Source organism: Candidatus Halobonum tyrrellensis G22 (assembly GCF_000495475.1).
GTDB classification, from domain to species: Archaea; Halobacteriota; Halobacteria; order Halobacteriales; family Haloferacaceae; genus Halobonum; species Halobonum tyrrellense.
This window is the reverse complement of the sequence record NZ_ASGZ01000060.1, coordinates 55,113-136,231: the sequence shown is the minus strand read 5'-3', so window position 1 is coordinate 136,231 and position 81,119 is coordinate 55,113. Positions and strand designations below refer to the sequence as shown.

72 protein-coding genes and 2 pseudogenes are annotated in these 81,119 nt (G+C 71.5%); 27 read left to right on the top strand and 47 right to left on the bottom strand.

All coding sequences use genetic code 11. The annotated features are described in order from the left end of the window. The 5 genes from K933_RS14820 to K933_RS14800 all read right to left on the bottom strand — a co-directional run. Nucleotides 1-1,249 (bottom strand): ABC transporter ATP-binding protein (locus K933_RS14820; RefSeq protein ID WP_023395562.1); only part of this gene is annotated, 1,249 nt, incomplete at its 3' end. Further along, entirely contained in the window at nt 1,246-2,580 is a 1,335-nt protein-coding gene (locus K933_RS18820; protein WP_023395561.1) for an ABC transporter ATP-binding protein, read from the bottom strand. The genes K933_RS14820 and K933_RS18820, both read right to left, overlap by 4 nt. A gap of 1 nt (nt 2,581) precedes the next feature. Next, complete coding sequence (locus tag K933_RS14810) at nt 2,582-3,634, bottom strand: ABC transporter permease (RefSeq protein WP_023395560.1); 1,053 nt, start codon at nt 3,632-3,634, stop codon at nt 2,582-2,584. After that, nucleotides 3,631-4,587 (bottom strand): ABC transporter permease, encoded by a 957-nt coding sequence (locus K933_RS14805; RefSeq protein ID WP_023395559.1) that lies wholly within the window; start codon nt 4,585-4,587, stop codon nt 3,631-3,633. Before K933_RS14805 ends, K933_RS14810 begins: the two co-directional genes overlap by 4 nt. A 3-nt stretch (nt 4,588-4,590) precedes the next feature. Then, complete coding sequence (locus K933_RS14800) at nt 4,591-6,291, bottom strand: ABC transporter substrate-binding protein (protein ID WP_023395558.1); 1,701 nt, start codon at nt 6,289-6,291, stop codon at nt 4,591-4,593. Between the two features lie 58 nt (nt 6,292-6,349). Between K933_RS14800 and K933_RS14795 the strand changes: the two genes are divergently transcribed. Then, the gene (locus K933_RS14795; protein WP_235063452.1) at nt 6,350-7,096 is read left to right on the top strand and encodes a helix-turn-helix domain-containing protein; all 747 of its coding nucleotides are present in this window, start codon (nt 6,350-6,352) and stop codon (nt 7,094-7,096) included. A gap of 54 nt (nt 7,097-7,150) precedes the next feature. Here K933_RS14795 and K933_RS14790 read toward each other — a convergent pair whose 3' ends face one another. Next, nucleotides 7,151-8,494, bottom strand: a complete 1,344-nt coding sequence (locus K933_RS14790; RefSeq protein ID WP_049947902.1) for a M28 family metallopeptidase — start codon at nt 8,492-8,494, stop codon at nt 7,151-7,153. A 184-nt stretch (nt 8,495-8,678) separates the two neighbouring features. Here K933_RS14790 and K933_RS14785 point away from each other — a divergent pair, with 184 nt between their 5' ends. Beyond that, entirely contained in the window at nt 8,679-9,014 is a 336-nt protein-coding gene (locus tag K933_RS14785; protein ID WP_023395555.1) for a hypothetical protein, read from the top strand. Between the two features lie 34 nt (nt 9,015-9,048). Here the strand turns inward: K933_RS14785 and K933_RS19275 are convergent. Both K933_RS19275 and K933_RS19270 read right to left on the bottom strand, forming a co-directional pair. After that, nucleotides 9,049-9,402, bottom strand: a pseudogene (locus K933_RS19275) (pyroglutamyl-peptidase I family protein); the annotation flags it as partial. 121 nt (nt 9,403-9,523) lie between these two features. After that, nucleotides 9,524-9,622, bottom strand: a pseudogene (locus K933_RS19270) (peptidase); the annotation flags it as partial. 198 nt (nt 9,623-9,820) lie between these two features. Here K933_RS19270 and K933_RS14775 point away from each other — a divergent pair. After that, nucleotides 9,821-10,003, top strand: a complete 183-nt coding sequence (locus tag K933_RS14775) for a hypothetical protein (protein ID WP_023395552.1) — start codon at nt 9,821-9,823, stop codon at nt 10,001-10,003. A gap of 41 nt (nt 10,004-10,044) precedes the next feature. Here the strand turns inward: K933_RS14775 and K933_RS14770 are convergent, their stop codons facing one another. The 4 genes from K933_RS14770 to K933_RS14755 form a co-directional block, all read right to left on the bottom strand. Next, the gene (locus K933_RS14770; protein WP_049947915.1) at nt 10,045-11,262 is read right to left on the bottom strand and encodes an MFS transporter; all 1,218 of its coding nucleotides are present in this window, start codon (nt 11,260-11,262) and stop codon (nt 10,045-10,047) included. 214 nt (nt 11,263-11,476) lie between these two features. Beyond that, nucleotides 11,477-12,676, bottom strand: coding sequence for an amidohydrolase family protein (locus tag K933_RS14765; RefSeq protein ID WP_023395550.1), 1,200 nt, complete (start codon nt 12,674-12,676; stop codon nt 11,477-11,479). 51 nt (nt 12,677-12,727) lie between these two features. After that, the gene (locus K933_RS14760) at nt 12,728-13,534 is read right to left on the bottom strand and encodes a DICT sensory domain-containing protein (protein WP_049947914.1); all 807 of its coding nucleotides are present in this window, start codon (nt 13,532-13,534) and stop codon (nt 12,728-12,730) included. A 72-nt stretch (nt 13,535-13,606) separates the two neighbouring features. Continuing rightward, nucleotides 13,607-14,557 carry a transcription initiation factor IIB gene (locus tag K933_RS14755; protein ID WP_023395548.1) on the bottom strand — a complete coding sequence of 317 codons (951 nt, stop codon included), beginning with the start codon at nt 14,555-14,557 and terminating at the stop codon, nt 13,607-13,609. A gap of 648 nt (nt 14,558-15,205) precedes the next feature. Here K933_RS14755 and K933_RS18045 point away from each other — a divergent pair. The 4 genes from K933_RS18045 (at nt 15,206) to rnhB (ending at nt 19,593) form a co-directional block, all read left to right on the top strand. After that, the gene (locus K933_RS18045) at nt 15,206-15,508 is read left to right on the top strand and encodes a hypothetical protein (RefSeq protein WP_152529843.1); all 303 of its coding nucleotides are present in this window, start codon (nt 15,206-15,208) and stop codon (nt 15,506-15,508) included. Between the two features lie 262 nt (nt 15,509-15,770). After that, on the top strand, nt 15,771-17,063 hold the full coding sequence (locus tag K933_RS14745) for a tRNA pseudouridine(54/55) synthase Pus10 (protein ID WP_023395546.1): 1,293 nt from the start codon (nt 15,771-15,773) through the stop codon (nt 17,061-17,063). Between the two features lie 192 nt (nt 17,064-17,255). Beyond that, entirely contained in the window at nt 17,256-18,602 is a 1,347-nt protein-coding gene (locus tag K933_RS14740) for a diaminobutyrate--2-oxoglutarate transaminase (RefSeq protein ID WP_023395545.1), read from the top strand. A 340-nt stretch (nt 18,603-18,942) separates the two neighbouring features. After that, nucleotides 18,943-19,593: a ribonuclease HII gene (rnhB, locus tag K933_RS14735; RefSeq protein WP_049947913.1), complete on the top strand. Its 651-nt coding sequence runs from the start codon at nt 18,943-18,945 to the stop codon at nt 19,591-19,593. Between the two features lie 336 nt (nt 19,594-19,929). Here the strand turns inward: rnhB and K933_RS14730 are convergent, their stop codons facing one another. The 3 genes from K933_RS14730 to secF all read right to left on the bottom strand — a co-directional run bounded on the left by K933_RS14730 (nt 19,930) and on the right by secF (nt 22,839). Then, nucleotides 19,930-20,304, bottom strand: coding sequence for a hypothetical protein (locus K933_RS14730; RefSeq protein ID WP_023395543.1), 375 nt, complete (start codon nt 20,302-20,304; stop codon nt 19,930-19,932). 61 nt (nt 20,305-20,365) lie between these two features. Next, the gene (locus tag K933_RS14725) at nt 20,366-21,967 is read right to left on the bottom strand and encodes a preprotein translocase subunit SecD (RefSeq protein ID WP_023395542.1); all 1,602 of its coding nucleotides are present in this window, start codon (nt 21,965-21,967) and stop codon (nt 20,366-20,368) included. Beyond that, nucleotides 21,964-22,839, bottom strand: a complete 876-nt coding sequence (gene secF / locus K933_RS14720) for a protein translocase subunit SecF (RefSeq protein WP_023395541.1) — start codon at nt 22,837-22,839, stop codon at nt 21,964-21,966. Before secF ends, K933_RS14725 begins: the two co-directional genes overlap by 4 nt. 341 nt (nt 22,840-23,180) lie before the next feature. Between secF and K933_RS14715 the strand changes: the two genes are divergently transcribed. Then, nucleotides 23,181-23,528, top strand: a complete 348-nt coding sequence (locus K933_RS14715) for a hypothetical protein (protein ID WP_023395540.1) — start codon at nt 23,181-23,183, stop codon at nt 23,526-23,528. 94 nt (nt 23,529-23,622) lie between these two features. Here K933_RS14715 and K933_RS14710 read toward each other — a convergent pair whose 3' ends face one another. Continuing rightward, the gene (locus tag K933_RS14710) at nt 23,623-24,627 is read right to left on the bottom strand and encodes a hypothetical protein (protein WP_049947901.1); all 1,005 of its coding nucleotides are present in this window, start codon (nt 24,625-24,627) and stop codon (nt 23,623-23,625) included. A 344-nt stretch (nt 24,628-24,971) separates the two neighbouring features. Here K933_RS14710 and K933_RS14705 point away from each other — a divergent pair, with 344 nt between their 5' ends. After that, a complete protein-coding gene (locus K933_RS14705) occupies nt 24,972-26,768 on the top strand; it encodes a BCCT family transporter (protein WP_023395538.1) in 1,797 nt (598 codons plus the stop codon). A 201-nt stretch (nt 26,769-26,969) separates the two neighbouring features. Here the strand turns inward: K933_RS14705 and K933_RS14700 are convergent, their stop codons facing one another. From K933_RS14700 to K933_RS14680, 5 genes are all read right to left on the bottom strand, one after another. Further along, entirely contained in the window at nt 26,970-27,518 is a 549-nt protein-coding gene (locus tag K933_RS14700) for a DUF5812 family protein (protein ID WP_023395537.1), read from the bottom strand. Between the two features lie 363 nt (nt 27,519-27,881). Beyond that, nucleotides 27,882-29,000, bottom strand: a complete 1,119-nt coding sequence (locus K933_RS14695) for an ABC transporter ATP-binding protein (protein WP_023395536.1) — start codon at nt 28,998-29,000, stop codon at nt 27,882-27,884. A gap of 7 nt (nt 29,001-29,007) precedes the next feature. Next, nucleotides 29,008-29,844, bottom strand: coding sequence for a carbohydrate ABC transporter permease (locus K933_RS14690; protein ID WP_023395535.1), 837 nt, complete (start codon nt 29,842-29,844; stop codon nt 29,008-29,010). Continuing rightward, the gene (locus tag K933_RS14685) at nt 29,844-30,764 is read right to left on the bottom strand and encodes a carbohydrate ABC transporter permease (RefSeq protein WP_023395534.1); all 921 of its coding nucleotides are present in this window, start codon (nt 30,762-30,764) and stop codon (nt 29,844-29,846) included. The genes K933_RS14690 and K933_RS14685 overlap by 1 nt, the downstream gene beginning before the upstream one ends. 82 nt (nt 30,765-30,846) lie before the next feature. Continuing rightward, nucleotides 30,847-32,244, bottom strand: coding sequence for an extracellular solute-binding protein (locus K933_RS14680; protein ID WP_049947900.1), 1,398 nt, complete (start codon nt 32,242-32,244; stop codon nt 30,847-30,849). 221 nt (nt 32,245-32,465) lie between these two features. Between K933_RS14680 and K933_RS14675 the strand changes: the two genes are divergently transcribed. The 3 genes from K933_RS14675 (at nt 32,466) to K933_RS14665 (ending at nt 38,574) form a co-directional block, all read left to right on the top strand. Beyond that, the gene (locus tag K933_RS14675) at nt 32,466-35,801 is read left to right on the top strand and encodes an alpha-L-rhamnosidase (RefSeq protein WP_023395532.1); all 3,336 of its coding nucleotides are present in this window, start codon (nt 32,466-32,468) and stop codon (nt 35,799-35,801) included. Nucleotides 35,802-36,179: 378 nt separating this feature from the next. Next, nucleotides 36,180-37,079 carry a hypothetical protein gene (locus K933_RS14670; RefSeq protein ID WP_023395531.1) on the top strand — a complete coding sequence of 300 codons (900 nt, stop codon included), beginning with the start codon at nt 36,180-36,182 and terminating at the stop codon, nt 37,077-37,079. Further along, on the top strand, nt 37,066-38,574 hold the full coding sequence (locus tag K933_RS14665) for a lipopolysaccharide biosynthesis protein (protein WP_023395530.1): 1,509 nt from the start codon (nt 37,066-37,068) through the stop codon (nt 38,572-38,574). Before K933_RS14670 ends, K933_RS14665 begins: the two co-directional genes overlap by 14 nt. A 24-nt stretch (nt 38,575-38,598) precedes the next feature. Here K933_RS14665 and K933_RS14660 read toward each other — a convergent pair whose 3' ends face one another. Beyond that, entirely contained in the window at nt 38,599-39,198 is a 600-nt protein-coding gene (locus K933_RS14660; RefSeq protein WP_023395529.1) for a hypothetical protein, read from the bottom strand. Nucleotides 39,199-39,343: 145 nt separating this feature from the next. On the opposite strand from K933_RS14660, the gene K933_RS14655 reads away from it, so the two are divergent. After that, nucleotides 39,344-40,627 (top strand): hypothetical protein, encoded by a 1,284-nt coding sequence (locus K933_RS14655; RefSeq protein WP_023395528.1) that lies wholly within the window; start codon nt 39,344-39,346, stop codon nt 40,625-40,627. A 3-nt stretch (nt 40,628-40,630) separates the two neighbouring features. Then, nucleotides 40,631-41,383: a CPBP family intramembrane glutamic endopeptidase gene (locus K933_RS14650; RefSeq protein WP_023395527.1), complete on the top strand. Its 753-nt coding sequence runs from the start codon at nt 40,631-40,633 to the stop codon at nt 41,381-41,383. Between the two features lie 61 nt (nt 41,384-41,444). Here the strand turns inward: K933_RS14650 and K933_RS14645 are convergent, their stop codons facing one another. Both K933_RS14645 and K933_RS14640 read right to left on the bottom strand, forming a co-directional pair. After that, nucleotides 41,445-41,903 (bottom strand): NOB1 family endonuclease, encoded by a 459-nt coding sequence (locus tag K933_RS14645; protein WP_023395526.1) that lies wholly within the window; start codon nt 41,901-41,903, stop codon nt 41,445-41,447. Between the two features lie 32 nt (nt 41,904-41,935). Further along, nucleotides 41,936-42,184: a PRC-barrel domain-containing protein gene (locus tag K933_RS14640; protein ID WP_023395525.1), complete on the bottom strand. Its 249-nt coding sequence runs from the start codon at nt 42,182-42,184 to the stop codon at nt 41,936-41,938. A gap of 226 nt (nt 42,185-42,410) precedes the next feature. Here K933_RS14640 and infB point away from each other — a divergent pair, with 226 nt between their 5' ends. Together infB and K933_RS14630 are read left to right on the top strand one after the other, a co-directional pair. Continuing rightward, nucleotides 42,411-44,231, top strand: coding sequence for a translation initiation factor IF-2 (gene infB, locus K933_RS14635; RefSeq protein WP_049947898.1), 1,821 nt, complete (start codon nt 42,411-42,413; stop codon nt 44,229-44,231). A 150-nt stretch (nt 44,232-44,381) separates the two neighbouring features. Continuing rightward, entirely contained in the window at nt 44,382-44,672 is a 291-nt protein-coding gene (locus K933_RS14630; RefSeq protein WP_152529842.1) for a hypothetical protein, read from the top strand. 324 nt (nt 44,673-44,996) lie between these two features. Here the strand turns inward: K933_RS14630 and K933_RS14625 are convergent, their stop codons facing one another. Both K933_RS14625 and K933_RS14620 read right to left on the bottom strand, forming a co-directional pair. Next, nucleotides 44,997-45,377, bottom strand: a complete 381-nt coding sequence (locus tag K933_RS14625; RefSeq protein ID WP_023395522.1) for a DUF5811 family protein — start codon at nt 45,375-45,377, stop codon at nt 44,997-44,999. A 67-nt stretch (nt 45,378-45,444) separates the two neighbouring features. Further along, nucleotides 45,445-45,927 (bottom strand): pyruvoyl-dependent arginine decarboxylase, encoded by a 483-nt coding sequence (locus tag K933_RS14620; protein WP_023395521.1) that lies wholly within the window; start codon nt 45,925-45,927, stop codon nt 45,445-45,447. A 108-nt stretch (nt 45,928-46,035) separates the two neighbouring features. On the opposite strand from K933_RS14620, the gene K933_RS14615 reads away from it, so the two are divergent. Next, on the top strand, nt 46,036-47,058 hold the full coding sequence (locus K933_RS14615) for a Gfo/Idh/MocA family protein (RefSeq protein ID WP_023395520.1): 1,023 nt from the start codon (nt 46,036-46,038) through the stop codon (nt 47,056-47,058). Nucleotides 47,059-47,173: 115 nt separating this feature from the next. Here K933_RS14615 and pan2 read toward each other — a convergent pair whose 3' ends face one another. Continuing rightward, nucleotides 47,174-48,406: a proteasome-activating nucleotidase Pan2 gene (pan2, locus tag K933_RS14610; protein WP_023395519.1), complete on the bottom strand. Its 1,233-nt coding sequence runs from the start codon at nt 48,404-48,406 to the stop codon at nt 47,174-47,176. Nucleotides 48,407-48,496: 90 nt separating this feature from the next. Next, the gene (gene pepF / locus K933_RS14605) at nt 48,497-50,293 is read right to left on the bottom strand and encodes an oligoendopeptidase F (RefSeq protein WP_023395518.1); all 1,797 of its coding nucleotides are present in this window, start codon (nt 50,291-50,293) and stop codon (nt 48,497-48,499) included. A 454-nt stretch (nt 50,294-50,747) separates the two neighbouring features. Here pepF and K933_RS14600 point away from each other — a divergent pair, with 454 nt between their 5' ends. Then, on the top strand, nt 50,748-51,707 hold the full coding sequence (locus tag K933_RS14600) for an AEC family transporter (protein WP_023395517.1): 960 nt from the start codon (nt 50,748-50,750) through the stop codon (nt 51,705-51,707). 170 nt (nt 51,708-51,877) lie between these two features. Further along, entirely contained in the window at nt 51,878-52,342 is a 465-nt protein-coding gene (locus tag K933_RS14595) for an MOSC domain-containing protein (RefSeq protein ID WP_023395516.1), read from the top strand. 33 nt (nt 52,343-52,375) lie between these two features. On the opposite strand, the gene K933_RS14590 is transcribed toward K933_RS14595, so the two are convergent. Together K933_RS14590 and K933_RS14585 are read right to left on the bottom strand one after the other, a co-directional pair. Next, on the bottom strand, nt 52,376-53,701 hold the full coding sequence (locus K933_RS14590) for a polysaccharide deacetylase family protein (protein WP_023395515.1): 1,326 nt from the start codon (nt 53,699-53,701) through the stop codon (nt 52,376-52,378). Next, nucleotides 53,694-55,184, bottom strand: coding sequence for a glycosyltransferase family 2 protein (locus tag K933_RS14585; protein ID WP_023395514.1), 1,491 nt, complete (start codon nt 55,182-55,184; stop codon nt 53,694-53,696). Before K933_RS14585 ends, K933_RS14590 begins: the two co-directional genes overlap by 8 nt. 410 nt (nt 55,185-55,594) lie before the next feature. On the opposite strand from K933_RS14585, the gene K933_RS14580 reads away from it, so the two are divergent. After that, nucleotides 55,595-56,968 carry an NAD(P)/FAD-dependent oxidoreductase gene (locus tag K933_RS14580; protein ID WP_023395513.1) on the top strand — a complete coding sequence of 458 codons (1,374 nt, stop codon included), beginning with the start codon at nt 55,595-55,597 and terminating at the stop codon, nt 56,966-56,968. Nucleotides 56,969-57,067: 99 nt separating this feature from the next. On the opposite strand, the gene K933_RS14575 is transcribed toward K933_RS14580, so the two are convergent. After that, the gene (locus tag K933_RS14575) at nt 57,068-57,406 is read right to left on the bottom strand and encodes a DsrE family protein (RefSeq protein ID WP_049947897.1); all 339 of its coding nucleotides are present in this window, start codon (nt 57,404-57,406) and stop codon (nt 57,068-57,070) included. 133 nt (nt 57,407-57,539) lie between these two features. Beyond that, on the bottom strand, nt 57,540-57,935 hold the full coding sequence (locus tag K933_RS14570; protein ID WP_023395511.1) for a hypothetical protein: 396 nt from the start codon (nt 57,933-57,935) through the stop codon (nt 57,540-57,542). A gap of 121 nt (nt 57,936-58,056) precedes the next feature. Between K933_RS14570 and K933_RS14565 the strand changes: the two genes are divergently transcribed. Beyond that, nucleotides 58,057-59,397, top strand: coding sequence for a M28 family peptidase (locus K933_RS14565; RefSeq protein ID WP_023395510.1), 1,341 nt, complete (start codon nt 58,057-58,059; stop codon nt 59,395-59,397). A 73-nt stretch (nt 59,398-59,470) separates the two neighbouring features. Here K933_RS14565 and K933_RS14560 read toward each other — a convergent pair whose 3' ends face one another. The 9 genes from K933_RS14560 to K933_RS14520 all read right to left on the bottom strand — a co-directional run bounded on the left by K933_RS14560 (nt 59,471) and on the right by K933_RS14520 (nt 67,169). Next, nucleotides 59,471-60,166 carry an HAD family hydrolase gene (locus K933_RS14560; RefSeq protein ID WP_023395509.1) on the bottom strand — a complete coding sequence of 232 codons (696 nt, stop codon included), beginning with the start codon at nt 60,164-60,166 and terminating at the stop codon, nt 59,471-59,473. A 74-nt stretch (nt 60,167-60,240) separates the two neighbouring features. Then, on the bottom strand, nt 60,241-61,119 hold the full coding sequence (gene truA / locus K933_RS14555) for a tRNA pseudouridine(38-40) synthase TruA (RefSeq protein WP_023395508.1): 879 nt from the start codon (nt 61,117-61,119) through the stop codon (nt 60,241-60,243). Nucleotides 61,120-61,123: 4 nt separating this feature from the next. Then, nucleotides 61,124-62,212: a S66 family peptidase gene (locus K933_RS14550; protein ID WP_023395507.1), complete on the bottom strand. Its 1,089-nt coding sequence runs from the start codon at nt 62,210-62,212 to the stop codon at nt 61,124-61,126. Further along, nucleotides 62,213-63,526, bottom strand: a complete 1,314-nt coding sequence (gene hisS / locus K933_RS14545; protein WP_023395506.1) for a histidine--tRNA ligase — start codon at nt 63,524-63,526, stop codon at nt 62,213-62,215. Between the two features lie 74 nt (nt 63,527-63,600). Further along, complete coding sequence (locus tag K933_RS14540) at nt 63,601-64,233, bottom strand: DUF7411 family protein (RefSeq protein ID WP_023395505.1); 633 nt, start codon at nt 64,231-64,233, stop codon at nt 63,601-63,603. Between the two features lie 100 nt (nt 64,234-64,333). Then, a complete protein-coding gene (locus K933_RS14535) occupies nt 64,334-64,687 on the bottom strand; it encodes a DNA-binding protein (protein WP_023395504.1) in 354 nt (117 codons plus the stop codon). Between the two features lie 69 nt (nt 64,688-64,756). Continuing rightward, entirely contained in the window at nt 64,757-65,416 is a 660-nt protein-coding gene (locus K933_RS14530; RefSeq protein ID WP_023395503.1) for a helix-turn-helix domain-containing protein, read from the bottom strand. Nucleotides 65,417-65,536: 120 nt separating this feature from the next. Continuing rightward, a complete protein-coding gene (locus K933_RS14525; protein ID WP_023395502.1) occupies nt 65,537-65,992 on the bottom strand; it encodes a 30S ribosomal protein S19e in 456 nt (151 codons plus the stop codon). 148 nt (nt 65,993-66,140) lie between these two features. Beyond that, on the bottom strand, nt 66,141-67,169 hold the full coding sequence (locus tag K933_RS14520) for a lysylphosphatidylglycerol synthase transmembrane domain-containing protein (RefSeq protein ID WP_023395501.1): 1,029 nt from the start codon (nt 67,167-67,169) through the stop codon (nt 66,141-66,143). 266 nt (nt 67,170-67,435) lie between these two features. Between K933_RS14520 and thiL the strand changes: the two genes are divergently transcribed. Next, a complete protein-coding gene (gene thiL, locus K933_RS14515; RefSeq protein ID WP_023395500.1) occupies nt 67,436-68,305 on the top strand; it encodes a thiamine-phosphate kinase in 870 nt (289 codons plus the stop codon). A gap of 27 nt (nt 68,306-68,332) precedes the next feature. On the opposite strand, the gene K933_RS14510 is transcribed toward thiL, so the two are convergent. The 3 genes from K933_RS14510 to K933_RS14500 all read right to left on the bottom strand — a co-directional run bounded on the left by K933_RS14510 (nt 68,333) and on the right by K933_RS14500 (nt 70,966). Further along, nucleotides 68,333-69,469: a site-2 protease family protein gene (locus K933_RS14510; RefSeq protein WP_023395499.1), complete on the bottom strand. Its 1,137-nt coding sequence runs from the start codon at nt 69,467-69,469 to the stop codon at nt 68,333-68,335. Between the two features lie 153 nt (nt 69,470-69,622). Beyond that, nucleotides 69,623-69,913, bottom strand: a complete 291-nt coding sequence (locus tag K933_RS14505; RefSeq protein ID WP_049947911.1) for a DUF7123 family protein — start codon at nt 69,911-69,913, stop codon at nt 69,623-69,625. A gap of 264 nt (nt 69,914-70,177) precedes the next feature. Then, the gene (locus K933_RS14500) at nt 70,178-70,966 is read right to left on the bottom strand and encodes a molybdopterin synthase (RefSeq protein ID WP_023395497.1); all 789 of its coding nucleotides are present in this window, start codon (nt 70,964-70,966) and stop codon (nt 70,178-70,180) included. Between the two features lie 130 nt (nt 70,967-71,096). On the opposite strand from K933_RS14500, the gene pyrH reads away from it, so the two are divergent. The 3 genes from pyrH (at nt 71,097) to K933_RS14485 (ending at nt 74,349) form a co-directional block, all read left to right on the top strand. Beyond that, a complete protein-coding gene (gene pyrH / locus K933_RS14495) occupies nt 71,097-71,813 on the top strand; it encodes a UMP kinase (RefSeq protein WP_023395496.1) in 717 nt (238 codons plus the stop codon). Further along, nucleotides 71,810-73,561 carry a lysine--tRNA ligase gene (gene lysS, locus K933_RS14490; protein ID WP_023395495.1) on the top strand — a complete coding sequence of 584 codons (1,752 nt, stop codon included), beginning with the start codon at nt 71,810-71,812 and terminating at the stop codon, nt 73,559-73,561. The genes pyrH and lysS overlap by 4 nt, the downstream gene beginning before the upstream one ends. A gap of 125 nt (nt 73,562-73,686) precedes the next feature. Continuing rightward, a complete protein-coding gene (locus K933_RS14485) occupies nt 73,687-74,349 on the top strand; it encodes a PadR family transcriptional regulator (protein ID WP_023395494.1) in 663 nt (220 codons plus the stop codon). Between the two features lie 65 nt (nt 74,350-74,414). Here the strand turns inward: K933_RS14485 and K933_RS14480 are convergent, their stop codons facing one another. Then, nucleotides 74,415-76,223, bottom strand: a complete 1,809-nt coding sequence (locus K933_RS14480; RefSeq protein WP_023395493.1) for a site-2 protease family protein — start codon at nt 76,221-76,223, stop codon at nt 74,415-74,417. Nucleotides 76,224-76,405: 182 nt separating this feature from the next. Here K933_RS14480 and K933_RS14475 point away from each other — a divergent pair, with 182 nt between their 5' ends. Together K933_RS14475 and K933_RS14470 are read left to right on the top strand one after the other, a co-directional pair. Continuing rightward, nucleotides 76,406-77,959, top strand: coding sequence for a heme-binding protein (locus K933_RS14475; protein ID WP_023395492.1), 1,554 nt, complete (start codon nt 76,406-76,408; stop codon nt 77,957-77,959). A 129-nt stretch (nt 77,960-78,088) separates the two neighbouring features. Continuing rightward, nucleotides 78,089-79,690 carry a sensor histidine kinase gene (locus K933_RS14470; protein WP_023395491.1) on the top strand — a complete coding sequence of 534 codons (1,602 nt, stop codon included), beginning with the start codon at nt 78,089-78,091 and terminating at the stop codon, nt 79,688-79,690. A gap of 62 nt (nt 79,691-79,752) precedes the next feature. On the opposite strand, the gene K933_RS14465 is transcribed toward K933_RS14470, so the two are convergent. Together K933_RS14465 and K933_RS14460 are read right to left on the bottom strand one after the other, a co-directional pair. Beyond that, on the bottom strand, nt 79,753-79,974 hold the full coding sequence (locus K933_RS14465) for a hypothetical protein (protein WP_023395490.1): 222 nt from the start codon (nt 79,972-79,974) through the stop codon (nt 79,753-79,755). Between the two features lie 2 nt (nt 79,975-79,976). Continuing rightward, nucleotides 79,977-81,044 carry an aldo/keto reductase gene (locus K933_RS14460; RefSeq protein WP_023395489.1) on the bottom strand — a complete coding sequence of 356 codons (1,068 nt, stop codon included), beginning with the start codon at nt 81,042-81,044 and terminating at the stop codon, nt 79,977-79,979. Nucleotides 81,045-81,119 lie beyond the last annotated feature (75 nt).

The window sequence follows — 81,119 nt, the reverse complement described above, 5'->3', positions numbered from 1 at the left end:
CCCGCGCGTCGGCCGCCTCGCCGTCGACCAGCGCCCGCGCGGCCGACTCGACGGCGTCGCGCGCGCCAGCCGGGAGCGCGGCGGCGTCGCCGGGGAGCGACGTCTCGACGAGGTGACGCGCGACCGCGGCGTCGTCGCTCTCGCGCCCCTCGGCGTCGAGTCGACGGCGGGCCGCGCCGGGGTCGAGTTCGCCGGCCTCGACCCGGTTGCGGAAGGTGAACGCCCGGCGGAACGCGGGCTGGTCGGCCGGCCAGTCGGCGGGCGGGATCACCGCGGGACACCGGGTGTGGAACCGACAGCCCGCGGGCGGGTCGAGCGGCGAGGGCACGGTCCCTTCGAGCAAGATTCGCTCGGTCCGCACCTCCGGGTCGATCCGCGGCACCGCCGACAGCAGCGACTCGGTGTACGGGTGGTCGGGGGCCGCGAACAGCGCGTCGGTCGGCGCGGTCTCGACGATCTCGCCGAGGTACATCACCGCGACCCGGTCGGCGATGTGCCGCACCACCGAGAGGTCGTGCGTGATGAACAGGATCGAAAGATCGAACTCGGCTTGGAGTTCGTCGAGCAGGTTCAGGATCTGCGCTTGGACCGACACGTCGAGCGCGGAGACGGGTTCGTCCGCGACCAACACGTCGGGTTCGACCGCGAGCGCGCGCGCGATGCCGACCCGCTGCTGTTGACCGCCCGAGAACTGGCTCGGGTAGCGGTCGAAGTGGTTGGCCTCCAGGCCGACGCGTTCGAGCAGGTCGGTCGCGCGTTCGCGCCGGTCGGCGTCGGAGTCGCCGATCCCGTGGACCTCCATCGGCGCGGTCACGATGTCGCCGACGGTCTGTCTGGGGTTGAGCGACGCGAGCGGGTCCTGGAAGATCATCTGGAGTTTCTCGCGGTAGGGCCGCATCCGCCGCCCCGACAGGCCGGTGATGTCCTCCCCCCGGTAGCGGACGCTACCGCCGGTCGGGGCGTGGAGGTTGAGCAGGCTCTGCCCCAGCGTCGACTTGCCGCAGCCCGACTCGCCCACGACCGCGAGCGTCTCGCCGCGGTGGAGCCTGAGGTCGACCCCGTCGACCGCCTTGACCCGGCCGCCGCCGCCGAGGAGTCGGTCGACGATACCGTCCGACTGCTCGAAGTACTTCTCGAGTTTCACCGCCTCCAAGACGATCCTCGGCGGGCCGGCCGGGGGAGACCCGTCGACCGACCCGGAACCGGTGTCGGCGTCGGGCGCCGCGTCGGCGTCGGTGTCGGCGCTCATATCCGCTCCTCCTCGCTCCCGCGCCGGAGACACGCCGCCTCGTGGTCGGGCGCCACCGACCGGAAGTCGGGGTCGACCTCGAAACACTCGCGCACCGACTCGGGACACCGCGGCGCGAAGTGACACGCGTACGGGATGTCGATCAGGTCGGGCACGTTCCCCTCGATCGGGTCGACCGCGGCCTCGGGGCTGCTCAGCCGGGGCGTGCTCGCGATCAGTCCCCGGGTGTACGGGTGCTGGGGGTCGGCGAACAGTTCGGCCGCGGACGCGCGCTCGACGATCTCGCCGGCGTACATCACGTTCACGCGGTCGCACGTCTCGGCTACCACCGCGAGGTCGTGGGTGATCAGCAGGATCGCGGTGTCGAACGCGTCCTTCAGCGACGCGAGTTCGTCGAGGATCTGCGCCTGGATGGTCACGTCGAGGGCGGTGGTGGGCTCGTCCGCGATCAGGAGGTCGGGCTCGCACGACAGCGCCATCGCGATCATCGCGCGCTGGCGCATCCCCCCCGAGAACTCGTGGGGGAAGTCGGACGCGCGCGCCTCGGCCTCGGGGATCTCGACGGCTTCGAGCATCTCGATCGCCCGCCGCCACGCCGCCCCGTTCTTCGCCGCGCCCACGATCTTGCGTTTCAGTTCCGCGGGCAGCGACACCGACTCGCCGACGTCCTGGTGGAGGCGAACGGTCTCGGCGATCTGTTCGCCGACCGTGAGAGTGGGGTTGAGCGAGTTCATCGGGTCCTGAAACACCATCGACACCCGCCCGCCGCGGAGGCGTTCGAGCGCCGCCTCGGGCGCGCGCCGGACGTCGACGAACCCGCGGACGATCCGGCCGTCGGGGTCGCGCTCCTCGATTGCGACGAACTCGTCGCCGGTCAGCGTCGACGCCGCGGCCGCCGTCGGGGTCCGCGCGTCCGCCGCGTCGGCCGCGGCGCCGGCGTCGGTCAGGTCCACGACCGCGTCGGGGAACCGCTCGGCGTGTTCGCGGACGACGTCGACCTGGCGCAAGCAGATCGACCCGCCGACCACGCGCCCGGGGTCGTCGACCATCCCCACGACGCTCTCGGCGAGCACCGACTTGCCCGACCCGCTCTCGCCGACCAGCCCCACGATCTCGCCGGGCCGGATGTCGATGTCGGTCCCCGCGACCGCCTCGACCGTCCCGCGGTCGGTGGGGAACTGCGTCTCCAGGCCGGTGACCTCGAGCAGCGGGTCGACAGCCCGGTCGGGCGGGGCGTCGCTCCCGGTCGCCCGCCCGCCGCGGTCGCCGGGGGCGGTCGGCTCGTCGGGGTCGCCGGTGTCGTCCCGTTCGCCGGATTCGGTCTCGCTCACGTCACTCCACCTCCGACTGGCTGATGTCGAACGCGTCGCGGAGGCCGTCGCCGAACGTGTTGAACCCCAAGACGACCAGCATGATCGCCAGCCCCGGCATCACGCTGATCCACGGCGCCTGCGAGATGAACTGCCGGCCGCCCGAGATCAGCAGCCCCCACGTCGGCGTGGTGGGTTTCACACCCAGCCCCAGAAACGAGAGGCTCGCCTCCGCGAGGATCGCCAGCGGGATCATCAGCGTCGCCTGGACGATCAGCGGCGCGACCGCGTTCGGCAGCATCTCCTTGAACATGATCCGCGCGTCGCCCATCCCGACCGCGCGGGCGGCGGTGACGTACTCCTCTTCGCGGATCGACAGCACCTCGCCGCGGATGATACGCGCGAAGTCGTCGATGAACGCGATCCCGATCGCGATCACGACGTTCACCACCCCCAGCCCGCCCATCACCGCGATGATCCCCACGCCGAGGATGATCTCGGGGAACGCCCACTGGAAGTCGACGTACCGCATCAACACCGAGTCGACCCACCCGCCGTAAAAGCCCGCGACGATGCCGATCGTCGTGCCGATCGAGAACGCGACCGCGACCGTCGCGAGCGCGACCAAAAGCGACACCCGCGCGCCGTAGACGACCCGGGTGAGGATGTCGTGGCCGAACGAGTCGGTCCCGAGCAGGTGGAACGCCTCGCCCGAGCCGGTGGCGGAACTGGTCAGCGGCGGCTTCATGAACGCGAACGTCTCCTCGGGACCGTACGGCGCGACGTACGGCGCGAACACCGCGATTACCACGAACGCGACCACGACCAGCCCGCCCGCGAGCGCCAGCCGGTCGTCGAGGAGCGTCCGGATCACCCGGTCGGCGATCCCGCGGTGCTCCTCGACGTACGACTCGGTCTCGTACTCGGGGGGGACCTCGCCCGCCCCGAACTCGCCCTCGTAGATGCCGAAGCCCGCGCCGTCGGTCGACCCCGTCCCGCCGTCGGGGCGGGCGGTCGCCGCGTCCGCGGCCCCGTCGGCCGGCGACGCGCCGTCACCCCCGCCGGCGTCGGTCACGCGTTCTCACCCCCGTAGCGGATCCGCGGGTCGATCGCGGTGTACGTGATGTCGACCAGGAGGTTCATGAACACGAACACGCCCGACACCAGCAGGATCGCGACCTGGGTCACGGGGTAGTTGCGTTCGAGGATCGAGTTGACCAACACCCGGCCGAGCCCCTGGATCGAGAACACGAGTTCGACCGTCACGCTCCCGCCGAGCACGAGCGCGAGCTGGATGCCCGCGACCGTGACCACCGGGATCAGCGCGTTCTGCATCGCGTGTTTGTACAGTCGGACCCGGCCGCCGACGCCCTTCGCGACCGCGGTGCGCATGTAGGCGGCGTCGAGCGTCTCGAGGAGCGCCGACCGCATCATCCGCGTCACCCCCGCGGCGTACGGCAGCCCGACCGCGACCGCGGGCAGGAGGATGCTCCCGAACCACGGCACGACCCCCTCCGAGAGCGGCGTGTAGCCGACGATCGGCAGCCAGTCGAGCCAGACGCCGAACACGATCGCGAGCAGGATGCCGACGAAGAACGACGGCATCGAGACGCCGAGGAACGCGCCGACGGTGGCGGCGTAGTCGGCGGGCTCGTTCCGCCGGGTCGCGCCCACGACGCCCGCGGGGATCGCCACCAGCAGGCCGATCGCGACGCCGATCGCCGCGATCGAGAACGTCTTCGGCGCCGCCTGCGCGACGATCGTGCCGACCCGCTCGCTCGAGACGATGCTCCGACCGAACTCCAGCGTCAGCATGTCGCCCATCCAGTCGACGTACTGGACGGGCAGCGGCTGGTCGAGCCCCAGCCGCTCGCGCAGCGCGGCGACCGCCTCCGGGGTGGCCTCCTGGCCCAGCATCGCCCGGACCGGACCCCCGGGGATCGCGCGCAGCCCGAAGAACACGGTGGTCGCCACGAGCCACATCACGAACACCGAGTGCGCGACGCGTTTGAGGATGTACCGCCACATGAGTCACTCGTCCAACGAGACCGTATGGAAGTTGCGCATGTACGGGACGTGGGTGAAGCCGCCGACCTCGGTGCGCATCGCCGCGAGGTCGTCCTGGTGGGAGAGGTACGCGTGGGGGGTGTCGGCGATCAGGAGGCCCTCCAGTTCCTGGAGCGTCTCGGCGCGCGCGTCGCGGTCGAGTTGGCTGCGCTGTTCGCCCAACAGCTGGTGGACCTCGTCGTTCTGGTAGTCGACGTAGTTCCACGGGCCGTCCTTCCGGTAGAAGTTCCACAGCGACTGCTCGGGGTCGGGGTCGCCCACGCTGCCGATCACCGTCACGTCGAAGTCGCGGTTCGACTTGTCGGTCCGGTCCCAGTACGTCGAGGAGGTGACCTGCTCGATTTCGACGTCGAGCCCCGCGGAGTTGAGCTGCTGGCGCATCGCCTGTGCCGCGCGGAGGTCGGACTCGGTGGTGAGGAGCGAGAAGCTCGCGCCCGCCGCGCCCGCGTCTTCGAGCAGCTGTTTGCCCTCCTCGGGGGCGTACGCCTGGTCGTCGGGCTTGTCCTCGCGGTACACCCACGCGGTCGCGGCGTTGATCGGGCCGGCCGCCGCGAGCGCGTTGCCGAAGTACGCCGTCTCGACGAACTGCTCGGTGTCGATCAGCTTGGCGATCCCGCGGCGGACCTGCCGGGAGCCGAACGGCTCGCGGGTCTGGTTCATCGCCAGCCCGTTCCAGTTGACCCCCGGCGCCTGCAGCAGGTCGACCTCGCTCGCGTCCGAGACCTGCGAGACGTTCTGGAGCGGGACCAGGTTCGCGAACTGGATGTCGCCCGACCGCAGCGCGTTCACGATCGACGACGGCTCCGGGATCGGCGTGATCGTGACGCCGTCGAGGTACGGCAGCGCGGTCCCCTCCTCGTCGGTCTCGAAGTAGTCGTCGTACGCGTCGAGGACGAGCTCCGAGCCGACGCTGTGTTCCGCGACCTCGAACGGGCCGGTGCCGACCGGCTCGACCGCGTACTGTTCGGCGCCCATCTCCTCGATCGCCTCCTGAGAGACGATCGTGGCGGCGCGGCCGGGCCCGCGCGAGAGGTAGATCAGCGCGGGCGCGAGCGGCTCCTCGAAGTTGAGCGTGACCGAGTAGTCGCCGTCGACCACGACGCCGCCGTCGTCGACGGGCTGGAGCGACGACAGCTTCGCCGCCGCGGGCGTCTCCTGGCTGATCGTGCGGTCGATCGTGTACCGGACGTCCTCGGCGGTGAACGCCGAGCCGTCGTGGAACGTCACCCCCTCGCGGAGGTCGAACACGAACGTCGCGCCGTCGTTCTCGACGGTCCAGTCGTTCGCGAGGTCGCCCCGGACGGTGAGGTCCTCGTTGAGCGTGACCAGCCCGCTGAACACGTTCGCGGCGACCTGGAAGTACTGGCCGACGCCGATGTACGGCGGGTCGAGGTTGTCGATGCTCCCCGTGAACCAGCCCGCCTGGAGCCGGCCGCCCCGAACGTCCCCCGAGGGCGTGTCGGTCGCGACGTCCGTCGACTCCTCGTTGCCGTCGGTCGAGGACGCCTCGCTCGTCTCGGAGGCGGCCGTCGTCGCGTCGCCGCCGCCGCCGCCGGCGCAGCCGGCGAGCCCGCCGAGCCCGGCGGCCGCGAGTAGTTTCGTCGTCGTACGCCGGTCGACGACCGGCCCGCTCAACTCTTCGTCACTGATCTGGTCCGATGCCATACGAGTGTGGTATTATCTCGCAAAGTTGAAGGTGATCCCGAATAGTTTCGGGAGTAGAGTGGCAGATCCAACAAGCAAGGCGCCGTCGACGACGGCCCCGTCGGGCGGGTACACCGGTCGGATGCGCGAGGCGACGCTCCGGATCCGGCACAACGGCCAGCCCGAGTGCGAGGTGAGCGCGTCACACCCGAACGTGACGATGCGGTCGGTGTCGTCGATGACCGGCCGCCGCGCGGAGCGCCGCCGGATCATCGAACTCACGGGCGACCCGGACGCGATCCCCTCGTTCGTCGAGGCGTTCCGCGAGGCGGAGTCGATCGTCGCCGCCGAGTCGCTGACGCCGCTCGGCGAGGACCGGGTGTACGTCGCGCTGACGTTCGACGCGACGTCGTGGGACGGCATCGCCGACCTCCTAGCCGAGTACGGCGTCCACCACCGCGTCGGGACGGTGATCTCGGCGGGCTGGGAGCGGTGGACGCTGTACCTCGACTCGGACGACGATCTGGGCGCGCTGATCGACCACATCGAGTCGCGCGGCAACGACGTGAAACTCGTCCGGCAAGTCGAGATGGGGGACCTCGACTCCCCGACCCAGTTCGAGCCGCTGGGGGTGTTGAGCGACCTCAGCCCGCGCCAACGCGAGGCGCTCGCGGTCGCGGTCGCGACGGGCTACTACGGATACGACCGCGACGCCGGGATCGAAGACGTCGCGGACGAACTCGGGATCGGGACCACGACCGCGTGGGAACACCTCGCGCGCGCCGAGGGGAAGCTGATGGGCGAACTCGAAGAGTACCTCGGGTGAGGCGGTCGACGAGGGCGCCGTGCGGGCGCCGTCGTCCGACTCCGGCCGGGCGGGCTACTCCAGGTCGCCGTACGGCCACCGCCCGCCCATCCGGAGTTCCTGTTCGTACCCCTCGTCGATCGCATCGCGCATCTCCGCGCGGCTCCGGTGGGGGGTCTCCACGTCGTCGTCCGCGAGTCGGGCGACGCCCTCGGCGACCAGCGTGGCGACGTCGCGGAGGTCGCGCGAGTCGAGTTTGTCGAGCGTGTCGGCGTGGGTGTGCCCCCAGCCGCGGCCCGAGGCGTCGGAGACCGCCGACGCCATCACCGCGGGGACGCCCTCCTGGACGAACGCCCACTGGTCGCCGTGCGGCGAGATGGTGTCGCCCGTCGACAGCGGCGCGTCCATCTCGTCGGTCACGTCGGCGAACACGTCGCCCACCGAGTCGAACCCGTTGGTCCCGACCCGCAGCGAGCGGGAACTCCCCGCGCCGTCGAGGTTGACGACGCAGTTCACCTCGTCCAGATCCGCGGTCTCGGCGGCGTGGTACGCCCCCCACAGCCCGACCTCCTCGGCGCCGAACGTGACCAGCCTGACGCGGGTGTCGAGATCCACGTCCGTCAGCAGGCGGCCGACTTCCGCGACCAGCGCCGACCCCGCGCCGTTGTCGTTCGCGCCGTCGGAGATGTCGTGGGCGTCGACGTGGGCGGTGAGGTAGACCGCGTCGTCGGTGTCGGGTCCCACGTCCGCGACGACGTTACGGGAGGTGGTCGGCTCGTTCCGGCAGTCGACCGAGACGGTCACCTCACACCCCGTCTCGGCGTAGCGGGCGAGCCGCGACCCCACCTCGCGGGAGACGCCGACCGCGGGGATGGGTCCCGGCCGCTGGTGGTAGCCCACCTCGCCCGTCGGGGGGACCGACCCCTCGACGTGGTTGCGGAAGACGAACGCGCTCGCGCCGTACTCGGCGGCGTTGGCGTACTTCTCCATCCGGTGGATCCACCGGTCGTGCTCGTCGGGCGTGTTCGACGACGCGAGCACGACAGCGCCGTCGAGATCGGCCGACCGCCGTTCGAACTCGTCGTAGGTGCCGTCGCCGACGTCGACCACGCGCCCGGTCGCCTCGCCCGCCGGACAGCCCGGGAGCGCGAGCACGTCCTGTTGGCCCTCGTGGGTCCGCTCGTGGGGTTCGTGGACGACCAGCGACGAACTCCCGCGCCACCAGCCCGGTATCTCGAACTCCTCGACGTGCGGGTCGTCCAGCCCCGCCCGCTCGAACGCGTCGCGGACCACCTCGGCGCCCCGGCGTTCGCCCTCCTGGCCGGCCATCCGGCTCCCGACGTCGACGAGCTCCGTGAGCGTCGCCCACGCGAACCCGCTCGTCTGTGCGTCACCCACTACGCTGTCCGGTAGTCGCATGCGGAGGGGGTACGGTTACACGCTTATGAGCCTCCGGGTCCCGGCGCGCGGCGGGGACGACCGGGCGGGCGAGCGAAAACCGGCCGCAGCGGACGGAAAGAAGCGAGGAGCGACCGAGGCGTTCCGACAGTCACTCGGCGCGAGTCGGCAGGCTCTTGTATCTTGGTAACACATATCGTAGCTAATGCAGCGACCGTCGTCGCCACCCGAGTTCACCGACGCCGACGAGCGCATCCTCCGGCACCTGCGCGAGGCGGGCGCGGACTACCCGGCGCTCGTCTCGGGGAACACCGGCCTGCACGCGCCGTTGGTCGAGCGGCGCCTCGCGCTGCTCGAAGCGGAGGCGTACGTCGAGGCGGTGACGGACGAGTCGATATACCGGATCACGGACGCGGGCGAGGTGGCGCTCGACGTCCTCGACGCGCCCGACCCGTGGGCGCGGGCGCGGTCCGACGGGGCGCCCGACGCGCCCGCCCGGGGCGCGTCGGCGGGCGAGGAGCCGGCGATGGACGCCGAGTGAGGACGAGGGACCGGACGGGGCCGCGGAGCCGCGGCTACCGCGGGGCGTCGAGCGCCGTCTCGAACGCGAGTTCGACCGCCCGCGCGGACAGGCCGAGCGGCAGGCTGGGCGCGACCGACCCCCCGCGGGCCGCCTCCAGGGCGTCGCGGGCGGCCGCCGCCGGCGTCGCCGGCAGGTGGAGGAAGCCCGCGGGCGTCCCCGACCCGTCGAGCGCCGCGAGCGTCTCGTACAGTAGGCCGTTACACAGGTGGGTGCCCGCGGTGTTCGACACGCGCGCGGGCACGCCGGCGTCGAGACACGCCTCGACCGTCGGCCCGAGCGGGAGCGTGGCGAGGTAGGCGTCGCGACCCCCGGGGTCGACCCGCTCGTCGACCGGGTCGTTGCCCGCGTTGTCGGGCGTCCCGGCCGTGTCGGCGACGTTGACGCCGACCCGCTCGACACAGACCGGCCGCTCGACCGGCCGCCAGCCCGGTCGCCACCACCGCCGCCGGGTCGTGGTCGGCGAGGAGCGCGCGCATTCGCTCGCCGGCGTCGCCGAACGCGACGGGGAGCGTCTCGCCGACCACCCGGTGGCCGGCGACCCGTTCGCCGTCGAGGCGGTCGGCCACCGCGCCCGAGGGGTTGGTCTCGTGGTCGCCGAACGGCTCGTAGCCGGTACAGAGGAGCGTCACGGGCGGCGGTGGCGGTCGGGCGACAAAAGCGTTGGCGAGGGGGCAGTCCGGTCGCGCGACGGACGCGGGCGGGCCTGCGATCGGATGACACGGTCGGGCCACCGGACGTAAACGCGGCCGCGGACAAACCGCTCCGTGACCTACCAGACCACCGTCGGCTGGTCGCTCGTGACGTCCGGCATCGTGAGCATCGTCCTCTGGCTGATCCCGATCGAGTCGGTCTGGTGGGGGGTCGGGATGCTCGCGCTCGGACTGCTGATACTGTACGTCCGCCGGGACGACGTGAGCGAGGCGCTCTCGAAGCTCTCCGGTCCCTGAGGACGACGGGGCGACGCCGGCGGCGTCGCCGGCGTCCGGTCTCAGTCGTCGGCGGGGACGCCCTCGACCGTCTCGGGGTCGGCGGTGAGCGCCGACGCGGCGACGGCGGCCGTCACGACGACCAGCCCCGCGCAGGCGAGATACTCGTTCGAGAGTCCGATGTACTGTGCGAGCGGGAGCGCGACCAGCGGGCCGAGCGTCGACCCCAGGTCGCCGAACACGTTGTAGACGCCGCCGAGTTTCCCCACGTCGCCGCCGGGCGCGATGTCGCCGAGGTACGCGAGCAGTGACGGGCCGGTCATCCCGACGCCGATACCGACGAGACCGACGCCCGCGACGACGCCCGTGACCGTCGGGACCAGCGCGGTACAGACGAACCCCGCCGCGAGCACGCCCAACCCCGGCAGCACGGTGGCGGTCCGGCCGACCCGGTCGGAGACCCGGCCGACCGCGAGCGTCGTCACGGAGACGAACACGACCGAGACGGCCATCACCAGCCCGCTGGTGCCGGTGCCCGCCAGCCCGCCCAGCGATATCTCGTGTCGGGTGGTGTACTGGACGACCGTCGAGAGCAACACGCCCGCGAACAGAAAGCGGAGGGTGAAGTTGACCGCGCCGACCGCGCCGATGCGCGCGTCCGCGGCGACCAGTCCCGGTATCTCGCGGAGGCTACTCCCGCCGCCCACGTCGGGCGCGACGTTCGGGAGGACGCGGTAGGCGACGACCGCCGCGAACAGGCCCGCGACGCCCGCGACGGCGAACGCCTCCTCGTAGCCGTACGCGTCGGTGACGAGGCCGCCGACCACCAGCCCCGTCGGGAACCCCAGGCTCTGCCCGCCGCGCATGTACCCCACCCACCGGCCGCGGTTCTCCGAGGTGGTGACGTGGGTCACCGTCGCGAACGCGCCGACGAACACGAACGCCGACCCGACGCCCCACGACGCGCGCGCGACGAGGAACACCGCGGCGTGGCTCAGCCCGAACGGGGGGTTCAACCCGAGGAGGTAGCCGAACGGCGCGAGTCCCTGGACGAAGAACCCCAGGATCATCGGCCGGCGCGTCCCCACCCGGTCGAGCACGTCGCCCGCGGGCGTCGACATGAGCAGGCGCGTGAACCGGTTGATCGAGAGGATGACGCCGACCAGCAGCGGCGCGATACCCAGCACCGTCCCGAGCGTCGGGATGGTGGGGAACGCGACGCCGCCGCCCACCCCGCCGAAGAAGACGCCCGCGACCAGGCTCAACACGACCGTCCGCACCTCCCGCTCGTCGAACGCGGGGTCCGCGGCGTCGTCGGCGCCGGTCGGGTCGTCTCCGCCGGCCGCGGCGCTCGCGTCGCCGCCGCTCACGGCGCGACGGCGGGCGCGCCCGGCCGGTTCGCTGTGCGACTCACACCCACGCTCGACCGGCCGGGGTGGTGAGGCTCCCGGTTGCGGATATCCTGGCCCCGACCCGGACCCGGCGTCGCGGCGCCTACCACTCGTACGCCTCGCGCGGGTCGACGCTGTCGGCGTCGCGGTCGAACACGTGCTCGCCGTCGACCACGACGTGCCGGGTCCGGCTGTCCACCTCGTAGAACGGGCCGTCCCACACCGCGATGTCGGCGTCCGTCCCCTCCGCGAGCGTGCCCACGCGGTGTTCGATGCCGAGTATCTCCGCGGGGTTGGTCGTCACCGTGTCGAGCGCCGCCTCCGCGGGCAGGCCCTCCCGGACCGCGAGGCCGACGCAGACGTCGAGGTGTTGCTGGGGGAGGACGGGCGCGTCCGTCTGGATGGCGACGGTGACGCCCGCCTCGTGGAGCAGCCCCGGCGTCTCGAACGTGATGTTCCGGAGTTCGTACTTCGAGGCCGACGAGAAGGAGGGGCCGACGACCGCGGGCACGTCCCGTTCGGCGAACTCCTCGGCGACGACGTGGCCCTCGGTCGCGTGTTCGACCGAGAGGTCGTCGATGCCGAACTCCTCGGCCACCCGGAACACGGTCATGATGTCGTCCGCGCGGTGGGCGTGCACCCGCAGCGGGAGGTCACCCTCCAGTACGCGCGCGAGGTTCTCGTTGCCCAGGTCGCGTTCGAACGGGTCGCCCTCCTCGCGTGCGCGTCGGCGCGCGTCGACGTAGTCCTCGGCGGCCATGAACGACTCCCGGAGGGTGGCGGCGACGCCCGGCCGGGTCGACGGCTGGCGGTCGTGCTCCTCGCCGTGGAACCGCTTGGGGTTCTCGCCCATCGCGGCCTTCATGCCGTCCTCGCGGATCAACATCCCGTCGGCGGTCAGCCCGTACGTCTTCATCGAGCAGATGACCCCGCCGATGACGTTGCCGCTCCCCATCCGCGCGGAGACGGTCGTGACCCCGTTCTGGAACGCGCCCTTCAACTCCTCGTCGCGGGGGTGGAACCCGTCGAGCGCGTTGACGTGCGGCGTTGTCGCGCTCGTCCCCTCGTTGAAGTCGCCGTCCTCGGGTTCGCCCCACTCGGCCATCCCCGCGTGGCTGTGGGCGTCGACCAGTCCGGGCGTCACCTCCAACCCCTCGGCGTCGACCACCGTCGCGCCGTCGGGCGCGTCCACGTCGCCGACGGCCGCTATCTCGCCGTCCTCGACGAGTACGTCCCCCTCGACGGTTCCGCGGTCGGTCTGGGTGTGGACCGTCCCGCCGCGGACGACCAGCGTGTCACTCATGCGCACGACGTTCGTCCGCCGCGTCTCAAGCGTTTCGATTCGAAACTCGGGTCAGAGCGACTCGCGGATCGTCCGGTCGATGTCGGCGACCAGGTCCGGCCGGTAGGTCCAGAACCCCTCCCACACCCGCGGCGATGTCTCCAGTGCGACCAGCGCCGCCCCCCCGTCGTCGCGTTCCGCGTCGGCGTCCGTCGCGCCCGCGGCGTCGGCCCCGCTCGCCCCGTCGGGGCGGAAGACGACGAACCACGAGTCGCTGTAGCCGTCGCCGTACCCCTCGTGGACGGTGACGGGCATGCTCGCCGCGGGGTTCGCGTCGGGTTCGCCGTAGACGTGGACGTCGACGTCCGTCGACCCGAGCGCCTCGTACACGCGGCGGGTGCCCTGTTCGTCCTCGATGCGCGAGAGCCGCTGGAACGACGATCGGAGCGTGCCGCTCCCGGCGCGGTACGCCCGGAGTTCGATCTGTCTCGACACCGCGATCAGGAGGAGCTTCTCCTTGTGCGCCAGCGGGTAGCCGCGCAGCGAGAAGCGCGCGTCCGACAGCCGGGTGAGCACCTCGGGTAGGTCGGCGTCCGCGAGCTTTCGAGTGCCGGTCGTGTACAGGTCGGAGTTGACGAACAGGATGGCCTCTTCGAGGTCGGCCATCGGCGAGGAGGCCACCAGATCGCCGTCCTCGATGAGTGCGACGGCGTCACCCCCGGCGTCCGGGAGGTCGGTCGTCGCTACCTCCACCTCGACCGCCTGCTCGTCGAACAGGCCCGCGAGCATCCGGTGGGTCGGTTCCTCCGGCCCGCGTTCTAACACCGCGAGCGTCCGAGGTGGGGCGTTCAGCCGGTCGATGTACCGTCGTAACGTCAACACGGGATCGCCTGTTCGTCTTTAGAGTGTAACCAAAAGGATATTCGTCCGTAACTCATCGATGATAGCCGGCTACAAGTCGCCGACGTCGAGTGCGTTCATCTGCTCCTTGTAGCGGTTGCGCACCGTCACGACGGTCACGTCCGCGACGTCCGCGATCTCCGACTGGGTGCGCTTGTCGTTCGACAGCATCGACGCGAGGTAGATCGCCGCCGCGGCGAAGCCGGTGGGCGACTTGCCCGCGTGGAGCCCCTGTGCGGTCGTCTCCTCGACGATCGCCTTCGCGCGCCGCACCACGTCGTCCGAGAGGTCGAGTTCCGAGCAGAACCGCGGGACGTGCTCGGCGGGGTCGACCGGCCTGAGTTCGAGGCTCAACTCGCCCGAGATGTAGCGGTACGCCCGCGCTATCTCGCGGCGCTCGACCCGCGCGACGCCGACGAAGTCGTCGAGCGAGCGGGGGATCCCCTCCTGGCGGCAGGCGGCGTACAGCGACGCCGTCGCCATCGCCTCGATGGAGCGGCCGCGGATGAGGTCCTCCGAGAGTGCGCGCCGGTAGATGACCGACGCCACCTCCCGGACCGACTTGGGGACGCCCTGCGCCGAGGACATCCGGTCGACCTCCGAGAGCGCGAGTTGGAGGTTGCGCTCGCCGGCGTCCTGCGTGCGGATGCGCTCCTGCCAGGTTCGGAGCCGCTGGACCTGCGAGCGCTTCTCGGCGCTGAGCTGGCTGCCGCCCGCGTCGCGGTTGCGCCAGTCGATGCTCGTGGTCAGCCCCTTGTCGTGCATCGTCTGGGTCATCGGCGACCCGACGCGGCTCTTCTCGTCGCGCTCGGTCGCGTCGAACGCGCGCCACTCCGGTCCCCGGTCGACGTTGTCCTCCTCGACGACCAGCCCGGACTCCTCGTCGATGAGTTCGCCGTCCTCCGTCCGCACCAGGTCGTCCTCGTCGACCTCGTCGGCCTCCTCGGCCGCCGGGCCGGGGCTCCGTTCGTCCTCCCGTTCGCGACCGTATCTCGTCGTCACTCGGAATCCGCGCTCCCTGACGCGACCGAGTGGTCCCGCCCGTTCCGCCGGGCGTCGACCGTACGCCGGCCGTGATTCGACCTCCCACTACTCGTGATCCCACAGGTAACACACTCCGGCATTGTGAGTTCAGCAAGCGGGTTTGGTCGGAAAGCCCTTCGGTCGGCGTCTGCAGGCCGGGGGTCCGGCGAGAAATTCCGGTAACGCACAGCCGTGTGACCGGTTGACACTGCTGGCGAAACGTTAAGTTGGACGGGTGACATCGGTGGAGTACGACGAGAGTCGAACGAGTCACCCATGCCCGTCACCGCACTCATCGCCGTGTCTGCCGCCTTCGGCAGCGACGGCTATGGTGGGTGGCGGTCCTTCCCGGCGGCGGCAGCGGCCGACGCGAACGGGGAGACGGGGACTCGGCTCCACGTACCGTCCGCCTCCATCGCCGCGTAAGCCGGCGCGCGTCGGGTGTACGCCCGAACGGAGGCGGACTTCTCTACATCCCCTACCGTTCGGTGTCGCCCACGCTCGTCGGCGAACGCGGCCACTCCCCCGGAACGACTCGCGCCCCGGCGCGAGGAGTGGCCGACTGGCGCGTTCGACCCGCGCCGGGAGCGTATGTCGGTCCAACTCAGCCGACTGGCCGACGCCAGCATGACAGTCGCAGTGTCGCGTTCCGCCCCCGGCGACCTCGCCGCGGGCGTCGAGACGAAACTCCGCCGCATCGACGCCGTCCGCGGCGTCGAGTCGGTCGACCTCCGCGGCATCCGGCCCGGTCTCAACGACCTCACGGTCGACGTGGAGGCGACGCTCGCCGTCGACGCCGACGGCGACGCCGACGCGACCGCTCTCGAAGCCGCCTTCGACGACGCGTTCGGCGTCTCCGACGTGAGCGTCGCCGCGGTGCGGAGCGTGCCGCCCGACCCCGCCGACGGCGCGGCGGCCGACGCGCTCTGACCGGGGCGCGGGACGCCGTCGGACGCGGCCCGCCGACCCACCCCCGACCACCCCGCTGACGCGTCCGGACACCCACACGGCCGACCCCTCCGCGCCGCCCGCCCCGTCGACCGACCGTGGACGTGTCGACGTGCCGCCGTGGTCGACAGTCCCGACCACGTTCCGCCCGGCCGCCGGTACGCCCCGCGGTGGTGCCGGCACACGCCGGCGGGTCGGACCCGGCGAACGAAAGAGGGTAGTGGGCGCCCCGACGAGGGGCGGCATGGACGACGCTCGCCTCCTCGCGGCGGCCCGCGACCTGCTCGCCACCGGGCCGGTCTGCGACAACTGTCTCGGCCGCCCGTTCGCCGACCGCTCGTTCGGCCTCGGCGACGACGAACGGGGCCGCGGCCTCCGGACCGCGGTCGCGCTCGCGGACGACGCCGACTTCCAACCCGCCGACACCGCCGACTGCTGGGTGTGTGAGGGGGTCTGCGCCGACTTCGACGACTGGGCCGACCGCGCCGCCGCCGCCGTCGAAGGCGTCGAGTTCGACAGCTACCAGGTGGGCACGCGCGTCCCGCCGCTGTTGGAGGAGAACGGCGACCTGTTCCGCGCGGACGCGGGACTCGACTCCGACGCGGGCGAACCGCTCCGCAAGGAGTTCAACCGCGAGGTGGGCAAGCGGTTCGGCCGGCTGACGGGCGCGGAGGTGGAGTTCGAGCGCCCGGACGTGCAGTTCCTCCTCGACGTCGCGGAGGACACGGTGGAGACGACGGTCAACTCCGCGTTCGTCTACGGCCGGTACCGCAAACTGGAGCGGGACATCCCCCAGACGGAGTGGCCCTGCTCGGACTGTCACGGCACCGGCCGCGCGGACGGCGGCGTCTGCGAGACGTGCGAGGGGACGGGCTACCTCTACCCCGAGAGCGTCGAGCAGTTGACCGCGCCGGTCGTCGAGGACGTGATGGACGGCGTCGACTCCACCTTCCACGGCGCCGGCAGGGAGGACGTCGACGCGCTGATGCTCGGCACGGGCCGGCCGTTCGTCGTCGAGGTGGACGAGCCCCGCCGCCGCGACATCGACGTCGGGCGGTTGGAGGCGGACGTCAACGCGTTCGCCGAGGGGAAGGTCGAAGTCGAGGGGCTACGCCGCTGTACCCACGGGATGGTCGAGCGGGTGAAGCGGCTCGACGCGAGCAAGCGCTACCGCGCCGCCGTCGCGTTCGACGCGGACGTCGAGGCGGACGAACTCGCCGACGCGCTGACGGAACTCGACGGCGCGACGGTCGAACAGTACACCCCGAACCGCGTCGACCACCGCCGGGCGGGCAAGACCCGCATCCGGGTCGCACACGAGGTGTCGGGCGAACTCGTCGACGCGCGCCACGCCACCGTCGAGGTCCACGGCGAGGGCGGCCTCTACATCAAGGAGCTGATATCCGGCGACGAGGGCCGGACGGAACCCAGCCTCGCGGGTCTGCTCGGCGTCGGCGCGACGGTGAGCGAACTCGACGTGCTCGCGGTCGAAGGCGAGGACGAACCGTTCGAGGACGACGAGTTCTTCGTCGACTGACCGTCAGTCGGACCCGACGGACGCGTTCGGCCGGGCGGGAACCGCCGTCCGGCGGTCGGTCGGGGGCCGACTGCCCGGCGAGGCGCAGGCCGCCGGTCGGCCGTTCCGTCCCGACCGCCGCGGCCGAAACCCGTCGCGGCGTTCCGCCACCCCAGCGCCTATCGATTTCCCGCCCGTTCTCGGAACCCCCTCATGGACGACGGCCACGGCTACACCAACGAGACGCTGCTCGGCCAGCAGGCGGACCGGGAGTCGAGCGCGCGCACCTACCCCCGCGGACTCCCGATGGCTATCGACCGCGCGGAGGGCGTCGAACTCGTCGACGTCGACGGGAACCGCTACTACGACTGTCTCGCGGGCGCCGGGACGCTCGCGCTCGGACACAACCACCCGGTCGCCGTCGACGCGATGCGCGAGACGCTCGACGCGAAGCGGCCGCTCCACACGCTCGACATCACCACGCCCGTCAAGGAGCGGTTCGTCGACGCGCTGTTCGACAGCCTCCCCGACGAGTTCGCCGACCGCGCGAAGGTACAGTTCTGTAGCCCCGCGGGCACGGACGCGGTGGAGGCGGCGACCAAACTCGTCAAGACGGCGACCGGCAACCGGAGCCTGCTCGCCTTCCAGGGCGCGTACCACGGGATGACCCACGGCTCGCTGTCGCTGACGGGCGACACCGCCGCGAAGGAGCCGATCCCCAACCTGATGGGCGACGTCCACCACCTGCCGTACCCGTACGACTACCGACCGCCGCTCGGACTCGGCGGCGAGGCGGGCGAGGACGCCATCCTCCGGCGAATCGAGGAGGTGATCGAAAACCCCGAAAGCGGCGTCACCGACCCCGCGGGCCTGTTCGTCGAACCCGTCCAGGGCGAGGGCGGGACGCTCCCCCCCTCGGACGACTGGCTCCGCGGGGTCCGCCGGATCACGCGCGAACACGACGTGCCGCTCGTGGTCGACGAGATACAGGCCGGACTCGGCCGGTGCGGGACGACGTACGCGTTCGAACGCGCGGGCATCACGCCGGACGTGGTGACGCTGTCGAAGGCGGTCGGCGGCGGCCTTCCGCTCGCGGTCGTGCTGTACGACGAACGGCTCGACGCGTGGGAGGCGGGCGCACACACCGGCACGTTCCGCGGCAACCAACTGGGGATGGCCGCGGGCCGCGCGACCATCGAGTACATCGTCGACGAGGACCTGCCGGGTCACGCCGCCGACGTGGGCGAGCGGTTCCTCGACCGACTGGAGGGGATCGGCGAGGGGCGCGACGCGGTCGGCGACGTGCGGGGGAGGGGGCTGATGCTCGGCGTCGAACTCGTCGACGCCGACGCGGAGCCGAACGAGTACGGCGCCCGCCCCACCGACGCCGCCCTCGCCGAGCGGGTCCGCTCGGCCTGTTTCGACCGCGGGGTGGTCGTCGAACTCGGCGGGCGCGACGGGAGCACCGTCCGCTTCCTGCCGCCGCTGGTGATCGAACGCGAGCAGGTCGACGAGGTGTGTGACGTCTTCGCCGAGGCGCTCGACGCCGCGACCGCCTGAGCGGAGTCGCCGCGCCCGGCCGTGTCGCTCCCGTCCATCGCCTCGCTCGCTCCCGCCGGTCGTCCGTTCTTCTAGCTTCGGTGGCGGCTCGGCCCACAGACCTCGCCGTTCACGAGATCACTGCTCTCGTGAGCGCACGAATCGCACCGCGATTCGTGCACGCCGGCTATCCGTCGCCTCGTTCGCTCCCGTCGGTCGCTCTTCTAGTTCGGTGGCGGCTCGGCCCACGGACCTCGCCGCCGTCCTTCCGTCGCCTCGTTCGCTCCCGTCGGTCGCTCGCTCGGCGACCCACTCCGAAACGGCTTAGCCGACCGTCGGCGACGGTCACCCCGTGTCACGCATCGTCGTCGGTGTCGACGAGGCGGGGAAGGGACCGGTGCTCGGCCCGATGGTCGCGGCCGCGGTCCGCGCCGACCCCGACGCGCTCCCAGCGGACGTGGACGACTCCAAACGGGTGGCGCCCGCCCGGCGCGAGGAGATGGCGACCCGCCTCCGCGGGGACCCCGAGATTCGGGTCGGCGTCGGCGTCGTCGGGGTGGGTCGGATCGACGACCCCGCGACCGACATGAACTCGCTGACCGTCGCGGCGCAGGCCGAGGCCGCCGCGGCCGTCGCCGACGCGGGCGACCGCCTGACCGTCGACGCGGGCGACGTCGACGCCGCGCGGTTCGGCCGGCGGGTCCGCGAGGCGGTCGCCGACACCGGTACGGAGGTGACCGTGACGGCCGAACACCGCGCCGACGAGTCGTACCCGGTCGTGGGCGCCGCGAGCGTCGTCGCCAAGGTGGAACGCGACGCGCGGGTGGCCTCGCTCGCCGACCGGCACGACGCCGACGTGGGCAGCGGCTACCCTTCCGATCCCACGACCAGAGCGTTCCTCCGCGAGTACGTCCGCGCGCACGGCGACCTGCCCGACGGCGCGCGCCGGTCGTGGAGCACCTGCGACGACCTCCTGGCCGCCGCCGAGCAGTCGGCGCTCGGCGACTTCTGAACTCGATTCCCTCGGACGCCCCAGTGTTCGCGTCGCGGTCTCGCGGGTGAGCGGTCGGACGGGTGAGTCTCACACGCCGAGACACGTCGCGACGAACACCCGGTCGCGACGAACGGGGCGTACCGCCGGTCACGGCGGATCGCCTCCGGACGGTTCCAGCGGGAAGAGACCGACCGAACTCGCCCGAACGCCGACGACGCTCGCCTCGCGTCGGTGGGTGTCACGCGTAGTCGACGGCGGGGAGACGCCGAAGCGCGGTCCGCCCGGGTCGGAGCCACCGGCGGTCGCAGTCACGCGACCCGACCGACTCGAAGGGCGGGTATCGACGGGGGCGGCTCAGCGGAACGGCGGCAGCCGCCAGCCGTACGCCACCAGCGCGGCCGCCGCGAGCAGTCCCAGTCCGGCGACGACCGGCACCGGGACGCCCGCGTCCGCAAGCGACGAGAGGAACAGGCTCGACGCCGGAAGCAGTACGAACAGGCCGACGACGACGCCCGCGAGGATCGTCCAGATCGACCCGCTCCGACGGTCGTACTCCTCGATCTCCTCGCGGACGACCCGACGCGTGATCCGTTCGACGTCCGCCTCGGTCAGCGAGTCGTCCGTCCCGCGTCCGCCGTCGGTCCGCCGGGTCGGTCCCGGCGAGTCGGGCGAGTCGGCCACGTCGGTGCGGTCCGACGGGTCGGTGCTCGTACTCGTATCGGAGGGCATCGTCGTCGTCCACGGCGTCGCGGATGAAAAGAACGTCGCCGGCGGCGCGGGCGTGGCGCGCTCAGCGACCGGTCAGCAGCGACCGGAGGATGTCGCCGTACGCCGGCCGGGTGACGAGCACGCCGACCAACACGCCGAGGATGGTGAAGATGGCGAACCCTTGGAGGTCGCCGAGCGACAACACCGCCAGCGGCGACATCGCGATGATCGTGGTCGCGGCGGCGGCGCCGATCACCCAGAACGCCTTCCTGAATCTGGACTGGAAGACGCGCCGGCTGTTGACCTCGCCCTCGCTCATCACCTCGTCGGCGATGATCACCAGGTCGTCCACCCCGGTCCCGATCACCGCGATGAACCCCGCGATCACCGACAGGTCGAGCGGGTACTGTATCAGCGCCGCGAACCCGAGTAGGGCGTACACCTCGGCCATCGCGGTCACCACCATCGGTGCGGCGACCTCCACCTCGCCGTAGCGGAAGAACACCACGACGCTGACCGTCAGCACCGCGAGCAGCCCGATGATCAGCGAGTCGCGTTTGAAGTCCTCACCCTGCGCGGGCGAGATGTACGACGAACTCCCCGAGCCGTTCGGGCCGACGTCGAGTTGGGCCGGCAGCGCCCCCGCGCGCAGGTCGACCGCGACCTGCTGGGCGTCCGAGAAGTTGGTCGTCAGCAGGATGAACGTCGGGTCCTCGGCCCACTCGCCCGACTGCATCGGGGCGGCGAGGTCGCTCCCCATCCCGAACGAGTTGACGACCCGGCCGTCGCGGACCAACAGGAGACACGGCTGCGTCCCGTTGGGGTTGGCCTGGAAGGTACACGTCGTCCCGCCGGTCCGGGCGACCCCCGTGTCGATCAGCGTCTGCTGGACCTCGGTGGCGCGCTCCTGGCGGACCGCAACCTGCACGAACGGCCGACCGCCGGTCGAGGGCGACCCCTGCTGTGCGCTGCCGATCCGCTGGAAGTCGCTCTGGGTCAGGACGGTCGTGTTGACGTAGGTGGTCGACCCGTTCCGCTCGACGGGGTGGTACGCGAGCACCTGGACGGTCCCGCGGGAGTTCACCAGGTCGAGCACGTCGCTGCGGTCCTGGTTGGGCACCTGCACCCGGACGAACGTCTGCCCGCCGGCGGTCGTCACCGTCTGGACGTCGCCGCCCGACAGCCCCGCCTCGTTGATCTTCGACTGGAGCACGTTCACCGTCTCCTCTAGGGTCGCCTCCGTCACGCCGTCGCCGACCGTCTCGTAGGAGTAGCCCGCGGCGTCGAGCGCCGCGGTCAGCGTGTCCTGGGAGGCGTTCTCCGTGACGAGTTCGACCGTGCCGGTCGTCTGGGTGGTCCGGCGCGCGATCAGGTCGGTCGCGCCGACCCCCGTTATCTCGCCCGCGACGGTCCGCTCGACCTGCGCGGGCGTGGCGTTGCCGAACTCGACGCCCTCGGCGGTGACGCCCACCAGCGGCGCGCGGATGCGGGTCCCGCCCGACAGCTGGAGCCCGTACTTCAGGTTGGTCAGCGAGCCGTCGGTCGCGTTGCCCGCCGTCCCGTTGGCGGGCGCGGCCGGCGTCTCGGCCCCGCCCGCGAACCCGGGCGCGAACAGGAACACCGTCGACAGCAAAAGCACCACGACCAGCAGGCCGACCCGCCAGTTGTCGCGGAGCGTGCTCATCGCGCCACCCCCTCGAACACGTACCAGCGGAGCAGGCTCAAGTTGAGCATGTACGTGTTCATCAGGTCGGTCGCCAGCCCGAACACCAGGATGATCCCGATGCTCGCGAGCAGGTCGATGCCCAACAGCGTGGCGGCGATAGCCATCACCGCCATCGCGGCCAGCGAGGTGAGCGTCATCGTCACGCCGGTCCGCATCGCGCGGTAGGTCGACTCGTAGAAGTCACCCGACCGCCGGAGGATGCTGTTGTTGAGCAGGATGTCCGAGTCGACGGAGTAGCCGATCAGCATCAGGAGGGCGGCGACCGTCCCGAGTGAGAGTTCGATCCCGAGGAGGTTCATCAGCGCGACCGGGATCACGATGTCGGAGAACGCGGAGATGACCACCGCGATGGAGGGGACGAACGACCGGAACATGGCGAACACCAACACCGCCATCCCGAGGAACGCCGCCACCACGCCCAGCAGCGCGAGCTGTTGGTTGTCCCCCCCGAAACTGGCCGACGTGGTGTCGATCGACCGCACCTCGAAGCCGGCGTCGGTCGCCTGCTGTCTCAGGTCCGACGCCGACACCGCGGTCTGTTCGAACGTGACGACGTACACGTCGCTCCCCTGTACGGACTGGATGCTGTCGGGCGCCGCGTCGAACGCCGACTGCATCTGTGCGCGCGCCTGCTGGTCGGGTGCGTCGACCGCGACACGCAGTTCGGTCCCCCCCGCGAAGTCGACCCCCGGGTCGACCGGCGACCCGGTGGCGACGTAGAAGCCGGCGATGACGACCAGCGCCACCGCGAGCACGGCGAGCGGCACCGCCGCCAGTTGCCGGTTCGTGTACCGGGTGTAATCGACCTCCGGTACCTCGAAACGAGCCATGCACGCCCGTCCCCCCGCCCACCGAATAAGCCTTCTTATGTCCGTATCCGGAGGGGATGCACGGATGCGGACGACCGCCGCGCCGCCGAACCGTTCCCGGCGGGCGAGCGAGTGGTGCTCCGCGTACGCGAACCCGATGCGCGAGCGCACGGACGGGCGTGACGCCGCGGACGGCGGCGGCGACGACGACGGGACGGGCGTGACGCCGCGGACGGCGGCGGCGACGACGACGGGACGAGCGGCGACGCGACGGACGGCGGCGAGTGAGACCCCCGGCCGGTCGGGCGCGGCGAGTGCGCGCGGGCGACACGCGCATGTAGCTGGCGGGTCAAGCGGGAGCCATGAGCAGCGAGACGAACGAGGCGGACGACGCGGCCGGCGAGGGGCGGACCGCCGACCGGGCGACGCTGTCGTACCCGGACGCTCTCGGCGGGTGGAGCCGCGAGCAGGTGCTCGCCGACCGGTATCGGACGTACCTCGGGCGCGCGTTCGCGGGCGCGGGCGTCGGGCACGAACGCGACGAGTTCGTCGACGTGGGCTGTTGTGGCAACTCGCCGCGGTTCACGGTCCGGGTGGAGTCGCTGGAGGGCGGCGACCGGGTCGGCGAGGACACCGAACTCGAACTGGTCGAACGGCGCGAGGACGTCGAGAGCGGGTGGGCGGTCCAGAGCGAGGCCGCCCCCGAGTGACGGCGGGAGGCGGGGCGGGGCCGCCGAACGCGAGCGCGGCCGGACCGCCGGTCGTCGACGCGAGCGAGTCGACACCGGCGGCGCCTGCACCCGGCTACCCGAATATCTCCAACTGGCCCTCGTAGTACGTCCCCTCGTACGCGAAGTAGACGTGCTCGGAGAACTCGACCCTCCGTGGCTCCGGCGTCCGGGTGTCGTCCACCCCCAACCGTTCGAGGACGGCCGCGAACCCGTCGGATAGCGGCGCGGTCTCCTCGTACTCGCCGCCGCCCGTCGCCGCGTCGAGGACCGACCGCTGTGCGTCGGAGACGTCGTCGAACGCCGTCCGGAGGTACGTCTCGCGGAGGTGGCGCTCGTAGGCGTCTGCCGACTCCGCCACCGGGGTCGCGGTGTGGACGTACCGTGTCAGGTCGACCGACACCTCCTCTACGACCGCTCGGGCGTACACCGTCCCGTCGCCCGACTCGAAGGTGGCGTAGTCGAACGGCGGGTCGGGTACGAGGTCGGTCCCGTCGGCCGACCGGCGCACGAACAGGTGTCCCCGGCGCTCGGGCGGGCGGTCCGCCACGTCGAGGAACCCGGACTCGGTGGCGATGCGACCCTCGGCGTCCTCGACGGCGCGCACGTCCGCCTCCGAGAGACCGTACGCGGCGTCGAGCCTGGTCGGGTCGCCCAGCCCGAGACTCGACACGTACACCTCGGCGCCGGCCGGCGGGTCGGCGTCGACCCGGTCGAACCAGAGCAGCCACCGCGTCCGCGTCACCGTGCCGGCCTCCGCGACGGCCACCTCGTAGTAGGCGCCGTCGCGTTCGACGTAGCGGGGGTTGTGCGTACCGACGCCGTCGAGGCTGAAGCCGGCGGTGGCGACCTCCCCGCGGTCGACGATTCGGTCGGCGAGGTCGCGGGCGAACGGGTCGGCGTCGTCGGCGTCCCAGTCGAACCGGGGGGCGAGCGACGGGCCGATCCGCCGGGTCGACAGTCGGTAGCGAGGGGAGTCGTCGGAAGCGGAGAGGCCGAGACAGCCGGCGGTCGACGGCGCGAGCGAACACGCGCCGGCGCCGGCGCGGAGCACCGCGCGGCGGGTCGGAGGGCGGGTCACGCCGCCGACTGGCGGGGCCGGAGGTAAGTACTTTCCACTCCTCGACCCGAAACTGTCCCCTCCGGAGCCGCCCCGTCCGGGTTCCGCGCCGCTGTCGGCTCCCGTCGACCGTCGGGACGCGCCGGCGGTCGGACGTTCCCTCGGGTCGCTGCCGACCGCGTCGGACGCCGGTCGCGAGACGGCAGTTCGGGAGCGCTCGCCGCGGCGTGGGCGGTCGATTCCGCCGGATTCACCCGCGTCGAGCCACGGCGTTCCGACGGATGACCGACCGAGCGCCGTCCCGGCGACCGGAGCGAGTATGAACGCGTACGGCGGGACCGGACGGCCGACCCCGGGGACGGTGCATGTCGGAGCGTGACGACCCGGCCGGCGACGTCCAGTCGGACCTCTTCCACCCCGACATCGACCGCGAACCGGGCGACACGAACGTCCGGCGGTTTGGGTTCGACGTCCACCCGGTCGTCTTCCCGGCCGCGCTGGCGCTGGTCGGTCTGTTCGTCGTCCTGACGGTGTTCTTCGGACACGTCGCGTCGCTCGCCGCCGACCTCGGCTCACTCGTCGGGGTGACGACCGGGTGGGGTCCGACGACGGCCGCCGACGCGTACGGCGCCGTCCGGGCGTTCTTCGAGACGAACTTCGGCTGGTTCTACCTGCTCGCGGTGAACGTGTTCATCCTCGCGCTCGCGTTCTTCGCGGTCAGCAAGTACGGCGAGGTGAGACTCGGCGGCGTCGAGGCGGAGAAGGAGTTCGGCGACCGCTCGTGGATGGCGATGCTGTTCAGCGCCGGCATGGGGATCGGACTCATGTTCTACAGCGTCTCCGAGCCGCTGTACTACTTCTCGGACGTTCCCGGCTTCTTCGGCGCCGAGGCCGGCACGGGCGAGGCGGGCGTCGCGGCCATGACCCAGACGTTCTTCCACTGGGGCTTTCACCCGTGGGCCATCTACGGTCTCGTCGGGCTGAGCCTCGCCTTCTTCTCGTTCAACCGCGGACTGCCGTTGACGTTCCGGTCAGTGTTCTGGCCGCTACTCGGCGAGCGCATCTACGGCTGGCCGGGCCACCTGATCGACCTCGTCTCCGTGTTCGCGACGCTGTTCGGCCTCGCCACCTCGCTGGGTCTCGGCGTCGCGCAGATCAACACCGGCCTCTCGTACGTTCTCGGCGACGTGCTCGGTCTCGTCGCCGTCCCGACGGGGATGCTGCCGCGGATCGCGCTGATCGCGATCATCACGGGGGTCGCGACCCTGTCGGTCGCCGCGGGTCTCGACGGCGGGATCGAGCGGCTGAGCCGGCTCAACCTCTACCTGATGACGGCGCTTCTGGGCTTCCTCCTGCTGGTCGGCCCGACCGTGTTCGTCCTCCGGACGTGGGTTCAGGGACTCGGCGTGTACCTCGGCGAGTTTCTCACGCTGTCCTTTTTCACGGGCGCGCTCGGCGACGGCCGCGCCACGGTGTCGGCGTGGACGGTGTTCTACTGGGCGTGGTGGATCGCGTGGTCGCCGTTCGTCGGCATGTTCGTCGCGCGCATCTCCCGCGGGCGGACCGTCCGCGAGTTCGTCGTCGGGGTGCTCGTGTTGCCGTCGCTGTTCTCGACGCTGTGGCTCGCCGTCTTCGGCGGGAGCGCGCTGTCGAACTCGCTGATGGGCGACGGCGCGGTGCTCGCCACCTACCAGGAGGTGGGCCAGACGGTGGCGATGTTCGCGCTGCTCGAGCAGTTCCCGTTCGGTGCGGTGTCGGGGCTGCTCGCGGTCACGCTCGTGGTGACGTTCTTCGTCACCTCCTCGGACTCGGGGTCGCTCGTGGTCGACCACCTCACGTCGGGCGGCAAGGAGCGCGTCCCACGCAGGCAGCGGGTGTTCTGGGCGGTCACCGAGGGCGGCGTCGCGGCGGTGCTGCTGTACAGCGGCGGGAGCGCCAGCCTGAACGCGCTCCAGACCGCGGCCATCGCGACCGGGTTCCCGTTCGCGGTCGTACTCGTCGTGATGTGTTACACGCTGTATCTCGGACTCGACGAGGAGTACGAACTGCTCCAGTCCGAGGAGTTCGCCGACCGCATGCAGGACCTGACCGAACGCGACATCGACATCGACCGCTCGCGGACGGAGGTCGTGACCGACGTCCGCGAGAACCCGGACGACTGACCGGCGTCGGACCCCACTCGGTCGCGGCGGCGACCCTCGTCGGGGCCGGTCCGTCGGTCGGCCGAGCGGATCCCACCGGACACCGGGTCCGCGAGCCGGAGTTAGTATCGCCGTATCCGGTTTATCCCGCACGCGGCGCGACCCGTTTCGGCGGCGCGGCTGGGCGGGGAGGCTCCCGGAGTAGAACCGACGAGCCGCGAGTTAGGGCATGTAGCGGACGACGACCACGCCGGGCGCCGACCGAACCTCGACCCGGTCGACGCCCATCCGGAGTGCGCGCGCCCGGGTCACGTCGTCGGAGACGACGTCCTCGACCGCCCGTTCGGTGTCCGCCTCGGGGACGGTCAACACGTGGATCTCCCCCTCGCCGGCGCGTTCGCGCCGGGCGAGTTCGCCCGTCGGCTGGTCGGCGGCGATATCGAGCGACTGCCGGGTGGGCGACTCGGAACTCCGCTCGATCGGGACCGACCGGCGGTCGTCGATCTCGACGAGTTGCCAGGAGACGTTCATCGGCGGGTCGGGCGCGACGACACCCTCGACGGCGTCGCCCTCCTCGACGCCGGGGTTGGTCGACAGCGTGTGGACCTGCCCGGAGTCGACGTTCCGGACCACCGCCGACCCCTCGTCGGCGTGCGTCACCAGGAACACCCCCTCCGATCGCTCCCCCCCGTCGTCGGCTTCCACGTCGAGCGACGCGCCGCTCAGCGCGGCTTCGAGCGCGTCCATGTCGGGTTCGTCGTCGTCGGTCATCGCCGGCGGGTACGCGGCGTGGACATTTCCCGGTTTCGCGTTCCCCGCGGCGACCCGTGGACCGTCTCCCGGCGTCCACCGGCGCTTCGCCCCGGTCCGCGCCGCTCTCGCCGCACGGATCCACCCAGTCGATAAACCGCAAAGCGCTGTATCGAACCGTGATTTCGACGGATGGGATGGCCACACCGGAGCGGCGTCGGGGCTCCAGCCGGAGCCTTCGGGTCGTGAGCGCGGGACCATCACGTCGCGTCGAGAACCGCGGGCGTCCCCGCCGCCGTCATCAGGGCGTGCCGCGACGCCGCGGGCGGATCCGGAGCGGGGCTGGGCGGCCCGTGTCCGGTCGAATCGAGGCGGCGGTCCGAGCTACCGCCGTTCGGCGTTGGCCGCGACGGGGTCGGCGTCGACGTGTCTGACGAGTTCGCCCCGTTCGTCGAACAGCGAGACGCGGTCGAGCCGGAGGGTGAGCGCCACCTCGTCCCCCTCGACGAACCGCTCGCCCGGCGGCTGGAGGATCGTGAGTTCCTCGCCCGCGTGGTCGACCACGAGGTAGGTGGTCGACCCGCGCATCTCCACGAGTTCGACCGTCGCGTGCAGTCGGCCGTCGCCGTCGTCGTCGGCCGACACGGGGACGATGTCCTCGGGGCGCGCGGCGAGGCGCCGGACGGTCGAGAGGTCGGCGTCCGCGTCGGCGGTGCCCGCGGGGAACTCGTAGCGCGCGCCGTCGACGACCACCTCCCGGCCCGTGACCGAGACGTCGAAGAAGTTCATCGTCGGGTTGCCGATGAAGTCCGCGACGAACTCGTTGGTGGGGAAGCGGTAGAGCGTCTCGGGCGTGTCGACCTGCTGGAGTTTGCCGTCGTCCATCACCGCGATACGGTCGGCGAGCACCATCGCCTCCTCCTGGTCGTGGGTGACGAACACCGTGGTCACGCCGGTCTGGTCTTGGAGGCGTTTGAGCTCCTTCTGGAGCTGGATCCGGAGCTTCTGGTCGAGTTTCGAGAACGGCTCGTCGAGCAGGAACGCTCGGGGTTCCCGCACCAGCGCGCGCCCGATGGCGACCCGCTGTTGCTGGCCGCCCGACAGTTCCCCCGGCGTGCGGTCGAGCAGGTCGGCGATGTCGAGCATCGCGGCGGTGCGCTCGACCCGGTCGTCGCGTTCGCCCGGGTCGACGCCGGCGGCGCGCAGCGGCGAGGAGATGTTGTCGCGGACGCTCATGTGGGGGTACAGCGCCACCTGCTGGAACACCATCGCGAAGTCGCGCCGGTTGGGTCCCTGGTCGGTGACGTCCTCGCCGTCGACGAGGACCGCACCGCTCGTCGGCGGTTCGAGCCCCGCGAGCATCCGCAGGGTGGTGCTCTTGCCGCAGCCGCTGGGACCGAGCAGGACGAGGAACTCCCCGTCGTGCAGCGTCAGTGTCACGTCGTCGGCCGCGACGACGTCGCCGTACTCCTTGCGCAGGTCGTCGAGTTCGGTTTCTACCATGGGTAGCTCACTCCAGTGTGAAGCCGGCGACCAATCGCTCCTGAGCGAGGAACGCCAGGATCACGATCGGCGTGATGGCGATGATCGTCGCCGCACCCATCCGGCCCCAGAGGATGCCGCGCGTCGTCACGAACCCCGCGAGGTAGATGGGGATCGTCTGTGCGCTCTGCGTGGTGGTGAGCACCAGCGCCAGGACGTACTCGTTCCACATCAGGATCGCCGTCAGGATGGCGGCGCTGGAGATACCCGGTGCCGCGAGCGGGAGCACCACCCGGCGCCACGTCTGTATCCGCGACCAGCCGTCGACCCGGCTGGCCTCCTCCAACTCCATCGGGATCCGCTGGAAGAAGATCAGCATGATCCACGTCGAGATGGGGATGCCGATCGGGAGGTACGCGATGATCAGCACGCGCCAGGTGTTGATCCACCCGACCCCGACGAACATCATGTAGATCGGGATCGCCACCGCGATCGGCGGGAGGAACCGCATGCTGAGGATGAAGAAGCTGACCTGGCCGTCGCCGGGGTCGTAGCGGGTCAGCGCGTACGCCGCGAGCGCGCCCACCACCACCGAGACGCCGGTGGCGACTGCGGTGACGACCACGCTGTTGCGGATGTACACCGGCATCCCCTCCTCGACGACCACGTTCCGGTAGTGCTCGAAGGTGAACTCGTCGGGGAGCAGCGTCGGCGGCGTCGTCTGGGGGTTCGCCGACAGGCCGGTGAAGAAGTCCCACACGAGCGGACCCCAGATCCACGCCAGCCAGAGCGCGAGTACGACCCCGACCGCACCGCGGGTCAACAGCCGCGAGTAGTTCGACGCGCCCTCCAGGTCGACCGCCATCAGCCCTCACCCCCGGGGGAGATCAGGTCCTCGGCGACGGACCTGAAGATCAGGTAGGCCGCGACGAACATCAACAGCCAGTAGAGGACGCCCGCGGCGTTCGCCCGCCCCAAGTCGAAGAAACGGAAGCCGTAGTTGTACGTCACCATCGCGATCGACTCGGTGTACGACCCCGGCCCGCCGAGCGTGAGCACCTGGATCTTGGGGAACACCTTGAACGCGCGCACCACCCGCAGGAGGAGCACGATCGCGATCGCGGTCCGCATCTGCGGTAGCGTGACCCACTTGAACTGCTGCCACCGGCTCATCCCGTCGACGCGGGCGGCCTCGTAGTAGACGGCCGGGATCGACTGGATCGTCGCGGTGAACACCAACACGAACAGCGGCGTCCACATCCACACGTCGGCGACGACGACGGCGACCGCCGACCACGGCCGGGAGGCGAGCCACGCCACCTCGATCCCCAGCAGGTGGTTGACCATCCCGTACTCGGGGGTGAGGAGCATCCGCCACGTCAGCCCGGTGACGACCGGGCTGAGCATCATCGGCGGGAGGCTGAGCACCACCCAGATCTGGCGGCGCTTCACGAACTCGCTGTAGATCAGCAGCGACATCCCCAGCCCGAGCAGGAACTCCGCGGTCACCACGACCAGGACGAACCCGACGGTGAACACCGCGCCGCTGGTGAACCGGCCGTCGGTGAGCACCCGGACGTAGTTGGCGAGGCCGACGAACTCGTCCATCCGCCCGGCCTGCGTGAAGTCGAACAGGCTGTTGTAGATCATCATCGCGAACGGGTAGATGGCGACCAGCCCCAGGAGGACGAGCGCGGGCGCGACGAACAGCCACGCGATGGTGCGGTCGTCGTCGAGTCGCGCGCGGACGGCGGACGAGTCGGTCACCGCCTCGAGCACGCTCATCCCGTCGCCCCGACCGGCGTCGGTCCCGGGTCGCTCGGAACCGGTCCGGGTGCGGAGCCGGGTCGGTCGGTCGCGCCCGGGGTCATTCGTTCTCGCTCATGATGCTCTCCCACTCGTCGTGGATCGACTGCATCGTCTCGGCGGCGCCGGTGTTCCCCGAGAGCGCGTCGCTGATCTGCACCTGCATCGTGTCGCCGAGTTCCTGGTAGCTGGGGTTGCGCGGCCGGAGCGAGAGCTGTTCGATCCCGGGGTTCTCCTCGGGGTCCTGATAGCGCGCCTGGGGGTACTCCTCTTTGATCTCGTCGGTGAACGACGACCGCCGGGTGGGCGTGACGCCGTGTTCGGTGAACGCGTACTTGTCCATCTCCTTCGAGGTGGCCCACTGGGCGAACAGGAAGGCGGCGTCCTTCACCTCCTGGTTCGAGTAGGTGTTGAGCAGGACGCCCCACCCGCCGAGGTTGGGGTAGCCGCCGGGGGTGAGCGAGACGCGGACGCCCTCCTCCCAGCCCCACTCGTCGATGAACTGTGCGGTCGCGGTGCCCCACTGCTCGACCGCCCAGGTGTTGCCGTCGAGGAACTGGTCGCGGCTCTGGGTGTACCCCGTCGACAGCGGGTTGCGCGCCCACTCCACCTGGTCGATGTAGTGTTGGAGCGCGGTGGTCGCCCCCTCCGCGTCCAGACGCGAGTTGCCGTCGTCGTCGAGCATCGACGCCTCGCCCGTCTCGGCGGCGAACCGGTTGGGGTAGTAGTAGACGATGTTCCACCCGCGCTGGCCCTCCAGCCCCATGTCCCACCCCTGGTCGTGCATGAACTGCGCGACCCGGTTGTACTTGGCGTAGCTCTCGTAGCCGCCGAACATCTCGGGCATGATCGACTCGTCGTGTTCGCTCTCGTAGGCGTCGGCGTGTTCCTCCAGTACGTCCTTGCGGACGGAGAGTTTCATCACGTCGCCGTACCACGGCAGGCCGTAGCGGGTGCCGTTCCACTGGCCGTAGTTCTCGGCGAAGACGGTCAGGTGGTCGTCGTAGTCGTAGTCGGCGTTCGCGAGCGGCGAGTCGAAGTACGGCCCGAGGTCCTCGGCGAACCCGGGTTGCATGAACGACCCGGTCCAGATCACGTCGCTGATGAACGCGTCGAACGACGCCTCCTGCGCGCGGAACTGGTTGAGAAGCTGTGTCAGCATCTCGCTTTGCGCGTAGGAGGTCACCTCCACCTCGATGCCCGACTGCTCGGAGAACTGCGAGGCCAGGTCGTTCCAGGCGTCGATGTAGTTGGAACTCGTAGCGAAGTTGAGTTCGACGCCCTCGTACGACCCCGTCGGGTTCGCGGTGTCGTCGACCTGTCCTCCGGGCTCGCCGCTCCCGCCGCCGGTGAGGTTGCCCACGCAGCCGGCCAGCCCCGCCGCCGTCGCGCCCGCACCGACGGCGCGAAGGTACGACCGGCGTCCGACCCGTCCGCGAGAATTGGTGTCACGGCCCATGCCGGCTGTAGGGAACAGCTGTATATAATAATTGTTGTGGATAGTTATCGGGCTCGTACGGCGGACCGGCCGACGTCGCCGTCGTGGCGGCCGGACGCGACGTATCACGTCCGGATTAGTTCCGTCCCGTGGGCGGGAGCCCGACCCGGCGGCCGTAGTGCGGGTCGTGCGGCGTGGGTCCGTCCCCCACACGTTAGTAGCGCGGGTGCGGTGTGGCTCCCGTGAGCGACACCTCCGGCATCTCCGGCAGCGCCGACACGGACCGACGGCCGACCGACCTGCGGGTCGAACACGAGTCCGCCCCCGAGAACGTCGACCCGACGGCCGCCCCGCGCTTCTCGTGGCGGCTGGCGACCGACCGGCGCGGCGCCGCCCAGTCGGCCTACCGGGTCGTGGTCGGCCGCGACGCCGACGCGGTGGCCGACGGCCGCGGCGACGTGTGGGACTCGGGGCGGGTCGACTCCCGCGAGTTCGCGGGCGTCCGCTACGACGGCCCGCCGCTCGCGGGCGACGGGACGTACCACTGGTCGGTCGCCGTCTGGACCGACGCGGGCGAGCGGACGGCGTGGGCGGAGCCCGCGCGGTTCGCGACCGCGCTCCGGCCGACCGAGTGGCGCGGCGAGTGGGTCGCCCACCAGCCCGGGAGCGGCGACGCGAACGGGTGGCGGGGACGGTGGCGGGCCGACGACTGGGACGGCGCCGAACGGGTGACGGTCGACCTGGGCGGGCGGCGCCCGGTGTCGGCGGTCGGTCTCCACCCGGCGGACCCGGTGACGGTCGTCCGGACGCCCGACGGCGCGGTCGTCGGGCAGTCGTGGTCTGACAGCGCCGTCGCCGGGTTCGGCTTCCCCGACGCCTACCGGGTCGAGGTGGCCGACGACGCCGACTTCGCGGACGCGACGGTCGTCGCCGAGGTGGGACCGACAGACCCCGAAAGCGGCGCGTTCGACTCCGAGGGGGACGAGACGGGCGACGCGGACGGCGCGGAGGACCCCGACCCGACCCGGTCGCGGACCCACGACGCCGACGCGACCGGGCGGTACGTCCGCGTAACCGCGACCGAGTTGGACCGGGTGGCGCCCGGGTCGAGCGGGTGGGCGGGCGGCGACGGCCGCCGGACGGCCGAGACGGAGCCGTGGCGCTGTTTCGCGCTCGCGGGGGTGACGGTCCGGACCGCCGACGGGGACGGCGACGCGGCGGCCGAACGGCCGGTGACCGCCTCGTCGTCCGTCGAGAGCGAGGCGTGGGGCCGCGACTACCTGACGGGGGGAGCGCCCGAGTCCGAACTCGCGTCCACCTCCCCCCTCCTGCGGACCGAGTTCCACCTCGACGGCGCGGTGCGCTCGGCGCGCGCACACGTCGCGGCGGTCGGCTACGGCGAGGTGTACGTCGACGGCGAGCGGGTCGGCGAACGACGGCTCGACCCCGCGTGGACCGACTACGAGCGGCGCGTGCTCACGACGACCCACGACGTGACCGACCGCGTATCGGAAGGAGCGAACGCGTTCGGGCTGTGGCTGGGTCGGGGATGGTTCTCGAAGCGGAGCGCCCACTGGGTCGCCGACGGGGCGCCGCGCGCGCGGGTGACGCTCGTGGTCGAACTCGCCGACGGGCGGACGCGGACGGTGACGACGGACGGCGACTGGCGGGCGGCCGAGAGCCCCGTCGTCGACAACGACATCTACGACGGCGAGCGCTACGACGCCCGGCGCGAGCGCGACGGCTGGGCGGAGCCCGGGTTCGACGACGCCGACTGGGACCAGGCGGCGGTCGTCGACCCGCCGGGCGGCGCGCTCGAACCCGAGCGGATCGAGCCGATGGGCGTCGTCGAGACGTTCGAACCGGAGGCGGTCCACGACCACCCCGCGGGACCGATACTCGACTTCGGGCAGAATCTCACCGGCTGGCTGGCGGTCGAACTCGGCGGCGCGGACGCGGGCGACGAGGTGACCCTCCGGCACGCGGAGGCGCTGACCGACGAGGGGGACCTCTCGACGACGGACCTCCGAACCGCGGACGCGGCGGACACGTACGTCGCGCGCGGCGGCGACGAGGAGACGTACGAACCGCGGTTCACCTACCACGGCTTCCGGTACGCGCAGGTGTCGGGCGCGCCCGACGGGTTCGACCCCGAGACGGTGACCGCGAAGGCGGTCCACACCGCGATGGACCGCCGCGGCGAGTTCGCGTGTTCGAACCCCGACCTGAACCGGGTCCAGCACAACGCGGTCTGGGGGTTACGGGGGAACACCCACTCGGTGCCCGAGGACTGCCCGCAGCGCGACGAGCGGTTCGGGTGGACCGGCGACGCCCAACTGTCCAACCGGGCGCTGCTGTACAACTTCGACGCGCTCCGGTTCGGCGAGAAGTGGCTCGCGGACCACGACGACGCCGCGTCGCCGATGGGGTACGTCCCGGACGTCGTCCCCGACAAGGGCGGGACCGACCCGGCGGACCCCTCGTGGTCGGTGACGCGCGTCACGGTGCCGTGGAACCTCTACCGGCACGACGGCGACGAGGCGGTGCTCCGGGAGGGGTACGAGTCGATGCGCGCGTACGTCGACTACTGGCACGCGGTGGCCGACGAGGGGCTGGTGCCCGAGCGGTACGGCAAGTACGGCGACTGGCTCGCGTTCGAGAACACGGACGGCCGGCGGGGACTCCCGGTCGAACTGTTCGCCACCGCGTTCCACTACCGCGCGACGGAGACGTTCGCGCGGGTCGCGGCAGTGGTCGGGAACGAGGCGGACGCCGCGACGTACCGCGAGCGGGCAGCGGGGATCAAAGAGGCGTTCAACGACCGCTACTTCGACGCCGACGCGGGGGTCTACGAGCCGGGGACGCAGGCGTCGACGGCGGTGCCGCTGTTCGTGGGGCTGGTTCCCGACGGCGAGGAGGCGGCGGTCGCCGAGACGCTCGCCGAGACGGTGCGGGCGGACGGGCGGCGGCTCAAGACGGGCTTTCTGGGCACGCGCGCGCTGTTACACGCGCTCGCGGACCACGGCTACGCGGACCTCGCCTACGAGGTGGCGAGCCAGCCCGAGCGGCCGGGGTGGGTGTACATGGTGAAACAGGGGGCGACGACGGTGTGGGAGCGATGGGACTCCGACGACAGCGTCGGCTCGGGGATGAACTCGCTCAACCACTCGCCGTTCACCCACGTCTCGGAGTTCCTCTACGAGGCGCTCGCGGGGATCCGGTTCGACGACCGCCCGGCGACCGAGCGCGTCACCGTCGCGCCGTCGCTCGTCGACGACCTGTCGTGGGTCTCCGCGAGCGTCGACACCCGCGCGGGCGAACTCGCGGTCGCGTGGGAGCGGACGGAGGGCGACGACGAGGGGGGCGAGCGCGACGGCTACGACCTCGCGGTGACCGTTCCGTGGAACACGCGGGCGACGGTGCGGCTCCCGGGCGCGGCCGACGCCGCGGTCACCGAGGCTGGCGACCCGGTCGACGAGCGCCCGGGCGTCCGGGCGGTCGAACGCGCGGACGGTGAACTGGTCGTCGACGTGGGCGCGGGCGACTACGAGTTCGCGGTGGAAGTCGAGACAGCGTGACGCCGGCCACCCCCACTGATCCCGGCGAGCCGCCGCGTCGGGCCTGGGAGTGAGTGCGCCGTCGAACGACACCCGAAACACGGTGGTCCGTGACCGCCGCACGGGGGGAACACTACCGGCGGTGGCGCCGAGAACGGGAGGGGAACACCGGTGGGGATGGTTCGTGTCGTCGGTCGACCGATCGACCGTACGGCCCCGGAAGCGCAGTGGGCGCGCCTCCACAGCCGTCATTTCACAAGTTTGAATATATAGCGCAATGGAGCGGGGGACGATGGCGGCATTCGACCTCGCGTCGGCACTTGACCACCGAGTGAGGGACCTCGTCGTCCTGGAGGAGCGGTTTCGTGTGCGGTGGAGATGGCGAGTGGGCGAGCGCGGATGGCACTGACGGGGACCGCCGCCACCGCGCTCGACCTCCCGGTGGTAGGGTCGCTCGCGGGCCCGGCGTTCCGGGCCGCCGTACTGGACACGCCCGTCGCCGGCGCTTACTGGCGGGTCGCCCCCGCAGTCCACCGACACCTCCGGTACGCCTCGTCCGACTACGTCGACCCGCCGGTCGACCCGTTCGGTCTCGTCCGCGTCGACCCGACGCGAATCACGCGCTTTACCGGTCGAGAGTTCCCGGTCTGGTCCGGTCGGTGGAGCGATATCGGCCGGATAATGGACGGTGACTGGGACCGCCGCGACCGCCCGCCGGTCGACCCCTCCTACGAGGGACCGGAGCCGTCGGTCTACCTCGGCGACCGGTTCGAGGATGCCCCGGTGTACCAGTGTCTGGAGGCGCACTTCGACGACGGCGTCCCGTGGGAAGAGACCGAGTTCGTCCGCGAAGTGGCGGCTCGAGCGAGAGACGACGGGACAAGCGGCTCCGTCTGGCAGCACTGCTCGACCGTCGACGAGATCAACGCCCACTGTCGGAAGCTCGACCGGCTCTACGAGGATATGCGCGGGCGTGGCTGTGTGTCGATGCGCGAACTCAACGCGCGGGGAGAGAAGCGGTTGACCCTCCGGCAGGTGATGGAGAACGAGATCCTGGTCGATATCGGACGCGACGGCCACCCCCTGTTCGTGACAGGTCGCCACCGCCTCTCGATCGCCAAACTCCTCGGGGTCGACTACGTTCCGGTCGCGGTCGCCGTCAGACACGCCCAGTGGGTCGCGGACCGCGACCGGTCCCGCGGGTCGGATACCGGCTCGTCCGCCCGGTGTGACGGCGAGAGCCGGCCAGGACTGCGTTCGGACGACGCGCCGGGAGAACCGTTCAGTGTCGCCTGGTAAGCGACTCCTGGCGGCGGTTCGACGCGCGCTCTCGGCGGGCGAGGACATCACCGACCGGTCCGTCACCGGGGGGCTGTGGCTCGGACTGTACAACGTCGCCGACCGCCTCCTCCAGTTGGGGACCGTGCTCTTCCTGGCGCGCCTGCTCGCCCCGACCGCGTTCGGGATACTCGGACTCGCGCTGGTCACGCGTTCGGCGCTCCGTCGGCTCACCAAACTCGGGTTAGACACCGCGCTGATCCAGCGACGGGAGGACGACGTCGACGCCTACCTCGACACGGTGTGGACGGTCGAACTCGTCCGCGGGCTCCTGATCGCCGCGGTCCTGTTTCTCGCGGCCCCGCTGGTGGCGTCGTTCTTCGGCGAGCCGCTGGTGGCCGAGATCCTCCGAGTGTTCGCGCTCCTGCCGCTCGTCGAGGGGGTCACGAATCCCGGCGTCGTCTACTTCGTGAAGGACCTCGACTTCCGGCGGGACGTGGCGTACAACTTCTCGGGGCGGGTCGCGTTCGTCCTCGTGGGCGTGGGGTACGGCTACGCGACGCGGTCGGTGTGGGCACTGGTGTTCGCGACCCTCGCCTCGCAGGTCGTCTCGACCGCCGCGTCGTACGCGATCCACCCGTATCGCCCCCGCCCGCGGTTCGACCGCGAGGCGGCAGCGGAGCTGTTCGACTACGGCAAGTGGGTGTTCGGATCGGAGGCGTTGATGTTCCTGATCAACGAGGGCGACGACGCGTTCGTCGGGTGGGCACTCGGGTCGTACGCGCTCGGCGTCTATCAGCTCGCCTACCGGGTGTCGAACGCCCCGACCACGGAGATCACCCACCCGATACAGCGGGTCGCGTTCCCGGCCTACTCGAAGGTTCAGGGGAACGTCGAGTCGCTCCGGGAGGGGTACTTCACGACCGTCCGGCTGATCACGCTGGTGTCGTTTCCCGCCGCCGTGGGGATCGGCGTCGTAGCCCCGCTGTTCGTCCCGGTCGTGCTCGGTTCGGGGTGGGGTGCCGCCGTCGTCCCGATGCAGTTGCTGGCGGCGTACGCGGCGCTCCGGTCGTTTCGGTCGGCGACCGTCCCGTTGTTCCGCGCGGTCAACCGCCCCGACCTCGACACAAAGGTCCGGCTGTTGAAGCTCGCGCTACTCGTCCCATTCATCTACCCGGCGGCACAGCGGTTCGGGCTCCCGGGGGTCGCGGCCGTGGTCCTCGGACACGCCGGCATCGCGGCACCGGTCGCCAGCTACGCCGCGGTCCGGAGCGTCGACGGCGAGTTCCGGGCGTTCGCCCGTCTCCTCTCGTTCCCCCTGTTCGGGAGTGCGGTCATGGGCGGAGTCGTGCTTCTCGTGCGAGACCGGATCGTCGGCGTACCTGCTATCGCCGAACTGATCCTCCTAGTCATCACCGGTGCGGTCGTGTACGCGGCCGTCATGCTCGGACTGGAGCGCCGACTCGGGATCGGACTCGACGAGATGTACACGGCGGTTCAGAACAGCGTTCGGTGAGAGGGGAAACGACCGCGCCGGGACTCACGACCGGAACAGCCGGTGGACCCCGACGACGAGCGCCGCGCCGAGCGTCGGGACGACCAGCCCCGCGACCGACGGGAGCGCGTAGAGGAACCCGACCGCGGGCGCGAACGCGCCCGACGGCGGCGGGCGAGCCACCGTCTCGCCGTCGAGTTGGAACGTCGCCGGCATCGCGGCGACCACCCCGAGATAGAGGCTGAGCAGGAAGACGTAGCCCGCGACCCCGAGCGCGGCGTCGTACGCCCGGGAGGGGACCGGGTCGCCGCGGCGGTGTGCGCGCGCGACGAACAGCACCGGCCCGACCGTCGGCGCGACGGCCGCAAGCCCCACGAGGATGAAGAACGCGCGGACCACGGAGAACCGCGCCTCCGCGGTGGCGCCCATCAACTGGACCAGCGCGAGCGCGAACAGCACCGCGAGCGCGGCCGCGGCGGCGCCGCCGACGAGTGCGTACGACCGGAACAGCCACGACTCGCTCGACCGGAACGCGTAGGGGAACGCGCCGACGACGCCGCCGTACGACCGCTCGCGGTCCGGGTCGGCCGCGTCGGCCGACTCCGCGGCGTCGGCGGTCCCCGCCGGGCGTGACTCCTCCGTCATCGACGGGGGTACGCGGCGGGCGACCCTAAACCCCGCGTCACGCGGGCGACGCGCCGGGCGCCCGCCGGGTCGCGACTCTCCCCGCGAGTCCGCGCGACCCCGTCGGACGGTAACGGTTTTCGGGCCGGCCCTCCCCAGAGTTCGTATGCACGCGGACATCGGCAACGCGCTGGACGGGGCGCTCGGGCTCGACCGGGCGGCGCTCGACGACGTCGACGACCGGGTGGCGAGCGCCCACGAACGGGTCGAGCGCGGCCGGGCCGACGGGGCGCACGGCTACGCCGCGTTGAACCTGCCCGAGACGTGCGACCCCGACCCCGTCGAGCGAGTCGCCGCCGGGTTCGACCCCGAGAGCCTGTTCACGGTGGGTATCGGCGGGAGCGCGCTCGGCGCGGCGACGATCACCGACGCGCTCGACTCGCCGGTCGACGCGTACTACCTCGACAACGTCGACCCCGAGTGGGTGTCCGCGCTCTGTGACCGGGTCGACCTCTCGGAGACCGTCGTCAACGTCGTCTCCCGGTCGGGCACGACCGCGGAGACGCTGTCGAACTTCCTCGTGGTCCGGGAGGCGATGGACGATGCGGGCGTCGACTGGACCGAACGGACCGTCGTCACGACCGGCGCGGAGGGGAACCTCCGGTCGCTCGCCGACCGACACGACCTGCCCGCACTCGACGTGCCGGACGGCGTTCCGGGCCGCTTTTCGGCGCTGTCGCCCGTGGGGCTGTTCGCGGCCGCCGTGTCGGGTCACGATATCGAGGCGCTCCTCGCGGGCGGCGCCGCGGAGGCGGAGAAGCTCTCGGGGTCGCTGTACGACTCGCCCGCGTACGCCTACGGCGCGACGTCGTACGCGCTCGCCGAACGCGGGGCGGCCGTCGACGCGATGATGCCGTACGCCGAGTCGCTCGAACGGTTCGCGGAGTGGTTCGCCCAACTGTGGGCCGAGTCGCTCGGGAAGGACGGCCGCGGGCAGACCCCCGCGCGGGCGCTCGGCGCGACCGACCAGCACTCCCAACTCCAACTGTACCGCGCGGGGCCCGCGGACAAACTGGTGACGCTCGTCCGCCCGACGGAGCGGTCTGACACCCCGATCCCCGAGACGGACCTGGAGGGGCTGTCGTACCTCGGCGGGTCGTCGCTCGGCGAACTCCTCGACGCGGAGTTCCGCGCGACGGAGGCGAGTCTCGCCGCCGCGGGCCGCGAGAACGTCCGGCTGGAGGTAGACCGGGTCGACGAGCGCGGGCTGGGCGAACTCCTGTACGCGATGGAGGCGGCGTGCGTGCTGTACGGCGAACTCGCGGACGTGTCGACGTTCACCCAGCCCGCGGTGGAGTGGGGGAAGAAGGCGGCGCGGGGACTGCTCGGCGGCGGCGAGTTCGCGGAGGCCGACGCGGTCCGCGACAAGCGGCGCCTGGAGATCGACTGACCGATGGGCGGCGAGTCAGTCGACCGGGGCGTCGACACCGACCTCCAAGCGGTCGCGACCCGCCTCGGACAGGCGCTGTTGGCGGTCGTCGCCGCGCTCGTCGCAGGGTCGGTGTTCGTCTCCGCGGCGGCGTCGGCCGGGCGTGCGCTCGGGCTCGTGGCCGACTCGCCCGAACTCGTCGTGGTCCGGACCGTCGGGCAGTTCGTCGGGTTCGCCGCGGCCGCGCTGCTGTTCGTGGCGTACGCGGGCGACCGCGGCGTCCTCAGACTGGGTCGGCCGACCGCGGCCGACCTTGGGTGGGGACTCGCGGGCACCGTCGCGCTCCTGGTCGGCCAGTACGCCCTGCTGTTCGCGCTGTCGGCCGTGGGTATCGGCGTCGCCGAGAACCAGGCGCTCTCGCCCGGCGAGGGTGCGCCGCGCTACTACCTGTACATGGTGGCGGTGTCGGTGCTGTTCGTCGGGCCGGGCGAGGAACTCGTCTTCCGCGGGGTCGCGCAGGGCGAACTCCGGCGGGCGCTGCCCGCTCCCGCGGCCGTCGGCGTGGCGGCGGCGCTGTTCGGCGTGATCCACGCGTGGGCCGGCAACGGCACCCCTCTCGAACAGGGGGCGTACGTCGCCGTCGCGTTCCTGTTGGGCTGCGTGCTCGGCCTCCTCTACGAGGCGCGCGGGACGCTGGTGGTGCCGGCGCTCGCACACGGGCTGTACAACGCGACGCTGTACGCGCTCCGGTACGCGAACGAGACCGGCCTAGTCTGATCCCGGATCCGTCGGCGCCGAGCCCGGGTCGCGTCGGTGTGATCCGCGCCGCGCGGAGGGCTCACGCCGGGTTCTTCCGCGAGAGGTCGCTCCCGCAGACCGGACAGCGGTCGCGGTCCTCGTCGAACTCGCGGCCGCAGCCCTGACACTGGAACGTCCACTCGCGGGTCTCGTCGATGCCGTCGCGCGCGATGACGTGGACCGCGACGCCGAGTTTGTCCGCGACGTTCTGCATCGCGTAGTCGTCGGTGACGAGCGTCGCGTCGAGTTCGAACGCCGCCGCGATCAGGCGACCGTCGGTCTCCGAGAGGGTGCCCGCGTCGCCGGTGTCGCCGGCGGCGCGGCGGACCCGCTCTACGGTCTCCGCGTCGGGGACGTGGATCCGCATTCCCGACCCCTCCATCGCGTCGAAGCGGTAGGCGTGTTCCCCCTCCAACTCCTCGTGGACCATCGGAATGGAGGCGGTGCGCTCGTCGGTGTGGTACTCGTGGATGAACGCCGAAGAATCGAGGATCTGCATGCGGTCTGGGTGTGGTGTGTGTGGAGGGTCGCCTACGAGGTTCGGACGACGATGTAGTCTTTCACGGCCTGCACGCGGTCGACCGGGACGTGGAACCGGCCGGCTTCGTCGGTATCGAACGGGACGCCGCCGGGGGTGATCTCGTCGTTCGGCGTGACGAGGAGGTCGGTGAGCGACCCCGTCTTCATCTCCATCGAGATGTTGTACAGCATCCCGAGTTCGGTCCCGTCGGACCCCATGACCGCCTTCCCCGAGAGGTTCTCGGCGAGGATGTCTGCCATGGTTCGTCACACTTCGGCGACCATGATAAACGCCACGCTGCCGCCCGGCGGCCGGGAACGGCGCGACCACGGGCGGCCGCCCGGCCGACAGCGTCGGGTCGCGACCCGGGAGCGACCCGCGGAGCGCGCCGACCCTGGGACCGACCGCGCCCCCGACGAGTCGAAGCCCTTACTTCGGCGGCGGGACCTACGGGTGTGTAAGGACCTTCTCCGGGGGATATTCGCCATGTCAGATACGAACACAGACGCCGACGGAACGCCGATGGCCGACGCCGGGTCGCTGCGCACGCCGATCGTGGCCGTGCTCGGTCACGTCGACCACGGTAAGACCACGCTGCTCGACCGGGTCCGGGGGTCGGCCGTCCAGGAGGGCGAGGCGGGCGCGATCACCCAGCACATCGGCGCGACGGCCGTGCCGCTGGAGACCATCTCCGAGATGTCGGGCGCGCTGGTCGACCCGACGGACTTCGACCTGCCGGGCCTGCTGTTCATCGACACGCCGGGCCACCACTCGTTTACGACGCTCCGGTCGCGCGGGGGGGCGCTCGCGGACATCGCGGTGCTCGTCGTCGACGTCAACGACGGCTTCCAGCCGCAGACCGAGGAGGCGATCGACATCCTCCGCCGGACGGGCACGCCGTTCGTCGTCGCCGCCAACAAGGTCGACACCACCCCGGGGTGGAACCCCCAGGAGGACGCCCCGATCCAGCAGAGCTACGACGCCCAGTCCGAGCGCGCGCGCTCGCGGCTCGACGAGAACCTCTACGAACTCATCGGCCAACTGTCGGACGCGGGCTTCTCGGCCGACTTCTACTGGCGCGTCCAGAACTTCCAGAAGAACGTCGGCGTCGTCCCCCTCTCGGCGATGACGGGCGAGGGGGTGCCCGACCTGCTGGCGGTGCTGATGGGGCTCTCCCAGCGGTACATGAAAGACGAGATGGCGGTCGACATCGCCGGGCCGGGCAGGGGGACCGTCCTCGAAGTGAAAGAGGAGCGCGGCTTCGGGTCGACGCTCGACGTGGTGCTGTACGACGGCACCGTCCGGACGGGCGACACCGTCGTCGTCGGCGGGCAGGACGACCCGATCGTGACCGAAGTGCGCGCGCTGTTGCGCCCCCGGCCGAACGCGGAGATGCGCACGGAGAAGCAGTTCGAGAAGGTGGAGAAACTGTCGGCCGCCGCCGGCGTGAAGATCGCGGCGCCGGACCTCGACCGCGCGATGGCGGGCGCGCCCGTCCGCGTCGTCCGCGGCGACGACGAGGCGAGCGTGATCGAGGAGGTGCGCCAGGAACTCGCGCGGATCGAGGTCCAGACCGCCGACGACGGCGTGGTCGTGAAAGCCGACACGCTCGGCAGCCTCGAAGCCGTCGCCAACGCCTTAGAGGAGGCCGAGATCCCGATCCTCCGCGCGGAGGTCGGCGACGTCGCGCCGCGGGACGTCACCGTCGCCGAGACGGCCAACGAGGAGACCCACCGCGTCATCCTGGGGTTCAACGTCGACGTGCTCTCCGCCGCGGAGGAGGACCTGGAGGCGAGCGACGTCCGCCTGTTCGCCGACGACGTGATCTACCAACTCGTCGACGAGTACGAGGCGTACGTCGACGAACTCGAACGCGCCCAACAGGAGACGGTGCTCGACAACATCCACCGGCCCGCGCGCTTCCGCATCCTCCAGGACCACACGTTCCGCCAGAACGACCCCGCGGTGGTCGGCGTCGAGGTGGTCTCGGGCACCGTCGAGAACAACCGCAACGTGGTGAAGTTCGAGGACGGCGGGGCCAAGCGGGTGGGGGGCCTCTCGGGCATCCAGAACCAAGGCGAGGACGTCGACGAGGCGCAGGCGGGCGAACGCGTCTCCGTCGCCATCGACGGCCCGACGGTCGGCCGCGGGATCGAGGAGGGCGACGAACTGTGGATCGACGTGCCCGAGAAACACGCCAAGATCCTCGAACAGGAACTCTCCTCGGAGATCCGCGCCGACGAGTTGGAGGCGCTCAACGCCTACCTCGACATCCGGCGGAAGCGCGAACCGTTCTGGGGGAAGTGAGCGGAGGCGAGAGGGGTAGCCGACGTGTACACCTCCGTCCGCTCTCGTCGTCTCTCGGACTCCGAGCGAACTGCTCGACGCCCGTGAGCCGATGACTAGCGAAATTCTGAAGTGACAGCCGGCCGTACACTCACTCGGAGGTGACTGCTCGTGAACCACCGTACTCTCCCTATCCGAACTCCATCGGTATCGGCGTACGACCTGGTGCTCGCGCTCGTGCCGGCGTGTCTCGCCTGCGGTGTCGGCGCGGCGTGGCTGCTGTCGGTGTCGACGGCGACGGGCGTACTCGCCGGCGGCGCGGCGGCGGCGCTGGTGGTGGGCTACGGGCTGTTCTACCGGGCGCCGGTCGACCGAGAGCGCGGGCGCGGACACGGACGCGAGCGTGACCGCGCGCGCCGGTCCGACCCGGAGCGCGCCTCCCCGGCCGGGGCGGACGTGTGAGCCGCCCCCGTGCCGGCCCAGCGGAGTAGCCGACTGACGGCCGGACGGGCGGGGGTAACCGAGTGCCGGCGGGCCGTCGTGACGGACCCCGCTCGTGTCCGAACCCGAGCCGTCGTGGTACGACCTCTTGCTCCCGTTCGTACCGCTGGCGACGGCCGCGGGGCGGGCGTGGCTCTCGTCCGCGCCGCCGACGCGAATCGTGGCCGCCGGCGGAGTCGTCTCCGCGCTGGCGGTGGGGACGGGCCGTTCTACCGGACGCCCGTCGGGACCGACGGCTGAGGGGTCGAACTGCGGGTCGAGAATCCGGGAGTCGGGAGCCGAAAGCTACCGCGCGGTGGGTTCGATGTCGTCGCCGACCGCGTTCATCACCTGCGCGGCGGCGCTGGCGGCGAGTCCCTGCGCCACCTCGTCGCGGTCGGTCTCGTCGAGTCCGGTCTCTATCTCCTCGAGATCCGGCGCGAACCCCGCGCTGACCGCGCGACCGACGGGCGGTTGGACGGCGACGGTCGCCTGCGCCCCGTTGGCGCCGTACGAGAGTTCGGAGCCGACGGCGTAGCTGTCGGGGAGGTACGACTGCGTACGCGAGACGATCCCCGCGACCGCCTGCCGGAGGGCGTCCTTCTGGTCGGTCGAGAGGTCGACTTTCTCGGGCTGGCCCGCCTCGACGACGCCGGGCGACCCCGCATAGGGGTTGTTGCCGTTCATCAGGTCGAACCGAGGTAGGGGGTATCCCGGTATAAAAGCGTCGGCGTCCGAGGCGCGTTCACACGCCTCACGCGACGGGTTCGCTCTCGCCGTACGCCGCCACCACGACCGCCGCCGTGTACGCGTCCGCGCTGGTGTCGGTCTCGGCGACGAGCGTCTCCTCGTCGGTGAACTCCCACTCGCGGAGCGCCCGGCCGTCCGCCAACCCCTCCTCGACCGTCCGCCGGACGACGTCGGCGTCGGCGCCGGTCGCCTCGTAGAACAGCCCCGGCCCGGGACCGGTCGCCCAGCCGAGACCGGCGACGGCGCGTTCGGTCTCGTGGGCGTCGGCGGGGGTGGCGTCCGCGCGCGCCTGCACCACCGTGAGGCGGTTGCCGGGCGGGCCGAGCGGCGGCGCCTCGTCGACCACCCGCACGCTCGCGCCAGCGGGGACGACCGACGACACCGTCACGAGGTTGTAGTTGTGGAGGTTCGCGTCCGCGAGCGCGGCGTCGTACGCCGCCAGCTCCGTCCGGCCGCGGGCAGTGCCGGCCGCGACGTGTATCTCCATACCCGACCGTCGCGTGCCGGCGGGCAAGTGGGTGTCGAAGCGACGCGGGCGGGTCGACGACAGGGACACCCGAACGGTGATGACCCGGAGCCGCGTACTACGGGAGAGATGTCGGACCCGATCAGGTACGGAGTCGTCGGCGTCGGAGGCTACGGCTCGACCCACGCGGAGGCCGTCGCGAGCGTCGAGGGTGCCGAGGTGGTCGCCGGGGCGGCCACGAGCGAGTCGTCCGTCCGGCCGTTCGCCGCGACGTACGACGCGACCGGCTACACCGACCACGCCGAGATGCTGGCGGCGGAGGACCTCGACGCGGTCAGCGTCTGTACGCCCTCGGGCACCCACGCCGAGGTGGGTATCGACGCGGTCGAAGCGGGCGTGGCCCCCCTCGTCGAGAAGCCGCTGGACGTGTACATCGACCGGGTCGACCGGCTGGTCGACGCCGCCGACGCGAACGGCGTCCCCCTGGGCGGGGTGTTCCAGCGCCGGTTCACGCCCGAACGCTGGACCGCGCGCCGGTGGGCCGACGAGGGGCGGTTCGGCGACCTGGTCTGCGCCGACGCGGCCGTCAAGTACCACCGCCCGCAGTCGTACTACGACGACGGGTGGCACGGCACCCGCGAGTTGGACGGCGGCGTCCTCCTCCAGCAGGCGGTCCACTTCGTCGACCTCCTCGGGTGGCTGACCGGCGGGATCGACCGCGTCGACGCCGCGACGGAGACGCTCGCACACGACATGGAGTGTGAGGACCTCGCGGTCGTGCGCGTCGGCTTCGAGAACGGCGGTCGCGGCACCATCACGGCGACGACCGCCGTCCGCGGAGCGGAGCGCGAGCGGGTCGAGGTGAACGGGACCGAGGGCTCGTACAGTTCCGGCCGGTTCGCCGTCGGCGACGAGACGGTCGACCCCGACCTGGTCGACCCGCCACACGGCACGGGACTGGAGGGGCAGGTCCGCGAGTTCGTCGACGCGGTGCGGGAGGGCCGCGACCCCGCCGTCGACGGCCGGGACGCCCGCGAGGCGGTCGAGGTGGTGCTCGCGGCGTACGCCTCGGCGTCGCTCGACCGCGAGGTCCGCGTCGACGAACTCCGCGACCTGACCGACCACACCCGGAACACGCCCGGGCGGGAGTAACGGGAGGAGAAGGGGAAGCGAGTCGGAGGGGGAGAAGGGGAAGCGAGTCGGAGAGAGTAGAAGAGAAAGTGAGTGGAGGGAGAGAAAGCGAAGAGGAGGGTGCGCGCCGCCCGGTTCAGTACTGGTAGGCGCCGAACCCGTCGTTGGTGATGGAGCCTTCGCCCTCGTTCTCCACCTTCTCGCGGGCGGCCTCGAAGTCGGCCATCCGGACCTCCGTCCGTTCGTCGCGGATGGCGAACATCCCCGCTTCGGTCGCGAGCGACGCGATGTCGGCGCCCGAGTAGTCGTCGAGTTCGAGCGCGAGCGTCTCGAAGTCGACGTCGTCGGCCACGTTCATGTCGGCCGTGTGGATTTCGAGGATGCGCTCGCGCCCCTCGGGGGCGGGCTTGGGCACCTCGATGAGCCGGTCGAACCGCCCGGGGCGGAGAATCGCCTCGTCGAGCATGTCGAAGCGGTTGGTCGCGGCGATGATCCGGATCTCGCCGCGCTCGTCGAACCCGTCCATCTCAGCGAGCAACTGCATCATCGTCCGCTGGACCTCTGCGTCCCCCGACGTCTTCGAGTCGGTCCGCTTGGAGGCGACGGCGTCGATCTCGTCGATGAAGATGACCGCGGGTTCGCGTTCGGCCGCGAGTTCGAACAGGTCGCGCACGAGGCGGGCGCCCTCGCCGATGAACTTCCGGACGAGTTCGGAGCCGGCCATCTTGATGAACGTCGCGTCCGTCTCGTTCGCGACGGCCTTCGCGAGCATCGTCTTCCCGGTGCCGGGCGGCCCGTGGAGCAGAACACCGGAGGGCGGTTCGACGCCGACGGCCGCGAACTGGTCGGCGTTGATCAGCGGGTCCTCGACCGTCTCGCGCACCTCGCGCACCTGGTCGTCGATGCCGCCGATGTCGTCGTACGTCACCTCCGGCGAGGCGTCGACCTCCATCGCCTGTGCGCGCGCGTCCGTCTCGTTGTCGAGCACCGTCTGGACGCTAAACGAGTCGTTGATCGCGACGCGGTCGCCCGCCTCCAACTCGTCTTTGAGCCGGGGGGAGACGTCGGTCAACACCTCCTGGTTGTTGCCGTGCTGTTTGATGATCGCGCCGTCGTCGCTCATCTCCTCGACGGTGGCGACGTACAGCGACGAGGTCTTGAGCGCCTCGTTCCGGCGCTTCAGTTCGTTCACCTCCTCGTTGAGGTCCTCCCGCCGACCCTCCGCGTCGGCGAGGCGATCGTTCAGTTCGTCGTTGACCTGAACGATACGCTCGAAGTGCTGGCGAAGGGCTTCCAGCCGTTCGGCCTCGCTCATGTCCGGGTCGAGTTCGAGGCGGGGGCGGTCTGGAAGGGACGGACTCCGGGACATTTCTCGGCCGTGCTTAGTGGTGGCTGGTTATGTGGCTTTGGGTGCCGGGAACTTTTTGTTCCCGCACCGATCCGCCGGATACCGGCGGTCTCAGAGGTCGAGCAGCGACTCCGCCCGGTCGAGGTAGGAGTCGTACGTCGCGATGGCGGACTCGACCGGTTCCGCCGAGGTCATGTCGATGCCCGCGACGTCGAGTACGTCCAGCGGGTACTCGCTGCCGCCGGCTTCGAGGGCGGCGCGGTAGTCGGCCGCCGCCTCCTCGCCGTCCGCCTCGATGCGGTCGACGATGGCCGCCGCCGCGGAGATGCCCGTCGAGTACTGGTAGACGTAGTAGTTGTAGTAGAAGTGGGGGATCCGCATCCACTCGCGGCGGACGTGGTCGTCGACGGTCGCGTTGGCGTAAAACTCCTCCTTGAGCGAGCCGTACACCTCGTCGAACGTGTCGGGCGTGAGCGGTTCGTCCGCCTCCGCGCGCTCGTGGATCGCCTGCTCGAACGCCGCGAACATGGTCTGGCGGAACAGCGTCGACCGGAAGCGTTCGAGGTACTGGTCGAGCGCGTGCGCGCGGAGTTCGTCGCTCTCGGCGTTCTCCAGCAGGTAGTTGGTCAACAGCGTCTCGTTGACCGTCGAGGCCACCTCGGCGACGAATATCTCGTAGTCCGCGTCCTGCCACGGCTGGGCGTCCGATGCGAGTTCCGAGTGCATCGAGTGGCCGAGTTCGTGCGCCAGCGTGAACACCGAACTCACGTCGTCCTGGTAGTTCATCAGGATGAACGGCTGCGTGTCGTACGACCCGCCCGAGAACGCGCCCGCGCGCTTCCCGCGGTTCTCGTAGACGTCGACCCAGCGCGACTCCAGCCCCTCGGCCATCCGCGACTGGTACGCCTCGCCGAGCGGTTCGACCGCCTCCACCACGTACTCCTTGGCTTGCTCGTAGCTCACCTCGGGCCCCTCATCGCCCGTCAGCGACATGTACAGGTCCCACATCTCCAGGTCGTCGACGTCGAGCGCGCGCCGCTTCAACTCGGCGTGGTGCTGGAGCGAGTCGAGGTTGGCCTCCACCGTGTCGACGAGCGTGTCGTACACCTCGACGGGGACGTTCGGCCCGTCGAGCGCCGCCTCGCGGGCGGTGTCGTAGTTGCGCGCCCGGGCGAGTTTGACGTCCTTCTTCGTCGACTTCGCGAGCGTCGTCCCGACGGTGTTGCGGACGGTGGCCCACTCCTCGTAGAACTCCTCGTGGACCCGCCGGCGGAACTCGCGGTCGGGCTTCTGGAGCAGCGTCGTGAAGTTGCCCTGACTGATCTCCACCTCGTCGCCGTCGGGTCCCTCGACGGTGGGGAACGTCATGTCGGCGTTCGCGAGCATCGAGTACGACTCGCTCGCGGCGTTCGTCACCTCGCTGAGGTCCGCGAGCAGTTCCTCCACCTCCGACGACCGGGTGTGCGGCTTCATCCGCAACACGTCGTCGAAGTACTGGTCGTACTCCGCGAGCGCCGGCTCCTCGTCGACGAACGCCTCGACGTCAGTCCACTCCAACTCCTGGAGTTCCGGCTCGACGAAACTCGACGCCGACGACGCCTCAGAACTCAGCGCCTCCGCCTTCGACGCCATCGCCTGGTACTCCTGGTCGCGGGTGTCCTCGCTCGACCGGAGGTTGGCGTACTGGACGACCTGCGCCACCTCGCGGGCGACGGACTCGTACGTCTCCATCAGGTCGAGCAGCGTCGCGGCGTCGTCCGTCGTCCGCCCCTCGAAGGCGCGCACCTCGTCGAGTCGCTCGCGCGCGTCGGCGAACGCCGCCTCCCACTCGTCGTCGTCGGCGAAGATGGAGTCGACGCTCCACTTGTACTCGTCGTCGATATCCGACCGCTCGGGAACCGAACTCATGGGGAGGCGTTCCCCCCCGGCCGAGTAAGGCCTGTCGAACCGCGAACCCCGACCCGCGAACGCGCAGACGGCGGTCTACCGCGGCCGCCGTGGCGCGGACGGAACGCACTCCTCCCCGCCGTGGCACCACGGGGGGACCCCCGGTGCGACTCGCACGCCGACCCCGGAACGACAGCTATCGGACCAGTCCGTGGTGATACGCCCGATTCAGGTGCGGATCCGTGCCGTGCGAGGAGGACCGCCCACGTGAGGTAAACTCCATCGCGCGATATAGAATCGGCCGCGGGTCACCGCGCCGGCGCCCGCGAACCGAGTCGACCCGCGACGCCCGGCCCCACCGGATACCCAACCGCTTTGGGAGGGTGTGGAGTACTGCCGGTGTGTTCGGAGCCGACTCCCCCTTCCCCGGCCGCGGCCCGGGGCCGGTCCCCACTCACGCCGCGGGGGAGCGGGCGTGAGCGTCGCCTCCGCGTTCACGTCGGCCATCCTCCCCATCGTCGCCATCGGCGCCGTGGGCTACCTCCTCGGCCGGCGGACGGGCGTGTCCGTCGACGGTCTCAACACGGTCGCGCTCAACGTCTTCCTCCCCGCGCTGGTGTTTCACGGCGTCGCCACGACCGACCTGAGCGGCCGGACGGTCCTCGCGCTCGCGGGCGGGGTGCTGGCGTACATGGTGGTGATGATGGGCGTCGCGTACGCCGCCGGGCGGGCGAGCGGTCTGCCGGAGACGCTGCTGCCCGCGGCGGTGCTCGCGAGCGCGGTGCCCAACTCGGGGTTCGTCGGCATCCCCCTCTCGGGGTTCGTGTTCGGCGACGTGGGTCGGACGACCGCGACGCTGTACCTCACGGTCCAGAGCGTCGTCGTCTACACGCTCGGCGTCTACGTCGTCTCCGCGGGCGCCGAGCGGACCGCGGGCGCGGCCGACGCGCTCCGGGAGGTGTTCCGACTCCCGTTGGTGTACGCGGTCGGTCTCGCGGCGCTGCTGCGCGCGTTCGGGGCGGTCCCGTCCGTCGACGGGACGTTCATGACGACGGTCGACACGGTGGGGTCGGCGGCCGTCCCGCTGATGTTGACCGTCGTCGGGATCCAACTCGCCTCCGTCGACCTGGGCGCGCTCCGGGGGACGGCGCTGCCGGCGACGCTCAAACTCCTCGTCGCGCCGGTCGTCGGCTGGGGGGTGGCGCTCGCCGTCGGGTTCGGCGACGCCCGCGTCGCCAACGTGTTCGTCCTCGAGTGTGCGACGCCCGCGGCCGTCACCCCGCTCGCGCTCGCAATCGCGTACGGCGACGACGCGGGCGAGGACGCGCTCTCGACCGCCGAGTACATGAGCAGCGTCATCTTCGTCACCACCCTCGCGAGCGTGGTCGTGCTCACGGCTCTCGTCGTCGCGATCCGCGCGGGACTGGTGTTCTGAGCGGTCGAGCGCGGAAGCGCGTCGCCCGCCGGTCCCCGAGACGACCGCCGGAACCGGAACGGTTATCCGGCGATAGAAGACCACTCGATCACGAAACCGATGACGAGAGACACGAACGACCGGTTCCGCGCGGATCCGGCGCGGGTACCGCGGACCGACGGGACGGACGGATGACCGACCGCGGCACCGTCGAGCGGATCCACACCGCCCCGGAGTCGGGCGCGCCGGTCGAACCGGCCGACTCCGTCGAGGCGGTCGCGGGTCGGGGTCTCCGGGGGGACCGCTACTTCCGCGACGAGGGGACGTTCTCGGTGGGCGACGACCGCGGTATCACGCTCATCGAGGCGGAGGCGCTCGACGCCGTCCGGACGGACTACGGCATCGACCTGGAGGCGGGCGCCCACCGCCGGAACGTGACGACGCGGGGTGCGCCGCTGAACCACCTCGTCGGCGAGCGGTTCCGGGTCGGCGACGCCCGCTGTGAGGGGGTCGAACTCTGCGAGCCGTGCGCGTACCTGGAGGACCGCCTCGACGTCGAGGGGGTCCGGGCGTCGCTCGTCCACCGCGGCGGTCTCCGCGCGCGGATCGTCGCGGGCGGCACCATCGCGGTCGGCGACGGCGTCGAACCGCTCTGAGCGGGCGGGTCCCGTCGGGTCGGTGGTCCCGGCTCAGACCCGGTCGAGCGAGCGCTCCCAGAACTCCGTCGGCGTGGTGAGTTCGACGTCCGCGCGCTCGATGCGGTCGAGCACGTCGACGAACCCCTCGAAGGAGACCAGGTCGTCGCTGTCGACGCCGACCGTGTGCGCCATCAGCACCGCGGTCATGCCGTAGCGCTCGGCGCGTCCGACCGCCGCCGTCGCGGCGTCGACGTCGTCGATGGCCACCCGCTCGATGGTGAGCGGGTCGACCGGCGGCGTCCCGCTCAACACGTCGTTCGTGAGGTAGTTGGTGTAGTGGTACCGCGCGATCAGGTCGAGCGTCTCGGTGCTGGCCCGACCCAGCGGCGTCACGATGTGGTCGGCACCCGCCTCGTACCCCCGCTCGACGAGCCAGCGTTTCGTCTCGCGGATCGCCTCGTGTTGCCGCTCCCGGGAGTAGTGGGGCAGGCCGTACTCCAGTTGCGGGTGGGCGACCATGTCCCACCCGGCGGCGTGGTGGTCCGCCAACTGCTCGGCGTCGAGGTGGCCCGGCAGGCCGACGGCGTCGGGGATCACCGCGGTGGCGGCGGGCATCCCCCGCGCGTCCATCTCGGCGAACGCGTCGGCGACGCTCGCGCGGTTGTCGTCGAAGATGACCATCACCCGGCCGGTCGACGCCTTGGGCTTGGTCGCGAACCCGTCGAACACCGCGGGCCGGTGGCTCCGGTCGCCGCGGTCGCCGCGGTCGACCTCTATCTGCATCCGCCGCACGTCGGTCGGGTCGGGCGACCCCAGTTCGGAGGTGGGACCGACCTCGACGCCGAACCGGGCGTCGGGCCAGCGGTTGAGCGGGTAGTTGTACGCGAGTATCTGGTTCGCCTCGTCGGGGGCGAACAGCCGCACCCGGATCGGGTTCGCCGGTCCCGTCGGGAACCGCGTCCAGAAGGAGAGGTCCCGACGCGAGAAGTCGAACGGCTCGTCGAAGGCGTACTCGACCCGCGCGGTCGGGTCCGGGTCGACCCGGAGCGCACCGTCGCCCGCGTCGGGACCGAGCGCGGGCGAACAGTCGCCCACGAGCGCCTCCCAGCGGTCGGGCGTCCCCAGGCCCGCGTGCGGCGTCCCGACGTCCGCGAGCAGTTCTCGGCCGGGCGTATCGAGGCGGAGCGACGCCGGGTCGACCGGCGTGCGGTCGTCGGAGGCGCCGCCGGCCGCCCCGTCGTCGGACGCGGGACCCGCGGAGAGCCCCCGGCCCGCGGTTTCGAGGCGTCCGACGCCCGCCCGGGCGAGCACCGACGCCCCCATCGCCCCCCCGAGCGTCGCCAGCAGTCCCCGGCGGGTGGTCCGCGGTTCAGTCATCGCTCACCTCCGCTTCGAGCGTCGGTCCCGCGTCGACGGCCGCGTCGGCGGCGTCGCCGCCCGGCGACCGCCGCGAGATGTGTGTCCACTCGCGGTCGGTCCCGACTGCCACGTCGAGAATCGACTTGAGCGTGATCGCGTTCATGAAGTACTGGTAGGGGACCGCCACCGGCGCGTACGCCAGGAGTCGCGGGTCGGTCTCGTCGAGCGCGAGCGCGAACCCCGTGGCGACCGTCTGGAGGAGCACGAACAGCGACAGCGTCGTCACCACGAGTTCGACGTGACCCATCGCCAACTGGGCGCCGACGGTGCCGAGCACGGCCGCCGTCAACACCGGGAGGACGACGAGCGAGACGACCTGAAACGGGAAGACGATGCCCGAGAAGGCGGTGCCGGCGGCGGCGGACCCCCCGCCGAGCACGCCCGCGTGCTTCCGGAGCGACTCGACGTTCCCCCGGGTCCACCGGACCCGCTGCCGGTAGAGGTCGCGCCACGTCGACGGCGCCTCCGTGTACGACACCGCCTCGCTCGCGCGGACCTCCCACCCCGCGGTGAGCAGTTTGAGCGTGAGGTCGTAGTCCTCGGTGAGCGTGTCGCCGTCGTAGCCGCCGACCGATTCGAGCGCCTCCCGGCGGAAACAGCCCAGACAGCCCGGCACCACGTTGACGTTGCCGAGCGCGGCGAACGCGCGGCGGAACGTGTTGAGCCCGACCGCGTACTCAAGCGCCTGGAGTTTCTCGACGGACGAGTCGGTGTGGAGCAGCCTGACCGTCCCGCCGACCGCGCCGACGTTCGAGTGTGCCTCCAGGTCGGCGACGATCCGTTCGAGCGCGTCGGGCACGACCACGGAGTCGGCGTCGACGGTGACGACGGCGTCACCGGTCGCCCACTCCAGCCCGTAGTTGAGCGCGGTGGCCTTGCCGCCGTTGGGCTTCCGGAGGACGGTCACCTCGTCGGTCGCGTGCGCGAGCGCGGTCTCGTAGGTGGCGTCGGTGCTCCCGTCGTCGACGACGAGTATCTCCTTCTGTCCGGGGTAGCTCGCCTCGGTCAGCGAGTCGAGCGTCCGGCCGAGACACGCCTCCTCGTTGTACGCCGGCACGAGGACGGTGAGACTCGACTCCGGCGGGTCGGGGTCGCCCTCCCGGTCCGACCGCACCTTGTGGTACCACGCCGCCGGCAGGACGTACCAGAAGTAGAAGAACACGACCAACAGCGCGCCGAACAGCCCCGCGCGCAGCGGCGAGACGGGGTGAGAGCGGAGGTAGAGACCGACGATACCGGCCGTCGGTAGGGCGAACAGTAGCCAGTCGGGGAGCGACGACAGCGGCCACGGACGGCCGCCGGCGCGTTCGACCGCCGAGAGGAACGCGTGATACAGCAGGCCGACGACGCCCACCCCGAGGCAGACCTCGACGACCGCCGACGGCAGCGAGTCGAGCAGGACGCCGAAGGCGGCGACCGACGCGAGGAGCGCGGCGTGCACCCGTAGATTACTGGAACTCCGCGTGAGCCGACTGAACCGAACCATCATATAGCGAGCGTATCTACGGCTAGATTGTTACGAATGGATTACCATCATGAGACTGTGTGCGTTCGTCGGGCGCGCCGCGCTCGGGGGTCGACTGCGGGAATCGGCCACCGGACGGACGGGTCGACCGGCGGGCGGGGACGACCGGGGACGGACGCCCACCCCCGCGTCGGGGTGGGTGCGCTCGGAACCGGCAGACGGTGTCGGGGCGGAGCGCCGGGTACGTCGACCCTACGCGTCCGGTACGCGGTCCGAGACCGCCGCGCCGACCGGGCCGGCCGAGCGACAGCCGTCGCTTACCGGCCCGCTCGCGGACGAGGGCGACCGCAACCGTTTCACCGCCTCGGCTCACGGTACGTGAAGACGTGACACTCGAATCCGTCCCCCGGTACGACCCGGCGCGGGTCGACGCGTGCGGCGACCACGCGGTCGTCGTCGGGGCGAGCGTGGCCGGCCTCCTGGCGGGGCGCGTCCTCGCGGACGCGTTCGACGACGTGACGATACTCGAACGCGACCCGGCCACCGGGACGGGTGACCCCCGGCGGGGCATCCCGCAGGGGAAGCACGTCCACGTCCTGCTGGAGGCAGGGCGGGCGACCCTCGAGGACCTGTTTCCGGGGTACAGCGAGACGCTCGTCGGCCGAGGTGGGCTGTCGATCGACCTCGGGCGGGACCTGGGGTACTACCAGAAGGGCGGCTACCTCGCCGACCCGCCCGAGCGGCTGCCGATGTACTGTGCCACCCGCCCGCTGTTCGAGCGGGTGGTCCGCGACGGGGTCACCGCCCTCGACGGCGTCACGCTCCGGCCGGGCTGTCGGTGTCTCGACTACCGCACTGACCGGCGCGGGCGAACGGTCGACGGGGTGGTCGTGGGGGGGCGGGCGGGCGAGACGGAGACGGTCGACGCCGACCTGGTGGTCGACGCCACCGGGCGGACCTCGCGGACGCCCCGCTGGCTCGACCGCCACGGCTACGACTCGCCGGCGGTCGAGAGGGTGTGCGTCGACCTCGTGTACGCCACCACGCTGGTCGAGCGACCGCCGGACGACCGCCAGGGGTACTTGGTCGTTCCGTCGCCCGCGACGCCTCGGGGCGGGGCGGCGATCCCCGTCGAGGACGACCGGTGGATCGTGACCCTGTTCGGTCTCCACGGCGACCACCCACCGGCGGACCCGACGGGGTTCGAGGCGTTCGCCGGGAGTCTCCCGACGGGCGCGCTCGCACACCTGCTCGACGCCCACCGGTGGACCGACGGCACCGTCCGTCGCTACCCCTTCCCCGCGACCCGGCGGCGGCGCTACGAGGACCTCGACCGGTTCCCGTCGGGGCTGGTCGTGACGGGCGACGCCGTCGCCAGCTTCAACCCCATCTACGGACAGGGGATGTCGGTCGCCGCCCTCGACGCGCTCCACCTCCACCACGCGCTGGCGGCGGGCGGGCGCGCGAACCTCGCGCCCCGCTTCTTCGACCGGGTGGGGTCGGTCGTCGACACGGTCTGGCGGATCACCGTCTGCTCGGACTTCGCGTTCGAGCGGACGACCGGACCGAAGCCCCGCGGCACCGACGCGGTCAACCGCTACCTCTCGCGGCTAGTCCGGACGGCACAGGCCGACGGCAGGGTCGCCGAGCGGTACCTCCGCGTGCTCAGACTGGAGCGGCCGCCGACGGCGCTGGTGACGCCGGAGGTGCTCGGACGCGTCCTCCTGCCGACGCGGACGCCGCGCTCCCGTCCGAACTGACCGCCGGCGGGCGACGCGGCTCCGCGTCGGCGTGAGCGGCCCACCGGCTCGGAGGGCGAGACACTCGAAGAACGTGCGAGAACGGGTCGGGCGCTCGGCCTACGGGCGGATGTACGCGTAGCCCTCGTTCTGGAGGCGCGTGAGTTCGCCGACGCCCGACGAGACCACCTCGACGCCGTCGTGGAGGTCCGACTCCTCCAGATCCATCATCTCCATCGTGTTGCTACACGCCGCAAAGGAGACGCCCTCCTCGACGAGCGACTGCACCTCGCTCTCGCCGTGGCCGCCCTTCGTCAGCGGGTCGATCCCCTCCGCCTGCGCGAGGACCACGATGCTGTCCACGTCGACGGTGTCGTCGTCCGCGAGGTTGCCCGCGAGCGTGAGCGTTCGGTCCATCGACTCCTCGTCGCCCTCGATCATGTGGAAGACGGTCTGCACGTCCGATCGCTCGGCCGTCACACCACTAACCCTTGTGGCGGGTCGCGTACGGGACGCGGACCCCGACCGGTCCGCCGTCGAGGGGGATCCACGGACGGGGCGGCCGTCGGACGCCGCCGGCCGAACGCGGGGGTCAGGCGTCCCCGCGGAGTCGACCCGCGTCCACCCGGCGGAGGAGGGCGCCGACGGCCGCGCCGACGCCGGCCACCGTGACCGCGCCGAGACCGTACGCCGCGACCAGCAGCCACGTCGGCGAGTCGGTCCCGGTCCCGGGAGTCGAAGCGAGCGCGTACGCCGCCCAGACGGCCATCCCGAGCGGTGGGCCGAGGGCGGGGACGAGCCAGCGACCGGGCGCGCCGCCGCCGTCCCGGGCGACGACGCGGGCGGCGTGGACCGCCGGGACGAGCGCGCCGGCCCAGAGGAAGCCGGCGGGGAGCGGCGACGGGACGCCCGCGCGGGCGGCGGCGAACCCACAGCACGTCACCGCGGCGGCGAACAGCGTGGACGCGAGGAGGGCAGTCCGGGGCACGGCTCGGCCGACGGCCGCCGCGGAAGTAAAGGCCGAGGGGGGGAACTGGTCGCCGCGTCGCTCCCGGCGCGGGGGTGGCCGTCACCCCCGCACTTTTGCCGTCGCTCGGGCAGTCGGCACCATGGACGACGCAGACACCGACATCGCGGCCGCCGTCGGCCGGACGTGGACCGACGACCGGCCCTGGGAGTTCCTGACCGACCTGACCGCCATCGGCAGCCGGATGGCCGCGAGCCCCGGCGAGGAGCGGGCGTCCGAACTCGTCGCCGACGCGTTCGACGAGGCGGGCCTGCGCGACGTTCACCGCGAGCCGTTCGAGACCAACGAGTGGCGCCGGGGGTCGGCCGACCTCGACCTGCTGGCGCCCGTCGAGCGGTCGTTCGAGACCATCGCGCTGCCGTACTGCCCGCCGGGCGACGTGCGGGGCGAACTCGTCGACGTGGGCTACGGCACGCCCGAGGAGGTGGACGACGCCGACGTCGAGGGGAAGATAGCCGTGGCGAGCACGACCACCCCCGAGGGCGGGCGGTTCGTCCACCGGATGGAGAAGTTCGGCTACGCCGCCGAGGCGGGCGCGGTCGGGTTCGTCTTCGTCAACCACGTCCCCGGCCAACTCCCGCCGACGGGGTCGCTCACGTTCGACCGCGAGGCGACCATCCCGGCGGTCGGCGTGAGCAAGGAGACGGGCGCGTGGCTCACCGAGTACGCCGACCGCGGCGACAGCGAGGCGCGACTCCGCGTCGACGCCGAGACGGTGACGGGCGAGAGCCGGAACGTACTCGCGCGGGTGGGTCCCGACAGCGACCGCGAGGTGTTCGCGCTCGCCCACTACGACGCCCACGACATCGCGGAGGGCGCGCTCGACAACGGCTGCGGGGTCGCCACGCTCGTGACCGCCGCGCGGATCCTCGCCGAGACCGAAGACGACCTCGATATCGGCGTCCGGTTCGCCGCCGTCGGCTGCGAGGAGACGGGGCTGGCGGGCGCCGAACGGCTCGCGGCGACGACGGAGACGAACGACGTGAAGTGCGTGCTCAACCTCGACGGCGCGGGCCGGTTCCGCGACCTGGTGGCGCTGACGCACACCTCCGAGGCGACCGAGGAGGTGGTCCGGCGCGTGGGCGAGGCGGCGAACCAGCCCGTGCGCGTGAAATCGGAGCCGCACCCGTTCTCCGACCAGTGGCCGTTCGTCCGCGCGGGCGTGCCGGCGCTGCAACTCCACTCCGACAGCGGCGAGCGCGGCCGGGGCTGGGGGCACACCCACGCGGACACCCGCGACAAGGTGGACGACAGGAACGTCCGCGAACACGGCATCCTCGCGGCGTTCGCGCTCCGGGAGATGGCCGACCGGGCGACGGAGATGCCGACGCTCGACGCCTACGAGGTGGAGGAGGCGTTCCGCGAGGCCGACTACGAGACCGGGATGCGCGCGGCGGGGCTGTGGCCTACCGCGTGGGAGTAGCGCGGCTGGCGGGTCGCGGAGTCGCCGGACGAGCGGTGAGCGCCGAACGAACGGGGAGCGCCGGGAGGGCGGCTCAAGCCACCCGGTTCGGCTCCGGGCGGTCGACGCCGTCGGAGTCGGTGCCGGCAACCGCGCCGAGGTCGGCCAGCGAGTCGAGTTCGTACGTCGGCTCGGTCGTGAGTTCGTAGCCGACGCGGGCGGGCCGGCGGACGAACGCCGAGTCGACGCCCGCGCGGTCGGCCGCCACGAGGTCGGCGTTGCCGTCGCCGACGAACAGGGCGTCGCGGGTGCCGAGCGAGTCGAGCGCGTCGTCGAGGTACGCCGTCTCGGGGAGACACCGGGCGTAGCCGTCGAGCGTCGGCTCCCGGCCGACGGCGGCGCTCACCCGCCCGGAGAGGTCGAACACGTCGAGCAGGTGGTCGACCGACGCGGCGGGCGCGTTGCTCACGACGCCGACGGCGCCCGCGACGCGGTCGAACGCCCCAGCGACGTCGTCGTACAACCGCTTGCGCCCGTCGAGCATCGCGGTCCGCTCGGTGGCCGCGGCGTACGCCTCCCGCTTGGCCCAGAACGCGTCGGGGTCGACGCCGTAGCGGTCACACACCGTGCGGACGCGGCCGACGCTCCCGTGGAGGACGCTGTCGACGCCCGCGAGTTCCGGGTCGGCGCCGAACGCGCGGAACGCCGCCGACACGGCCGCGCGACGCGTCTCGATGGGGGTGCGGCGCGTCAGAACGTCGGTGTCGAACACCACCGCCTCGTAGGACATGTGCGGTGGAGCGGTCCGGGCCGACGAAAGCCTCGCTATGAGCCGTTCCGACCGCTCGGAGGGGGGCAGGGGAGCTATAGAGCGTTCAGTACGTCGGTCGCGGTCCGCGCGCGGACCAGCCCCGCCCGCCGCTTCCGGTCGAACACCGCGCGGACGCTCTCGGCCGCGTCGGGGTCCGTCCCGAACGCCAGCCCCGGGTACGTCACCCCCGCGAGCACGAGCGGTTCCGCCGGCGCGGCCGCGACGCCGGCCGGCCCGCTCAGGTGCTCCGCCGACAGCACCCGCGCGACCCGGTCGCGGTCGGTCGCGCCCGTCGCGACCCCCCGGACGACCGAGGCGAGGCGGCGGACGAACTCGCGGGGGAACCCGTCCGCCGCGGCCCGGACGACGAGGAACGCGCCGTCGCGGACGACCGAGCAGTCGAGGTCGCGGACGGTCCCCTCGGCGTCGGGCGTGAGGTTGTGAAAGTCGTGTTCGCCCGACAGCGCCGCGGCGGCCTCGCGCGCCCGCGAGAGCGCGGCGGCGGGGTCGGGCGGGCCGGGCGCGTCCGACGACCCCGCGTCGGCGTCCCCTGGGCGTCGCCCGCCTCGCTCGTCGAACGCGGGCAGGTGGAGGTGGTAGCGGTACGTCCGTCGCGCCGCGTCGTGGGTGGCGTGGAAGCCGTCGGGCGCCTCGGCGCTCGCCCACGGCCGGACCGACGCCGGGAGTTCCGACCCGAGCGCGGCGGGCGTGAGCCAGTCGGGCGCCTCGAACGCGACGGTCTGGGCGACCGCGGAGACGCCCGCGTCGGTGCGGCCGGCGGCGGCGTACCCCTCGGGTTTGCGGGCGTCCGCGTCGTGGACGCCGAGCGTCGCGAGCGCGTCGAACAGCGCGTCCTCGACGGTCGGCACGTCGGGCTGGCGCTGGAAGCCGTAGAACGGGCGGCCGTCGTAGGCGAGGCGGAACGCGCGCACGGCCTCAGTCGGCCCCGGCGTCCGAGTCCGGCCCCGAGCCCGGCTCCGCGCTCGCGTCCGCCTCTGCGTCGGGGAACCGGATCGCACGCTCGTCGGCGTCCACCTCGACGGGCGCACCCAGCGGGAGCGGGAGGACGGGCGCGGTGTGGCCGAAGTCTAGGTCGAACACGACCGGCGTGTCGGCGTACTCGTCGACGACCGACGCCACCGTCTCGCGCTGGTCGCGGCGGTAGCGCGCGCGGGCCTGCGTCGACCCGACCGGGGTCTCCGGCCGGCCGACCAGGAGCGCGCCCAGTCGGTCGAGGACGCCCCGTTCGCCGAGCGCGACGAAGAACCGCTCGACGACGGCGGGTTCGGGTGTCTCGCCCGACGTCTCCACCGCGAGTACGTCCCCCGGGTCGAGCACGTCGGGGAAGTACGACGACGCCCCGAGCATCAACTGGGCTCCGAGCATCGACAGGCAGCCGCCGACGACCCGCCCGGCGACCGACCCCTCGGCGGCCTCGGGCCGGTGCCACGTCCAGCCGTCGGCGGGGAACCACTCGCGGTCGTCGTCCGCCTCCAGGTCGTAGTACTCGTCGGTCCACTCCTCGGCGGCCGTCACCGCGCCGAACGGCGTCGACCCGAACGCCCGGCCGACGTACTCGCGGGTGTACGGGTGCATCTCGGGGTCGGCCACCAGGTCGGGGAACAGTTGCCCGCCGTAGAAGGAGACCAGGCCGGCGGCGTTGAGGAACTGGTGGAGGTGGGTGTTGTCGCTCGACCCGTAGAACCGCTTGGGGTCGTCCGACACCACCTCGGGGTCGAGGCTGTCGACCAACTGGAGTTCGCGGTTGCCGCCCATCGCCGCGACGACGCCGTCGACGTCGTCGGCCTCGAACGCGCGGTGGACGTCCGCCGCGCGTTCGTCGGGGTGGTCGCGGAGCCAGTCGGTGTCGCGACGGGCGCTGTCGAACACGCGGGCGTCGAGCCCGAACGAGTCGAGTCGGTCGATACCGCGCGCTATCGCCCCGTCGGGCGGCGCGTGCGAGGGGGCGACGATAGCCACGGTGTCGCCCGCACCGAGCGCCGGCGGGTAGTCGGCGTCGACCATCTACGCGAAGTCGTCGTACGTGGGCCGGTCGAACTCGCCGGGGAACGCGTCGACGGGCGCGGTGGTCTGGTCGCCCGACGACATCTCCTTGAGCGTGACGTTGCCGTCGGCGAGGTCCTGTTCGCCCACGATGACGACCGTCTCCGCGTTGACCGAGTCGGCGTACCCCATCTGCGCGCCGAAGCTCCGGTCGGAGACGTCCGTCTCGACGACGTGGCCGCGTGCGCGCAGGTCGCGTGCGACCCGCGCGGCCACCTCGCGGGTGTCGCCCACCTGGAGGACGTAGTAGTCGGTCGACACCGCCGCCTCGGGGAGCACGTCCGCGCGTTCGAGGAGAAGGGTGAGCGGGGCGTAGCCGGGCGCGACGCCGACCGCGGGGGTGGGCTGGCCGCCGAACTCCTCGATCAGGTCGTCGTAGCGGCCGCCCCCGAACACGGAGCGGGACACCTCGCCGGTGGCGTCGAAACACTCGAAGACGGCGCCCGTGTAGTAGTCCAGCCCGCGGGCGGTCCGCAGCGAGAGGTCGCAGTAGTCGCCGACGCCGTAGTCGTCGGCGGCCGCGAGCACCGCCCGCAGGTTCTCGACGGCGTCCGCCAGCCCGTCGGAGGCGGCGAAGTCGGTGAGTTCGTCGAGGTTCGCCGGGTCCGTGACGCCGAGCAGGTCGTCGAACTCGCGGGCCTCGTCGTAGCCGAGCCCCGCGTCCGCGAGCAAGTCGAGGTACTCGTTCTCGTCGACCTTCTCGGACTTGTCGACGGCGCGGATGGCCGCGATCACGTCCACGTCGGCGTCGAACGACCGGAGGAGGCTCCCGAGGATGTCGCGGTGGGAGACGCGGAACTCGAAGTCGTCGGTCGTGAGTCCGAGGTCCGTGAGCGCGTCGGCGGCCGTCGCGAGCACCTCCGCGTCCGCCTCGGGTTCGCTGGAGCCGAACACGTCGATGTTGGTCTGGTAGAACTCGCGGAACCGGCCCTGCTGGACCGCCTCGTACCGCCAGAACGGCCTGGTAGAGACCCACTTGACCGGCTTCGACAGCTCCTGGCTCTTGGCGGCGTACATCCGCGCCACCGTCGGCGTGAGTTCGGGCGCGAGCGTGACGTGGCGGCCGCCGTGGTCCTCGAACGCGTACAGTTCGTCGACGATGTCGTCGCCGCTCTTGTCGGTCCACAGCTCCGCCCGCTCCAGCCGGGGGGTCGCTATCTCCCGGAAGCCGTACCGGCGGGCGGCGTCCTCGACGGTGTCGACGACCTCCCGGCGGGCCGCCATCTCGGGGGGGTAGAAGTCGCGGAACCCCTTCAGGCGCTCGTAGGTGGGCATGCGTCGCGGTTGTCGCGGCGCGGGGTTTAATCTCGTGGTTCCGCGGTGTCGACCCCCACGGTCCCGGCGCCGGGCTACTCGGTGTCGACTTCCGAACGCCCGGCGTCGGCCGACGAGTCGCGCGTCCCGCGGACGTACGTCTGTTCGTGGGCGGGGAACACCTCGCCGACCGCCTCCCCACCGTGTTCCGTCCGGAGGAGTTCGCGGAGTTCGCCCTCGTAGTCCGCCTTCGGCACCTCCTCGCTGGGGCCCGACTCCACGTCGAGCGTCTCGGCGACCAGGCGGTCGACCGCCGAGCGGCCGAACCCCGACAGCGGCGAGAGGTAGTCGACGCCGTGGCGGTCCTCCAGCGACTGCGCGAACGCCCGCGAGACCGTGGGGACGCGGTCGTCCCGTCGGGTGCCGTCGGCGACGGCGTCGACGTCCAACTCCGCGACGGCTTCGAGCGCGTGCTCGTGGACGTGTTGGATCCCGTTGCGGGGGTAGCCGTCCGCGCGCATCGTCTCGACGGCCGTCTCGGCGACCGAGCGGTCGAGGTCGACCGTCGCGAACGGGAAGCCCAGCGCGTCGGCCGCGCGGGCGGCGTGTTCGTGGTCGTCGGTCACGCCGAAGCGGGCGGTGACCAGCCGAACGTCGTAGAAGCGGTCGAGAACGAGCGCCGCGAGCGAGGAGTCCTTGCCGCCGCTGTACAGGAGCGCGAGGTCCATTCGGTGAGGTTGTCGTCGTATCGTACCGGGGTCGCGTCGTGTCCCGTCGTGTCTCGTCGTATCGCGTCGTACCGGGGTCGCGTGTCGTCGTGCCGCCGAGTCAGCGCCGGCGGATGTCGAAGCTCTTCTGGTCGGGCTGTAGCTCCTTGAGGAGCGACTTCATCTGGTCTTCGTCGATGCGACCGTTGATGCGACCGCTCTGGGCGAGCGCCGTCACCTGCTGTTTGACCTGCTTGGCGAAGTCGGGCTTGCTCATCTCGACGGCGTTGAGCCGCTGGCGCGCGCCGTCGGTGAGGTACTGCTTGAGCATCGCGTCCTGCTGTTGTTCGGCGCGCTCCTGTGCCGCCTGCTGCTCCTCGGCGCTCGCACCGCCCTCGCCCGCTTGGTCTTGTAGCTCCTCCATCTTCTGCTGTCGGAGTTCCTCCAGCCGCTCGTCGTCGGGGTTCTCGCTCATACGCCGCCGTTACCGGGCTGGCGGCAAAACGGTTGCGGGTAGCTACCGCCCGCCGGGTGCCCGCCCGGGCTACTTCTCGGGCAGCGGGCCGGTGAGGACGGTGTCCTGGATGAGCGCGTTGTGCCCGCGGCGGAGCCGTTCCGACAGCGCCTGGTGGGAGATGTCGAGGTCCTCCGCCACCTCTTCGAGCGTCGCGCGCCGGGGAATCTCGAAGTAGCCCGCGGTACACGCCGCCCGGAGCGCCTGGATCTGTCCGGCCGTGAGACCGAACCGGCCGCTCGGCTCGCCCTCCATCTCGCGGGTCGTCACCACGTCGAAGGTGAGGTTGCGCTGGTCACAGAACTGTCGCGTGTCGCCCAGGTCGCCGTCGTCGGGAAACAGGATTCGGAGCATCCACTCGTCGCTGACGCCGTGCATGTCCAGCACCGTCCCGCCGGTGTTGGTCAGCATGTAAAACAGCATCTGCACGTCGTCGATCCAGTCCATCTGGTAGAGCCACCTGCCGTCGAGGTCGACGAGCAGCTCCCAGTTGTCGACCGTCGGGTCGTCGTCGAACGCGGACTCGAGTTCCTCGCGGTCGGCACCGCGGGCCCACAGGAGCGGCATCACCACCCCGTCGCCCGTCTCGACCACCCGTTCGCACTCGAACTCCGCGTCGGGGAGCGCGGTCAGCGTCCGACTGAGGGCGAACTCCTCGGCCGGGAGCCGAACGACTGCTACGAGGGACATACGTGAGTGAGCGGTCGGGGCGATATAAACGGTGGGTAAGTCGTCGACGACCGACGGAGCGGTTCCGGACTCGCCCCCTCGTCGGGGCGGGGACGGAGTGGCTCGACGGTCCGCGACCCGTCAGGCGTACCGTTCGAGTTCCGGACGGTCGAGGTCGGAGAGCACCTCGCCGGCCACCTCGTCGAGGAACGCGCGGCCCTCGGCGGTGACGCGGCGACCCTCGCCCTTGGCAGTCTCGACGAACTCCTCCTCCTCCAGTTGCTGGAGTGCGACACGGATGATCTTGCGCGACCCCGCGGCGTGCTCCGGCGGCGACACCTTGTAGCGGGTCGACCCGCGCTTGGAGCCGCCGTACTCGGTGGCGAGGCGTTCGACCCCGATGGGGCCGTTGTCCGCCACCTTCCGGAGCAGCGAGGCCGTCCGGACGTACCAGAAGTCGTCCTGCTGGGGCGGGAGTTCGCGGCTCGAGCCGGTCTTGGTGAACTCCACCCAGGCGGGTTCGTCGACGCGCTCTTCGAGTCGCTCGGCGACCGCCTCGATCAGGGCGTCCGCCGGAACGTCGTAGAGGGTAACCATACGGGCGGATTCAGCGCCGTTCGGTTTAAAGTCGTCGTATCGTGCTCGCGGCGGGACGTGCGGCCGGTTCGCGCAGTCGGGGGCGGGTCGTCCGCTCGCGCGAGCATCGCGAGCGCGAACAGCGCCGCCTCGCGGGTCCGACGCCGCCTCACCTCACGCTGTCGACGCCGACGAAGCTGAGGACGCTCCCGCCGATGAGGATCGGGATCCAGTAGACCGCCCCGCGGTAGATGACGACGGCCGCGAACGCCGTCGCCTGACCGATCGCGACCGACGGCAGCGCGACCAGGACGGTCACCAGCACCGCTTCGATCCCCCCCGCGCCCCCCGGCAGCGGCGTGACGCCCGCGATGGCGCCCATCGGAACCACGAACAGCATCGCCGAGAAGGGGACCTGCGCGCCGATGGCGAGAAACGAGAGGTACAGCCCGGCCATCTGGAGTCCCCACCCGAGCGTCGACGCCGACAGCGACAGCGCGATCCCCCGGCGGTCGGTGGCGACCCGTTCGATGGCGCCGAAGAAGTGGCCGATCCGCGACTCGACGCCGTCGGGGTCCGGCGGCGAGACGCCCGGCACGAGCCGCCCGATCCGGCGGACCGCGGGCGTCACCGTCGACACCACCCACCGTTCGAGTTCGTATCGGTTCCGCCAGCCGTAGTAGATGGCGACCGGGACGACCACCGCGAGGACGACCAGCACGCCGGTGGCGACCCGGAGCTGTCGGCCGAACGTCGTCTCGGTGGCGAAGTACGCCGCGCCGACCAGCGCGAGCGTCACCGACGGGACGAAGTTGAGCGTGTCGACGCTGGCGATGGCGGCGAGTCCGCGTTCGTACTCGGTGTCGGCCACCTTCGAGATGAGCAGCGCCGTCACGGGTTCGCCGCCCGCCTGCCCGAACGGCGTGACGTTGTTCGAGAAGGTGGCGCCGCTGAACACCAGAAACGACTTGGGGAGCGACAGGTTCGCGCCGAGGATGCCGAGGACGGTGTGGAGCGAGAACGACCACGCCGCGAGCCAGCCGAGCGTCACCGCGACCACGAGCGCGACCACCGCGGGGTCGGCCCCGGAGAGTTCGGCCGCCAGGTCGTCGACGCCGACGAAGTAGAGCATGACCCCGAGGACGCCGAACGCGCCGAGGAATCCGACGACCGTGGCGCGCAGTTGGTCCCCGTCCATGCCCCCAGCGTCGCCCGGCGGCAGTATCAACCCGTCGAAAGGAGCCGCCAGGCGGCCGACGACCGGCCGACACGGGAGGGGCGAGCGGGCCGACCCGAACGGCGCGAACGGCGCGAGTCGGGCGGCGCGAGGAGCGGGTCAAGCGTCGTGAGGAGCGAGGCGGCGCGAACACCGCGAGGTGGGGTCGCGAGCGCCCGCGCGGTCGGGGCAGTCGGGAGTCGGCCGGGCGGAAACGGTTTCGGGACCGGGGGCGAACCCGGACAGAGATGAACGAACGCGAGGCGCTCGCCGCCATCGCCGCCGACCTCCCGTCGGCGGGCGACGACTGTGCGGTCGTCGGCGACCGGGTACTCACGACCGACATGCTCCACGAGACGACGGACTTCCCCGACGGCGTCACGCGCTACACCGCGGGGTGGCGCGCGGTCGGCGCCTCGCTGTCGGACGTGGCCGCGATGGGCGCCGACGCCGAGGCCGCCGTCGCGGTGTACGCCGCCCCCGAGTTCGACCCCGACGCCCTCCGCGGGTTCATCCGCGGCGCTCGGGAGGTGTGTGAGGCGGTCGACGGCGAGTACGTCGGCGGTGACCTCGACGACCACGACGAGTTCACCGTGTCGACGACCGCGCTGGGTGCGACCGCCGACCCGGTGTTGCGGTCGGGCGCGTCGCCGGGCGAGGCGGTCTGCGTCACCGGGTCGCTCGGTCGGACGGCGGCCGCGCTCCGCTGGTTCGACCGCGGCGACGCCGAGCGGGGGAACGAGCTGTTCCGGTTCACCCCCCGGGTGGGTGCGGGGGTCGCGCTCCGGCCGTACGCGACCGCGATGATGGACTCGAGCGACGGGCTGGCGCGCTCGCTCCACCAACTCTCGGAGGCGAGCGACTGCGGGTTCGCCGTCGAGAGCGACTCCCTCCCGGTCGACGAGGCGGTCCGCGAGACCAGCGACGGGGGGAGGGAGGCGCGCGAGCGGGCGCTGTTCGTCGGCGAGGACTTCGAACTCGTGTTCACGCTGCCCGAGTCGGCGCTCGACGCGGCGCGGGAGGCGTCGCCGACGCCGCTCGCGCGCGTCGGGACGACGACCGACGACGGGGTCGAACTCGACGGCGACCCGCTCGCGGACCGGGGGTACGGCCACTGACCGCGGCTCCGGCCGGGGAGCCGGCGCTCACGCCGCCATGACCCGGATGGGCGTGAGCATGAAACACGACAGCCCGAGCGCGAACGTGAACACGCCGACGGCGAGCCGCTTCCAGCCGAGCCGCGAGTCGTCGATCGGGTGGGCGGGACCGCGGTAGGCGATGAACGCGGAGAACAGCCCCCAGAACGCCCAGAGACCGACCGAGTCGTTCACCCCGAGACCGCGACCGTAGTGGAGGTACGCCGCCAGCCCGAACAGCGCGAGCGGCACGAGCGCCGCGAGCGTCTCCTGTCGCTCGCCCACCATCGCGCGGACGATGTGACCGCCGTCGAGTTGGCCGACCGGCAGGAGGTTGAGCACGGTGAAGAACATCCCCACCCACGCGCCCATGATCACCGGGTGGGCGGTCTTCGCCGGGTCCTCGTACCCCGTCGGCTGGTTCAACAGGCCCGCGATGGCGTCGAGCAGCGGCGGGTTGTCGAACACGATGACCCGGCCGCCCGCCGAGAGCACCTCCGGCGGCACCGTCATCGGGCCGAGCGAGAGTCCGACGACCGAGACGACGACGGTGGCGGCGAGACCCGCGAGCGGGCCGGCGACCCCGATGTCGAACAGCGCCTCGCGGTCGGGCATCTGTCCGCGCATCCGGATCACCGCACCCATCGTGCCGAACGGGATGAAGAAGGGGATGACGTACGGCAGCGACACGTCGACCCCGTGGTACCGTCCCATGACGTAGTGGCCGAGTTCGTGTGTCATCAACACCCCGAGCACCGCCGCGGTGAACGGCCACGCTCGGAGGACGGTGAGTGGGTTCCGCTGGATCTCCGCGAGCGGTACGTAGTACCACGCGAACGCGCCGACCAGCAGCGTCGAGAGCACGGTGGCGGCGAACAGCCCGAGGTTCACCCAGGGGACGCCGTCGAGCCCGTTCGAGTAGGGGCGGGCGACGACCACGTCGAGTCCGCTGTCGGTCCGGGCGGCCTGGACCTCGTAGCCGCGTTCGCGGAACGCCGACCACACCCGGCGCACTAGCTCCCGTTCGCGGAGTTCGCTCACGCCGTAGTAGAGGATGCGGTCGTCGTCGGTCCGGACCTCCGAGAGGTGAAAGACCGCGTCGAGTTCGGGGGGCCGGGGGACGTCCCGCGAGTCCGCGTCGCTCATCGGCGAACGGTTGGGCCGGCGACGGCATAAGTCCTTCCGGGGCCGGCGCCGCGGGTGGCGGGCGTCGGTCGGCGCGAGAAACCGGGGGAAGGGGGGGTCGGGGAACGGTGCGGGGGGTCGGTGACTGGGGGACCGAGCGTGTCGACGGACCGGCTATCCGGAGGTGGGCTCGATGCGCCAGGTGGTCGCGCTCGTGTACGACCACTTCTCGATGGACAGCTCCGTCGCCGACTCTTTGAGCTTCACCATCAGCGCGCCGATCTCCTTGGGGGAGAGTCCGACCTCGTCGGCGATGAACTTGCTCTTGAAGTAGAGCTCGCCGTCGCGTGCGTGGTCGAGGAGGTAGCCCTTCAGGCGGTCCTCCTTCGACTCCGGTTCGGACTCGTGGTTGGACTGGCTATCGGCGTCTGCGGCGTCGGTGGAGGGGTTGGCAGTTGCGCTCATCTGAGTCACCTCGACTCATCCAAGCCGCCGTGACCCCATATAAACGACAGTCCGTTGGGAGTAATTCGGCCACGTTCACGCTGGCGGGCCCGTAAATCGAGGAAAATGAACGATTCACAACGGTTCGAGGGACCCTTAGACGTTTTATAACCCCCTTAGAACCGTTCGTTCGGTCGTGCGCGAGACGCGTCAGACGGAGGGCCGACGCGCGTGGTACAGGTTATTATTGCCTCCAGATCCGGCCGAGTGGGGTGCCGGGAGTGCTCACGCGCGGTCGTGGACCCAGAACTCCTCGTCGGTCGTCGTCTCCTTCTTGAAGATGGGTACCTCTGCCTTGAGGCGGTCGATGCCGTCTTCGACGGCGCGGAACGCCTCCCGGCGGTGACCGGCGAGGACCACCACGAAGACGATGTCCTCGCCGTCGGGGACGATGCCCACGCGGTGGGCCATCTCCACCTCCAAGACCCCCTCGCGGTCGGTCAACTCGCGTTCGATGCGCGCCATCCGGTCGGCGGCGACCCCCTCGTACTTCTCGAACGCGAGGTGGGTCGTCCGGTCGTCGTCGGGGGAGTCCTTCGCGCGGACGCGACCCGTGAACGTGGCGATAGCGCCCGCCCGGTCGGCTTCGGGCGACGCCGTCACCCGGTCGACCAGGGTTTCGAGCGTGACGTGCGGCTCCGCGTCGTCGAGGCGGGCCGCGAGCGCGTCGGCGTCGAGTTCGGCCGCGTCGTCGACTCGTTCGAGCACGTCGCCGGCCACCTCGCGGTCGCCGACGACGACCGTCGGCAGTCGGAGCCGCGAGAAGCCCGCGACGAGCGCGTAGTCGTACTCGGGGGCGAGTCGGTCGAGGAGCGCGTCGAACGAGTCGTCCGTGCCGCTCGCGCGCCAGCCGCCGTCGGGCGAGAGGTCGAACGCCGCGTCGGCCGGTCCCGCCGCCGTGTCGGGCGCCGCCGACTCGTCGCGCCGGACGGTCGCGACGCGGCCGTCGAGGCGGGCCGCGAGCGGGTCGAGCAGGGGCCCGGTCCCGGGTCCGACCACGCTGAGAGCCTGCATGGTCGGGCGAGGGAGGCGGACGGACATAGGCCTTCGGCACCGGGGACGGCCGCCCCGTCCGGTCGGCGCGTCGTCGTCTCCCGACCGGGGTTCGGGAGCCTTAAGACCGAATCCGAGCTACCCGTGCGTAATGAGAGTCGTCCTGTCGCTCGGCGGCAGCGTGCTCGCGCCCGAACTCGACCCGGACCGGGTGGCGCGGCACGCCGCCGTCATCGAGCGGTTGGCGGGGGAGGGCTGTTCGCTCGGCGCCGTCGTCGGCGGCGGGGGCGTCGCCCGCGAGTACATCGGTGCCGCCCGCCAGCTCGGCGCCAACGAGGTACAGCTCGACCAGATCGGGATCGACGTGACGCGGATCAACGCCCGGCTGCTCGTCGCCGCGCTCGGCGCCGGGGTCGACCCGACGCCAGCCCACGACTACGACGAGGCGGGCGACGCGATCCGCCGGGGGGACATCTCCGTGATGGGCGGGGTGATGCCCGGCCAGACCACCGACGCGGTGGCGGCGGCGCTCGCGGAGTACATCGACGCCGACCTGCTGGTGTACGCCACCAACGCGGACGGCATCTACGACGCCGACCCGAACGAGTCGGACGACGCCGTCAAGTTCGACGAACTGACGCCGACGGAGCTCGTCGAGGTGATCGTCCCGATGAGTCGCGACGCGGGCACGTCCGCGCCGGTCGACCTGGTGGCGGCGAAACTGATCGAGCGGGCGGGCATGCGCACCGTCGTCCTCGACGGGAGCGACCCCGACGCCATCGAGGGCGCGGTACTCCGGGGCGAGCACACCGGGACGGACGTCGTCCCCGAGGGCGGCGACCGGCCGACCTACTGGGCGCAGCGATGAGCGCGGACGACAGCGACGACGCGCCGGGCGACGCCGACGACGCGTCGGGGGGTGCCGACGGGGCGGACGCGGACGCGGAGACGGACGCGGACGCCGGCACGATCGACCCGCACGCGGTCGGCCGCGGCGGCGACGGCGGCGACGGGGAGTACCACGCGTTCTGGGCGGACGAGGTGGCCGACGAGATAGAGGCGCGCGACCCCGACGACCCGGTCGTGATCAAGGGTGGTGTCTCGCCGTCGGGCATCCCCCACCTGGGCCACTTCAACGAGATCCTCCGGGGCTACTTCGTCGCGGAGGTGCTCCGCGAACGGGGCCACGCGGTGCGGCAGGTGTTCACCAGCGACGACCGCGACGCGCTCAGGAAGCTCCCCCGGACGCTCGCGGACGCCGACTGGAACCTCGTGGGGCTGGGCGACATCGACGCGAGCGCGCTCGGCGAGAACCTCGGCAAGCCGTACACGGACATCCCCGACCCGTTCGGCGACGGCCACCCCTCCTACGGCCACCACTTCGCGGCGCTGTTGCGCGAGTCGGCCGAACTGGTGGGCGTCCCGATCGAGATGCTGTCGAACACCGACCTGTACGCCGACGGCACGTTCGACGACGCGGTCGAACACGTCCTGCGGAACGCGGATACGGCGCGGGAGGTGCTCTCGGGGTACCAGGCGGGTGTCGACGAGTCGTACGTCCCGTTCATGCCGCAGTGTTCGGAGTGTGGAATGTTGACCCAAGACGTCACCGGCGTCAACGTCGACGCCCACACCGTCGACTACCGGTGTTCGGGTCTCGACGCCGGCGGGCGGCACATCGAGGGCTGCGGCCACGAGGGCACCGCGACGTTCCGGGAGGGGAAGCTCCCGTGGCGGTTCGAGTGGCCCGCACAGTGGGACGCGCTCGGCGTCGACTTCGAGCCGTTCGGGAAGGACCACGCCGAGGGGTCGTGGCCCAGCGGCGACGACGTCGCGCGCAACGTGTTCGGCGTCGACCCGCCGGTGCCGATGGTGTACGAGTGGTTCACGCTCAACGGCGAGGCGCTCTCGTCGTCGGAGGGGAACGTCGTGACCGTCCGGGAGGTGCTCGACCTGATCGAACCCGAGGTGCTCCGCTACTTCTTCGTCCGCAACCCCAAGAAGGCGAAGGACTTCGACGTCGAGCGGGTCGACCAGTTGGTCGACGAGTTCGACCGGTTCGAGCGGCTCTACTTCGGCGAGGACACCGACGAGACGCTTGGTCCGCTCGCCGAGCGGGCGTACCCGTTCGTGGTCGACGAACCGCGCGCGGACCGCGTCCGCCTCCCGTACACGTTCGCCGCGGTGCTCGGGATGGTCGACGACCGCGAGTTCCGCGTCAAGATGGCGCGAGACGAGGGCCACTTCGACGAGACCACGCCCGAGTGGGCGATAGAGGACGCGCTCGGGCGGGTCGAACGCGCCCGCCGCTGGGCCGAGCGGTTCGACAACGAGTACAACTACCGCCTCCAGACCGACCTGCCCGCCCACGAGTTCGACGACGCGACCCGGACGGCGCTCGACGACCTCGCGGGGTTCGTCGCCGAGGGCCACGACGGCGAGGCGATCCAAGGGGAGGTGTACGAGACGGCCCGCCGGCGGGACGTGGAGGTGTCGGCGCTGTTCGAGGCGGGCTACCGGCTGTTCTTCGACGAGACGCAGGGACCGCGGCTCGGCGAGTTCCTCGGCGAACTCGAACGCGACTTCGTCGTCCGGCGGCTGCGGCGCGAAGGCTGAGCCGCCTGCGGCGGGGTCCGTCGAGAGCCGGGAGACGAACGAGCGGTGGTCCGGCGACCGACCAGTCAGTCGAGCGAGGTGTCGATACCGAAACCCTTAGGCTGTGAACCTCGAATACGGGGACAATGCGGAAGAGCGGCCCGCCGCGAGGCCTCATCTCGTATCTCGTGCTCGAACTCCTCGAGGAGAAACCCCGGTACGGCTACGAGATCCTCAAGGAGATAACCGAGATCAGCGGCGGCCACTGGGAGCCGTCGTACGGGTCGGTCTACCCCATCCTCTACAAGTTCGAAGACGAGGGGTGGGCCGAACGGATCGAACGCGCGGACGAACCCGACCGGAAGTACTTCGAACTCACCGAGGCGGGTCACGACCACCTCGCGGAGAAGCGCGTCGACACGGGCGGGAAGGCCCGCGAGTTCGCGGACGTCATCCTCGGGTTCTACCACGTCTACGTCGCGTTCGCCACCGACGACCGGTTCACGGTCGACGCGCCCGCCGACGGCTGGCGGTTCGACGCCGACTACTCGGCGTGGATCGCGGAACAGATGATCCGCCACCACGAGCGCGACTTCGGCACGTTCGAGCGCATCCCCGACACGCCCGAGGAGTTCCTCGCACGGATGGGCCACGCCGACAGCGACACCGACATCCCGGGCGGACCGGACGGGGCCGACGGCGAGACGGCGGAGCCGGACCAGCCGGAGAACGCGGCCGACGACGAGACGGCGAACTCCGCGGAGTCGGTCGAGGGCGCGGAGGCGGTCGCGGACGGTCCCGCGAACTGAGCCGAGTCGAACGTCCGGGTCCGGCGGGGCCGGTCCGCCCGGCGCGGACGCCGACTGCGACGACCTCAGCCCGCGAGCACCTGCGGCGCGAACATCACGACCAGCAGCGCGCCCAGCATCGTCAGCCCGACGGAGACGGTGATGGTGCGGACGAGCGTCTGTCGGTCGGAGACGGGGAGCCGTGAGACGATACCCTCCGCGACCATCCGGAGGATCCGGCCGCCGTCGAGCGGGTAGCCGGGGATGCAGTTGAAGATGCCCAGTTGGACGTTGATCCACGCGGTCCAGAACAACACGTTCGCGGCGACGAACACCGGCGTCTCCCCGAACGCGCCGAGCGGGCCGGTCACGTCGTAGAAGTTGGTGAACTCGCCGTAGAAGCCCGCGAAGTTGTACGGGAGAAAGCCCGTCGCGCCCGCGAGCGGCAACAGCAGCGCGATGTACGCCAACCCGAGGAACGACCCCGCGAGACCGCCGAAGTTGCCCGGCGGCGTGCCGTCGCCCCCGCCGAGGAGCGTGAGGTACGCGCTCGCCGGGTACACCTGGACGCCGAAGTCGTCGACGACCAGCCCGGAGACCCCCTGCGTGCCGAAGACGCCGAGGAGCGCGTCGTCCTCGGCGGCGGTCGACTCGTCGGCGCCGAGTTCGACGTCGTACTCGCGGAACTCGCCGTCGACGTACGCGCGGACGGTCACGGCGTCGCCGGGTCCGTACGCGTCGACGACGGCGCCGAGGTCGGTGAAGTCGAGCACCCGCCGGCCGGCGATTTCGGTGACGACCACGGATTCGTTCGCGAGCGCGTCGTCGCTCGCCGCGTCGAACGCGCCGTCGTCTTGGACGGTGGCGTACGCGCCGAGCGGGAGCGTCCGGACGCCCTCGCTGGTGTCGAGACGGGCGAACTCGTGGTCGCGGGCGGCGTCGCGGAACGCGCTCATCGTCCGCACCTCGGTGCCGTTGACCGCGGCGATCCGGATGGGGTCGTCGTCGGGGTCGACCGTGAGGTTGGCGGGGTTGCCCCCGACGCTCCCCACCGCGACGACGCGCCGGTCGACGGTGATACGCTCCTCGCCGTTCAGTTCCACCTCGACGGCGGGATCGCTCGCGTTCGCCAGCGCCGCGTTCAGCGCCGACTCGTTCGGGACGGCGACGCCCCCGACCGCGGTGATCCGGTCGCCGCCTGAGACGCCCGCATCGGCGGCGGGCGCGCCCTGGTAGGTGCCGCCGACGGCGACCCCCGCCGCGGGGGTGAGCGCGCCGGCGACCGGGCCGAACAGCAACGCGAACGCGACGGCCGTGACGAGGAAGTTGTTCGTCACGCCCGCGGCGAACATCCGGGTCCGCGCGCCGCGGTCGGCGCGTCGCTGGCTCTCCTCGTCCGGTTCGACGAACGCCCCGACGGGGATCACCGCGAGCAACACGACGCCGAGCGAGTCGATCTCGATGTCCTCGACCCGACACAGCAGGCCGTGGCCCCCCTCGTGGACGACGAGCGCGATCAGGAGGCCGAGGACGATTTCGGGTGCGACTTCGAGCGGGAGGAAGTCGTTGACGCCCGGGATGACGAGGAAGTTCGACGGCTGGTTCGCCTGCGTCACGGTGGGGTTCCGGACCGTGGCGACGGCCGCCTGTACGAGGAAGAAGAACATCCCGAACATGACGACGAGTGCGACCCCCACCCCGAGGTTGCTCCACGCGCGCCAGAACCGCTTCGGGCGCGAGAGCCGGTCGAGGAGCTTCCGACCGTACGTGGTGTGGATCGTGGTGAGCGGCCCCTGGACCCGGACGGCGTTCGGCAGGTACCCCCGCGCCTGCAGCCCCATCGCGACGACCGAGTAGGCGACCACCCCCAGGAGGACCCACAACAGCGGACTCATTCACCCGAACGGAATTCGCGCGTGGACAAAGGGGTTCGGGTCCGGCGTCGGGACGGCCGACCCGGCCGGGGGCGGGGTTCGGGTCGCCGCGGGCGGGCGCCCGCGGCGGGTAGTCGTGCCCGTCCGGTGGGCGTCGCGCGCGAAGGAAAACAGGCATACCGCCCGCGTCCCAACCCGCGGGTATGCCGGACGCACCCGAGACGGACGAGGGCTGGTTCGCCCTCCACGACTTCCGAACTGTCGACTGGGACGCGTGGCGCGACGCGCCCGAACGCGCGCGCACGGCCGCCGTCGAGGAGGGGGTCGACTACCTCGAACGCCACGAGCGCGTCGACGACGCCGAGGCGGGCGCCTCGGCCGTGTTCTCCGTTTTGGGACACAAGGCCGACCTGCTCGTCGTCCACTTCCGGCCGACGCTCGACGCGCTATCTGCGGCCGAGCGGCGCTTCGAGTCGACGGCGCTCGCGGGGTTCACCGACCAGCCCACGTCGTACGTCTCCGTGACCGAGGTGTCGGGGTACGTCTCCGACGACTACTTCGAGGGGAACGAAGACGAGATAGACGAGGGGCTGCGCCGCTACATCGAGGGGAAACTGAAGCCCGACATCCCCGACGACGAGTACGTCGCGTTCTACCCGATGAGCAAGCGCCGCGGCGAGGAGCACAACTGGTACGACCTGAGCTTCGACGAGCGGGCGGAACTGATGTCGGGCCACGGCGACGTGGGCCGCGAGTACGCCGGCCGGATCAAGCAGGTCATCGCCTCGTCGGTCGGGTTCGACGACCACGAGTGGGGCGTCACCCTGTTCGGCTCCGACCCGACGGACATCAAGGACCTCGTCTACGACATGCGGTTCGACGAGGCCACCTCGAAGTACGGCGAGTTCGGGTCGTTCTACGTCGGCCGTCGGTTCCCGCCGTCGGACCTGCGGGCGTACCTCGACGGCGACCCGGTGCCGACGAGCGAACACGACGAGGTGTCGCCGCACGCCACGTCGCCGCACGGCGACCACCCCCACGGCGAGGAGGGCGGCGACACGGGCGACCATCCCCACGGCGAAGGGGAGACCGGGGGCGGCGCGGGCCACCCCGGCGACGGCGAACGCGGGTCGACCGACGCCGACGACGCCGACGACACCGACGGCGCCGACGAGGAGAGCATCCGCGCGGAACTGGAGGACCTCGACATCTACGCGGGCACGCCCCACGGGGAGGACGTGTACGCGACGACGCTGTACTCGGAGGCGGACCCCGACGACCTGTTCGAGGAGGTGGAGGGACTGCGGGGCAACTTCGAACACTACGGCACGCACGTCAAGACGGCGGTGTACGAGGGTCACGACGCCGACCGCTCGGCGGTCGTGAGCGTCTGGGACACCGCGAGTGCCGCCGAGACCGCCGCGGGGTTCCTCTCGGAACTGCCCGGCGTGGTCGAACGGTCCGAGGAGGACTCCGGGTTCGGGACGATGGGGATGTTCTACACGGTGAAACCCGGCCACCGCGAGTGGTTCGTCGAGCAGTTCGACGCGGTGGGCGAGATGCTCGCCGGGATGGACGGCCACTACGAGACGGACCTGATGGTGAACCGCGAGGACGACAACGACATGTTCATCGCGAGCCAGTGGGCCTCACAGGAGGACGCCATGGAGTTCTTCCGGTCGGACGCGTTCCGCGAGACGGTGTCGGCCGGCCGGGAACGGCTGGCGGACCGCCCGCGGCACGTCTTCCTCGCGTGAGCGGGTCGACGTAGGAACGTCGTTGGTCCCTCGTGCGTCCGTTTGCTTACGCCTTCGTTAGTTTCGAGCTATCACTCGTGAGTGGCGAGTAGCGACCTTTATCCCACATCGTCGATTAACGGTGATCTGATGGACACCGGCAACGCCGCCCAGACAGACGCCGGTTGCCTCCGGTCGCTGTACGGGGCGACCCGCGAGCTGATGCGGGCCTCGACGCGGGAGGAGCTGTGCTGGGTGGCGGTCGACACCGCGGAGGACGTCCTCGGGCTCCCCCTGGTGGGAGCGTACCTCCACGAGGACGGCGAGGGGCTCACCCCGGTCGCGGCAACCGCCGCCGTCCGCGACCGGTTCGGCGAGGCGCCCACCTACCCGCACGGCGGGCTGGTGGAGACCGTCTACCGGAACGGTCGGACGTTCCGCGTCGACGGCGACGACCGCGCGGGGAGCGACGACGACGTCTGGTCGGGCGTCATCGTCCCCGTCGAAGGGTACGGCGTGCTCATCGCGGGCGGGGCCGAGCACCGCCCGCTGGACGACGAGTCGGTCGAACTGCTCGAACGTCTCGCCGACAACGCCGCGAGCGCGCTCGACCGGCTGGAGCGCGAACGCCGGCTCGACCGCCTCCACGAGGCGACGCGCGAACTCATGACCACCGACACCGCCTCGGTCGCCGCGGTGACGACCGACACCGCCCACGAGGTGTTGGGGCTATCTCGGAACGCGGTGTACCTCCTCGCGTCCGGCGGCGACCGGCTGGTCCCCGTGAGCGTGACCGCCGAGGCCCGGGAGCTGTTCGGCGGCGACGTGCCCGACATGGGTTCGGGGAGTCTCGGCTGGCGGGCGTTCCGGGCGGACGAGGTGGAGGTGTACGACGACGTCCACCGCGAGGACGACGTCGACCCCGGGGCGCCGGTCAGGAGCCAGATGGTCCTCCCGCTCGGCGACCACGGCGTCTTCGTCGCGGGCGCGCCCGACCCCGACGCGTTCAGCGAGTCGGACATCCGGCTGGCGCGCGTGCTCGCGGACAACGTCGAGGCGGCGCTCGACCGGGCGAAACAGGAGGAACTGTTGCGCGCCCGCGAGCGGGAACTCGCCAGGCAGAACGAGCGGCTCGAGGAGTTCGCCTCGGTCGTGAGCCACGACCTCCGCAACCCGCTCAACGTCGCGGAGGGGCGGCTCGAACTCGCCCGCCGGGACGGCGACGACAGCCCCCACCTCGACCAAGTGGCGGAGGCGCACGACCGGATGGAGGCGCTCATCGACGACCTGCTCGCGCTCGCGCGGAACGGCCGGTCGGTCGGCAGCACCGAACCGGTCGAACTCGGGCCGCTCGCGCGCGCAACGTGGGACGGTATCGACGGCGACGCCGACGCGACCCTCCGCACCGCCGACGACCTCGGCACCGTCGACGCCGACGAGTCGCGGCTGCGGGAACTGCTGGAGAACCTGTTCCGCAACGCCGTCGACCACGCGGGCGAGGGCGTGACGGTGACGGTGGGATCGACGGCCGACGGGTTCTACGTCGAAGACGACGGTCCCGGCATCCCGACGGAGACGCGCGAGGAGGTGTTCTCGCGGGGGTACACCACCGCCGACGACGGCACCGGGTTCGGGCTGGCCATCGTCCGCGACATCGCGGAGGCGCACGGCTGGCGCGTCTCCGCCAGCGACTGCGGCGACGGCGCGCGGTTCGTGGTCGACACCGACCCGACCTGTCCCGACGCCGAGTGAGAGCGGGACCGCGGCGCGGGCGGCCGGCGGGGCGCCGCACCGGCCACGTCGCGACCCGCCGGTCAGCGCCGGCGCAGGTAACCGACGACGCCGACGAGTCCGGTCGCGAGCGTCGCGGCCGCCCACGCTGGCCCGGACGGGTCGCGGTCGCGCGCGTCGATGTAGACGGCGGCCGCGAGGGTCGCGTGGACGGCGAGCGTCGCCGCGAGGAACGCGCGGGCGAGCCGTCGGGGGCGACTCGACTCGGCCGTCGAATCCGGCCGGGTTCGGGCGTCGGTCCCCACGCTCAGTCCGCCGGCTCCTCGCGCGGCAGGACGCCCGCCGCGCGGAGGTCGTCGTCGCCGACCGAACTCCGGTAGTCCTCGGGGTTCATCCCGTCGTCGCGGTCGACGCCGAAGTTCTCGGCGTACAGCTCCTCGACGCGGTCGACCTCCTCGTCGCTCAGCCGCGGCGTGTCGGGCGCGGCCGCCCACTCGTCGACGTCGTCGCGGGTGCGGAACGTGGGCGTGACCGACGCCACCTCGTCGTGACTGAGCAGCCACTGGATGGTCGCCTGACCCATCGTTCTCGCGCCGTCGCGTTCGAGGAATCGGAGCGCGTCGACCTTCTCCCAGCCCGTCTCGAACCACTGCTGGGGGCGGTGCGAGCGGTGGTCGCCCTCACCGAGTTCGGTGTCGGGAGTGACCTGCTCGTTGAGCAGCCCCGACGAGTGGGGGACGCGCGCGACGAGGCTGGTGTCGCTCCCCTCCTGACGGACGGTGTCGATGAAGTGCTGGCCGGGCGCCTGTTCGAGCAGGTTGAACACGGTCTGGACCACGTCGAAGTCGAGTTGGACCGCGCGGTCACCCTCGGCGAGCCAGCCGATGGACGGGCCGACTGCCCACCCGAGCGCGTCGTACAGCCCGTCGTCGCGCATCTCGTAGAGCGTTTCGAGCACCTCGTCGGTCACCTCGTCGACGTTCGCGTTGTGGAGGTACAGCACGTCGACGTACTCCATGTCGAGGCGATCGAGGCTATTCTCGACGGCGTCGCGGAGGTACGCCGGCGAGAGGTCCTTCGGGAGTTCGCCGTGACCCGCCTGCGGGTTGTCGTAGAAGTCGTAGCCCACCTTGGTGGCCACGGTGACCTCGTCGCGGTGTTCGGCGAGCGCCTCGCCGATCAACTCCTCCGAGCGCCCGTGGCCGTACACGTCGCCCGTGTCGAAGAACGTGACCCCCTGGTCGAGCGCGTACTCCACCATCTCGACGGACTCCTCGTCGCTCCGGTCGCCCCACCAGTCGGTGCCGACGACCCACGCGCCGAAGGCCACCTCGCTCACCTCGACGCCGGAATCACCGAGTTCGCGGTACTGCATGTCCCGGGGTCGGGACCCCGTGAACTTATGGGACGCGGTCCGTCCCACCGCGCGGGAGTCCGCGACGCCGGCGGC

Excerpts from the sequence above, each read along its gene's own strand:
- K933_RS14805 (WP_023395559.1), bottom strand. The coding sequence starts at position 4,587 with ATGTGGCGGTACATCCTCAAACGCGTCGCGCACTCGGTGTTCGTGATG.
- K933_RS14800 (WP_023395558.1), bottom strand. The coding sequence starts at position 6,291 with ATGGCATCGGACCAGATCAGTGACGAAGAGTTGAGCGGGCCGGTCGTC.
- K933_RS14790 (WP_049947902.1), bottom strand. The coding sequence starts at position 8,494 with ATGCGACTACCGGACAGCGTAGTGGGTGACGCACAGACGAGCGGGTTC.
- K933_RS14785 (WP_023395555.1), top strand. The coding sequence starts at position 8,679 with ATGCAGCGACCGTCGTCGCCACCCGAGTTCACCGACGCCGACGAGCGC.
- K933_RS14765 (WP_023395550.1), bottom strand. The coding sequence starts at position 12,676 with ATGAGTGACACGCTGGTCGTCCGCGGCGGGACGGTCCACACCCAGACC.
- K933_RS18045 (WP_152529843.1), top strand. The coding sequence starts at position 15,206 with ATGACAGTCGCAGTGTCGCGTTCCGCCCCCGGCGACCTCGCCGCGGGC.
- K933_RS14745 (WP_023395546.1), top strand. The coding sequence starts at position 15,771 with ATGGACGACGCTCGCCTCCTCGCGGCGGCCCGCGACCTGCTCGCCACC.
- K933_RS14740 (WP_023395545.1), top strand. The coding sequence starts at position 17,256 with ATGGACGACGGCCACGGCTACACCAACGAGACGCTGCTCGGCCAGCAG.
- K933_RS14730 (WP_023395543.1), bottom strand. The coding sequence starts at position 20,304 with ATGCCCTCCGATACGAGTACGAGCACCGACCCGTCGGACCGCACCGAC.
- K933_RS14725 (WP_023395542.1), bottom strand. The coding sequence starts at position 21,967 with ATGAGCACGCTCCGCGACAACTGGCGGGTCGGCCTGCTGGTCGTGGTG.
- secF (WP_023395541.1), bottom strand. The coding sequence starts at position 22,839 with ATGGCTCGTTTCGAGGTACCGGAGGTCGATTACACCCGGTACACGAAC.
- K933_RS14715 (WP_023395540.1), top strand. The coding sequence starts at position 23,181 with ATGAGCAGCGAGACGAACGAGGCGGACGACGCGGCCGGCGAGGGGCGG.
- K933_RS14705 (WP_023395538.1), top strand. The coding sequence starts at position 24,972 with ATGTCGGAGCGTGACGACCCGGCCGGCGACGTCCAGTCGGACCTCTTC.
- K933_RS14700 (WP_023395537.1), bottom strand. The coding sequence starts at position 27,518 with ATGACCGACGACGACGAACCCGACATGGACGCGCTCGAAGCCGCGCTG.
- K933_RS14695 (WP_023395536.1), bottom strand. The coding sequence starts at position 29,000 with ATGGTAGAAACCGAACTCGACGACCTGCGCAAGGAGTACGGCGACGTC.
- K933_RS14690 (WP_023395535.1), bottom strand. The coding sequence starts at position 29,844 with ATGGCGGTCGACCTGGAGGGCGCGTCGAACTACTCGCGGCTGTTGACC.
- K933_RS14685 (WP_023395534.1), bottom strand. The coding sequence starts at position 30,764 with ATGAGCGTGCTCGAGGCGGTGACCGACTCGTCCGCCGTCCGCGCGCGA.
- K933_RS14680 (WP_049947900.1), bottom strand. The coding sequence starts at position 32,244 with ATGGGCCGTGACACCAATTCTCGCGGACGGGTCGGACGCCGGTCGTAC.
- K933_RS14670 (WP_023395531.1), top strand. The coding sequence starts at position 36,180 with ATGGCACTGACGGGGACCGCCGCCACCGCGCTCGACCTCCCGGTGGTA.
- K933_RS14660 (WP_023395529.1), bottom strand. The coding sequence starts at position 39,198 with ATGACGGAGGAGTCACGCCCGGCGGGGACCGCCGACGCCGCGGAGTCG.
- K933_RS14655 (WP_023395528.1), top strand. The coding sequence starts at position 39,344 with ATGCACGCGGACATCGGCAACGCGCTGGACGGGGCGCTCGGGCTCGAC.
- K933_RS14650 (WP_023395527.1), top strand. The coding sequence starts at position 40,631 with ATGGGCGGCGAGTCAGTCGACCGGGGCGTCGACACCGACCTCCAAGCG.
- K933_RS14645 (WP_023395526.1), bottom strand. The coding sequence starts at position 41,903 with ATGCAGATCCTCGATTCTTCGGCGTTCATCCACGAGTACCACACCGAC.
- K933_RS14640 (WP_023395525.1), bottom strand. The coding sequence starts at position 42,184 with ATGGCAGACATCCTCGCCGAGAACCTCTCGGGGAAGGCGGTCATGGGG.
- infB (WP_049947898.1), top strand. The coding sequence starts at position 42,411 with ATGTCAGATACGAACACAGACGCCGACGGAACGCCGATGGCCGACGCC.
- K933_RS14625 (WP_023395522.1), bottom strand. The coding sequence starts at position 45,377 with ATGAACGGCAACAACCCCTATGCGGGGTCGCCCGGCGTCGTCGAGGCG.
- K933_RS14620 (WP_023395521.1), bottom strand. The coding sequence starts at position 45,927 with ATGGAGATACACGTCGCGGCCGGCACTGCCCGCGGCCGGACGGAGCTG.
- K933_RS14615 (WP_023395520.1), top strand. The coding sequence starts at position 46,036 with ATGTCGGACCCGATCAGGTACGGAGTCGTCGGCGTCGGAGGCTACGGC.
- pan2 (WP_023395519.1), bottom strand. The coding sequence starts at position 48,406 with ATGTCCCGGAGTCCGTCCCTTCCAGACCGCCCCCGCCTCGAACTCGAC.
- pepF (WP_023395518.1), bottom strand. The coding sequence starts at position 50,293 with ATGAGTTCGGTTCCCGAGCGGTCGGATATCGACGACGAGTACAAGTGG.
- K933_RS14595 (WP_023395516.1), top strand. The coding sequence starts at position 51,878 with ATGACCGACCGCGGCACCGTCGAGCGGATCCACACCGCCCCGGAGTCG.
- K933_RS14590 (WP_023395515.1), bottom strand. The coding sequence starts at position 53,701 with ATGACTGAACCGCGGACCACCCGCCGGGGACTGCTGGCGACGCTCGGG.
- K933_RS14565 (WP_023395510.1), top strand. The coding sequence starts at position 58,057 with ATGGACGACGCAGACACCGACATCGCGGCCGCCGTCGGCCGGACGTGG.
- K933_RS14560 (WP_023395509.1), bottom strand. The coding sequence starts at position 60,166 with ATGTCCTACGAGGCGGTGGTGTTCGACACCGACGTTCTGACGCGCCGC.
- K933_RS14550 (WP_023395507.1), bottom strand. The coding sequence starts at position 62,212 with ATGGTCGACGCCGACTACCCGCCGGCGCTCGGTGCGGGCGACACCGTG.
- hisS (WP_023395506.1), bottom strand. The coding sequence starts at position 63,526 with ATGCCCACCTACGAGCGCCTGAAGGGGTTCCGCGACTTCTACCCCCCC.
- K933_RS14540 (WP_023395505.1), bottom strand. The coding sequence starts at position 64,233 with ATGGACCTCGCGCTCCTGTACAGCGGCGGCAAGGACTCCTCGCTCGCG.
- K933_RS14535 (WP_023395504.1), bottom strand. The coding sequence starts at position 64,687 with ATGAGCGAGAACCCCGACGACGAGCGGCTGGAGGAACTCCGACAGCAG.
- K933_RS14530 (WP_023395503.1), bottom strand. The coding sequence starts at position 65,416 with ATGTCCCTCGTAGCAGTCGTTCGGCTCCCGGCCGAGGAGTTCGCCCTC.
- K933_RS14525 (WP_023395502.1), bottom strand. The coding sequence starts at position 65,992 with ATGGTTACCCTCTACGACGTTCCGGCGGACGCCCTGATCGAGGCGGTC.
- K933_RS14520 (WP_023395501.1), bottom strand. The coding sequence starts at position 67,169 with ATGGACGGGGACCAACTGCGCGCCACGGTCGTCGGATTCCTCGGCGCG.
- thiL (WP_023395500.1), top strand. The coding sequence starts at position 67,436 with ATGAACGAACGCGAGGCGCTCGCCGCCATCGCCGCCGACCTCCCGTCG.
- K933_RS14510 (WP_023395499.1), bottom strand. The coding sequence starts at position 69,469 with ATGAGCGACGCGGACTCGCGGGACGTCCCCCGGCCCCCCGAACTCGAC.
- K933_RS14505 (WP_049947911.1), bottom strand. The coding sequence starts at position 69,913 with ATGAGCGCAACTGCCAACCCCTCCACCGACGCCGCAGACGCCGATAGC.
- K933_RS14500 (WP_023395497.1), bottom strand. The coding sequence starts at position 70,966 with ATGCAGGCTCTCAGCGTGGTCGGACCCGGGACCGGGCCCCTGCTCGAC.
- pyrH (WP_023395496.1), top strand. The coding sequence starts at position 71,097 with ATGAGAGTCGTCCTGTCGCTCGGCGGCAGCGTGCTCGCGCCCGAACTC.
- lysS (WP_023395495.1), top strand. The coding sequence starts at position 71,810 with ATGAGCGCGGACGACAGCGACGACGCGCCGGGCGACGCCGACGACGCG.
- K933_RS14485 (WP_023395494.1), top strand. The coding sequence starts at position 73,687 with ATGCGGAAGAGCGGCCCGCCGCGAGGCCTCATCTCGTATCTCGTGCTC.
- K933_RS14480 (WP_023395493.1), bottom strand. The coding sequence starts at position 76,223 with ATGAGTCCGCTGTTGTGGGTCCTCCTGGGGGTGGTCGCCTACTCGGTC.
- K933_RS14475 (WP_023395492.1), top strand. The coding sequence starts at position 76,406 with ATGCCGGACGCACCCGAGACGGACGAGGGCTGGTTCGCCCTCCACGAC.
- K933_RS14470 (WP_023395491.1), top strand. The coding sequence starts at position 78,089 with ATGGACACCGGCAACGCCGCCCAGACAGACGCCGGTTGCCTCCGGTCG.
- K933_RS14460 (WP_023395489.1), bottom strand. The coding sequence starts at position 81,044 with ATGCAGTACCGCGAACTCGGTGATTCCGGCGTCGAGGTGAGCGAGGTG.